The following is a 115,343-nucleotide window of genomic DNA, read 5'->3' as shown; positions in this document are numbered from 1 at the left end:
GCTCTCCGTCCGATCCGCCCAATAGGATAATCGTATTACGATTCTATTGTCGGTGTAGAACAACTCTCCCCGAAATTCATCGGCAACCTGTTGTCTCTTCACTTCGGGCAATAGGAACAAGCGTTCCAGGCGTACGCATTTCCGATCTTGTTCGCATTCGCACACCATATCAATCATGACGCTCCGATCGATTGAAATATGCCGGGCAATATTCGCTCCCCCGCTGCTCGTCTTGCGCAACGAAGCAATCAGGCCCATACTATCGATATAATCGTAAGTCCCGGAATCGGGTTTTTGTTTGGACAAATCGACATGGCCGTTTGAGTCCGCAATGAACCAAGCGAATGACTCATACTTTTCGCTGGGCGCCCATGGAAAATGCATGGATGCGGTAACTTTCAGCTTTCCTCCCGGCGGCAATTCCGCGACCTGAATCGCAATCTTCTCATCGATCAACCCAATTGCCGGCGTTATATGTAATTTCATATTTGTAAACCTCCATCCTTCTCATTCTTTGCCGTTTACAAGCCTCTTTCTCCGCGTGACAAACCGCTTCAACGCCCGAGTCTGCGCCTCTTGAAACCCTTCCAAATGTTCGAATTTATAATTCACATCTTCTTCAAAAGCAACCTGTTCTTCGTCTTTCACACCATGCAATCGTTTTAATAAATCCCATAACGTTTCGAGCTGTTCTGTTGTGAAATCGTTGAACGTGTCCGCCATCAGGGTAACCGCTATCTCGCCGCATTCCATCATCGCCTTTTTGCCCGTTTCGGTAATGGTCACGTTAATGGCGCGCTTATCCCGTTTGCTTGGCATCGTAACGAGGTACCCTTTTTGCTCCAGGTTGTCGATCAGCTTTTTGGCGCTTTGTTTACTCGTTTCCAACTTATTTGCAATATTAATAAGCGTTGTTTCATCCTCCGGCAAATGGGATATTGCCAGCATGATCAAGTACTGCCGCGACGTTACTTTCTCAAAATAGTTGTCTCCTTGCGTCTGCAGCTTGTTCGTCACGGAAAAAAAAGTGGCGTATATCTGCTGCATTAAATATAAGTCTCTTAGCGCTTTGGAATATTCCATCATTCGAATCGATCCTCTCTATATTGTCACCATGTTGACAATATAGACTGTAACAGACTCATGTAATTTTGTCAACATGTTTACTAATTTCATCATGCCGCAGCGGCTGACGACCCGTCAGGCTTACGAAACATAAACACGCTAATAGTCTGTAAATTACCTAGTTTCTCGTGTAACGAAACTGTAACACGCTAATGAGAGGAAAGAGGCGGTAAAACCGTCGATTTTCGCTGAATAACGATGCGTACTTTCGTTAGCTTGGGAACGTCTTCATTTTGAGCCCAATAAGGATTGTCAGTTTCGTTTGCGCCATTAGGGAGCAATCTATAGAAACAAAGAACTTCTCCAACCCTGCCTTGGCCGATGCCAGACAGAATGCGAAGAAGTTCGATGTTTACGGGACGACGAACGGCTGCCCGCGAGCAGTTTGCATCGCCTGTCCTTCAAAGCTTGACAAGACGCGTATTATGCAAACGAAATCCGTTCCAGCGTTACTTCCCATGAGGATAATTTCATCTCGCCATGGAAGGCGAAGCCTCTGTTCGCGTATTGACGATCGTTTATCTTAACCAAACATTCCGAGCCGGAATATAAACCGTTCTCGGAAACATATGCCGATAATATCGTATCTCCTATCATCATAAATTTTCCGGACAAAGTTCCCAAGGCCGGATTTTCCGATGTCCATGTCGTGAATTCTGCGCGGGCCGGTATTGGATCGATGGAATATGTATTGAAAATCTTGACCGGATGCTCCGATTGCAACTCCATATATCCATCCAAAATCCATTCCTTCTCCATATGTCTAATCGTCGTCTCCGCGTAAACTTCAACTTGATTTCCTTCTTGATCGTAATAACGGCCTGTCGCCTTCCAATGGCCCTCTTCGAATAAATACGAATGTTTCAATTTCACCGCCTCCTAGCGCGTCAACGCCTTCCTCATCTCCGCGGCGTATCCTTTCGTAATCAACTGGGGGCGCGTAATCGCAGAGCCGACGACGACCGCATGGGCCCCGAGCGTCAGCATATGCGCGGCCTGAGACGGCGTACCGATTCTCCCTTCCGCAAAAACCGGAATCGTCAATCGTTCCGCCGCGCTCTTGACCAAATCGTAATCGGGTCCTTCCAACTGCGGGGAATACGCGGTATATCCCGACAACGTTGTCGATACGCAATCCGCGCCCAACGAGGCGGCGTACATCGCTTCTTCCAGCGTCGATATGTCGGCCATAACCGTTTGGCCCCGTTCCTTCATATAAGCGATCAACGACTCGAGCGTTTCCCGGTTCGGCCTTGCGCGCCGCGTCGCATCCAGAGCAATGAGATCGACTCCCGCGTCGATCAGTTCCTCAATCTCTATCCGCGTGGGCGTAATATAGACTTCGCTGTCGGCATATTCTCTCTTGACGAGCCCGATCGTCGGCAGCTTCGTCGCATGTTTGATGGTCGCGATATCTTGCGCGCCGTTGGCCCGAATCGCAACCGCTCCGCCCATTTCGGCCGCTCTGGCCATCTTGGCCATCGTATCCGCCCCGTGAAGCGGTTCATGCTCCAACGCCTGGCATGAAACGATCAGCCCGTTTCTAAGCCGTTCGAATAGCGTTCGATTCACGGCCGTCCCTCCCTTTCGGCAACATGCACTTTCAGGCAGACTTCAAAGTTGCTTTTTCATGCCTGTCATCCCCAATTAGCGATATCTCTTAATAAATTCGACTGCCTTGCGAATATCGGTCTCCGGCTGATCGCCTACCTCGCGTTCGATGGTCAAATACCCACGATACCCGATGTCCGATAGCGCATGGAAATAGGCATCGAAATCGACCTTGCCCTCCCCGAGCGGCACTTCCTTGAACATTTGCCCGGAGCGGACCATCTCGGCGATTTTGCCGTGGTCCATCGGCTCGTATCCCAGCGCGCCGTATACTTCGCGCGGATCGACCTCCTTGTAGCGGACGCCGTCCTTCACATGCGTGTGGACGATATAATCCCGGAGCGTGTAGACGCCTTGCACCGGATCGTCCCCCGTCACCATCACCATATTCGCCGGATCGAAGTTGACGGCTACCCCTTTGCCGCTCAGCGTATCCAGGAACGACTTCAAATGTTCGGCCGTCTCGGGCCCGGTTTCGATCGCGAAATGGGCGTTCATGGAGTTTGCATAAAGGCTTAATTCTTCGCACGCTTTTTGCATTTCGGCGTATACTTCGTTTTCCTCATGCGGCACGATCCCGATATGCGTCGTCACGACATTCGTCCCGAGCTCCACGGCCAGATCGAGAATTCGCTTCGACTTTTCGATTTTAGACGGATTTTGTTCTTTATCCTGGAAACCGTGGCCGCCCAAATCTCCGACCAATGCGGAAACTTCCAGCCCCAAGGATTGAATATAATCCTTAAGCTCCTTGCGCGCAGCCGAACTTAACGCATCGGGATCCATTTCTCCCGCTACCGCATAAATTTGCACGCCGTCGGCCCCTATTTCTTGCGTTTTGCGCAATCCTTCCCTTATAGGCAGCCGGAAGCTGTCCACGATCACGCCGATAGGATTGGTTAATTTCATGTCTTTCCACTCTCCTTTTTGTAAACCGTCGTTATACTTCATCCCAGATGCGCCGGATATTTTCCATTCCTATTTTTATGGCGGATTTGCATTCTTCCATTCCTTCGAATTCGATCGATATATATCCGTCGTAACCGGAACGTTTCACGATGCGAATGATTTCGTACATATCGATGTCGCCATGTCCTGCGATCGCGCCGCGCAAGTAATTGCCGTACGCCGTCTTGAACCAGCCTTCGCCCGGGTTGCGGGAATCTTTCACATGCACCATCGAAGCCAGCGGAATGTTGTTCCGTACCGCGATCGACGGGTTCTCGTCGACGCAGAGGAAGTTGCCTACATCCAGCGTCGTGCGGAAATGTTCGCGATCGACTGCCCGAACGAGACGTCCCACCCTTTCGCTTGCTTGAATATAATAACCGTGGTTTTCCACGCTCGTGACGATGCCGAATTGTCCGGCATATTCCGCGACGGTACGGCATGCGCGAACCAGCGCTTCGAAATCGCGCTCGAAATCGTCGACCGATATTTCGTCCGTCGGGCGCCACGCCGCATCGTGACGCATCCGTGTCACGCCAAGCTGCCTGGCGGCATCGACATGCTTCATCACGCGCTCGATTTCGGCCGCGTATTCCGTTTCCGTACCTTTCATAAAATTGGCTCCGATTGCATAATTGGACAATTCGATGCCGGCTTCCTCCGCCGTCTGGCGAATTTGCGCCGCCAGTTCCGGCCGCTCCACGAGATCGAAGCCGATCGGAACGATCTCCACATGCTCTCCGCCGAGTTCCGCCGTCCAACGAATCATATCCAATATCGTCATGCCCTCGCGCTCCGCCGCTCCTTGCAGGCTGTAAGAGCTAACTCCCAACTTCATTGCCGGTCACTCCCTATTCGTAATATCATGCCGTCCGCCGCCGCGGTGCCATGGAATTGAATTTGCATTTCGCCCATTTGATTTCCTTGCCTTTACAAGCGAATTTCCGCGCCCCTGGCCCCGGACTCGTAAATCGCGCTCAACATTTTCATCATCTCTACGCCGTCTTCCACCGGACAGATCGTCTCTGCCCGCCCTTGGCAACAATCGATAAAATGATCGATTTCGTTCTGAAACCCGTTCGCGAAGTCGAAGGTAAGCGCATCGATTTGCGGATGGATATTAAGCATCGTGTCATGCTTTTCCGTCGCCATTGCGAGTTTCGGTTCCAATTCCGCTCCGCCCCGATCCCCGTAGAGCTTGACGGAAATATGATCTTCCTGCGCATGCAGCGCAAAGCTGACATCCACGAACAAGGAAGCGCCGTTCTCGAAGCGGATGAGCGCATTGGCCATATCCTCGACCGTATTGGGGCCGCCTGTATCGGCGGCTTTATAATACGACAGGTGCCGGATATTGCCGCGATTGCCGAGCCGCTTATACGTATTGCCCGTCACCGATTTCACCTTCGGCTTGCCCATCATATACCAGGCGATGTCAATGACATGCACGCCCAGATCGATCAGCGGGCCGCCGCCGGAACGTTCGGTATCGGCAAACCAGCCGCCGGGATTGCCCAATCTTCTCAGGCATGACGCTTTGGCGTAATAGATTTCGCCCAAATCCCCGGCATCGACAAATTGCTTGAGAACTTGCGCGTTCATGCCGAAACGCCTGACATAGCCGACCTGCAACGTTTTCCCGCTCTCCTTCGCGGCCGCTTCCACCGCCAGCGCTTCTTCCACCGTTTTGCAGAGCGGCTTCTCGCAGAGCACATGCTTCCCGGCCCGCAAAGAGGCTATGCTGATTTCCGCGTGGCTGTTATTCCAGGTGCAGACGCTGACCGCGTCGATGTCGGGATCGGCCAGCACTTGCCGGTAATCGGCATACGCTTTGCCCGCCCCATACGCTTGCGCTTTTTGCCTTGCGCGTTCTTCGTTTACGTCGCAAATCGCCGCAATCTCCGTTTCCTTGTTATTTTTGTACGCGTTCAGGTGCACGTCGGAGATGCTGCCCGCTCCGATGACGGCGATTCTAATCTTGCTCATGTGTTCTCTCCTCCTCTATTTCTATCGCGTCGCGGAAATGTTAATCCTTTCCTTTTACAAACCGGTATATCTTCTCATAGTTGGCCCTCGCTTCCGGATCGGCGCTTAGCGCCGCATCGAGGATTGCCTTGTTTCCTTGATAGTATCCGCGGAACGTCTTGCGATCGTAACCGTTCGGCTTGGCGCCTTCGAGATAGTCCAGCATGCGTTTCGCAAAGCCGGCATCCTCGTTGATCCTCTCGTCGAATTCGATTTCCACGCCCATGCCGAGCGCTTTCGCCAATTGGGCCGCGTCGTCGATTCGGGTACGGTCGCTGTCTTGGAAGAAGTGGTTCGATTGATAGGCTACGGCATCAAATCCCAGTTTCTTCCAATCATGAAAATGATATCCCCGGTAACGCGGAATCCAATAATATTTCAAGCCTGCGTCATGCACGCGATCCGCGGCAAAACGGATCAATTCCGAATCGCGGGTGCCGTCCGGCGCCACTTCCTCATTCAGCCAGTAAAGTCCGCTTAATTGCAGATGGGAATACCCTTTGTCCTTCCAGCGCCGCAACGCTTCGTCAATATACCAGCCGACCGCTTTTTTCTTGTTGGCCAAGGAAGCTTCCGCCCCGACTTCCGCTGCGCTAAAGTTTTCGCCGATCCCGTCGCCGTCCACATCGCCGAAATTCGTCTGCGGCTCTGCCGGATACGGGATCATCAGCACCACGGGAAACGGCACCTGCTTCTTCCCGAGCGTGCGCGACACGTCCCGCACCGCCTCGTTAAGCTGGTCCATATCGCCGTCCGGGGCGAATGTCTTATCCAAATACCATTGCCAATCTTCGAAGGCAGACCCGTTGAAAGACATCTCGAAGGCTCTGCCTTCCGGCGAGCTCAGCCCTAAATACAGTACGCCGTCGAACAGCCAATCTTGCGGCTGTCCTTGCCGATCGACATAGCTGATATAAGGAATGATTTTCTCTTTCGTCCACTCGCCCAAACCGTCGGGGTAATGGCCGTTGTACAGCAGCACCATATCGCCAATCCCGTCCGTCGTCCGCTTGCCGGGCTCCAAATAACGCGGCTGTTCGGATTTCGCCTTATGGGCTCCCTTCACTTTCCCTTCATAGCCCCACACTTCAATTTCATCGAGAAACACCCACACATTCGTCGTAAACGTTACTTTCACATAACGGGCGTATGCCATGGACGCGTGCTTGTTGCCGCCCGGAACCCCGTCCCTGGCGCCGTCCCATTCATACGAATACGTCGGCGGGTCGGCGAGCCAGAAGGCGGACGGGGCGCCTTCATGCCGTAATGCGTTCCAGTCCTTGCCGTCGTCGGAGACGGAAATGGATGTCACGTTCGGATATTGCACCCCGCCGGACGGAGCTTGCAGGAAGTTGGCTTTAATGGCGGCGATCGAATTCGCGGCTCCCAAATCGATCGTCACTTCGCGGGTATTCCCCTTGTAAAATCCGACCCAGGCTTCGTCCTCGTAAGCGGCCGCCCCATACTTGCCGTTCGTCAGCTTTGTTCCGTCGTCGCTATATTGCGAATCGGGCGGCTGCGAGACGGAGTAAGACTTGCCCAGCGCCAAATTGCGCATCGCGCCGCGGGACTGCTCCGCTTCTTCCGCCGATGCGAGAGAGATGTTCGCAAACAGCATAACAGCCGCCAACATGCCTGTTCCCCATTGTGCTTTCATTCGCATCCTCCTTTACTGTCCGATCATTTCTTTATAGCGGTCATAAGTGCGGTCTTGAATTTGCTGCAACTCGTCCAGCCCCAGCTTTTTCAACTGGCTGACGAACTCGTCGAATTTGGAGAGCGGCACTTGTCCGATAACGAACTTCGACACCATCTCGTCGATGTAAGTATTCAGCTGCGTCGTCAGTTCGCCGAACCGTTCGCTGTCTTCTTCGGAATATTTCAACGTCGGATACGGCGGACGGAAATAATCCTTTTCGATATAACTGTACATTTGGTTGAACGAATCTTCGTCCGCAATCAATTTCTCGTAATACGGATGCTGGCGGAAGCCGATCCACGCTTGGCCGCCGAAACGGAGCAATCCGTTATATATGCCGTCGGGGCTCGAGGTCACCTTGTCCGTATATTGATAATCGCCGTTCGCGTCGAGCGTGTACGTATCGCCTTCTTTGCCGAAGTTGAACAAAATCTGCCCCTCGTCGCTATTGACGTATTCGAAAATTTTCATCGTCAGGTCGACATGCTTGTTGTTGGCCGTAATACCCCAACCTAATTGAATGACGCTTTTCTGCTGCTTATGCGTGAGCGGCTTGTCGCCTTTGTTCAGGACCGGAGGAGGCGCTACCTGGTAGTCGAAGCCTTCGATTTGCTGCGCTTCCGCCTTGTTCTTGAATCCGGCGATATGTCCGATCCAATGGTTGGTGGCGCCGACTCGATTGTTCAAAAGGAGCGTGTCCAGATCGGTTTTCTGTCTTGTCATCAATTCCCGATCCAGCAAGCCTTCGCCGTACCAACGGTTCATCACTTCCAGAAACTCCTTGAAACGCGGATCGGTCGGCGTGTAGATCAGCTTCCCGTTCTCTTCCGTCCAGCGGTTGTCCCAATCCCAATTCAAACCCCAAGCGTCCAAAAATCCGATAAACCAGTGGCCTTCGGCCTCCGCGTCAAACGGAATTTCATCGTTCGGATCCCCGTTGCCGTTCGCATCCTGCTCTTTAAACGCTTTCAAAGTCGCATGCCATTCGTCGATCGTCTCCGGCATCGGCAATCCGAGCCGGTCGAGCCAATCCTGGCGAACCATCGGCCCGCTCGAAGTGCGGATGGCGGACATCATCGGCACGCCGTATATCATCCCCTCATCGTCCGAAGTTTGCATAAAGGCGTCCTTGTCGTCGATCACATGCTTCTTGATGCTCGGCGCATACTGTTCGATCAAGTCGTTCAGCGGAATAAACGCCCCGTCCTTGCCGAATTGATTCATGTCTTTCAATTGCCCGGCCACGATGTCCGGATAATCGCCGGAAGCCATCGTAAACCGGAATTTTTCCGACATCGTGGTGTTGTCGCCGGTGATGAAGTCGAATTCGACGTTGAACTTCTCCCCGATCGTCTTCCAGGTCAGCGTATCGTTGGTATACAGCGCATCGGGCGAACGGCTGACGATAAACAACGATAATTTCGTTTTTTCCTGCGTTTCCTGTTTCGCATTGTCCCCGTTATTCCCGGTTTCCGGTGCGCTTCCCTTGTCCGTTCCGCCGCAAGCCGTCGACGTTAAGACAAGCAGCAGCGCCATCGCCCAAACGGCTATCATCTTCCATCTTTGATTCATTTGCTTACCCCTCCCTTTCATGTTTGCAAGCCAAGTTCCGAATGCCGCCGTCATTGCTAGCTCTTGATCGCGCCGATCATCACCCCTTTCACAAAATGCTTTTGCAGATACGGATAGATGAGAATGATCGGCAACGATGTGACGATAATGGCCGCATATTGGATCGTAAGGGGCAGCACGCCCGAATCGAGCAACAGCGCTTGCTTCATTTCCTTGTCGAAGGCGCTGTTGCGGATAATCCGCATCAAGATGACCTGCATCGGCATCAGCTTTTCATTGTTCAGGAAGATCGATTCCCAGAAGAACGAGTTCCATTTTCCGATCGCGTAATACAATCCAAGCGCCGCGAATACCGGCTTGGACAACGGAACGATAATTTGAAACAAGATGCGCAATTCGCTCGCCCCGTCGATTTTCGCGGACTCTTTCAGTTCTGTCGGCAAACTGCTGAAATAGGTGCGCATGATTATGACGTAAAACGTGGATACCGCGCCGTACAGCAAAATTCCGATTCGCGTATCGAGCAGCCCCATATTGCGCACTACCAGATAGAAAGGGATTAACCCCCCGCTGAACCAAAGCGTAATCGCCAGAAAAATAGTGGCCGGCCCTCGCATTTTCCATTCCCGGCACGACAATGGATAGGCGGCAAGCGCGGTGAACAGCAAACTGATCAGGGTGCCTGCCACGGTATATAAAATGGTGTTGAAATACGCCAGCGCGATGCCGTCATAATTCAAAACCGTTTTGTATGCCGCCAGATTGAACCCTTTGGGCCAGAAAAACACTTCGTTCTTCATGACCGGCCCTGTCTCGCTTAACGAAACGACGATAATATAATAGAACGGATACAAGGTGACGAAGCAAACGAACGCGATAAAAGCGTAAATCGCAATATTGAAACAAACGTCCGCCCAGTCTTTTTTGCGTATAACGGTTGCCATAACATTTCTCCTCTCACGATTACCACAGGGAAGTTTCGTTCACTTTGCGGCTGATCCAGTTCGCGGCATAGACGAGAACGAATCCGACGACCCCTTGGAAAAATCCGACCGCCGTGGCGAATCCGTAGTTGAAATCGATCAACCCTTTGCGGTATACATAAGTGTTGAGCACATCCGCCGTTTCATAGATCGTCGGATTGTACAGCAGGATGATCTTCTGGAAATCCGCTCCCAGCATGCTGCCAAGGTTCAGAATGAACATAATGACGATCGTCGGCATCATTCCCGGCAATGTCACGTATCGAAGCTGGTTGAAGCGATTCGCTCCGTCGATGCGGGCCGCTTCATACAGCTCCGGACTGATGCCGGACAATGCGGCAAAATAGATAATGGCGCTGAAGCCGGCGCTTTGCCAAATGCCGAGCGTCGTATACACCGTGCGGAACCAGCCCGGCTCTTGGAAGAAATGGATGGCGTCCACGCCCAATCTTTCCAGAAACGCATTAATGACCCCTGTTGTCGGCGACAAAAACGTGAGCGCAATGCCGGCGACAACGACCGTGGAAATGAAATAAGGCAAATAACTGATCGTTTGCGTAATTCGTTTGAAAACGACATTGCGAATTTCGTTAAAGCAGAGCGCCAGCAAGATCGGAATGGGGAACCCGAATACGAGCCCGTATACGTTCAGCAATATCGTGTTGCGCATCAGGCGCGGGAAGAACGGGTCTTTGAAAAACGCGATAAAATGTTTGAGCCCGACCCAATCGCTGCCTGCGATTCCTTTGACAATGTTGTATTTCTGAAACGAAATGATCAATCCGTACATCGGCCAATAAGCGAACAGCGCATACCAGATCAACGCGGGTATAAACATAATGTACAGCCATTTGTTCGACAACAGATCTTTGGCCCATGAGCCGGACCTTTGGCGGTTCGTTCCACCCAATTGCTTCGCCTCCCTAGAAGTAATGTTAGACGACGAGTCAGCCTGCTTCTGTCTGCGTCGATTTGCAGTAGACGCCATAGGTCTTCCACGGCGCAAATCCCAATTTTCGATAAAAGTCGGGAATGCCGGTCCAATCGATAGCGAGATGGCGGATCCCGTTGTCGTATTGATAGCGGATCGCCGCCTGCACGAGCGCAAGCCCGTAGCCGCGGTTGCGGCAATCCGGGTCTACGCCGAGCGGCCCGATCCCTCCCAGTTCCTCCCGAAACAGCGGCGCCCAATACGTGTTCTGCGCGATGACCGGAGAAGCGGCGTCATTGATCCGGCAAAATCCGACGATCTCCCCTTCGCGCTCCAATACGACGAATTCTCTTCCCGTGCCGCCGTATTCGAAATATTTGACGGCCTCATACAACCATCGGCCGGGAAAACATCGCTCTAAAAAAGCGAGAAAATCCTCCTTCCGTTCCGGCGAAAGCAACACACAGCTCGCGCCGTCCCGGAAAGAAGGAAAGTCTGGCGGATGCTCCGTCATCATATTGCGGTACACGTCGTATACGTCGTTCTGATACTTGTAACCCCTTCGTTCCAGCCAGCTTGCCGCTTGGGCGTCGCCTTTCGGAACCCCGGGGAAGTAATGCCACGGATCCCCGCCGATATGGATTTGGCGGACGCCGTATTGCCGCAGCGCCTGCTCGGCCGCTCCCAGCAGCCGGCTCCCGATGCCTTGCCCGCGCCAGGCTGTGCCGACGAGCAGGACGGAGATCCACCCCATTCCCTCGCCCAACCGCAGCGGCTCGATCTGCTCCCGCCATATCTTCGAGACGACAAATCCGGCTACGCTCTGCCCGTCGTCGGCAAGCGCGGCCCATGAACCGGCTTCAACCACGTTGGCGTCGCGGATGCTGTTCTGCCGGAACAACGCTTCGCGAATCGGAAATTCGCCGCCGATTTCGCGGTTCCATAACTCGCATAGGGGCCGAATCGTATGTTCATTGATCGGTACTAATTTCATTGCGTCCTTCCTCCATTCGCCGGTCATCGTATCGTTTTGTTTCGCTCGTCTTCACCGGCGCTTTATTCATTGTAAAAAAAATAACCTCCCGCGGCGGCTGCAGATCGTCTTTGTTTCGTGCACTTTCGTCGCGGCTTCTTGGCCGTTTGGACGAAAGTGCACGTTTCGAAGACGAAATTGCACCGATTCGCACCGACTTTCCGGACCTCGCCCATTGTTCTATTGGAAAACGTACAATAACAATGCCTAGTTTATGGCGCGAATGGAAGTTCGATTGGAAAAAGTCCAATGGAATCCCGCATTTTTTCTTTTTCTCAACATATTTCGAAGATTCTGTTGGATAGATTTCAATGAGAAGGCCGCATTCGTGCCCACAACAAAGAAACCGTTGGATACAATCCAACGGCCATCAAGCCTTTTCGGCATCTATTCATATTCGCCCCTTAGTTCCTGCTCGATCTCGTTCAATATTTGCGCGCCTCCTTGCGCCATCCATTCCACGACGAATCGGTCGAAAGCTTCGATCGGCTCTTCGCCCAGCACGATTTTGAAGAACGTTTCGTTTTCAAGCTTTTGCAGTTTCGCCCACTTCTTCTCCATTGTCGGGGTCGACGCAGTGAACAACGGCTTCATTTCGTGGAATGTCCGCTTGAGCGCGGCGCCCGAATAACGATAGGCATGGGAAGGCGCCCAATCGCCCGCGTTCGCCCCGGGGTTCGCTTGATCGCGCAAGTAACGCTCGTAAATCGACCGCATCTCTTGGGACAATTGCTGCGGCGCCGTCTCGCCCCGAATCGACCGCATCAAAGCGTCGTGTTTGCGGCTGACGGCATCCCGATATTCGACCGACAGCATCAACGGAAACATCTCGATATACGTGACGTCGAGCTGCAAATCGTCCTCCGTCGGTTCGCGGCCGAAACGGGTTTGTAAATTCAAATTGACGATCAGCGCTTCCGGATGCTTGAACCCTTTCTTCACGACATGAAAATTGCCGCTCATCGGAACCATCGTCGCATGATATTTTCCGTCGTTGCCGGCAATGGCATAAGGCCTCCAATCCGCAGCGGGATCGTTCTGGACCGCTTCGCCGATCTCCCACGGAGCCCACCACGGCGCGAAGAAGACGCCTGTCTGTCCGCGATTCACCAGTTCGAACGGATTTTTGCGCAGCGCGAAATCTTGATCGATCAAACCTTCGGCATACCATTTCCGGACTTGCGCCAAAGCTTGCTTCGCCTCCGGCGTCGTTGAGCCGTACACGAGCTTGCCCTCCGCATCCCGATGCCAAATATTCGGGTAAGCGCCGAATGCGTTGAACACCGCTTTGAAATCATGGGCCTCGGTATACCCGCCCGATGTGATCGCTTTGCTGTTGCCGGTCATTCCGATCGTATCCGCAATTCCGTTGCGGTCCGGATCCCGTTCGATGAACGCTTGCGCAATCGCCGCCACGTCCTCAAGCGTTCTCGGTTCCGCCAGCTTCAATCGGTCAAGCCAGTCTTTGCGAACCCAGACGAGCGGATAGGAATCCGCCTTCGGCAATATATTCGGGATTGCCATTAATTTGCCGTTATATGTCGCGTTGTCCAACGCTTCTCCACGCGTCGCGCCGTATATTTCCTTCAGTAGCGGCGAGGCGTACTTATCGTACACTTCCGTCAAATCTTCAAGCAAGTCGTCTTTCGCCATCATGCGGAACGTTTTTTCGTCCACGATCATCGCATCCGGCAAATCGTCGCTGGCCAGCGCCAAATTGAATTTTTGATCGTAGTCGTTGCCCGAAGCGTACCACAATATTTTAAATTTTACATTCGTCTTATCATAGAGATATCTAGTAAACAAATTGTCTTCGATCGTATCGCCGGGCGGCAGCTTCAAATCGGGTCTGACCGATTTGACCATGGTCACTTCGACCGGCTCCGGCAACCGGAACGGATCGATAACGTCCGTTTCGGCGTCTTGATGATGCAATCCGTCCTTGTCGGCCGCCGTTTCGGCGATTGGCAAGCAAGCGGGCAGCGCCGCCAGAAGCATCATCGACAACAGCAGCGGCAGCGCTTTGCGTATCGGCATCGCGTTTCCCTCCCTTTCCCGTCGCTGACGCAAAATTGCGCATCCGAAGCATCCGAGGCTCAGTTCATGTTCAAACCGTTCTTATAGACATCGAATTTTTTGCGATATTCGCTTGGCAACATTCCCGTCACGGCTTTAAACACTTTGCAAAAATATTTTTCGTTCGGATATCCCGACTTCGCGGCAATCCAGTAGATCGGTTTTCTCGTTTGTTCCAGCATCGTTCTGGCATAGGAAATGCGGATTTCCCGGAGATGCTCTTGAAAGGTTTTACCGGTAAAATCTTTAATGCAGCGGGCAAAATAGCTGCGGCTCATATTCGCCTCTTTGGCCACAAGCGATAATGTCAGTTCATGGTCAAACTTGCTGTTCATATAATCGAGCGCCTTGCGGACGCAGGCGAGCAGTTCGTCCGAATCGGCGCCGGAAGCCGATTCCGGCGGAATATTGGCCGGCAGCCCGGCAACGGGCGCGTTCCGCGGCGACTTCTCGTCGATTCTTGTGCGGATCCGGGCCAGCACCTCGTCCATCTGTTCGTGTTCCAGTTCGGTTTTCGTAATATAGTCGATCGCGCCCAAGCGCAACGATTCTTGAATCAGCTCGAAATCTTGATGGAATGTTAATACGACGGTATGCATATGCGGATATAGCTTCTTAACCTCGCGAAACAATTCGATTCCCGACATCAGCGGCATCGCCAGGTCGGTAATGAGTACGTCCATTCGCTCCCCGGTCAGCAGTTCCAGCGCCTTCTTGCCGCTTCCGGCTTCGCCGGCGACCTCGAAGCCGTATTTATTCCACGGCATCATGCCGATGAATCCTTTGCGCACGAGATGATCGTCGTCAACGACTAAAACCTTGTACATCCTGCTTACCTCCCTCATTCGTCGGCAACCGCACCATGACGGTCGTCCCTTGCCCGGGCGCGCTCTCGATTTGAAGGCCCGCCCGTTCTCCGAAATGAAATTGCAGCGTACGGATCACGTACTGCAATCCGATTCCTAATCCGAACGATTTATGATCGTCCGATTCCCCGTCCAGCAGCCGTTCGATTTCTTTCTCCGTCATGCCCTGTCCGTTATCCTTGATGCGGATCATGACGCCGTTTTCGCCGTCTTCCTTGACCGATACCTCGATTAAACCGTTCTCGTCGTCAAGCCCGTGAAACAAGGCGTTTTCCACGATCGGCTGAAGTATAAATTTCGGCACAGGGCGCTGCAGCACGGTTTCATCCGCATAAATCCGCAGATCGAATTGGAAGTTGTAACGTACGCCTTGCAGCATAATATATTGGCGGATCGCCTCCAATTCGTCCTTGATCAACGCTTCTCCCCGTTTGCTCAAGTTATAATGAAGCACTTTATTTAGCGTGGAGATCAGATGATCGATTTCTTTCTCTCCCTTGGCCCGCGCCAGCCACCGGATCGTATCGAGCGTATTGTGCAGGAAATGCGGGTTGATCTGGTGCATCAGCCGCTCCATTTCCAGTTCCGCTCTCCGCTTCTCCTTCCGTTCTACTTCGCCGATCAATTCGGAAATTCGCTGCCGCATTTTCGTAAACTCGTTATGAATCGTATCGAATTCCAAATTGTTCGACCAACGGGAGGGCGCCGTCAGATTATTTCTGCGGACGGCGCGGATGTCCAAATATAAATTGCGCAAAGGGCGATATAGCGTGCGCCATATAATGACGGCGAATAAGCAGCCGACGGCCAAAGACAATGTGCCGAGCAAGGCGAATTGCTTCTCCCAACGATCGATTTCCGCGTCGTATGCCGCCTGGGGAACCGCCGCCACGATGTTCCATGTCGGGCTTTGGCGGTCCCGGAACAAATAGAAACCGTTTACAAGCGTTTTATCCTCCGATAATCCGTCGAGCAAGCTTCCAACGGGAAAATGCCGTTCGTCCTCGCTATAGGTAACGACTCCGTTTCCGTCGAGAATCAAATGATATGTATTGCTGTTCAACGGATCGTTCTTAATGATCGTTTCCGCCAATCGAAAACTCGTTTCAATATAAAGATATAAGGTATCGCTCTCGGGCAACTCTACCTTCCGTTTCACCGAGAATACCTGGCTGCCGTCCAAAGGATTTAACGACGTATGCGGCCCGTAATAAGTGATTTTGCTCGTTTTCATCAGGACGGGCAATCCGTCGATATCGAACGGTTCTTGCACTCTGTAATTTTCGAATAAATACCGATTCGTGCCTTCGATATAGTAGAAAGTCAGCCCCAGCGTCGGGTTGGTAAAATTGATCAGGCTCAACTCGCTGACGATTTCGTCATGCAGCGCTTTCTTCTCGTATGAATCGGCCAAAAAATACCGCTCCAAATTTTTCCCTACCCTCCCGTCAAACGCAAGCTGCTGGGAAACGTGATTCAATTGGCTTAACGTATTTTCGAGCGAGAAACGAACCTGGTTCAAATGGCTGCGGACGCCCCGTTCGGCCTTGTTGTCCAAGATCGAGGATAACGAAACGTAAGAAATGCTTCCGACTAGAATAAGCGGCATCAAAGCGGTCATAAATAAGCTGATCATCAACCGGTGTTTCAGCGAATATGGCTTAAAGTAGCGCCTGCTTCCGCGGATTCGATTTCCGGGCAACTTCACGGGCTTCAAGTCAGTCATCCCCTGTCTGCGTTCTTATAACCGTTAAAGCGTTTACAAACGTGCGAAAAAGAAGGATACGATTCGTATTCCTCCCACAATTCAATAGTTACAGGGTAACCTATTACGTAAGGTTCCGCAACTACTTCTGTCACCGGAAACATTTGATTCGCCGGTTTGTTTCGATTAGCCTCATATATATTCTTCGTCCAGTGTCTTCGTTTCGAACACATTCGCTTCGCGAAAATTAACGTCGATGCGCAACTGATTCGCAAAACCGCGATCGATGTTCCCTAACTCGAACAGATTCTGTATCGCGTTCCGTTCCGCTTGGATCGCCTTCAACTCGAGATCTCTTCGTTGCGCATTCAACAGCCCTTTCGACCGGGTCCATAAGCGATCGTTCTCGAGATGCAGTTCCATGCCCCGATAATCCGCGATAATCGCCCGCACGGTTTCCCGATTGCGCTCCGTCTCCAACTGTTTCATTCGTTCTATCGCCGCGCGGGCCGCCTCGAGCTTAAGCTCCTTATAAATATTCCATTCCGGATGCGACGGGTCCATCTTCCTTTTTTGCCTCCGCCCCTTCAATCCATGCCATAAAGCCGACCATGCCGCCATCAACCATATTTTGATGCGATACCGGCTTGACAGCAATAGCTCTACCTTGTCAAGAGACCGTTGGAAACGATCTGCAAATTCGGGAGAGATGCGCCCGTCTCGAAGCCATCGCTCGCCGACGCTTCTTTCCGCGCTCAGCGCCTCCATGCGAAGACCCACCGCCGATCTCCACGCTTTTCCGATGTCCGAATGGCCCTTCAATTTCGACAAATGGATTCGTCTCGAATATTCGGACAGCAAGTCCATCGCTTCTTGCTTGTTCTCGTCGCTCATTTCCTCGCGTATGGCCGCTAATCCGGCTTCCAGCACTTGAATGCGGGCATTGCGCTCTACTTCCTCCCGGTTATCCGAATGGATTCCCAACCCGCGGGTGAGCAGCGGCAGCATGACGCTGGCGATAACGAGCGTTAGCAAAATGACGCCCGCGCATATAAAAAGAATGAGATTTCGTTCGGGGAACGGCTGATTGTCCGCAAGCGTCATCGGAATCGAGAACGCCGCCGCAAGCGTCAAGGCGCCGCGAACGCCGGAGAGCGCCGTTAACAGCGAAGGTTTAAACCGGCGGTTAGCCGCCCATACCCAACAAAAGCGCAATAGGATAAGAACGCCGGTAATAGCGACAATATAACCGATCACTTGGCCGTTATTATACGACGGGTCCCGCCATATTTGATCGATGACTCCCGGAACTTCCAATCCAAGCAATAGAAAGACGAGACCGTTCAGCGTATACAGAATAATCGACCACGTGCTGTCCGATACGACGCGCAGCCGAATCGAAGCGGACTTCATCCGATCCCGCTCGACCGCATGCGTGACTCCCGCCGCAACGACGGCCAATATGCCCGATACGTGAAGCTCTTCCGCAATCAAATAAATGATAAACGGCGTCAAAATAATAATGAGCATATGAAGCGTAGTATCCTCCATCCCGAGCCGGCGGAGCAGCGACCTGAGCCAAATGACGAAAAAACCGAGCAATGCGCCCGCGATCAGGCCGCCGGCGGCGATAACGATGAAGCTTCCGATCGCCTTCGGGAGCGAGAAATAACCGGTAACGGTCGCGGCGATCGCAAAGTTAAACGCCACAAGGCCGGAAGCGTCGTTCATTAATGCTTCGCCTTCGAGCAAATGCATAATTTTCCCCGGCAGATTGGCTCGGCCGGATAACGAACCGACGGCAACGGCGTCGGTCGGCGAAAGAATCGCCGCTAAGGCAAAGGCCGCCGATAGCGGGATTGCCGGAATAAGCCAGTGAATAAACGGCCCTGCAAGAAGAACGGTAGCAAAGACGAGTCCAAGCGCCAAGAGAAGAATGGGGGTTCGCAGCTTCCATAGCTCCTCGCGCGGCGTCAGTTTCCCGTCGTTAAACAACAGCGGCGCGATGAACAAGACGAGGAACAGCTCTGGGTTTAGCGGCACATGATACAATCCGGGCATATACGCCGCTGCGACGCCAAGCGCGATTTGGATGAGCGGCACCGGAATAAACGGCAGGAAGCGGTTGATGACATTGGAGATGCCGATAAGCGCCAGAAACATGAGGACCATAAGAAAGATTTCCACGCGGGATCCAGCTCCTTTATAGGGATCAATAAGCAAGACGGACGGCAAACGGTACGGTAAAATTTAACTTGCCGCATGTAGCTAACATCCCCAAAATGGCTGTAAAAAATAAGTTGTTGCAACCATGCTTCATAACATGCGTCTACTCGGGAAACGAGAAAAAGGCCGGTCCCAAGTCGATAACAACTTCTGGACCGGCCCCGCCGACCGTCTTGGAAGACGGATTCGTCTCTATTCGTCAAGCTCTACATTGTGGTACACTTGCTGCACATCCTCCAAATCTTCGAGGACGTCGATCATCTTCTCGAATTGGGTCTGCGCGTCTTCGGGAAGCGTGACATAGTTTTGCGCGAGCATCGTAAGCTCGGCGACGGTAAATTCATCGATGCCGGCATTCTTGAGCGCTTCTTGCACAGCATGGAACTGCTCCGGTTCGGCGTAGACGATGACGGCGTCGTCTTCCTCCATCATATCGCGTACGTCGACTTCCGCTTCCACCAATATTTCGAATACTTCATCGGCCGTTTTGCCGACCAACCCAATCACTGCGGTCGCGTCGAACATATAGGCAACCGATCCGCTTACGCCCAGGCTGCCGCCGTTTTTCGTAAATGCGGCGCGCACTTCGGAAGCGGTACGGTTTACATTATTGCTCAATGCGTCCACGATAACCATGGCCCCGTTCGGTCCGAAGCCTTCGTAACGCAATTCGTCGTAGTTTTCCTCCGCGCCGCCCTTCGCCTTTTCGATCGCGCGATCGATGATCGCTCTCGGCACATTATACGTTTTGGCACGTTCCAGCACGACCTTTAGAGCCCGGTTCGATTCCGGATCGGGTTCCCCTTGCTTGGCCGCTACGTAAATCTCGCGTCCGAATCTTGCATATATACGACTTGTGTTCGCATCTTTCGACGCTTTCTTTTCTTTAATATTATTCCATTTACGCCCCATACTGTTTCCGCTCTCTTTCCATATTGAATCCTCGTCGTCTGACTTCATAATATCTAGTATATTATATCTTTTTCGTGCCATTTGAACAAGTTTTTAAGTGGTTGCATAAAGAAAGGGAAGGCTATACGCCTCCCCCGAATGACCGCTTCGCTTCCCATTTACTTGTTCAAATAAATTCGCGGCACTCTGCTTCCGATTCCCGTCAAAATTTCATTGGCGATCGTGCCGCATCGTCCGGCGATCTGCTGCGCCCCGATCGCTTCCTCGCCGTCCTGTCCGATAATCGTTGCCGTATCGCCTTCTTGCACGCCGTCAATACCGGTTACATCGACCATCAACTGATCCATGCAAATATTGCCCGCAATGAACGCCTTCTGTCCGCGGATAAGAACATACCCGCCCTTCCGGGACCATTCCCGCGGAACGCCGTCGGCATAGCCGATGGATACAGTCGCGATGACGCAATCGCGCCCGGCCGCGTAATTTCGCCCGTAGCCGACAGGCTCGCCTTCGCTCAATCGCTTGACCAACGTAACTCTCGCTCTTAAAGACAGTGCGGGACGCAAGTCGGCATCCGCGTTCACCTGATCGTTCTCATTGCACAGCATTCCGTACAGAGCAATCCCGGGACGGGCCAATCCGCAGTGTATATCCGTATAATTCAAAATTCCGTAACTGCTTTGGATATGAAGCGTACCGGGATCGATTCCCACCCGTATTAATTGTTCCACCGTTTTCATAAACCGGCTAATTTGGCGGTCCGTAAAAGCGATATCCTGCTCTTCCTGACTGTCCGAAACCGACAAGTGAGTGAACGTTCCCGCGATCCGAACGTGGCGGAGCCGATACATCGAATAAATTTGTTCCATCCGGCTGTAATGTTCGCCCAATCTGCTCATGCCCGTGTCGATTTTAATATGCACATTGATCGGTTTGCCGTATTCGTCCAACGCTTTGCCGTAATCGCTGCTAATAACGGTTTGCGAAAGACGGTAGCGCGCAAGATCGGCGAAACGGTCGGGAGAAGTATATCCGAGGACTAATATTTCCCCTTTTATCCCGTTTTTCCGCAATGCGATCCCTTCGTCCACTTCCGCCACCGCGAAATGTTTGACGCCGATGCCGCACAGATGCTTGGCCACCGGTACGCTGCCGTGCCCGTACGCATTCGCCTTCACGACCCCCATCAAATCGCAAGCGGGCGGCAACACGCGTTTAAGCTCCGAGGCATTATGCGCAATACGGGCTAGGTCGACTTCCGCCCATGCTCTGTGGCGGCTGACCGGCTTGGGCGCGAAAAATCGCAGCAGCCGGACCGCAGCGAGAGACAATAGGATAGACAGCAGCGCGACACATACGTAATGGATCAGACTATCGCCGACGACGATCGAAGTCAGTCCGGTTAATTTGCCGGCGCCTCGCACGAAGACAATGGCGATCGGATGCAAAATATAAATCCATGTGCTGATCTGTCTGAGCGTTTGCCCTCTTCCGCTCTCGTTTTTAGGCCGCTCCAAGAGCAAGAAGCCAAACAGAAAGTATACGGCGGGAACGAGAAATAGATACATGCTGTCGTGCCGCGGCAGCTCCAATTGACGCAGCAGCATCCCTTCGCCGAACATCAATGCAAGCGATGCGGCCAAACATGCGGCGCTTGCTTGCGCCGACCGGCCCGAATCGGGCCGTGCGGCCGCCCACGCGCCAAGCGCTAAATAAAGCGGCGCGAAAAACAAACCGTTTCGCGTGTAATCAAACAGCGCAAACATCGATGTATAGGCGTCCAGCAATATCCCGCTTCGTTCGATCAATCCGTAATAGCTGTCGCCGAGCATACCGACCGCATATAATATTCCCGTCGCGGCAAGCGTAATCCGGAGCGAAAAAATCCGGGTGAGATAGTAGACGATATACATCCCAATCATCAGCGCCGGAAGGTACCATAAATGATAAAACGTGCCGTCGAAAACGATATCCTTCAACAAAGAAAAGAAGCTGAAATCGTCGGTAAAATAGCCTGAATAGATATTTAACGGCAAGTATAGCAATATCGAAACCAAGTACAATATCCCGATTTTGCGAACCGTACGGTGCAGCGTTCTCCGATCTTGGCCCAAGTCGCCGGTCAGCTTGCGAAAGAGGAAAAAACCGGAGACGATAAAGAAAAACGGCACGGCCAGGCGCGCTGCGATGCCGGTCAGCATAAAGTCGGCATAGCCGTTGTAGGACATCAACGGGCCGGTATGAATGGCGATGACCAGCAAGGCGGCGACGATTTTGAAACGATCGAGTCCGATGTAACTTGGGCCGTTAGGCGCAGCCATGCTTGTCACTGCCTTTTCGGTGAAATACGGTCACGACGAACCCGTCCTGATTGTTGCCCGAGAGGCAATACCGATCGCCGCGCACGACAGGTACGTTCGTAATGCCGCCCTCCGCCGGAACGTAGTAGATTTCTATTGCCGCATGTTTATGTTCCATAACGAGATGCGAACGTTGAAACGTATATTGCTTGACATATTCGATGTATTCTTCCAGGCAAAATCCGCGTTGTTCCATGATCGCCGAATGCGGAAAGCCGACATAGCGAAAATGCCACGGCTCGCAGGCTATGTTCGTGATCGCTTCCTTCCCTGTTTGATACCTTTGTATAAAGCCGTATTCGGCGGCAAGCCGTTTGAAAACGAAGCAGACGCCGCGGTCGGGGAACGAAGGACGAATATAATCGACATGATCCGTCCGCTCGCCGACATCTACCGCCAACCCCGTTTGATGCTCGCTTTCGTTCGGACGGGCCACATAACTCGCAGTGAAAGCGGCGCCGTTGTCCCGCAGCGAAGTTTCATAGATTTGCGCTTGCGCTTCTCTCGAACGATAACCGCTGACGACGGCGATGCGATCCGTCGCGCGGCAAGCTTTCAACAAGGCCTGCAGCTGCTCGAAGCAGGTTTTTTCCAACGATAAATCCGGTTCATAGGAATGCGAAGCCGCGTACATGCGGTCCACAAGCACAAGGTCTGCCGCGTCTTGCGGCACCATGATCGGATGGCTGCTGTTGACCAATAACAGATGTCCCCGATAAATATGGCCGCGTTCCAAATGAATGACATCGTATGCCAACGAAGGCTGGGCATGATTGGTCCGAACGGATGCTGTCAATTCCATACGACTGGCTCCTCCGTAAGCGCATGCGCAACGAGCCGATCCAAAATTTCGGCATAGGAAATGCCGATGGAGCGAAGCATATTCGGATATCTGCTCGTCGACGTAAAACCGGGCATCGTGTTCACCTCGTTAAACACGAGCCCTCCTTCGCTTGTCAAGAACATGTCTACCCTGGCCAGCCCTTTGCAGCCGAGTGTCCGATAAATCTTCAGCGCCGTCTCTTTGACCTTGGCCGATATGTCGGCGCCAATTCTGGCAGGCAGATGGATCGATGACGTTTCCAGCGAATACTTCTCATGATGATCGAAAAAATGCCCGGCGATTTCAATTTCGTCTACTTCCCCAACAATCGGATCGGTATGGCCGAGAACCGCGCAGCCTACCTCAAACCCTTGAATATGCCGCTCGATCACCACTTTATCGTCATGCGACAAGGCGAGCTTGATGCCGTCGATCAACTCCCCCTCGTCGAAAGCCTTCGTAATGCCGAAGGACGACCCCGATTTGGCGGGTTTCACATAGAGGGGGAAGCCGAGCCTGGCAGCGTCGACGGCGGCCTTGTCGATCGAATCGCCTTCATGCAGCGTAATCGAATCCGGCGTTGCGATGCCCGCGTTGCGAACTAATGTGTGCGCGATGTCCTTATCCATGCAGATCGCGGATGAAAGCGTGCCGCAACCGACGAACGGGATGCCGGACAGTTCAAGCAGTCCCTGTACGGTGCCGTCCTCTCCGTTTTTGCCGTGCAAAACCGGGAAGACAACATCGATCGGAATGATGCGAAATTCAGTACTGATAAACTCGATCAGTCCTCGAACCTCCCTGCTCGGGGATATGCATGCCGGCGAGCAATCGGGATGCGCATGCCAGCTGTCGTCCCGAATCCCTTCTACTTCTCCTTTATATAAGAGCCATTGTCCGTTTCGAGTAATTCCTACCGTAACGATGTGATAGCGATCCCGATCCAAATGTTCGATGATCGCGGCGGCCGAGCTTAGCGATACTTCGTATTCGGTGGAACAGCCGCCGAACAATACCGCAACCGTTGCTTTTTTCATAAATAAAGCCTCCTAAACGTATAAGTGAAGCGCCGCTTTCCGTAAGCCGCGACTTGCAGCAAAACGATACGCTTTGTCTTAATACATCCATGTTAGCCCGGCCGTCTTATTTTTCCTTAAAAATAAAATTAAGTTTTTCTAAAGAATAGACAAGATAGAAATTAAAAATCTTAAAGATCGAAAGCTTGCAAAACAAAACGATGTGTTATATATTATATATGAGCATATGTTCATATATTAATGTTTTTAATTGAATGCAGAATATTTGGAAAAAATCGGTCTAAAAGAGGTGTCTGTTTATGAAGAACAATACGTCAACCAAAACCCGCAACAACGAACATCACCACCACCATGGGATCGGCCATCATCAACATCATCACGGGGCAGGCGGCCACAGCCACGGAGACAATCGCGAAGGAAACAAGAAAGGTTTGCTCATTGCATTTGTTATCACTACGTCCATTATGGTGTTGGAGTTTGCCGGCGGACTCGTTACAGGAAGTCTCGCGCTATTGTCGGACTCCGGGCATATGTTGAGCGACGCAAGCTCGCTGCTGCTCAGTTTGGTCGCCATGATCTTTGCGGCCAAAGCCGCTTCGCCGAAGAGAACGTTCGGATTTTACCGGTTTGAAATATTGGCGGCCCTGTTCAACGGCGTTACCTTATTTGTTATCGCTTTTTTCATCATAAAAGAAGCCTGCGAGCGATTCTACAATCCGCCCGAAGTGGCGAGCGGTTCGATGATGCTGATCGCTTCGATCGGACTCGCGGCCAACATGATCAGCGCATGGATGCTGATGAGAAAAGGCGACGTGAAAAACAACGTCAATCTTCGAAGCGCCTATCTTCACGTGCTTGGCGATATGCTCGGGTCGGTCGGCGCGATCGTCGCCGGACTCGTTATGCTCGTGTTCGGCTGGTACGTTGCCGATCCGATCATCAGCGTTGTCGTCGCCTTGTTAATATTGAGAGGCGCATGGGGCGTCTTGAAGCAGGCGGTTCACATTCTAATGGAAGGAACGCCGGACAATATCGATCACGACGAGGTAAAACAAACGCTCCAAAGCATCGACGGCGTCGTCGACGTGCACGATCTTCATATATGGACCGTTACATCGGGTTTTCACGCATTAAGCTGCCATATGCGAGTCGACAACGATGCGGATTCCCAAGCGGTGCTGCAGCAAGCCATACATCGGCTCGAAACGGAATATGGCATTACGCACAGCACGATTCAAACGGAGCATTCGCATATTCAACACGAGCAATTAAAACTGTAACGTTGTTGGCCTCGGTAAAGCGGCCGGCCCCCTTTCTTGGGAGTGTCGGCCGCTTCGTTTTATACGATTCGATCCTTACGCATTTCTCCGTTCGATCAAAACAACGTTAGCGAAGTGATGCACGCTTTTACCTTCCTCTTTTTCCCGCTTTCTGTCGAAATCCCGTTCGCTCAGAAGGCATCCCACGGCATAACCTCGTTAATTATTAACATAATTAAATAAATCTCCTGTCTGTACCATCCCACCGCTATCAGGCTTTTTAATGGCCGTTTTGTACGCCAGGCGTAACCTGTTTTCATATTTAAAAGTAATCGTGGACATTCTGTAGGGAAACGGATATTCAGCTTATCGAAGGCTAGAAACGGCCTTCTGAACGAGAGGGATATCGACAGAAGGGACGGAAATGCACATAATAAAACCAAACGCCATAAATCGCAATAAAATGAAAAAAGGGCCGATGGCCCTCCCCTTCTGCGTTACATAAATCGCTAGCGATTAGACGACAGACGATTTCCTTCTCCATCCGATCAGCAAAAACGCTCCAACGACAATCAACGCGATTGCAAAGAGCGGTTGATCGTTGAAACGGTTGAAGATCGATCCAAGCGAAAACACCGCAAAGAACAAAATCGACAATGTCGATAAAATCGCGATCGGGATCAGCAGCCACTTGTTGCGATTGCCGAACCAATAAAATTCGAATAATCCCACCGCCGGAGCCAGTATAAAGCCGGGCCACATAGATCCCCAATTATCGTACAGCATCGATATTTGGCAGACGACTCCTACCGTGAAGAGAATTCCGCCCGGAATCAAGAGCCCGCTTCCCCGCCGATTCGTAACCGAGAAATACATCCAGTGAAAAAATATAGCTAACGGAAGCACGAACATACTCGGCCAAAAATATCCGATAATCGTCCCAGGCCCGAATTCAATTCCCCGGTTTAGAAACAGAAATACGCCGAACAATACAAGCACGGCGCCAACGATTGCGCGCGAATTCATATTTTTCCTCCCTTTGCTTGTTAGCTATATCGTACCAATTCATACTTCGTTCGTCATCTAGCTAAGGTCAAGGGAAAAACTGGACTAAAGTCTGATTTCCTTCCTTATAACGTGCAAGTTGCAACGGATTTATTGCGATTCCAACTCGGTAAAGACGACTAATCGTCGGTTATGTTCGCGCTTCTTTTTATCGAACTTGCCGGTACACGTAATCAAATTCAGATTCGATGTTTCCGCTTCTCCAAAAATTCGTTCCAGAGGAGCTTCTTCGGTTTTGTACGACTCCACCGATTTTACAGTATAAGTCAACTGGTTCCCTTTCTGATCCGAAATCGTCACTTTATCGTTTTTCTTTAATTTTCTTAAATGATAAAAGATCGCCGGCCCGGTATAATGATCGAGATGTCCGGCGATGACAGCGTTTCCCGGTTCGCCCGGTTTCGTCCAAGGACTTAAAATGCCTACGCGATCGAACTTCTTCGGTACCCCCATATGTCCATTCTCCAGTATTCCTACCGGCTCTACGATCGTATCCAAACCGATTGACGGAATTCGAAGCCGCACCGGAATGAAAGAAATCTCCTCCGTTTCTTCCGGTTCGTCTCTTTCCTCCTCTTCCGTAAATTCGGCGCTGTCATTCCGCTGGTTCGCATCATCTGTTCGAATTTGTTCCGGCTCCGGCGCCGCTAACCGGTCGTAAGACTGAAGCTGTTCCGCATCGGGACGATTCTCCGCCCGAATCGGTTCGCTTTCCGGCCGGCGCTCGCCGGTTTGCGCGAAGCATCCGCATAATATGATCAAAAGGCTGACTACGAACAAAAATTTCATTCGCAAAGCCGTCACAATCCTTTCATCCCGATTTTCAAATTGAAAAAAAGAGGGAAGCCCCTCTTTTTGTCGTTACTTGCTCGTTCCGCCCAATCCCGATTTCGGCATTCCCGGCGTTTCGACTGCTCTCATTTTGATTCTTTTTGCATGTTTGCTGTACGGCTTCACATGATGCTTTTTCGCATGTTGTTTCACATGACGCTTTTCATGCGTTTTATGATGGGTTACCGGCTCCGCAAAACCAACTGCGGCGCAAGATAACGACAAAGCCGTCGCAATCATAATGGCAGCGATTCTTTTCATGCTTATCCTCCAAATCGGTGTAGTTAATGTGTTACACGATATATTTTCCGAAGATTCATTTTCAATTATGTGTTGTTATTTTTGGAAGGGAAACAAAACAAAAACCCCAACAATTCGTCGCGATCGCCGGGGGTGAATAGTTGTATTTTCTAGGGACGCTACATTCCGTTCGTTTCGCTGCCTTCCTCTTGAGTCCTCGCTTTGCGCTTTCGCCGTATAGCATATACCGCCGCCGCGCCGAGCGCAGCGACGCCGATCATGCTTGCGTAAGTGTATCCGTTGAATTCAATGGACATAATTCCTAATGAGACCAATGCCAATGCGGAAAAATAAATAAAATTGCCGATGACCGTACTGATGGTAAAATGGCCGAACTTCATGCCGCTTATTCCTGCCGCCGTGTTGATAATGCTTGAAGGCATGAACGGCAGCAATCTGCAAATGAGAATATATACATATCCTCTACCCTCTATTTTATTCTTCCATTTCTGATTCAACTTGCGCGATAGAAACTCCTGAAACCAGTAACGCGCGGCGAAAAATGCGATGGTAGCCGCAACGATGCTCGAAAGGTAGCTCCATAGATAACCGTAAATAAAACCAAACATCGTAACGTTCAAAGAAATAAGAACGATGACCGGAATAATGGTAACCAAATTTTGCACAATCATTAATGTCAACGTAAGAAGCAAAACGAGCGCCATATTCTCATTCGTCAGCTCCCGAAATTTCTCCAAATCGCCTCTAAGCAATAGCGAGAAAGGTTCGGTGGTTAGCGCTGCGATAAAAAGAATGACGAGGAAGGCAAAGGAAATCAGTTTTGCCTTTTTGTTAATTGCGATCACCTCAATTCCGTCTGCGTATCAAAGGAAAAATTTACATAGCCAATTGATAAAGACAGTAATTATCATAATCCGTTTTCGCATAAAAAGCAAAAGATCCTTCGAACGTCATCGCTATGGCTTTTCCATCTAATCCAGCTCAAGATGGACACGCGGCAAAATTAACGCCAGCTTTCGGCGTTACATATTTTTGCTAGCTAAAGTGCCTACTCCGCGGGACGTCCACTATCCCTATGATGTAAAATGTGCAACGTATTACCTCGTTTCATGAAGCGACTGCCACCTATGCTGCACAATATGCAACATTTCAGGCCATTTCGAGCGATGCAGGCCAACAATTTACCGAAATTGTTGTATTTTCTGCAACATAGCGACCCATTCTATGCTTTTTCCCCGCAAAATGTTGTACTCCGTACAACCTAAGGCTAGTCTTACTAATATTTCGGGCAATTCCGCGCCACCAGTCTCGCGATCGAACGGTACAAAATGACCAAACCGACAACTCCATTGTCAAACGACAAAACGATATAAAAATCCCCTTCAAGCGAAACATGCGTGGATCGCTTAAAGGGGATAACAGTCCGCGTGACTCGGATCAATCGAACGAAAAATCCTAGTACACTAAAGAAGAAAGCCCGTTAATATGGGATAGATAGCGGATATTGCTCGCTTCTTTCATCAATGAAGCGGGCATGCCTTTCAGGCGGGTTTGATTGCCGCCGATCGTTCCGATCGCGTCTTTGCGGCCAAGGCTGGCAAGCGTGCCGGAGAAGACAGGCTGGAATTCCTTCATTGGCGCGCCTTTGAAATAGGCGAATAAGTTGTAACCGACAAGCTCGCCCATTTGCCATGCGATCTGCGCGCTCGGCGGATAAGGGCGGCCTTCCGGTCCCATAACGACCGCGCTGTCGCCCGCAAGGAATACGTCTTGATGCGACGTAGATTGCATAAACGCGTTAACGGTCGCGCGTCCGCGGTTCGCCTCGATCCCGGAATCCGCTACGACTTTATTTCCGGTCACTCCGCCCGTCCAGACGAGCGTATTCGTTTCAATGGACGTGCCGTCTTTCAGAATGACGTTTTTCCCTTGCACTTCTGTCACGGCGACGCCGGTCAAAATGGTGACGCCCCGTTTTTCCAGACTCGTCTTCGCGCGTTCCACCAATTCCGGCGCAAAGCCCGGCAATATGGAAGGCGCGGCTTCGACGCAATAAAGCGATATATCGTTAAAGTCGATGCCTTTGTTGAGGCATAGCTGCGGCAGCGTATCGGCAAGCTCGCCGATCAATTCGATGCCCGACAGGCCGCCTCCGCCAATGACGAAAGTGGCATCCGCTTTGTTCTTCGTTTGGCTGTACGAGTCGAGGCATGCTTCGACATGTGCGCGAATCCGGTTGGCATCCTCCACGGATTTCAGCGTAAAGCTATGTTCTTCCAAACCAGGTATGCCGAAATACGCCGTTTCGCTTCCCAACGCGATGACGAGAGCGTCGTACTCCAAGGCTGTGCCGCTGGCCAGGCTCACCCGTTTTTGCTCCAATGCGATTTCCTGCACCGTGCCGATCACGATATCGACATCTTTCTTGCGCAACAGTTTATCCAATGGGAGCGCCACATTTCTTTCGTTCAAGCCGCCGACGGCAAGACGGTGCAATTCCGTGACGATCTGATGGTATCCGTTGCGGTTCACGACCGTAATTCGAGCGTCTTCGGCCGGAATATATTTGCGCGCAGTCAGCGCGGTAAGCAACCCGCCGTAGCCGCCGCCTAATATAACAATATGTTTTGCCATTGTTTATTCTCCATCCTTTCTCGAATCATTGCCGAATTATTGCCGTTTTTGTCGCTCGGATAATACGTCCAAGAACGCTTGCGCGAAGCGAAGCGTTTTTTGCACTTGCGGATCTTTCAACATCTTCAAGATGCCGAACAGGCCGATGGTTGCCGTTTCCGATTCGGCGCGGTCGTTCGCTTCAATCGCAGCGGATGCGATTCCTTTCGCTTTCTCTTGGATCGGCTTGACGAATTCGTTCAATCCGCCTTTGAAATCTTCGATCAGAACCTTGTCCGTAGCGAGAGATTGCGCGACATCGTACGCTTTGGTCATGAAAGTGACCATTTCCGCCAATTTCGGCAGTTGCTCTACTAATTCGGTGAGCGATTGTTGCACCTCGGGCTTCATCAGTTGGTCGAGTATATCCAACTCTCCCCGCGTCTGGGTTGTTGCAGTTTGTTCTGCCTGCTGTTGTGTGACAGTTTCAGACATGTGAAAATGACCTCCTTTTCTTCATTTCCGCAAAGACAAGCATCCTAGAAAAATTCTCCGAATTTTGTCACCTAAAATAAGACTATTTGTGAACAATTTCACATCGAAGTACTACGGATTAGCCTAAACGGATTCTCTACTTTGATTATTGTAATCCTTTTGCCCGTAAACTGCAAAAATTTTTTTGTGTCGGTACCCGGCCCTTTCGAGAGAAAAGGACGCCTGCGGAGCATATGCGCTTCCCGGCATCCTTCTCGTCGCCACTTAATATGAATCGGTGTCGTGGCCTCTTTGTTCCGCTTCCTTGACGGCTTCGCCGGTATGCGCGGATCCTAACGGCCCGGCTCCCTTGCGCTCCGCCGCTTGTTTCAATCCGTCGGCAACGCGCCGGCCGTAGTCTTCGTCGCATTGCGTAAACAATTCGATCATGCGCTGCTGAATATGCGGACTGCATTTCTGCAAGGCATTGACAAGATTGAAGATCAAATCGTTCCGCTCGAAATCGTCGAATGCCCGGTACGTCTCGCCGGCCTGCTTGAAATCGTTCGTCCGGTCGATGCTTTGGCGCACCAGCTTCCCTTCGACATGCGGCGTATATTCCCGGCCCGATTGGGACGCTTCGCGCAAACCGTTCAAAGAGGAAGGTTCGTAATTGATATGCGGGTTTTGTCCGGGCGCAAGATCGACGTAATAGGCCATTTGCCCGTCGCGCTGATTCGTCGCCACCCGCTTCTTGGGCGCGTTGATCGGCAGCTGCAAATAATTGGCTCCGATCCGGTAGCGCTGCGTGTCGGAGTAGGAAAGCGTTCGTCCCTGCAACATTTTATCGTCCGAGAAATCCAGGCCGTCTACGAGAACCCCGGTGCCGAACGCAGCCTGCTCGACTTCGGCGAAGTAATTTTGCGGATTTTTGTTCAGTACCATCCGTCCGACTGGCCGCCACGGAATTTGATCTTTCGGCCAAATTTTGGTGTCGTCAAGCGGATCGAAATCCAGTTCCGGATGATCGCCGTCGCTTAAAATTTGAACGAACAGCTCCCATTCGGGATAATCTCCCCGTTCGATCGCTTCATACAAATCTTGCGTCGCATGGTTGAAATTTTTCGCTTGAATCGCTTCCGCGTCGGCCTGCGTCAAGTTTTTAATGCCTTGCTTCGGCTCCCAATGGTATTTCACAAGCACGGCTTCCCCGTTTTGATTGACCCATTTGTACGTATTGACCCCCGAACCTTGCATTTGTCTGTAATTGGCCGGTATTCCCCACGGGGAGTAAACGAAAGTGACCATATGCAGCGTTTCCGGCGAATTGCTGCAAAAATCGAAAAATCGCTCGTCGTCTTGAATGTTCGTAACCGGATCCGGCTTGAAAGCATGAATCATATCGGGAAATTTAATGGCATCCCGGATGAAAAATATTTTCAAATTGTTGCCAACCAGATCCCAGTTGCCGTCTTCCGTATAAAACTTGACGGCAAATCCCCTCGGATCGCGCAACGTTTCGGGAGAATGGCCGCCGTGAATAACGGTCGAGAAGCGTACGAATACCGGCGTTCGCTTGCCTGCTTCCTGGAACAATTTCGCGCGGGTATACTTGGATATCGGTTCGTCGCCGACTTTGCCGTACGCTTCGAAATACCCGTGAGCACCGGCTCCGCGCGCATGAACGACCCGTTCCGGCACCCGTTCGCGGTCAAAATGAGTAATTTTCTCGATGAAATGATAATTCTCCAGCGTGGCGGGCCCGCGATTTCCGACCGTGCGCAAATTTTGATTGTTCGCGACAGGATGCCCTTGTCTTGTCGTAAGCGTTCGATCGTCTTCCCCTTCGCCCTTGCGCCCGTCAAGCGCATCGCCGGCACCCGTTACCGATATGCCGTTTTCCATCGCATTCTCTCTGTTCTGTTCATCGCCCATCAATCTGCTCCTCCTTACATTTCACATGGGAAAACATTAACTTTCTAGTTATTTTATAGAAATTATTATGTTTTATTCATTCCATTTCTTGAAATGTTAGGATGAGCAGGCTGCATCGACTGCAACAGCGCTTCGATTTCTTCGGTGCCGGTTCATTCGGTTTCGAATCCGTACAAACGGTTAAATACCGCCTGCAGCCCGGCCGGGCCGTGGGATTGCTTCAACTCGGCCGTCTTGCCTTCGCAAACGATTCGTCCCCGATCGAGAAAAACGACATCGTCGGCAACCGCTTCCGCGATTTGCAACTGATGCGTTGAAAAAACGACGGCTTGCCCCTGGCTTTTCAATTGTTGAACCAGTTGGACGAACGAATGCATCCAGAACGGATCGAGACCGTTGGTAGGCTCGTCCATGACCAGCAGCGGCGGTTCGGCAAGCAGCGCTTGAGCGAATAATAACCGCTGCCGCATTCCTTTGGAGAAGGAGCGCACCTGCTCGTTTCTAACATCCGCCAGTCCGACGGCGGCAAGCGTTTCTTCCGTTCGCCGCTTGGACACTTTGCGCAGCGATGCCCAGAAGGACAATGTTTCGCCGGCCGTCAATCCTTGGCCGAACAAATAATCGTCGGGCATATACCCAAGCTGCGCCGAGTAAGCTTTGCGATCGTCAGCCCATCGGTATCCGTTCACGCATATCGAACCGCCGCTCGGTTTCAGCACGCCGACGATCATCCGCAAAATCGTGCTTTTGCCGGCCCCGTTGCCGCCGCATAAAGCCAACACGTTGCCCCGCTTCACCGTCATGTTCACGACGTCGACCATGGTTCTCCGCTTGATCGTTTTGCGCACGTCCTGCAATGTCAATACCGGTTCGCAGGACTCTGCCGGCCGGTCCGCCGCCGTTCTAACGTAAGTCGGCTTACCCACGCGTTCGCCCCCTCTCCCATATGAAATAGCTTCCCAGCATCGCCAGACCGACCCATACGGCACAAACGGCGAGAAACAACAGCGTTCCGCCGGGTTCGTCAATCCATTGAATCCAGCGGTAATATTCCGGTCCCAGTATCGATCCGCCGCCCAGTTTGACGACGACAAACAGCCGTACAAGCTCCGCGGGATTGCACATCGTCAGAATAAGCAATGCCGGCTTCGCCCATAGGTATGGCAGCAAGCCGAGCGCCGCAATAAGCAAAGTGGGCCAACCGATAACGGCAAAAAACCAAATCGCCACCGCGATGGTGAGCGCCTGCCACCGGTTTTTGGCCAAAGATCCGACAATGAGCGCAACGGCCAAAAACAGCAGCACCAATCCGACGGAAAAAGCGAAAAACAGCATATACGTATTGCGCTCGAATCCTTTCCCGAACAACGCTCCGGCAACGCCCATGACGCCGTAGCCGAATGCGACGATCGCCAGCAAGACGGAAGCGAGGCCGACATATTTGCCTGCCAAAAAAGACAGCGTCCCGAGCGGATACGTCGACAGCAGTTGCCAGCTTCCTTCTTCCTTCTCCGCGGTCAACGAAAAAGAGCCGAGAAACAGCGTCATGAGCGGAAGCAAGTACAAGATCAAGCTTAACATCGTCCCCGTCGCTCCGGAGTACCCCTGCACGACGTTTTGGGAATTAATCAATAACAGGCTAAGGCTGAAGACGGAGAAAAGGGCCATAAACGAATAGGCCCATGGATTGCGAAACCCCGCTTTCAACTCTCTGCGCGCCACATAGTATACGTTCATCATCGTTACATGCCCGTATCGGAATGCGAGTCATGCGCTTCGGCATCCGCATCGGATTCCGAATGGGATCCTTCTTCCGGGCCGGAATGCGTGTGCGCCTCCGCATCATGGTCCTCCCCGCCGTGCATATGCATCATGTCTTGATTGCGGTCCCAAGAGTGCGAAGCCAATTGCTCGGCATTCATGACGATACCGGTTCCCTCCTCCGCAACGAATTGTTCCGCAGACGACCGATCCTTGAAGCTGTAAACGCCGTATGCCATCGGAGACTTGAACGAAGCATCGTATACATAGACGGCATCTTCATACTTGATCCATTCCAAATTGTTGTAATCCCGCACGAATTGCGCGCCGATGTTGTCCGTTCCGTTCTTCGCCTTCCATTCGTTCATACAACCGATATCGTCGAACTTCATATTTTGTCCGTCTTTTGTCGTCAGTTGGGTGGCGAAGGCGTCGTCTTTCACCTGCATATTGCAAATGGCGCATTTATCGACGTTTTCGTCGATGGCGACCGGCTTGTACTCCTTCCCGCCGCATCCGACCAATATCCCGATTAGCACAATAACCAAACCAATCCATACCGTCTTTTTCAATTTTTTACCCCCACCATATAAATTGTCGCAATGGACGATGCTAACAAGAAAATGCCAAAGAAAAGGCTCCACCAATAATCGGAATCGCCGGAGCCGGGATTCGGGTCCGCTTCGGCCGGAAGACGCATGAGTGGCGACGAATCGGCGGCCCATACGCTCTGATCGGCAACGAACAGACTTTCCAGAAAACGAATGCCCGGCGATTGGAAAAACAGCTGAAAAGCCGGCTTCCTGTCGACCAGCTGCTGGAAGAACGGATTGATGGCATAAGGAATGTCGCTCATTCCGTCCCGATCCAGATCAATCCCCCGAAAGCTGTCCCAATAGTTGCCGGTCAATCGATTGTCCTTGCTTTCCGTCGCTTCCGCCTCGATGACGTTGGCGATAAAGCGATTGTTCGCAAATCGGTTTCCTTCCGATTCGAGCAACTGAATGCCGATAAAATTGCGCAGCACGTCGTTGTCCGTCAATTCATTGCGCAGCGATTGCTCGATATACAAACCGACGCGGTTGCCTTCCACGACGTTGCGGTAGATTCGGGACGTTTGCACGTCAAACAGAAGAATGCCCTGGGAGTTCACGTTTTCGCTTTGCATGCGAAAGACGTTGTCTGTCACCTCGGCATCCTGCACTCCCATGATCATAGCGCCCGTTACATTGAACCGTCCTTCGTTGCCGATGACCTTCGTGCCGTTCGTGTACATGCAATGAATGCCATAGCGCGAGCGCTCCACTTTGTTGTCCTCGACTAAAGCGCCATGGCTGCTTTCCAGATAAATGCCGTCATTCATGCCGGATATTTCATTGCCGGCGATTCGGCTGCGATGCGAGTCGAACAGATCGATTCCGTTGCCTTTTTGCGATAACGGGACTTCGCGATCCCTGTCTGCATCGGCGCCTAGCCATGCGATTTGGGAATGTTCAATGATGCCGCGATCGGCTTCGCGCAGTTGAATGCCATGCGACCGGGTTCGGATCGCGACGCGGGACAGCGTCGTCTCGTCAGCCTCAATGAGTATGGCGGCTTCCCCGGTTTGCGAATTGTGATCGATCTCCACCCCTTCGAGCGTGACGCGATCGGCATGAATGACGACGGCCGGCTCGGAAGCATCGTTCACGATGCGTGCCGTACCCATTCCCCGGATATGAAGCGGCTTATCGACGACGAGCGGCCCCCGGTACGTTCCGGCAGGCAATTCCAGCGTCTCGCCCGGCTTCGCGGCATCGATCAACGTTTGGACCCGCTCGTATCCGGATGTCGGCTCCGCCCCGCCCGGCGCCGCCGCTGCGGACATCGGCAGCAACAGCAGGCATACTACGGACCAAATCAGCGTCGTTCTCACGGCCGTCAAGTCGCTTCCAACTGCTTTTTCTTCGTAATATGCAATTCGCCTTGGTAGAGATGAACATATACGTCGTATAAACTTGTTTTCTTGAACGTATATTCCGCCGAATAGTCGCCGTTGCCCGTCGTTTCCGTATCCAACAAATCGGGAATGCCTTTATTGTCCGCTGTGCGAATATCGAGTTGGACCCTGGCTTTTTCGAACGTGTTAAGTCCCGTAATCCGCACCGTTAGAGCGGTCGTTTCCCCGGCGATTACCGGCTCGGGGGTTGCGATTAACTCCACCTGCACCTTGGCGGGATTCACATTCGACGAACTTGACGGATCGGCGCATGCCGCCATAAACAGGAGCGTCAGCATTGCGAACGCAAGCATCCATATGTTTCTTTTCATCTCATCCCCTCTTTCCTCTTACCGCTGATTGCCGCTTGCTATGATAGCCGTCAGTAGTCATCCTACCGGAACGGCATCCGTTTGAATATCGCTCGATAGAGCTATTGTTGTTACAACTGTGTGAAAATTTCGAAACGAAGACGGATACCCGATGCGGCAAAAACAAAAAAACATTTGCCGCGTTGTGAGGCAGCAAATGTTTCGTCATCTAATGATCAATCGGCTTATGTCGCTTTCATGCCAATACGGCGGACACGCGTTGTCACTCGAATTTCGAACGTGGCGTTCTTATACGTTTCCTGCCAACGCTCCTTCGTTCGGACATGCTCGTTCCAATACAAAGGTTTTTTTGCCCTTATATATTCTCCGAAACCGAAAATGTCGGATCCTTTTTCTTGTGTCTTGCGAATGAGATCTCCGTATGTTTTGATCAATCCTTTCTTGTTCTCCTTCTCGATCTCTTTCAATACATCCGAATGGCCGATTTGAAACGATTCGCTTAATTTTTCTTCCACATCGATTTCCGTCATGACGGAGACGATGAAATGCGGCTTTCCATTCCTAATTTCGACATTCATTTTCGATTTGCGGGACGTCGCGTATACCGTAACGGTTTTTTCCGGTCCGTCCGCTCTGACAAACCCGCGGTACCCCGATGTCCTGATCCCTTTAATCCCCATATAACCGGCAATTTCAAAAGGCTTCGTCACGCCCACCATTTTATCGTTCCGAAAATAAGCCAATCCGTAAATTTCAATGTTTTGTTCCTTCATTAGTTTGACATAAGGAAGAAATGCTTCTTGCCCGTGTTTCGAGGAGTTGCTCCAGAAAATGCCGACGAAGTCGTTCGGAAATTTCCCCAGTTTGACCGCATCGTCCAATGTCGCCAGCAAATACAATGTCGGTATTCGTTTCAGTTGCGGCGTCGCCTTCATTAAGTCGATCGCCTTCCCGCCTGAGATGAGCATCCAGGCCGTTCTGCGCACTTCCGAATTGCGGCGCAAAAAGTCGTTTATATTTTCCAGCCCTCTCCTGCCCATCTCTTCCGAGACGACGATCACGCGCAAATGTCCGTAGAACAATCTGCTCGAAATTTGCTGCTGCAAATTCATGAGCGCATCGTCGATCGTATGGCCGACGACATCGATGATCCATACCGTTTGTCCCGCGCCGGGCGCGCCCCCGCCCTCGCCGCCTTCTTCTCCCTCGCCTCCCCCCGGGCCAAGCGGAATTTTACCGGGCAGCGCGATTTGAACGGCGACGCGAATCAACTCGCGGGTCGGAACCGGGTATTTCCCGCGCAGATGGCTCACCTCTTGCTCTTGGCTTTCTTCTCCCGGGCTGGCCGTATCGATGGAAATGCCCAATACGACGGCGCGTTCTTCTATTTCCAGGCGATCCCAGCAACCTGCGAGAAGCGGTACGATCAGAATGAACATGCAAAACAACGCGACGGGTTTACGCTTCGTCTTCATCGTTACCCCCATAATCGCAGCATCCAGTTGGCGACGAACGACAGAATTCCGGCCGCAACATTGAACCATCCGAGAAAACGGGCCACCTTCTTTTCTTTTTTCATGTTTTTCTGCTCGTAGTTTTTCATGTCCCATTGTAAAATGAGCCATCCTGTCACCAACCATAACGGTATCGCCGAAACGATAAAACCGAATCCGACCTGACCGCCTCCTATCATGCTTTCCAGCCTCCCAGCGTGATGTCATTTAGACTCCATTCCGACTCGTCGAATTTTCGTGTGAACCTTCACTTCGAACGTTGCGGAAGGGTACATTTCTTGCCACCGCTCTTTGGTCCGGATGTGGCGGTTCCAATATTGCGGTTTTTTGGCGCGTACATATTCGCCGAAGCCGAGAATATCGGCTCCTTGATTCTGCGTTTTTTTAATAAAATCTTCATATAGTTTTGTTGCGGCCTCATTATTCTTCCGTTCGATTTCCCATAAAACTTCGTCCGTTTTCAACAAAACCGAATCGTTGACTTTTTCTTCGATATTATCTTCGAGAAAGATCGTAACGAGGAAATGCGGGCGGCCGTTTACAATATCCACTTTTATGTACGATTTGCGGGAGGTGGCATAGAGCATGACGATCGTCGGCGTTTCTCCCACTCTCACGAAAGACCGGTAACCCGCCTGCGTTACTCCTTTAATGCCCATATATGCCGCTATTTCAAGGGGTTCCGTTACTTCCACTAATTTATCGTTTTTAAAAAATGCGATTCCCTTTATTTCAACGTTTTGCTCCTTCATGACTTTGACATAAGGAAGGAAACCTTCCTTTCCTTTTTTGGAAGAATTGCTCCAAAAGATACCGAGAAAATCGGTCGGGAACTTCCCCATGCGGACCGCTTCGTCCAACGTGGCCAACAAGTACATCGTCGGAACGCGTTCCAATTTGGGCGCGGCTTTCATCAGTTCTTTGGCATCGCCTTCCGAAACTAGCATCCAGGCCGTTCTGCGCACTTCCGAATTGCGGCGCAAATAGTCGTTCAACGTTTGCAGTCCTTTTCGGGCGGCTTCCCGGGATACGACAATAACGCGCAGATGGCCGAAAAACAGTCTGCTTGAAATTTGCTGCTGCAAATTCATAAGCGCGTCGTCGATCGTATGTCCGACACTGTCCAATACCCACACCGTTTCTTTTCCTCCTTTTTCCCCACCGGCTTGTCCCGGACCGAGCGGTATTTTCCCTGGCAGGGCGATCTGGACGGCAACGCGGATCAATTCTTGTTTCGGAGCGGGGAACTTGCCGCGCAAATGCGTAATCTCCTGTTCTTTCTCATGCTCTCCTTCCGCCGAATCCACTGAAATTCCTAATACGACGGCTCGTTCCTCAATTTCAAGCCGATCCCAGCAGCCTGATAGAAGAGGAACCGTTAAGAGCATGACACAAAGCAGCTTGATCGCTCTTCCCTGCTTTTCCCTCATACGCGTTCCTCTTTTTGCTTGCGAATGATGGACACGAACAACAAAATGCCGGGATAAGCAATGGTCATCACCATGCCGACGCGGCCGACGTTTTGAATGATTTCATACATTTGCAATATATTTTGCGGCAGCAGAGCCATAATAAAAACAAACGGCAGTATAAAAAAAGAAAACATTTTCGAATCGCCCAAACGAAACAGCTTGCTGATGGAATCAATCGTAAAATAATAACTGGAAAAAAGCGTAGTATAGACGGCGGTCACCCAAACCGCGAGAAACGCCGCGTCGATTCGTTCCAAAATATTCGCCGGGAGCGATGTCGTCTTGGCTAATTCCAACGTAGGCCAGAGCAATTTTTTGATCTCTTCGGCGCCGAACACGCTGACCGTCGCCGCAGCAATAACGATATACAGTCCGCCGGCGATCACAATCCCCCATATGCTGGCGATCATCGCCTTCTTCGGCTTGCGCATAGCCGGAATAACCACAGTCATCACGAAAGCGCCTTGAAATAAAGCGGCAATTGTTAAGATCCCCGGCAACATCCCTTTCGGATTGTTGCCCCAGAACGGTTGCAAATTTAGGATATCGGCGTTTTTCAGCGAAAGCGCTACGATCAATATACCGGGGATAAGAAGCAGCGGCGTATAAAAATAGTGAATATATGCAAATCTCGTAATGTCGTTGCGGGTGGAGAATGTAGCCAGCAGCAGCATGACGATGACGGTTACTTCTACGGGCGTCTGTTTCAGTACGGACGTGACGACGACTTCGCCGAATTCGCGTGCCGTCAGCGAAGTTAACATAGCAAAAAAAACGATAATCATGATATTGCCGACCCGAGCCAGCCATTTTCCGATAATGTCTTCGCTATATTGAATAATGGATTTGCTCGGAAAACGCATGCCCAGTATGGTAATGATGCTGAGTCCGATAAAGGCGACCGCCGCGCCGAGCATCGTCGCGAGCGGCGCCCCTGCGCCGGCCGAGCGTACAGCAAAGAGGGGAAGCGGGAGCACCCCGACCCCGATGATGCTGCTTACAATAATCGCAGTGGCTTGGATGACTGTCACTTCCGGTATTTCCTTCATCCGTTAACGCTCCTTTTTTTCTAATTGTTCCATCGGATCCAGCGCATCCCCCGGGGGACTCTGCAGCGCCTCCTTCGCTTTTCCTCCCAATCGGATATTATCCAGCGGAAACAGGAGCGGAGGCCGTCTCTTCATCCACCATACCGGCCCGCGTATAATCATATCCTTCATGCCTTGAAAGTTGCCCGGCACAAGCGGACTTAAGTAAGGAACGCCGAACGATTTCAGGGAGAGCAAGTGATTCGCGATAAAAATCAATCCGATCATCACTCCGTAAAGCCCGAAAATACCGGCCAATATGATCAGCGGAAACCGCAGCAGCCGCAGGGCAAGCGCCACATTGTACGCCGGCGTCGCGAACGATCCGATCGTCGTCAGCGCGACGATCACGACGGTGATCGGGCTGGAAAATCCCGCTGCCACCGCGGCCTGGCCGATTACGAGCACCCCGACGATGGACAGCGCTCCGCCGACTTGCTGCGGCAAGCGGATCGTGGCCTCCCGCAATACTTCCATCGATATTTCAATCAGCAGCACTTCAACAATCGCGGGAAACGGAACGCCCGCTCTTCCCCCGGCTACCGCCACGGCGAATTCCGTAGGGATCAATTCCGGATTAAAGGATATAATCGCGACATACAAGGACGGAAATATTAATGAGAAAATTAAGGCGATTAGCCTGGCCAAACGAATGGCGCTCATGAGCAGAAAGCGTTCGGTATAGTCTTCGACCGTTTGGTAGAATTGGCTGAATACGACCGGAACGATGAGCACCAGCGGCGAGCCGTCTACAAGCAGGGCGACTCTCCCTTCCAACAGATTGGCGACGACTTTATCCGGCCTCTCCGTATATTGCACTTGTGGGAACGGAGTAAAATGATTGTCCTCGATATATTGCTCCAAGTAGCCCGAATCGAGGATGGCGTCGTCGCCGATGCTGCTTAGCCGTTTATGCACCTCCTGTACGAGATCCGGATTGCAAATGCCTTCCATGTAGCAAACGGCGACTTTGGATTTGGTCCGGCTGCCGATCGTCAACGTCTTGACGCGAAGATCCGGCGTTTGCAGGCGATAGCGAATAAGAGCGATATTGGTGCCGAGCAATTCGATGAAACCGTCTCTCGACCCGCGTATGACTTGCTCCGTAGCTGGCTGATCGATGGCTCGCTTCTCGATATTCCGCGTGCCGACCAGAAAGGCGTCCTCCAATCCGTCGACTGCGACGAACGTCTCGCCGCGCTGTAAGCTGTCGACGATGACGGCAAGCTTGTTTTCCAGCCTGCCTTCGCTATGATAGAGAGATGAACCGATGAGAATATCTTTCAGTTCATGCAGTTCAATGCTTCTTCCTTCGAGATAAGAAGGCAAGTACATAAACGGTTTTAATACATCCGTGTTGATAATCGTCTGGTCGACCATATTCTGATAATAGATCATGACTGCCGAGTACTTTCCGAAAACGTTAAAACGGCGGACGGCCAAGTCATCGTTCTCACCGATCAAACTGCGAATGATATTGATCGTTTCTTCTAGATTGGCACTGATTGTATCAGTTTCAGTCGGGAATGACACGGGTACCACCTCCAAACGTTGCATTGTACTTGCTGAAATTGAGATTCATGTACGTTATCATTCCCATAAAAAGTGAAACTATGTGTTGATCGGCTTGCGCATCGCATCGAAGTATAGAGTCATGTAGAGCCTTTACCATGAATTTTATTGATGCTGTCAGGTCGGGAAGAGCTTCAGGCGGAGGCATCGATTGAGTCTTGATCGGGGACGAGGGTTTTCTCTTTTTGCCCCCTTCTGTCGGTATCCCGCTCGTTCAGGATCGCAAAAAAGAAAGAGGGTAAAATCAATGTCAATATAAAAAAACGAACATTCAAGCTGGGGGTTTATCATAATCAACTTTCGAGGCTGAAGGAAAAATCGAACACCCCATCAATAAACGAAATCAAGCGCATTTCGTTAAGATGCGATTTTGTTAGGGACCTTACCGAAATCATTAGCACGGCCGACGAGTTTGGGATACGTAATCGTTCGAGAAGTAACGCAACTGTTGAATAGCGATTTCAGCGAGGAATTGCTATGGTTGAACATATAACAATAATGATTCAAATAAGCTTGCAGATGCTTGCTTCCAATGCCGCCGAACCGGCAAGCAAGCCATGTTTCCACTTCCCCTGCAAGCCGTATTAACGTTAGGTTCCTGTCGCGTCCGATGCGGCGCGTCACAATCGCGCCGGCAGCCGCCTTCGGATCCACGTAACGGTCGATAAAATGATCGACCGGAAAAGGCTTGAAACAAGTTTTGATCGGTTCTTTGCGTTGTTTTTCGATTTTTATTTTCACGATAACCCCGTTCCCGTCCTCCGAAGCGCCGATGAGCAGAGGTTGTGCTTGTTTATGCCAATTCGAGCCGGGCGTGATCCTCAAGGCATAGATCGCTTCCGAAATGCGAACCAGTCCGGACAACAGCTCCGCCGATTCCGTCTGGGACATGGCATACCGCAGCTTGTGGCAGATGAGCCAAGCGGTTTTGTAAGTTACCTCGATGATTCGGGATAATTGTATCGCGTTGACGCCCTCCGGCCTTGCATGGAGATAAATCGCCTGAAACCATTTGCGCAGCGAGGTGCGGCTGCCTTCCATGACCGTACCGGCAATGAGCGAAGTTTGCGCCCTGCAGGATTGGCATTCATATAGAGGGAGTTTGCGGGTCGTAATGACGTAAGCGGCATGATGCTGACACCGGGGGCATCGGAACCCGTCCGGCCATCTCATCTCGTACCATGCTTTCGCGCATGTCTCTTCCTTCTCATAATAAGCTGAGAACGCCTCAAATGATAACAATTCGGTCATGACAATCTCCTCCCCCTATCGCTCCGACAGGAACTTATGTTCCCCTTTATTTTACCAAACGAATGTTCCGATTTCAACTTTGTTTTATTATTTTTTGGAACAATAGTTGTCGTTTTTGCTGTAAAACCATCTACTTTGAAGCGAACATATTTTAACCAAAGAAACGAGATTAGATTTGCTACCGCTTTCTGAACGAAGGGGATTTCGACAAAAGGCGGAGAAAAAGCTATAGCTCGAAGGAAGAAACCGGAACTCAACGGCAACTGTAACATAATGACCTGAATGAAGGGGATACCGACAAAAGAGGAAATGCAACGAAGACGGAGAAAGAAAATACAAAAAAAGCGCCCTATGCTTGAGCACAGGACGCCGCGATCTATTCGTTACGACACGACGGAGATCGTTTCCCGTATTTCCGCCAATTTTTTGACCGTAACTCTGGAAATTCGCAAATGATCTACTTCTTCCACAATAAACTCGTATCCCTCGTAGCGGATGCGCTGATTTTTCTGGGGCTGCGTTTCCACTTGCGAGTATACCCATCCGCCGATCGTATCGTAATCTTCCGTTTCGATCTCCATTCCGAAATATTGATTGAATTCGTCGATATGGAGCAAACCGTCAACGGAATGCGTCATTTCGTCTTTTTTCTCGATGGCGGGCCGTTCCTGATCGAACTCGTCGTGAATTTCTCCGACTAGCTCCTCCAAGATGTCTTCTACGGTAACCAGCCCGGAGGTGCCGCCGTATTCGTCGATCAACAAGGCGACTTCCGTTCGCTTTTTCTGCATCAACTTCAGCAAAACGCTGATCGGAATCGTCTCGGGTACGCTCATAAGCGGTTTGGCGATCGTTCTTATATGATCCAGTCCATGTCTGGCCGCTTGCAACATATCTTTGATATGTACGAATCCGATAATATTGTCTTTATCGGCATCGCACAATGGATATCTCGTATGAATATCCGAAGTGGCAATATCCAGATTTTCGTCAAAAGACGAATCTACATACAAACAAATCATCTCCGTGCGGGGAATCATAATTTCCCGCGCAACGGTTTCGGTAAATTCGAACACGTTATCGACCAGCGTCAGCTCCGTATTATCGATCAGACCGTTCTTATGGCTTTCTTTCACCAACAACCTGATTTCCTCTTCCGTATGAACCGCTTCATGTTCCGCTTCCGGTTCGATGCCCGATTTGCGCAGCATCCAGTTGGAAGCCCCGTTCAAACACCAGATGAGCGGGAACATAAGCTTATAAAATAATACAATCGGTGCGGCGGACCAAAGCGTGACTTGTTCGGCCTTCCGAATCGCGTACGTTTTCGGCACCTGTTCGCCGATCGTAATATGAAATGCGGTTACTACCGTAAAACCGATAATAAATGCGATAATATGAATGATGTTGTCAGGTACGTGCAAGTTTTTCAACAACGGCGCGAGCATTCGCGCAATGGTCGGTTCACCCAGCCAACCGAGACCGAGAGACGTTAACGTGATGCCGAGCTGGCAGGCGGACAAATACGCATTCAAATTTCCAACGATACCGCTTGCAAATCTGGCCTTTCTATTCCCTTCTTGGGCCAGTGTATCGATGCGGCTGCCCCTCACTTTCACCATGGCAAATTCGGCTGCGACGAAAAATCCGTTCAGCAACACGAGCACAAAAGCAAGCAACAGGCTTAACCATATCGGTAACGGGTCACTGTCCAATCGATTCCCTATCCTACCTCCGTTCGAGATAGATAGGTCCACCTCCTCATGAATGTATTGATAAACAACCCTATTATTACAATTATAATCAAATGTCAAAAAAGATCAAACGCTGCTGTTTGTCTAAGCGCGGCAAAAGCTTACGATTTCATCTTATTCGCGTCTGCTTGTTGCCATGACGCCGACTTTCCGAAAGCCCCGAAAACCGCATATTACGGCGCTTTCCCGCCTTATTTCAAATTTTGCAGAAAAACCGTCGCGTGAAAAAAGCGTTTCGCCAACGTTTGGAAATAAGATGCTTGCACCGATACCATGGCGACCACCAAAATATTTCTGACGGCTTCCCTCTGCTCCGGGCGCAAACCGTGCAAAGAGCCCGCATACTCGCTCGCCCTATGCTTAATCAAATTTTCCATCATATGGTCGTGATTTTTTCTCCCGCTCTCATGTCCCGACACGTCGAGGACTTGATCGTTGTTCGCGTCCAATTCTTCGAAGATGGACGAATATGCGCTATATAACTGCAGCGGGTTGATCAAATCGTCGGTCTCGTCGTCCGGATGCAGAAATACATAGGTCAGCAATTTGCGGATCGAGTCAAAATCCAATGTGGATTTCAAATCTTCCACAATAAATAAGACGGCCGCTTGATCTACGGAATATTTCTTCCCCACTTTCGGAGAACCGAGCACGTCCTTAATATCCCGCTTCACCCAATTTTGCGCGGAAGTAACCGAGAAGTTGGTATATTCGATCTGATTGCCCAAAGAGACGATATCGTTTAAGGAAAACCCTTCTTCCCTCTGATTCGATTTGATAATCTTGGCGAAAATCGGAGGCAGCGTCGTCGCCATAAAGGCGCCTAAAGAAGTGCCGAGTTCGATATCCGTCTTATGCGAACTGGCCCATGCTTCCTGCAAAATCGCGAGCGGTGTCCGATCCGACAAGCCTTTTAACGATAGCAGTAAGGACGACATTTGTTTGCGCGTTAACAAGAACTGTTCCATACTGAATTTCTCCTTCGTTCCGTTTGCAAGGTTCCGTTCGACGACTCGAAACGATGAATTTCAAGTTCATCTGAACTTATCTTATGATTTTATCGTAATATTGTCAAAGCGGGAAAGAATAAAAGAGCGAACTGTTTGGCTGCGATGAAAACTCGCCATACCGTCTATTTTTCGCTAATATGCCATTATATTGTCTTTGAATCTTTTTCATTAAGTTCTTATAATAAGTTCATATGAACTTGAACTAAGAGAGTTCGTAAAAAATCATGATAAGGAGATTGTAATGATTGCGCTCAATATTTTTCTCGTTATTTTGCTGATTGCTCTTACCGCATTTTTCGTGGCTACCGAGTTTGCGATGGTCAAAATTCGGCCGAGCCGCGTCGATCAATTGGTGGCGGAAAACCGGAAAAACGCCTCTGCGGTGAAAAAAGTAGTCGGCCATTTGGACGCTTACTTGTCGGCTTGCCAGTTAGGGATTACGATTACGGCGCTCGGATTGGGTTGGCTCGGGGAGCCGACGGTCGAAAAATTGCTGCATCCTCTATTCGAATTGTTCGCATTGCCGTCCGAGGTTACCAAAGTAATATCCTTTCTGATCGCCTTCATCCTTATGACGTACTTGCACGTTGTGCTTGGGGAATTGGCTCCCAAAACGTTGGCGATTCAGAAGACGGAAGCCATCGCCTTGATGACGGCGCGGCCGATTGTTATGTTTCATAAACTGATGTACCCCTTTATATGGCTGCTTAACGGTTCGGGCAACGCGATCGTCCGCATGTTCGGCTTGCACTCCGCGAGCGAGCATGCGGAAGCCCACTCGGAAGAAGAATTGCGGATTATTCTCACCGAAAGCTACGAAAGCGGCAAAATCAATAAATCGGAATACGGGTATGTGAACCGGATCTTCGCTTTCGACGACTTGCTGGCGCGAGAAATTATGGTGCCCCGTACCGATATGGTTTGTCTTCATCTCGACAAATCGTTCGAAGAGAACCTGAAAACGATCAAAGAAGAACAATACACTCGCTTCCCGGTCATCATGGATAATAACAAGGACAATATTGCCGGCATGATCAATACGAAACAGTTCTTCCTGTATTACGACGATCATCCGAATACGGAACTGTCCAAGCTGGTGCAGCCCGTATTGTCGGTATCCGAAGCGACGCCGATCAAAACGTTGCTTAGAAAAATGCAGCAGGAACGGAAGCATATCGCCATATTAGTGGACGAATACGGCGGAACGTCGGGAATGCTTACGATTGAAGATATTTTGGAAGAGATCGTCGGGGAAATTCGCGACGAATTCGATGCCGAGGAAAACCTGGAAGTCGAACAATTGAGCGACGGCCGCATCGTCGTCGACGGGAAAGTCGCGATTTCTCAAATTAACGAATTGCTGAACGCAAATATCGAATCCGATAATTTGGATACGATCGGCGGTTGGTTGTACGGGCAGAACACGGAATTGAAAAAAGGAAGCGAATGGCACTTCGGAGATTTGACCTTTATCGTAAGAGAAAAAGAGAAGCATCGGATTCGCAAAATTGAAATTATAAAGAACGCTGTCGAATCTTCGGAATAGAGATCTAAAAAAATGAGGCATTTCCAGAGGCGCTTGGCCTGCCGGAAAGCCTCTTTTCTTGTTTAATCCGCAACATGGGCCCGATACTCATCCGCCGTGAGTAAACGCTTCACCGCTTCGTCCGCTGTTCCGTCTACTTCAAGCTCCGCGATCCAGCCGCCCCCGTAAGGATCTTCATTGACCAATTCCGGCTGTAATTCGAGCGCCGCATTGACTTTGGCGATCGTGCCGGCAACGGGACTATACAGTTCCGACACCGTCTTGACCGATTCGATCGAACCGATGCTGTCCCCGGCAGCCGCGCCCGTATCCGGCGCTGCGCAATCGACGAATACGATATCGCCCAATTGGCATTGCGCAAAGTCGGTAATGCCGATTCGCACCGTCCTTTCGCCGACGACTTCCACCCATTCGTGCTCCGCGCTGTAGCGCAGATGATCTTTCACTTCGCTCATGTTCGCTCCCCCATTTCTTCACCTTCCGACTCCGCCTTCTTGTACGCTTCTTCGCGCCGTTCGTGAGAAAGGCCGATTCGCATATTATTACTATATGGCAAGAATACAATCACAATGTTCCGAATATTGAGTATTAATGTACTGTGAACATCGAAAATGCGGATGAAGGCAATGGGAGAGTTTACCCGATGCGGTAACGCCGAAGGAGTAAGCCTCACGCGGGTGAATCTCTCAGGCAAAAGGACCGTTGCCGGACGCGACTCTGGAGAGAACCCTGTCAGCAGGGGCACCGATGGGGAAACTTATGCGGTTCCGTCTTGGAATGGCATAGGGCAACTCTCAGGTAACAAGGACAGAGCGTAAGAAATCGCGTATGCCAATCAAGCGTACGGGATTCCATACGGCCTGTCCCTTTTTGTTTTTTGCAAAGCCTAATATGATAAATTCGAGGTGATCGTATGTCCCCGTTGCGAAGAACTCCGCTCTACCCCGTTTATTCCTCGTATCCTTCCGTTCGCTGCATCGACTTTGGCGGTTGGGAACTGCCCGTGCAATATTACGGCATGTTGAGAGAGCATGACGCCGTACGGCGGCAAGCGGGCTTGTTCGACGTCTCCCATATGGGCGAATTGCTAGTGACGGGCGAGGGCGCGCTAGCGTTCTTGCAGCGGATAACGACCAATGACGTATCCCGTTTGACGGACGGCCGCGCGCAGTATTCGATCCTGTGCGCTCCGGACGGCGGAGTCGTCGACGATCTGATCGTCTACCGTCTCGCAAGCGGCAAATATATGCTGGTCGTCAATAGCGCCAATGCCGCCAAAGATTTCGAATGGCTGCAGCGGCATCGCTTCGGCGACGTCCGTATTGACGACATATCCGAAGATGTCGCGCTGCTTGCGCTGCAAGGGCCGGCCGCTGCCGGCATCATGTCGCAAGCGGCGAGTGCCGCCGTCCTCTCGCTGCCCGCGTTTCATTTCGCTTCCGACGTCAACGTAAGCGGAACACGCACGCTCGTTTCCCGGACCGGTTATACGGGCGAAGACGGATTTGAATTGTTCGTTTCGCCTGCGGAGGCGCCGAAACTATGGAACGATCTGATGCGCGCCGGCGAACGCCGCGGGCTGATCCCGGCGGGGCTGGGCGCCCGGGACACGCTTCGATTGGAAGCGAGGCTGCCGCTGTACGGCCAAGACATGTCGGAGGACGTCTCTCCGCTCGAGGCCGGGCTTGGTTCGTTCGTGAAGTGGGACAAAGGCGAATTCATTGGCAAGGAAGCGCTGCTCGCGCAGCGATCCGCCGGGCTGCCGCGCAAGTTGGTCGGCATCCGCATGATCGGCCGCGGCATTTCAAGATCCGGTTATGGGGTATACGCTTCCGGCAAGCGGATCGGTGTAATTACGTCGGGAACGCAATCGCCTACGTTGAAACAAAATATCGGACTCGCGCTGCTGGATGCTAATGTTGCGGAAGTCGGGACCGAACTGCAAGTCGACATTCGGGGCAAATTCGTAGCGGCGCAAGTAGTGAAAACGCCGTTTTACCGACGAACGGCCGAATCGACGGAAGGAGGCAAACGATCATGAAACATCGCTATTTGCCGATGACGGAACAGGATCGCGAGGAAATGATGCGGACCATCGGAATCGGTTCCGTCGAAGAACTGTTCCGCGACATTCCGGATGAAGTGCGCTATCGCGGCACGCTGCCAATATCCGAAGCTTTGGATGAGATGGCGCTGCTTCAACATATGAAACGGCTGGCGGATAAAAACGCGGATTTTGAACGATACGTCAGTTTTTTGGGCGCGGGATTGTACGATCATCATATTCCCGTCGTCATTCGCCATCTGTTGTCCCGGTCCGAATTTTATACGGCTTATACCCCTTATCAACCGGAAATTAGCCAAGGGGAACTGCAGGCGATGTTCGAATTCCAGTCGTATATTTGCGAATTGACCGGGATGGCGGTCGCGAATGCCAGCATGTACGACGGTTCGACCGCGCTGGCCGAAGCGGCTGCGCTCGCCGCCGGCGCGACGCAGCGGCGCCGGATCGTCGTCTCGCGCGCCGTTCATCCGGAAGCGCGGCAAGTGCTGCTATCGAAAGCGCGCGGACTCCGTATCGATATCGTCGAAGCGGATTACGCGGACGGAGCGACCGACCTCGAGCGCTTGCGGGCATGCGTAACCGGCGAAACGGCTGCCGTGATCGTGCAATCGCCGAATTTCTTCGGCTGCATCGAACAGGTGCGCGCCATTGGCGAAATCGTTCATGCCTGCGGCGGATTGCTCGTCGTGAGCGCCAATCCTCTTTCGCTCGGCCTGCTGGAAAGTCCGGGCAAGTTAGGCGCGGACATCGTCGTCGGCGATGCGCAGCCCTTCGGGATTGCCGCCTCGCTCGGCGGGCCGACCTGCGGCTACTTCGCCGTCGGCAAAGCTCTTATGCGGCGCATGCCCGGCCGCATCGTCGGCCAAACCGTCGACCGCGACGGCAAGCGGGGCTTCGTGCTGACGCTGCAAGCGCGCGAACAGCATATTCGCCGCGAGAAAGCGACGTCCAACATTTGTTCCAACCAGGCGCTGCTCGCGCTGTGCGCCGCCATCTATTTATCCGTTATGGGCAAAGCGGGCATTCGGGAAGTGGCCGACCTGAACGTGCAAAAAGCGCACTACGCTTCCGGATTGTTCGCCGGCCGCCCCGGCTTCTCCCTTCCCTTCTCTTCGCCGTTCTTCAACGAATTCGTATTGAAGCTGCCGGAGGAAACCGATATCGGACGAATTCGGTCGCGGCTGCTGCAATTCGGCTACATCGGCGGATACCGTTTGGAGAACGACTATCCCGAGTTGAAAGGCTGCATGCTGCTCGCCGTTACGGAACGAAGAACGAAAAGCGAAATCGAGCGATTTATCGAATGTTTGGAGGGTTGCATATGAAAGCGGAGAAAGCGCTCATCCATGAGCTTAGCAAACCGGGACGGACCGCCTATTCTCTTCCCGCTTGCGACGTCCCCGTCGTCGAACATCATCGGCTGATTCCGTCCGAAATGCTGCGTGCAGAGCCCGCCGAGCTGCCGGAAGTGTACGAAGTCGATGTTATCCGCCATTATACCGAGCTCTCGCGCCGCAATTTCGGAGTGGATAACGGCTTCTATCCGCTTGGCTCTTGCACGATGAAATATAATCCGAAGCTAAACGAAGAGGTCGCGCAATACGCCGGATTTGCCAAAATCCATCCGTATCAGCCGGAGGAAAGCATCCAAGGAGCGCTGGAATTGATGTATGAATTGCAACGCGATTTGGCCGCGTTAACGGGGATGGACGAGGTGACGCTTCAGCCTGCGGCAGGCGCGCACGGCGAATGGACCGGGCTAATGATGATTCGCGCTTATCATGAAAAACGAGGCGAAGTCCGCGCAAAAGTCATCGTCCCGGATTCTTCCCACGGCACCAATCCGGCAAGCGCGGCTGCCGCGGGATTCGAGACGGTTACGATCCGGTCGAACGAACACGGTTTGGTCGATCTTGAAGAACTCCGCGCTGCGGCGGGAAGCGACACGGCGGCTTTGATGCTGACGAACCCGAGCACGCTGGGGTTGTTCGAAGCGCAAATCGTAGAAATCGCCCGCATCGTGCACGACGCGGGCGGATTGTTATATTATGACGGCGCGAATTCGAACGCCATTATGGGGATCGCCCGTCCGGGCGATATGGGTTTCGACGTGGTGCATCTGAACTTGCACAAAACGATGAGCACGCCGCACGGAGGCGGCGGGCCCGGCGCGGGACCCGTCGGCGTGAAGAAAGAGCTCGCCGCCTTCCTTCCTGCGCCGACGGTCGTCAAGCGGACAGACGGATCATTCGGGCTGGGCGGCGGAGCAGAGGATTCCATCGGCCGGGTCAAAGCCTTTTACGGCAACTTCGGCATTCTCGTCCGCGCCTATGCTTACATCCGTTCTTACGGGCCGGAAGGGCTCCGGCGCGTATCCGAATGCGCGGTGTTGAACGCCAATTACATGATGCGGCGGCTCGAACCCTATTATGACATTCCGTTCCCCGGCATCTGCAAGCATGAATTCGTTCTATCCGGCAAACCGCTGAAAAAATTCGGCGTCCGCACGCTCGACGTCGCCAAACGGCTGCTCGATTTCGGATACCATCCGCCTACCGTTTACTTCCCGTTGACGGTGGAAGAATGCATGATGATCGAACCGACGGAAACGGAAAGCAAAGATACGCTCGATGCGTTCATCGATACGATGATCCGGATCGCCCGCGAGGCGGAGGAACAACCCGAACGGTTGCTGAACGCCCCGCATCATACCGTTGTGAAACGGCTTGACGAGACGCAGGCGGCGCGCAATCCCGTCCTGAACTGCTCTTGCCGGTAAACGGCGCTTATTCCACCCTGTCGAAGATCGAACGATCCTCCCGTTCGGGGTGGTGCACGCCTTTTTCCCAAACGAGAACGAAAGATTCATATTGCCCGAATCCGTTATTCGGTATCGTCTTCAAATCGCCGAACACTCTCTCGATCGACAATATTTGCGATTCATGCGCCAGCAACGCCTTCGCCTTCATCGGCCAATGCTTGCTGACCTCGATTTGCAGGGGCGGCTTCCCGTTCGAAGCGCGCGCCGAGAACGGGGCGTTGTAATACAGTTTCTGCACGCTTGGACAGCGGCCGCTGAAGACGGCTTCGTTCGTCGCATGATGGATCGCGATATGATCCTTATGGCCGCTCATTCCGTCTTCGGGAAACGTAACAATGACGGAAGGATTATGCTTGTTAATAAAAGATACGATCTGATCCGCCAGAAAAGCGCGGTCGTAAGAAGCCAATTGGCCGTCCGGAAGCCCTAAATGTTCGATGACGGACAATCCCATAATATCGCCGGCTTTTTGCAGTTCGACCTCCCTGCGGGCCGCAAGCTCGCTCTTCGACATGGGTCCCAAACGTCCGGTCTTCCCGGCATCGCCGCGCGTCGCGCATAACAAGACCGTCTTGCCGCCTTGATCCGCGACCTCCCGGATCAAGCACGCGCAGCCGAATGTCTCGTCATCGGGATGAGCATAGATGAAACCTACGGTATGATTCATTGCCAAACCACTCCTTTACGCTGCACAGATTAACATCGGGACGTAAGCAGCCCTCTTTTTATATTACCACAGATGGTTTAGTTCTCGGAATCCGTTACGATTTCGCATCCTTCCACATGCTTGCGGTCCATCAGCTTCTTTTTTTTTGCGGTTTTCTTTCGTCTCGAAGACGATATCGAGGTCGTAGTCTTCCGGATACAACTCCTTGCCGTCAATGTATAGCGAGAGGCGCTTATGGTTGATCTTGAACTTCTGCTGTTGGATCAACACGCCGACATTGCCTCGTGCGTCTTCGGCTTCGTAAACGATGCCGTTTCGTTGTAAATATGAAATGTAGACGTTATCGCCCACTTTCAGACGTTTCCTCGCGAGAGCCTCTCCTTCCTCCGGATCGGCCGCGGCATGGACTGCCGGAGCCGAAGCCGGCCGAACAGGCGAAGGCGGTTCGACTGCCGTTTGCTGCGGCGGCGAATCGATATCGGCCGGTTCGACTGCCGTTTGCCGCGGGGGCGAGCTTGTATCGGCCGGTTCGATTGTCGCTTGCTGCGGCGGTAAATCGATGCCGGCCCTTTCAACGGCTTCCGTCGCCGCCGGCGCCGCTCCGCCGTATTCCCGCCTGCTCGCCTCCGTTATTTGTTGCGATCGGCGGATAATGTCCGGGGAGATGCCGAGCTTGAGCGCGATGAGAAACGCATAGCTTCGTCCCGCTTCCCCGATCTTCAGCCGGTACAACGGTTGGAGCGTCTCTTCGTCAAATTCCATACGGGCGTTCTCGAATCCCGGCGTGACGGCGGCGAAATTTTTAATTTCATTGTAATGCGTCGTGACGATCACCGTCGCGCCTCTCCGGTGGAGTTCCTCCAGAACGGCGATTGACAATCCGATTCCTTCGCCCGGATCGGTTCCGCTAGCCATCTCGTCGATCAGAATCAGCGTCGAGCCGTCGGCGTAAGAAAGCATATCGATGACGTTCCGAATATGGGACGAGAACGTGCTTAAAGATTGCTCGATGCTTTGGCCGTCGCCGATATCCGCCGCGATGTTCCTGAAGACGGCAAATACGCTGCCCTGTTCCGCCGGAACGAGCAAGCCGGATTGCACCATAAGCGTAAGCAGCCCGACCGTTTTCAATGCGACCGTTTTGCCGCCCGTATTCGGTCCCGTAATGATCAGCGATTTATACTTGTCTCCGATCGAGAAATGAAGCGGAACCGTATTGCGTCCGAGCAACGGATGAACCGCGCCGCGAATATGGATTCGCCCCTCCCCGTTAATCTCGACATTGCGACCGCCGATCGCGACCGCATATTTCGCTTTGGCGAACAAATAATCGTACACTCCTACCGTTTCGACATTCATTCGGAGCTCCGGTTCGCCCTCCTCGACAAGGGTTGTCAAGTAACTTAGAACCTTGGCCTCTTCCCGGCTTTCCTCCACCCTCATTTCGTTCAGGTCGAATTGCAAATGAGCGACGTCTTGCGGCTCGACGTATACGGTTTGGCCGCTCGCCGATTCGTCCAGCACGCTGCCTTTGATCAGCTTGCGATGCTCTTTTTTGATCGGGAGCACATATCTTCCGTTTCGCAGGCTGACCAAATTTTCTTGCATAATATTCCGGTAACGAGACATAAGGCTTTCGATTTTGTCTTTAATCTTTCCTTCGACGACAGCCGCTTTTTTGCGGATTCTGCTCAAATCTTTGCTCGCTTCGTCTCTTACGCGTCCGCCGTGAACGCAACGCTCGATTTCCGTCTTCAGTTTGGCAAGCTCATGCATCGACGAAGCCAAGCTGCTAACGGTCGGAGCAATCGACGATTTGGCCGCCATATATTTTTTGAGCTGAATACAGCTGTACAGAAACTGTTGAATGTTCGCAAAGTCATGTTCCGTATATACATATCCGGTGTCCAGCAACGACAGCACCTTATCGATTCCCTCGAGCGACGGAATCGGCACGCTGGCCCCTTGTTCGAGCATTGCCTTCGCCTCCGCCGTTTCGTTAAGCGCTTGACGCACCCTTTGCCATTGATCCATAGGTTGCATCCGCTCAACATGCTGCTTGCCTAAATAGGAGGCGGCGTATTCCATCACATTCTGCTTCACTTTGTCGTAATCCAATCGTTGCAAAACCTTTTCATCCATGATTCGTTAACTCTCCTTTGGTTTGTAAAATAAAAAAAGGCAGAAGAATGAGCATTCATCATTCTCTGCCTTTGCCTATCTCCCGACGTCCGAGCCGCATCAATAAAAAAACCGCGCTGAAGACAGCACGGATCGGTCGCGAAGATAGAAATTCATCTGATCTTGGGCATGTATGATATCCGCTGTTCTTAACTAGTTCCGCATACCTTGTTTTTCGCATGAAAAATAAACGTCATATGACGCGCTTTTTCAAAAAAACAAAGTACAGCTATGGAATTGATTAGTTAAGAACTTTCACCGACATCAAAAACTCTCCCTTTATTGAGGATAACCCTATCATACGTGAAAAAAACGGCAACGTCAAGCGGATGGCGAATAAACGGGGAATATGGGGACGACAATACATATTGAGAAAACGTCGGGAGGTAGGAACGATGAATCGACAACGGGCTCAAGAAATTGCCGCATCCCCGGTTATGGCGGATGTAACCTGCGATGGAGTGCCGGTCTATATTCAGCATGTGAACGAACATAACGAAACGGTTCGAGTCTATCCGCTAGATGAGCCGGAAAACGAACAAAACGTCCCTTTGAGCAGCTTAGAGGAACATTAACGCCAGGAGGATACCATTCAGCTTTTGCGCTTATCCGGCAAATACAAGCGGTTCCCTTCGCTTCGAAGGTCGAACCGCTTGTCGTTTTGTAGGGATGATGCAATGAGTCAAATTACGGCCAGCCATATGATCGAGATAGCGGGTTCGGGCGATTTGGCCGGCATCGTGCTCTTGATGAAAATGAGCAAGGCGATTGTACGGTTAATGCGAATTTCGTATCAAACAGCAATTTCAACGTTGGCGCCTCACTTTCCGCGATCCTTGGTCTAGTTTTGCATTGAGAAAAACTTCTGCCCGAGTCTTTTCATCCGAATGCCTGCCCGAATGATGCGAATTTCGTATTCCTTCAGGCGGTACAGCCTTTCCGCTTCCCGCACCGAAATCTCTTGAAATCGGATCCTTGTTCCCGGCTTCGCCTGGGCAATAAGCGGTAAGTCCGCCGCTGCGATTTGCGCAATTCGCGGATATCCCCCGATCGTCTGGCTGTCCGCGAGCAAAACGATCGGATGGCCGTCCGGGGGCGCTTGCACGGTTCCGACCGCGACCGCTTCGGAGATCACTTCGATCGGTTCCGCCAACTGCAAACTCGATCCCGACAACCGGCAGCCCATTCGATCGGATTGCGGCTCGACTTGGAACGGCCGGTCGAAAAACCGCAGCCTGCTATCGGCGTCGAAATGCGCGTAATGATCGCCGCGCATCGCCCGTACCGTAATATGCTCCGAATGGTGCGGCATGCGGTTCCATCCCGCAAACCACGCGGTCGAACGAAGCGAATCGAAAGCGGCGGGCGCGACGGAACGGGCTTGTTCCGGGGCGTTCAGGCCGATAACGTCGCCCTCTTGCAGCGCCCGGCCGTGAAAGCCGCCAATGCCGCCCCGGAGATAGGTGCTCTTGCTTCCCATGACTTCAGGAATGCGGAACCCTCCCGCAACCGCCACATACGCTCTGCAGCCTGACTTGCAGGGGCCGAACCGCAGCACGCTCCCGCCTTTCACGATGACCGGCCTCCACATCGGGAGCTTCATCCCGTCGACGGTCGGCGACAGATCGCCCCCGGCAACCGCGAGCAACGCATCTTGCTCGAACCGCAAAGCAGGCCCGATTAACGTCGCTTCCAGCGCCGCCTCCCGCTCGTCGTTCCCGACGAGCAAGTTGGCAATCCGCAAAGAATAGGGATCCATGGCGCCGCCGACCGGCATTCCGAACTTACGGTAGCCGTATCTCCCTGCATCTTGAATGCTGGTCAGAAGACCGGGACGAAGGACGGTGACGCTCATATGCCCCCCTCCTCGTAAGCCTCGTACTCTTCAGGGGAAATCGGGCGAAATTTGACGATATTCCCCGCTTGCAGAAGACTGGGAGGCTGTAATTCCGGACGGAACAGCGCCGCCGGCGTACGGCCGATCAACTGCCAACCGCCCGGAGTGGAGATCGGATAAATTCCCGTCTGGCTTCCTCCGATTCCGACCGATCCCGGCGCGACCGAAACGCGGGGAGTCGGGCGCCGCGGCGTAGCGATCCGTTCGGGCAAACCGCCCAAATAAGGAAAGCCCGGAGCGAATCCGATCGTATAGACTAGGTATTGTCCGCCCGCATGGACGGAAATGACTTCATCCGCGCTCATTTGGTGGTAGGCGGCCACCGCTTCCAGATCGGGACCGAACGATCCCCCGTAACAGACCGGAATTTCCACCGTGACGGGCCGCTCCGGCGCATTGCCGTTCGCAAGCGCGCCCATTTGTCTTAACCAAGCCGCGACGATGTCCGAAGCGGCGCGATCATGCAAGCGATCGTCCGCGGACGCCGCACCTGCTGCGATATCCGGTTGATAAAAGACGGTGATGGCGCAGTAGGACGGAACGTATTCGATCATGCCCGGAAACCCGTTACGGTCCAAACATTTCGCAAACGTTTCGACATGGCGGTGAATATCCGGATGGATCCGATCGCCGAATACGACCCGAACGGCCGTTTCTCCCAACGGAAAAATATCCATCGCGCATGCCGTGTTAGATATGATGTTCTCCACTTCCCTCACCCCCGACATTCATGGTAACGGATGCTGCGAGAGAGCGCTCGATCCCGCCGCCTTGACGGAAATGCCCGCATGTTCGCAAGCGATGCGGATTTGCTCGGCGAGCCGCGCGGCATGCGCGCCGTCGCCGTGAATGCAAACCGTATCGGCTTGCAGCGCAATATCGTTGCCGTTCCGCGTTGCGACCTTCCCTTCCTTGACCATTCGCACGACGCGCGATGCGGCCTGCTGCGCGTCTGTCACCAAGGCGTCAGCCAACGTTCTCGGCGTTAGCGAGCCGTCTTCCTGATACGTACGGTCTGCGAATACTTCATGAGCGGTTTGCAAACCGAGCCGTTCCCCCGCCTTGATCGATTCGCTGCCGGACAGCCCGAACAGCGTCAGTTCCGGGTCTACCCGATAGACCGCTTCCGCGATCGCATCGGCCAGATCCCTTCTCTTGGCCGCCATATTGTAGAGAGCACCGTGCGGCTTCACATGCCGCATCCGGCCGCCTTCCGATTTGACGAAGGCGGCAAGCGCGCCGATCTGGTACACGACCATTTCGTACGCCTCTTGCGGCGAAATTTCCATATATCGGCGGCCGAACCCGGATAAGTCGGGCAGTCCCGGATGCGCGCCGATGGCCACTTCATATTGCAAGGCAAGCCGGACCGTGCTTCGCATCACGCCCGGATCGCCGGCATGAAACCCGCATGCGATATTGGCCGAAGTCATAAACGGGAGAACGGCTTCGTCGACGCCGAGACGATAAGCGCCAAAACTTTCCCCAAGATCGCAATTCAAGTCGATACGATGCATCCTCATGATTCCTCCGTCCTATCCGCTGCATCGCTCGGGCAGCGAATTCATCACGTATTATTCATTATGATGGCGGATGGAACATGAAATTGCAAGCAAAAACCGGGCTTTTCGCATGACGCGAAAAGTCCGGTTCCGCCGTTCGATTTAGGTTGCTATGCCGCTCCCTCCGTCATGAGGGAAACATCATTCGTTCAACGCCTTCTGCAAGGCTTCGAGGTTTTGGCGCATCAGACCGATATAATCCGCATTGTTCGCTCGATCCTCTTCCGAAATGCTTTCTATCGTATGCAATACCGCGGTTTTGGCGCCAATCTCGCTTGCGATCGCTTCCGCGACTTTGGAAGAAACGAACGATTCGAAGAAGACCGTCGTTATGTTATGCTCTTTCGCAAACGCGACGATTTCGGCCATTTGCTCCGCCGAAGGCTCTTGATCCGGCGACAAGCCGGCAATCGGCACTTGGGTCAATCCGTATTCTTTCGCCAAATAACCGAAAGCCGCGTGCTGCGTAATAAAATCTTTACGCTTCGTACCGCTTAGTGCCTGGCGGTAATCTTGATCCAGCCGCTCCAGCTCCGCCACATAGGCATCGGCATTTTTCGCAAATTCGTCTTTATGTTCCGGAGCCGCTTGAGACAGCGCTTGTTCAATATTGCGCACTTCTATAGCGGCAAGAGCCGGAGACAGCCAAACATGCGGGTCGAGTCCGCCATTATCGTGATGCGAATGATTTGCGTCCGATTCGTGTTCATGTGCATGACCATCCGTTTCGCCATGATCGTCATGCGCTTCATGCGTATGCGAATCCGCGTCTTCGCCGTGCTCATGATCTCCATGACTGTGATCGTGTCCGTGCTCATGATCGTCATGATGATGAGCGTGCCCATGCCCGGATCCTTCCATCATCTCAATCCCTTTGCTCGCTTCCACATCGATTCGGTTGCCGCTGCCGACCGTGGACAATACCCGGTCGATCCAGCCCTCCATTCCCGCTCCGTTGTATACAAGCACGTCGGACTCGGCTATTTTTTTCATATGTTGCGGCGTCGGTTCCCAATCATGCGGCTCGACCCCTGCCGGGACGAGCATTTCCACATCGGCCAAATCGCCGGCTACCTGTTTCGCAAACTCGTACATCGGATAAAAACTAACCAGAACGTTGAGCTTGCCTCGATTCCCGGTCTCCGCGCCGTTTTCCGGCGAAGAGACCGGCGTCTTTCGATCCGCGGCGCCGGTTCCGGTTCCCGGCTTGGCGCCGCATCCCGCTATAACGAGCATCAAGCTAAATATTAGTATTGCAACGATTTTCACCCTTGACATCATAAGAACAAACTCTCCTTTTCCCCTGTGATCCGTTTTTGTTGAACCATTGCCGTACGCAACGATTTTTTGCGCCGATTGATGCGCAGCGTTATTTTTTGCACGCCGATGCCCGAAAGCAGAAACAGCAGCAGCACAAGCGCGATCGTTCCGCCCGGAGGAATATTGACGTAGTACGAAACGGTCAAGCCGCTGAACATGCCCGCCGTTCCGATACAGGCGGCTGTCGCTACGGCGGAAGCGAATCCTTTCGCTACGCGAAGCGCAAGCGCCGCCGGCAAAACCATTAATGCGGAAACGAGCATAACGCCGACGATCGGCATTGCCGCAGCGACGGTCATTCCGGTCAACACCGAAAACGAAAATGACAACAAGCTCGACCGGACGCCGCCGATACGGGCCGTTTCTTCGTCGAACGTTATACTGTACAACGGCCTTCTAAAGCAAATGAAATATACGGCTCCCATGATCGCCACGCCGGCAATGAGCCATAGCTGGGTTTCGTTGACCGCGACAATCGAACCGAACAAGTAGGAGCTGAAGTTTTTGCCTATGTTCGTGCCGAAGCTCATTAGAACGATCGCCAGTGCAAGCCCCGACGTCATAACGATCGCGACGGGCACTTCGCGGTACGTTCGATATGTACGACGCAAATGCTCGACGATCATACCGCCAACGATTGCCGCCAGAACGCCGGTAAATGACGGGTTCCAAGGAAGGAAGGTGCCCAGTGCCGCCCCCGCCAGCGAGACGTGGGACAGCGTATCGGCCAGCAGCGCTTGACGTCTGAGCATCAAATAAACCCCGAGTATCGGCGCGATCGCTGCGATCATTGCTCCGGCGCCAAACGCGCGCTGCATAAATCCGTACTCAAGCATTCCCATCCCAAATCCTCCTTTCGTTCCAAGCGGATGATCCGGTCCAACATCCCCTCGGTTTCTTCCGCGTCATGCGTCACCATAACGACGGTAAAGCCGTGGGCCGTCACCATATGGCGCAGCAGCCGGTAAAACCCGGTTTTGCTCCTCTGATCCATTCCGGTGGCCGGTTCGTCCAGAATAAGAAGATTGGGGCGCTGGGCGAGCGCTCTCGCAATGCAAACCCGCTGCTTCTGACCGCCCGACAATTCGCCGATGCTGCAATGGCGCAACTCCCACATGCACACCTGCTTCAAGCTTTGCTCAACGATCGTTTCCTCGTCTCGGCCGAAACGTTTGAACAATCCGAGCCTGGAGTAGCAGCCGGATCTTACGAGCTCCATCACTTTGCTGGGAAACCCGCTATTGAACGAGGCGATCTGTTGCGGGACATACGCGATAACGGGTTTCGCTCCGGGAAAAGCGGCCGCATTCATCCGAACGGCGCCGCTCCAAGGTTTGACTAAGCCCAACAGCAGCTTCAGAATCGTCGTTTTGGCCGCGCCGTTCGGTCCGGTAATTCCGACGAATTCGCCTGCATAAATGTCGAGCGATGCATTGTCTACGACCGGTTCGTCTCCATATCCGAATACGACGTTGCGCATGGAGGTCATCATCATGTTCCAGTTCCTTTCCTGCAATTTTCATCGCTTTCTAATAGTAATTATTACGATTTAATACGAAAAAAATAGATATGCCACGCTTGGCATACGCGTATCTCTGCACCTCCCCATGCTTCCAGTCAAACTTCATCTCGTATTTATTCGTAATTATTACGATTAATCACATTGTACAGACGAAGATAGCGGCTGTCAACGATCATTTTTTTGCCGGCGACCACCAATTCCATTTGCCGAACAGCTTCATGAGGGCGGGCACCAGTATCATTCGGACGATTGTGGCGTCAATGAGAATCGCGGCGGAAATGCCGATTCCGAGCTGTTTGACCCCCGCCACGCCGCCCCAAGCAAAAGGAACCGTGACCGCAATCATGATCGCCGCGGCGGACGTAATCAATTTGCCGGACAGAGCCATGCCTTCCCCTACGGATCGTTCGTTGTGATGCGTCCTTTGGTATGCTTCATAAATTCGCGACAATAAGAACACCCCGTAATCCATACTGACGCCGAACGCCAAACCGAATACGAAGACGGGAATCATTAACGCGATCGCGGAAGGTTCGATGCCGAATCGCCCTTCTTCGAAAATCCAGGCAAGAATGCCGAAAGAGGCTCCCAAACTGAGCAAATTCATGAAAACCGTCTTGATCGGGATCAGAATCGAACGAAATGCAACGAACAGAACAACAAAATTGGATGCGAAAATAAAAAGAATGACTTCGCCCAATCGGTTGAAGACTTCGTCGAACACCTCCTGCCGGTATTTCGCTTCTCCTGCGATCAGCCACGACAATTCCGACGGCTGGCTCTCCCAATTTCTCACCCATTCCATCGTACGTTGCGAATTCGGATCGCCCGCCACGGTTACGGTTATGAGAATTTTATTTCCTTGCACGAACGGATTGAGAACGGCGCCGTATTTGCTCCGCAACTCGGGATTTCGCCAAATCAAATCCATCGTTTCGGCTGTCAGCTGCTGCCTCGTAAATACCGAATCGACGCGGATCACGTTCGGATCCCGGTTCAGCCGCTGCACGGCGCGGTAAGCGTTCGTCCAGTCCTCTAGCCGCAAAGCGGAATTTGCGCTTGCGCCGATCAAATGCAGCTGCGATGTCCCCTTCGCAAAATAGCGGTCGAATGCTTCGGCCGTTTGCCTGGATTCGAAGTGCTTCGGCAAGGAGGACGCGTCCGGAACGGCGACATTCAATCGGGTTAAAGGAAACAAACAGCAGATGAGGATCGCCGCGGCGATAAGCGCCATGCGAACAGGCCTTTTCATGACATAAGCGGAGACGCGATACCAGAACCAGGGCTGTCCCCCCTTATTGCGCGGCTTGCGTTTCGCCCGCATCCTGTCCCCCGCCAGCGACAGAAACGCCGGAACGAACGTTAGCGTCAACAGCATCGACATCGCAACAACGATAATCGCTCCGACGGCAACCGAACGGAAAAGGGGCATGCGGGTGAACAGCGTTCCCGCCAACCCTAGCAAAACGCATAAAGAGGAGAAGAAAACGGCCCGGCCCGACGTTTGCATCGTCGTAAGCAGCGCCTGTTCTACGGCGGAAACCGCCAATTGTTCGCGAAACCGGCTTACCATCAGCAAGGCGAAATCGATGCTAAGCGCCAATCCAACCATAGGGATGACGTTGTAGACGAAGATGGATAATTCCATGCTTGCGCCGATCCAATACATGATGCCCATCGTTCCGGCGACGCCGATCATGCCAACCGCAATCGGAATCGCAGCGGCGAGAAGCCCGCCGAAGGAAATCCACAAAATGAGAAAAGCGATCGGCAATCCGATCAGCTCCGCCCGGAACAAGTCGCGATGGCTCGTTCGATTCACATCATCCTGTACGACAGGCTTGCCGGTCATTCGAACCGTCATTCGATCGTCTTGCGGCAGCATACGCCGCAATTGAGCGATCGTATCGCTCTTCGCCGCGGCGTTGCCTAACGATAGGAGCGCAAAAGCCGCCCCATCCTGCTCCATTCCTGCACGCGAAGAAGGAGGAACGATTCTGTCGACGCCGTCCACGGTTTGAACCGTTGCCAAAGTTCGCTCGATAAAGCGGCGAAAATCGGCCCGGGAAACTTGCTCCGGCCGTTCGAACAGGAGGATGACCGGATCGGAGGGGGTATGGAATTCGGCGGCCAGAACGGATTGTGCCCGGGCATACGTACCGTCCGTCGTTAAACCGTGGTCCTGCAGAACCGTAGGAAGCTTCCAGGCGAATACGGAAAAGACGGCCAGGACGCAAAGCCATGCCGCGATGATCGATTTGGCGTATTTAAGCGACAGTCCGCAAATGATCCGATATATCATGGCACTGGTCCTCCGGGATGAATGAAAAGATGCTCATGCTTATGCAGCGTATGAACGAAGCGCGGTTATTCGCGCATACTCAATCTTGTCGCTTGAACGATACGCGCCGCCGCGCCCGGAACGAGCAGACCCAATCGAACGGCCAGCGAGGCCGCCGCCCTATTGCCCATAACGGATTGAATCCATCTTCCCCACCGCATCGGACCGGTAAATTCGCGCTTCAACAAGCGGGCATACTCCCGCCTCCATGCCGACAAAGAAAGTTGTCCGCGCAAATAACCGTCCGCGAGCGGCGAACATAATTCGACCGAACGCAAAGCCATCGCCATTCCGTCGCCGCATAACGGCGGAACGACGGCGGCCGCATCTCCGATATGGGCGTATTGATCCCATGCAACCGGTTTGCGGCTCGCCTCTACCTGCGCGACGGCCGTTTCCGTGCCTTCGACGGAAACGGCGCCCGCCAATCTATGGCGAAAAGCGCGGTTGAGAACGGCAATATGCCCGAGCGCGCCGGATACAGTTCGGCCGGCCTCGTCGAAAGCCCGCTGCGTCATCAAAGCGGCGACATTAATCCGGCCTTCTCCAATCGGCGCCACGCCCGCATACCCGCCGGCATAAAAATAAAGCTCGACGGCCGCCCCCGCCTCTTCGCTTACGGACTCATAATGGGCCTTGACGCCGATATACGAGTTGCGCGGCATATGCCGGGCCTTGGTCGTCAGCCCATGGCGCGGATTTCGTCCCCATGCGCCGATCGCCGCGCGCGCATCCAGCTCATAACGCTCGTCCCTGTTCCTTGCGGAAATCCGGAATCCCCGCTCGTCCGGACTAACCGATACGACCGTCGTTCCCGTTCGAACTTCCGCGCCATGCTCCCGCGCAACTTGATGTAGCTTATGATCGAGCGCAAACCGGCTTACGCCGAAGGCGGGGGCGGGCAATGGAATGTCGAGCTCGCATTCGCCCGGCGCGATCAACTTGACTCGATTCATTACGGCCGGACGCAGCGATTCGACCGGCGCGTCCAAACCGAGCGAGAAGAGGCTTCGGGCGGATTCCGGGGATAGAAATTCCCCGCATACTTTATGCCGGGGGAAGACATGCCGCTCGATCAACAGCGTCCGCCAGCCCCTGGACGCAAGGGCCGCTGCCATGCTAGCTCCCGCCACGCCGCCTCCCAATATGGCGATATCATACCGTTGCCCCAAATGTACCAGCTCCGTCCGCTTTATGATCGCAGGAAGCCTGCTCCAGCTCTTTCCGCACGAGCGCCACATAACGAAATAAAGGCCGCCACGCAAACGACAAATGCGGAACGGCGGGATGCTTCGCCAAACTTCTCCAATCCGCGGCGCGAAATCCTTTGGCAACCGATAACGGGGCGTCATGGCGGATATAAACGTTGCGTGAAACGATTCGGGTCAGAAGCCAGACGGCCAGCCAAGGGATCCAATGGCGATGGATGTCGCTAACGACGACGCCGTACCGGGAAGCGTGCAGCATACGCTCCACAATTTCCGGCAAATCTTCGGAAGGGAAATGATGAACGAATTGAGACGCCGTTACAATATCCGCGCTGCTCGCCGGCAGTTGAAACAGATCGCACCGCATCACCCGTACCCGCGGCTCCCGCATGTAGACTCGTCTTGCTTCCTCACAAGCCTCCTCCGTTACATCGGCCAGCACAATCGTCATGTCGATCCGGTTGCGGTCGGCCCACCGCAATAAGATGCGGTTGATTTCGCCCGATCCCGAACCGATGTCGAGAACGGACAATCGTTTCGGTCTTCCGGCGTCCGTCCATAAGCGCTTGACGCCGTAAAGGGAGGGATAAGCGGCGCCCAGTATCCGGTTGAGTCTTCGCAAATGACGCAGCGCCTCCGTTAATTCCGGGCCCCGCTTGGAGAAATCGTCCATCCGTTCGGGTTCGCTCGCCCGCCGCTTCAACCGGTTAAACATAAGCATCGTCCAATGCCTCAGGATAGGGCGAGCCGGCCGGAACGTACGCGATATTCATCAACTCTGCCGTTAATCCGGGCCCGAAAGCGAGCGCCATGCCTTCCTTCGGGCCCTGACGCTCCGCTTCGAGCCATTGTCTCATCCGCTGCAGAACGAACAATAACGTGGCGGAGGACATATTCCCGTACTCTCGCAACACCGAGCGGCTTGCCCGGGTTTGCGCATCCGTTAAGGATAGCGCCGATTGCAATGTATCGACGATTCCCCGTCCCCCCGGATGGATCGCCCATAATTCCGGCGCCGCCCTGCCCTTCAGGAAACGGGCGATTTCGGCCGGAACGAACTCGCCGATAAGCTTCGGAATGTGCGGCGAAAGGAATAGGTCGAATCCGTAATTGCCTACATTCCATACCATATCGCCCGTCGACCCAGGAAACAATACGGTTTCGCCTTTGCTTAGCGCGAATATCGCCCTTTGGCCGGGACTAGCCTCGCCCACGATGCAAGCCGATGCGCCGTCGCCGAAAAAAGCCGTCGCATATAGAGCCTCGCGCGCGCTTGACGGCTGCATATGCAGCGTGCACAATTCAACGCACACGATGAGTACTTTGGAGGCAGGGTTTCCTCTTACGATTTGTTCGGATAGGCGAATGGCCGTTAGCCCCGCCGCGCAGCCCATAAACGTTAACGGAATACGGCTCACGTTTGCGTCCAGCCCCAGCGCTTGCATGAGCGCGACATCGATTCCCGGCAAGAACAATCCCGTACAGCTTACCGTAATCAAATGAGTGATTCGGGCCGGCTCCACATTGCCGTCGCGCAGCGCTTCGGCCGCCGCTTCGCCGGCTAACGGAACGGATTGCCGTTTATACATCTCCATCCGCTCGCCCGTTGCCGGAATATCCGCTTGGGGACGATTGGATAAATACCGGCAGCGATCGATCGGCTCCAACAAATTCGGTTCGCAAGTGTAACGGGTTTCCACCCCGCAGCTTTTAAAAATTTTTCTCGCCCAACGCGCCGCATCTCTGCGATCTGCCAACGCTTCCGCCAGCTTGCCCGCGGTCTCGTCCTGATCGATGCGGTAAGGAGGCAGCGCCGTGCCGATCCCTAGAATGGACACTGTAGATTCCCATGTTTTCACGATTTCGTTTCATTCCTCTCCCATTCGACTATTCGAGCTTTCTGGCCAATGCAGCTTGTCTCTACCATCCTATTCATTACGTTTGAACGTTATTACGCTATCGGCGCGCAAAAAAAAGCATGCGTCGTTTCCGCATTGGAAACGATGACGCATGCTCTCATGCCATAAATAAAGATGCGGTGTGTTACCGGGTATGTCCGCTCAATTGCTGCTGCGCAATTTGAATTAGCCTGCGTGTAATTTGCCCCCCGAGGGCGCCGGTATCGCGCGTCGCCATATATCCGTAATATCCGTCTTCGGGAATTTGAATCCCCAGTTCCTGCGCCACATCGTATTTCAGTTGTTGAAGAGCGTGAATCGCTTCCGGGACGACGGGTCTATTCGATCTTCTAGCCATCGTTTTCCTCCTCTGGTCATGGTATTACACAGTTATTGTGAACAACGAAATGCAAAATATGTATGAACTGGCAGATGAAGCGAATATCGCCATTGCAAAAAGACATAATAACATTGGTACATCTATGCTGATAATTGGAGGAAGACAATCATGACTGAACAATACGGCGAACTTGACCGGAACTTAGCAAGCTCTTTGGCTTACATTCATTCCGAGCTGCATCGCGTTCAAACGATAGCCGGCACATTATCGACGATCGAGACACAGCATTTTAACGATCTTACGAATGCCGGCAACAGCGCGTTGACGCAAATTGCGGTTGAAGAGCAGAGCGCGGCCCGCCAATTGGGAGAAGTCAAACAAATTTGTTTGGCGCTTGCCCAGAAGGTGGAAGAAATTCAGAAGCGTTTCGAGCCTTCATAGGACAGGGATTCGCATATGTATAAGTGGATCGGCAATATGATACGAAGCGTCGTTAACGAAACCATTGACAAAGCCGTCGAACGGCTGGCCCGCGATCAATATACGGAAAATTTGTTTGAGATGATACCTTCGTCCAAAAAAGTCGGTATCATTCCGTTTATGGAAACGCTCATGCGCTCCAAAACCGGCCTTCCTCCCGGCAGGCCGCTCGGGAGCCATATCCGCTTCTCTCCTTGGGAGAAGCTGCTATTCAATCCGGTTCATCTGTTCCGCTTTCCGACGCCGGACAGCGTTTCGATCGGCACATCGGTTACAATCGGGAAAAACGCGAAGAAACCGTTGACCATCTCGATCCCGATCATGATTGCAGCCATGTCGTTCGGGGGCGCGCTCAGCAAAAATGCGAAAATCGCCCTCGCCAAAGCCGCAACCCGTATCGGGACCGCCACCAATACCGGCGAAGCCGGATTATTGGAGGAAGAACGCGCAGCGGCCGGTCTGTTGATCGGGCAGTATAACCGCGGAGGATGGCTCAACACTCCCGAGAAATATGGACGAATGGATGCGATCGAAATCCAGCTCGGACAAGGGGCTCAAGGCTCGAGCTCGCAGCGCACGGCCGCCAAAAATATCGGCCCGGAATTCCGGGAGGCGTTCGGCATTGCCGAGGGCGACGATGCGGTGATCCATTCCAGATTGCCCGGGGTGGATACAAAGGAAGATTTCATGAAGCTCGTCCGCCGCTTGAAAGCGGAAACCGGGGTTCCGGTCGGACTGAAATTCGCCGCGACCCATCATTTGGAGAAAGAACTGCAAATCGCTATCGAATCCGAAGTGGATTTTGTGACGATCGACGGAGCCGAAGGCGGTACGCATGCGGCTGCGCCGATTCTGGAGGACGACCTTGGCTTGCCGACGCTGTTCGCCATTTCCAGAGCGGCCGATTATTTGGCCGCCAAAGGAGCTGCGCGCGACGTCAGCCTGATTGCGACGGGCGGCTTGATTACGCCCGGAGATAGTATGAAAGCATTGGCGCTGGGCGCAAACGCCGTCTATATGGGAACCGCCGTTATCATGGCCTTGATCGGCGATCAAGCGGCGAAGACGCTGCCTTTCGAGCCGCCTACCGGCTTAGTCGTTTATAATGCCAAAGCGACGGAGCAATTGGATGTGGAAAGAAGCGAAATGTCGCTCTTTCATTTTCTGAACGCAACCGTGCGCGAGATGGAACTGCTCTGTTATTCGCTCGGCAAAACGAATATTGCGGACGTGGCCAAATCCGATCTATGCTCGCTCGATCCGTTTCTTGCCAAAGCGGTAGGCGTGGATCTCGGATACGTTTCGCACGAGAATCAGGACAAATTTTACGGCGAGTTTCACCGGATTCCGTTTGCCGACATGCCGAATATAACGGATACCGTTGCCCGCGAAGACGCCGAATCTGTGCAGCAGACTCCGCTTCAATAGAACGGCGAACGGACGCAGGCGGAACAAAGAAGCCGGTGCATTCCTTACCGAAATGCACCGGCCCTCCTATTGTTTAGCTGGCTTCCTGTTGAACAGGCACCGCGTTGAAATATTCTTCCAGCGTCAAATTTTGCGCCGCGATATCTTTCGCGATATCGACTCCTACATATCGAATATGCCACGGTTCGTATTTATAACCGGTAATCGCTTCTTTTCCTTCCGGGTAGCGGATGATGAAACCGTACTCCGGCGCATGTTGGGCAATCCAATCCGCTTCCGGCGTGCCGGCGAAGCAATCTGAGGCCGCGCACTTGCCGTCGCTGCCCGATACATCGATCGCCAATCCGGTCTGATGTTCGCTATGGCCCGGTACGGCGCTGTACCGCATTGCGTTCTCCTTGCCGTCCCGTTCTACGTAACGGTTGAACAACGACTTCTGGGTAGCTTGCGAACGGTACGCCGAGACGCCGCCCAAATGTATTCCGTCTTTCGCGGCTCCGGCAAACAACTCCTGCAGCGCTTCGGCCGCTTCCTTGCGCATTTTTCGTTTATCGATTTTTTCCTTGAAAATAAAATGCACGTCCGGATAGACCAGATCGTCCGGTTCGTATTGATCCGGCAGCGCGAACTGCTTGTTGACGAGCACTGCGACGTTATCCGGGTCGGTTATAGCTTCCCTTGTTTCGCTTGGATTGCGGGAAGACGTCTGCTCCGGTTCAAGCGGCTTGTCCGATTGTCGATCATCCGAATCCGGCTCTGCCGTCTCTTCGCCGGTTTGGCCGTCATCGGATCCGGATTCCGGCCCCTGATCGGAAACGGCGGATGAATCGGGCACGAAATTGGCCGAAGAGAAGCTTTGCTCTTTCTGCCATTCTATGAAAATGAAAATTGCAATTCCTAAAATAATAATACTGAAGACAGCTTTTTTCATTAGTTGCTCCCCCATTATGTCGATGTATGATGTTCTATGAAATCCTCACTTCGTAATAGACTGCCGCTTTCCCCAAAATGTTTCGCGTTTCGAGCAAAAATCTCTTTTTTCAACAATTATTCTACCATAACAGACGCCTCTATGAATCTATTTATAAAAAAATAGGACCTTTGGCCCCATATTGATTATTTAATGCAATTAATTATTAATGTACTAAATTCAGATAACGATGCTCATGCGAATGAGTTCCAACCGCTACGTGAACACTACGATGTAAAAGGAGTCTTTGCGATGCATTCGCTTATGAATTATACCGCACATCGGCCCTCGCCGCTGCCAAGCCGTCCCTGGATCATATTCCAAACATGGGAACATCTATTGTTCGCCCATTGGCCTGTCGATGCAAGGAAAATCGCCCCTTATCTCCCATCGGGCCTGGAAATCGATACATTCGACGGTACCGCCTGGGTTTCGATCGCCCCGTTCCGCACGGTAGGCGCCCGATTGCGTATGCTCCCCCCCATCCCGGGCCTTTCCGATTATGACGAATTGAACTTTCGCACGTATGTGCGAACGGCGTCGGGTCCACCGGGGGTTTACTTTCTAAGCATCGGCGCATCCAAACGGATCATTGTCGAAGGAGCGAAACGTTTATTTCGCTTGCCGTACCATTATGCGGATATGACCGTTGCTACGGTGCCGAACGAACCTTTTCATATTCAGTGCCGCTACCGGATGGAACAAGGCGCTTCTGCTTCCGAGGTCGAATTTCAATGCCGGTTCGCGCCGTCATCTTCCTCCTACGGCATTCGCAAAGCATCGATTGAGAACTGGTTATACGACAGGTATTGCTTATACACCAGCCCTCATCCTCGCTTGTCGCAGCAAATGCATGAAACGAACCGCCCAAACTGCCTTCTAGTCGGCGACATTCACCATCCGCCTTGGCTGCTGAAACGTGTCGAATTGGAAATCGAAAGGAATACGATCGGCAAGCCGTTCGGCATTGAACTGCCCGCCCTTCCCCACCTATCAACTTTTACCCGCAGAATGGGTGTTTTAGGCTGGACGCTGCGCAAGCTGGAATGTTAAACTGAAATTAGGACGATCTAAGGTCCGGTTTCAACCTAGTCTCTAGTCGAGGAAAGATTGCGGCTTCAGGTCGTTTCTTCGAAGGCCGTTTCTCATCTATGCTTAGAGTATCTTGGTTTTAGACAAAGTGAGGGGTGCCCGCAGAATGTTGCAAGGAATGATGGATTTTTTTAAGGACTTCGGTGCGTGGGGCATGTTTCTTCACTCGTTTCTCGATGCCGTAATTTTTCCAATTCCCGCGTTTTTTCTCCAAGTATCTTTAGGCCTTATGGATCCTTCCAATGCATTATGGATCGCCACGGTAGGATATTTAGCCTGTCTCCTCGGAACTCCGGTCGGATATTTTATGGGGAAATTGTTAGGAAAATCGATCCTCTACAAAATTCTTAAAAAAAGCTGGATCGATTCAGCAACCAATTTATTTAATCGAAACGGGGAAGCGGCGATTTTCATCGGATCTTTCACGCCGGTTCCTTTCAAAGTGTTTACGATTTTATCCGGTTGTTTGCATTTTTCGTTGTGGAAATTGATCGGATATGCCGCCGTCGGGCGAGCGGTGAAGTTTTACACGGTAGGCGTACTGTTCTATCTTTTCGGGAGAGCCGCGGAAGGCATGATACACGGTTATCTCACGTATACGCTTCTGGGAGTCGCTTGTCTGTTGGCCGTCGGCTTGATGATCAAGCGGAAGCTGCAGAAGAAAAAGCAAACGGCGCAAACGGCCGTACCGGCAGTGGAAAAGGCAGAGGAATGTTAAAGAGGTTGTTCAAAAAGTCCTCTTTTGATCACGAAGTATATCTAGAAGCGTATTCGGCATCGAATCTTGCGTTCACCCTCGAAGTCCGGTGCTCATGTAGGTTTTACCTACACTCCGCTCCTCCTTCTTCGGGTTCTCGCAACCTTCTCGGTGCTGAAAAGTTGACTTTTTGAACACGCATTTAAAGGATTGGGACTCAAGCCTGAAAACTCATGGGGCTTCTCTTACGTAGCGCTGCGCTATGTATGGGAAGCCCCTCAATCATTCTTGGCATAACAACCGCAAGTACGCCATGTTAAGCATTAGACATGCGCGACATAAAAACGGATCCTGAAGGCCTAATTATGGAATCTGCGAGGGACCACAAAATGTATGCGAAAAATCATACAAAATGAGCGACGCATGCAGCAAATCAGTCGATTCTATTCGAAATTTCACACACAAATCGAGATTTTGAGCCCTGATCCTGTAAATGTTTACGAAAAATCACACACATTTTCTACTACGTTCTCTCACGTCAAACTGTCCGCAATTAATCGACGCTCTCATTCGATCCGCTATTCTTGCAAGGACGGCGTTTTTTCCTGAAATAAAGCCTTCGCGATCCGTTAACCGGTATGTTCGACCAACCGTTGCAATATTTGCAGACAGACTTCCATCTCTTCGTCCGTGCCAATGGTAACGCGCAAATATTGATCGATTCTAGGTTGTTCGAAGTACCGCACCAGCACGCCTTCCTTGCGCAGCTCTTGAAACAACGTCTTAGCCGGCTTGGCGTGATGGGATATAAGGATGAAATTCGCTTTCGATTCCAATACGCGAAATCCCATCGCTTGCAGCTTGGCGACGGCAGCCTCTCTCGTCTTCATTACTTTGCGGGTCGTCTCCGTGAAATACTCCTCGTCTTGGAACGCGGCAACCGCTCCCGCCAGCGCAAGCCTGTCCAGCGTGTACGAATTAAACGAGTTCTTCACGCGGTTCAACCCTTCGATTAATTGCGCGTTGCCGACGGCGTATCCGACGCGGAGACCGGCTAGCGATCGGGATTTCGACAGCGTTTGGACGACCAGCAGATTCGGGAATTCATGAATTAACGGGATAGCTGATTCCCCGCCGAAATCGATATAAGCTTCGTCGATGATGACCACTTGATCGGGATTGCCGGCCACCACTTCCCGGATCGATTCCAAAGGGATATATTTGGCCGTTGGCGCGTTCGGATTGGGCAGTATGATCCCTCCGCCGCTTCCCCCCTTCAAACGTTCCAGAGGGACGTTAAATTCGTCGTCTAACGGAACGAGCGTTACCGGGATGCCGAACAAATTCGCGTATACTTTATAGAAGCTATAAGTAATGTCGGGGAAAAGAATCGGTTTCTCCCGATCGAAAAACGTCATAAACGAGAATGCCAATATTTCGTCCGACCCGTTGCCGACAAATATATGATCCGCATTCAAACCGTAATATTCCGCGATCGTGGTCGTTAATGCGCCGCAATTCGGATCCGGATACAGCCTTAGATCTGCGTCGGCCGCCGCTTGAATGGCGGCAATCGCTTTCGGCGACGGAGGATACGGATTTTCATTCGTGTTCAATTTAATATATTTCCGGTCTTTCGGCTGCTCTCCCGGCACATACGGGACTAACGATTTTACAGTTTCGCTCCAATATTTGCTCATTGCGGCTCTACTCCTTATTCCTTATTATGTATCTTTCTATTCTCGATCGCGGCCTACCCGCCTTTGTTATCGCATCTTTTTATTTTACTAGATTTCCGGAAAGAATAGTATCCCATAAATTACCGCTTGTTCTTGCTCGATTCATATAGGTAGAGTATTTACTAATAGAAGGCTTCGTGCATGGATAGGAATATTGAGAAGACAATAGTTCGCGGGTACCCCCATATAAATGTCCAAGTTCTCGTAATAATATATAATACCTATTCAACCTTGAACGTCAATTATGGAAGCGTCGACAACGATATCCTGCCGATTTGGAGAGCATGCAGCAAGAATGACTTACTGAGGAGGTAACAATGGGAAGAAGAAGATCGCCGGTTATGAAACTTTGCGAGTTGGAACAATGCAACGAAAGACATTATGCGAAAGGTCTCTGCAAGCGTCATTACCATCAGAACAGGCGCGACCTGTTGAAACAGACAAAAAAAATAAGCCGTGACGGCTCTGCCAACAATATGCAATCGGAATTGCTTTAAATTCGAGCAAGGTACGCTTTCAATCGTATGACCGTTGCGGAAGGAACGGGATTAGCCGCCTTCAATTAGCCAATCGCTCTTTGAAATGCCAATGCAACGCGTTCCTTCTGAATCGGTTTCACAATGAAATCCGTCGCCCCGTTTCGCATCGCTTCCATTACCATTTGCTGTTGTCCCATGGCGGAACACATAATGACTTTCGCCTGCCGGTCCATTTCCTTAATTTTCTTCAACGCGCCAATCCCGTCCATTTCCGGCATCGTAATATCCATCGTAACCAAATCCGGTCGATGCATCGAATATTGCATAACGGCCTCCTTGCCATTGCTTGCCTCCGCTACGACCTCATACCCCAATTCTTCCGCGATGTCCCGAAGCATCATGCGCATAAATGCCGTGTCGTCGCACACTAGAACCCGATACATGTTTCATCCCCCGTATTTTCAATGATGCGGCCGAGCCGGAGACGCTCATCTTCGAAACGCTCCGATCGCCGTTTTTCCCATATTTTTCGCGAATATCATTTTTTTGTCCGCAATATTGATCAAATCGTTCAATCGGACGCCATGTTTCGGATAGACGGAGCAACCGACGGATACCGTAACATCAATGGACAACTCGTCGCGAAGCGTCGAGATGTTGTACATCATTTGTTTATGCCTCTGTTTCACCGCCGTTTCGTCCGTATAAGGCATCATCATGACGAATTCATCGCCGCCCCAACGAACGATGTACTTCTCGCCTTTGAACGATTGAAGGACGGTCGCGGAGATTCGCCTCAATACCTCGTCTCCCGCATGATGGCCGTATCGATCGTTGATCGATTTGAAGTGATCCACATCGATAAAGAAAAGCGCGATTTTTTGCGATTTCTTGTTCGCCTTCTTCACGAGCTTCTCAAAAATGCGAAAGGCCATCCTCCGATTGTAAGCCTTCGTCAACGAATCGATCTCGGATGCGTACTTTACTTCGTCGTAATGTTTGCCCAGTCGCCATGACAATAGAACCAGTATATTGGAAAGGAAGACAAACCATAGATGAATTTGTCCGATCGCCCCAAAGTAAATATTTAATGCCATTAAACTTCCAAACGAAAAAAGCGTTAATACGAATCTTCCTTTATATTTCATATAAATGGTACTCACTCCTATGATATTGAATCTTCTTGTTTCGATTTCGCGTTTTACGCAACGTGAACTATTCTACAATACGGGGCTGAACAAAAACTGAACTTAACTCCGGGCGGGAACGTTTCATGTGATTTCACGTGTTCGGTTACCTTGTAAAACGACGAAAAAAAGCCCGCTGAGCGTACTCAACAGGCCAATAGATTGTTAGCAATGTTATGCGTTACGCGAACGTTTTCTTCTTAGGAAAACAATTCCTAAAGCGACAAGACCGAGACCGGTCAACTGCATCATGAGATGGCTGTCTTCCCCGGTCTTCGGAAGCGTTTGTCCCGAACCGCTTCCCGGTCCCGGATGCGGGCCGTTGCCGGCCGAAACTTCGCCGTTTCCGCCTGCCGGCAGTTTCTCTACAAGAACGTCATAGTGCACGGTCTCTTCATTTCCGGCTGCATCGGTTACGACGACTGTGAACGAATCCTCTCCGACATACCCCGGATTCGGCGTATAAGTCCATTTGCCGTTTGGATCGATCGTCACCTTGCCATGCTCCGGTTCTTTGCCAATCTTCGCTTCGCTTCCTTCCGGAACGTTCGCATCGCCTTGAACGGGAGTTTCTTTAGGCGTCTTTACTTTCTCCCCAGGCGTTGCCAGTTTGTTCGGTTTTTCCGGATTTGGCTTGCCCGGCGTTTCCGGGTCCTTCGGATTTCCCGGTTTCGGATCGGTCGGCGTGCTCGGGCCAGGATCGTAGCCGCCTCCACCACCGCCGCCGCCGTTATCCGTATAGCGGTAATTCTCTACGATTACAACCGCTTCGTCCTCTTGGCTGCGAACGATTTCGAACTCGGTCAGCCTCGTTTTGATGTAATAACCGGCCGGCGCTTTCGTCTCTTCGAAGTAGTACTTGCCCGGTATAAGCTCCGTTATCAGCAATTCGCCGTTACCGTCGGTCGTTAACCCCTTCAGTTCGTTCCCTTCCGCGTCTTTGACCGGATTTTTCCGCTCGTCGAGCAGCGTGAATTGCGCGCCTTTCAGCTTGACGTTCGGACGGCCGCTTTCCACCTTGGTCAGTTTGACGGAGCCGGGGATGAGCCGGTTGACGGAAGAAACGCTTACGATCTTGCCTTCCTCCTCAATGTCAAACTCAATCGGCGTCGGATCGAGGATATAATGTTCCGGCGCTTTCGTCTCAACGAATTGATAGCTGCCTCCAACCAAGCCGTTCACGGTTAACTTCCCGTCCGCGCCCGTCTTTAACCCGCTCTGCGGTTCGCCGCTAATTACTACGACGTTTCCGTCCGCATCGCGAAGCTCAAATTCCGCGCCTTCCAGTGGAGTACCGTCATACTCGTCCGTCTTGGTCAATTCGACGGAAGCGTTGCGGATGATTTCATTCGCCATACTGCGCGTCACCATGGCGGTCTGTCTCGGATCGATTTGGAACGTAATCGGAGTGTCGTCCAGCTTGTAACCTAACGGCGCCTTCGTTTCCACGAATTGATAGTCGCCCGCGTCCAAGTGGGCTAGGAAGATTTTCCCTTCCATATCCGTTTTCAGTTCCGTTGCCCCGTCAACGTCTACATACTGTCCTGCAGGATTCTTTTTCTGCAGTTTAAAGATTGCTCCTGCCAAAGCTTTGGTAGGATCGTTCTTATCGTATTTCTTCAATTCGACATCCCAAACGCCCTTCTCGTTCGTGATCGTGAATGGAACCGTATCGCCCGTTTTGTCGGATGTAAATTCAATTGTTTTTCCATCCTTGTACTCCTCGTCAATCAGATAGCCGGATGGAGCTTCCACTTCTTTCAGCACATATTTGCGGTACTTGTATTTTTTCTTCGTCGTTACTTCGCCGTTCGAATCTGTGGTGAGCGTCTCCAGCACATTGGTGCCCGATTCGTCCTGAAGTTCGAATATGGCGCCAGCCAACTTCGTCTTCGGTTCATCGGCGTCGACTTTCACAACCTTGATGTATCCTGTTCCGATCATGAAGGTTCTGCCGCCCGCACCTGGGGTAAAGCTGACTTTACTGTCTTTATTGCCCTCGACGATGCCCGCGCTGTCGCTATGGCCGGCAAAAGTGACCCCATTGCTTATGGTTTGGCCGCTGTCGTCATTAATGAACGACTTGTATTGTAAAATATAAGCTTCTTCAATCGGCTTGTGAAAAGTTAGCGTGAACGAATCCGCACCGGTCTCTTCGTTTGTTTCAAACGTAATCGTATACTCGGAAGGATCGACAAGTTTTGCATTTCTCAAACTATCGATTACACCGCTCGTTGTCACTTCCGGTTTATACAATTGAAACGAATCTTGCTGCAAAATTTGATTAGGCGATAAGGTGTCTGTTAAGCTCGGTTTTGCGACATAGGATTGGCTGAAATTGACGTTAACCGTCCATGTCGCATAGACTTGCTCTGATCCCGTTCCCTGAACAGGCAGCTTTTTCGCAACATACTCCCCGGCTTTCGGGGGCCCAACTTGATCTCCTTTGTTGAACAGCAGTGTCTTGCTTGGATCATTGCCGTCATGCAAGGTCGCTTGATTGGAGTAACCTTCCTTGAGAACAGGATACCCTTTCAAACTCGTCTGGTACGTAATGCGGTAAGCGGAATTGATTTGGTCGTTAAAGGTTAATTCGAACCCTTTTTTTCCATCGTGTTCAACAGCATCATTAAATTCATACGCTTTAAACTCAGGAGTTCCTTCGGGCACACTTACTTTGCCGTCTGCAGCGATAGTTAAAGGATGAACTTTCAAGGAACCTTCAACGAAATCTTGCCCTTTCGTATAGAAATCGCGTACGACGGCTTGATCGATGACGTGACGGTTGAAATTGACGTCGATCGTCCAGGTGATGACTTTATTAACGGCATCATATTTGCCTTCTTTATGACCGTTGTTTTTCATGTACGGTTCCGTTACAGCCGTCTTATTTTGATACTTCAGAGTGTCAGGAGGATTAGGATACTCATTCCATTTGATCTCAGCTTGATTCTCATACGTATGAGTTTTCACCTTATCCGGGGTGAAATAGGTAGGATCGAACGAGGTCTTGTAAGTGATCGTGTGATGTTCCGTGATCGTATTTTTAAACTCGATGTTAAACCCTTTATCAAAACCTTCGTTCTCGCCGCTATCCGCTTCGATCGTTAACGTATAATCCTCGTCTTCGGTTAAGTTGCTAATCGTTAAGCTGATCAATTCCAACCCTTGGCTGGCAAAGTCGTCCGAAATCACGACACCGGTCATCTCATGCTTGTCTTTATTGAGGTCAATCGTCCAGGTGATCGTTTTATCGGCATAATTGATCGTTCCGTTATGTTTCTTAAATACTTCTTGACCAATCTTTTGTGTATCGCTTTTTTTGATACCGCCAAACATTTCGACTGTATTCGTAACCTCTTGACTCTCATAGACGCGGTTTATTGCTTTCGTTGTATATTTGATTTGATATGCCGAGTTCACGCCGTTCTTGAACTTCAGCTTAAAGCCCTTGTCAAAACCAGTGCCGACTCCTTCAAATATATAATTGGTTGAGTCGACGAGGTTAGAATTCGTAGCGTTGCCGCTGTTGTCGATCGTCACGCTATATACTTTAAACGATCCTGGCACCAACTCTTGCTGTGTAGTATCAAATGTATCGACAAGCAACGCTTCTTCCTCAGCAAGGGCTTGCTGGTTGAAATTGTAGTCGATTGTCCATTCGATTTCTTGCTTGGAAGGATTGTATTTGCTTGCCTTTTTATTCAATGGCTCATTGAATTTTACCGGTACACTAACGCCTGCCTTTTGACTAAACGGCTTGGAATCGACAGTTCCGGAAACTTCTACATCATTTTTGTATCGTGGGCTGTAATCGGCATCCCCACCAGATGGCAAAGGAACCTTCGTCGTATACTCCACGCGGTACGCCTTGTCAATGATGCCGTTGAATTCGATTTTGAACCCATCGTTTGTGTTGTCTTTCGTGAAATTAGTATAGCTTGCTCCTTGCCCCGGTTCTCCGCCTTTTATTTTCACTTGTAACTCAGTTACTTCAACCGAATCTAAATTAACGGTTAATCCATTCGGCAACTTGTCCCGGAAAACGGCATTGCTTATCGTCTCCTCGCCCAAGTTGAAATCGACGACCCAATGTATTTCGTCCGGATTTCTGGAGTTCGGGCTGCCATTTTTATATGCCTCGCCTTTTTTGGTGACCGTAGCATTTCCGTCGGGTTTGAAATGGACGGGAATAGTGACAGAATCTCTATGGGGAATGTCGAAAACGATGTTTTGCTTCGTGCTGTCTTCCAACGCCGACCCGTCAAATTGCCTCCAAATATAAAAGTTTCCCGTATACCCCTGGCCGCCGTTTATTTGCTCGTTAAATGTAAAAACGACTTGGCCGTTTGAAGATATGGTAAACGTTCCTACAACTCCGACTTCGGCATAAAGCTCCCCTGTTTCATCGAACCCCGAAAATTTATCAGGCAACTTGAACGTAAAGGTTGCGCCATCGGAATAATGATGTTCATCGGGAAGCTCCCATGAATAGTCGATAACTACCGTATCTCCCGAACCGGGACGAATATCCCGAATTTTTTGCGCTTCAGGATTCGGACTTCCATCTTCCTTGAAAGGCAAGTCATTCCACATCTCCACGCCTTGGATAAGATCGTATGTAATTTCCGTCGCGCTCATCGGACTCACCAAAGACGGCGTGCCGTATACATGATCCGTGACGCTTCCCACGGCCGGGCTTCCCGAAGCTTGCGATTCGTCGTTGGCGCTAATGAACGAAGCCGGCAATGCGAGATTCAGCAGCAGCATCGCCATCAGTGCAAAATACGACGTTCTCCTCAATTTCCTTTTCATTACAAACCTTCACCTCGCTATGAAATTGTCAAAGTACAAGCGAACACCATGATCGGGTGTCCTTTGTAACGCTCCTCCTTTCCGCATGTCAGCTTGGAGGTTAACTCAGTTGGCCGATGTTCTGCGAACTGACATAAATCGGTATTTTTGCATTCTCATGCTGTCGAACCAAGTCGATATGCATCGTTTTTACTATAAAGGAGGACTCTGAATTTTTTCTGAACATTTCATGAAAGAAGATAAAAAAACAGCCGTTCATCCCCATTCCTAGGGCGAACGGCTTCTATAGATTCGCTAGCTTGCTGCCGAAGAATCTTCGAGCATCTTTCCTTTGATTATAAGGCGGTGGGTCGATTTACCCATGGGATGGCAAGTGACTAAAGTAATTTCTTTATCCTTCCCGTTTCCCTCCAATACCCAAACTTCATCCGGCTTGACGTATAGCTTCTCCACGACCGTGTAGGTATACTTATGCTCCCCGTTGTCAACTTCAATCGTATCCCCTTCCTCCATCTCGTCCAGCCGATTGAAGTTGCGTCCGTAAGTGCGGTTTCGATGCCCGGCGATCGCGTAATTGCCGATTTGCCCCGCCTGTCCTGTATTGTCGATGCTCGCTAAGGTTGTTTTCATATTTTCCTGCGTAGCCCCGTGGAGTATCGGCAAATTCAAATCGATTTTCTCGATATGCAGCATGCCCTCCAGCCGATCGTCTTTCTCCGCGTTCCCGGGCGGCGCTTCCGGCGCCGGATCCGATTCAACCGGGGCATCGGCCTGCTCCTCCGTCCCATCCTGATCCGGCTCGTCAAGATCGATATTTTGAAAGCTTGCCTGCCATTCCTGGATCAATTTCTGTTGTTGGTAGTTGTCGTACGTCTCTGAAAGCTTCGGGTAAAAGAAGATCAAAATTCCTGCAACAATGAGCGCAAACGGCCATATTCTGATTTTCATCGTTCCTCCCCTTCCACGCCGGACAGCGCCAATGCGCCGTATTCGCGGCAAACCTCGCGACGAGAGCTTCTCTCGGACTTAGGTTCCCGTTCCTCCCTTTACATAGCAGCATTCGGAACTGTAGATTACCATAAGCCCGCGCCTTACCAGAGCGAACACCGTATTGGTCGTGCAGTACCATTCCGGGGTCGGCGAACCGCAATGCCGTTCCCCGCTTGGCCTCGCTCCTTCAAACGTCCAAAACCCGCCCTTCCAGCGAATCAATCGCCCGCCATGTTTTTTCGCCATTTCGAGGGCTTCTCTTTGAATCTCGGATAGCGGCATCGATAACTCTCTCCTTGACGCAACGCCATTACGGCGCATAATCGCCATTATAGCTCACCAGCATCACGTCGCGAACCCCTGTTATATTGGAAAGCTCGTTGACGAATGCCGTGTTGTCGTCGCGCAGGCGAGTTTCTACCGTCATTTCCGTCAAATGTTTATTCACGGTTTTCGATTTCAGTACATATTGCAATTTGCGGAGACGAACCAATACTTCGTCCTGGGCGCTTTCCTCATATTTTAATATAAGCAAATAGGGGTTGTCTTTCACTTTCCGGCGGGACAACCAATAGATGACGATCCCCACTCCGAGCGACCCGACGACCGAGATGGGATAGATATGGGCTCCGTTCGCAATGCCGACCGAAATGGCCCAGAACATATAAACAATATCCATCGGATCCTTGACGGCCGTACGGAAACGAACAATGCTCAGCGCGCCGACCATCCCTAGAGAAAGGACGATATTGCTGCTGATCGTCATAATAATCAACGTTGTGATCATCGTCATCAATACGAACGTTATATTATAGTTATGGCTGTATACGACGCCTCTGAAGCATTTTTTATAAACCCAATAAATGAACATGCCGATCAAGAAGGATGATAACAATCCCCAAAAAATATCTACCCATGAAACTTTGTTAAACGCTTCTAATTGAAGAACGCTTTTTTTCAAAAAATCTGAAAAATTTAAAGTCGTAGTATCCATTGATTACAACCCCTTTCCCATCGTTAATAGGAGTACACTTTCCGGCTTTCCTTGCATATCGCGTATTTCGAAATCGTCGAACGCTGCTGCGCCGACATTTGCAACAGCTGAAAGATATGGCCCGGAACGATCTCGTTATATTTCACTTCCAGGATCGTCCGCGGGCCGTCGATCATGCTGCGGGTCGTCAAGTACGGGTCGAAGATGTCGAAAGACTGAATCCCGGCGGATAGTTGCTTGTCAAACGTAATTCTTACATCGGACACGTTGTAAACGTACGCTTCGCGTATATAATCGACGATAACGGCCGGTTTCATAAAGCCGTGCTGTACCGCATAGTAAAATTCCCGTTTCAAATCCGACTCCGAATCGGCGATAACTTCTGTTTTCCCTTGCAGGATCGCTTCCACTTCCGCCCGCGTGAGGGAAGCCGATTCCTTCGAAACGTATTGATTCCATTTGTTTTTCCGTTCCAGTTTGATCACGGAGTCGCTTTTATTGTAAATGCGGATGCGGTATTTTTTCCGGTCCAGAATCCCGTCGTTTTTCTCATGCAAAGCCGATTCGTAAACATTGTCGAAATAAAGGCTGCGGATATGGTAACCGTTCGCGTCGACGGAGTTCTCGTCCAATTTCAATATGGATTTGACCCGTTCCCGCAGCCCTGCGTATTCATGATTATGGATGTAAAATTTCAATTCATGCCTCAGCTTTCGTCTGTCTTGCATTGCTTTCCCTGCCTTCCGCATCATTTCGTCCGTAATATACCGGTTCATCGATCAATTGCGACCCTTCGCGCAGCTTTCGCTCCATCTCGGCAAAACCGAATTGACCCCATTCTTCGGCCGTCATGCCGAACACTTGCCGCAATTCTTCCATCAACAGAAGCGGACGCCGCTGTACGAACGTTTCCATCTCGGCCACCGCCGCTTCCCAACGATCGACGGAATCCCCCCATCGTTTGGCATGCCGCGGCATTTCGGGTGCCAGCGCCTCTTTCGTTTCCTCGATCGCGGATAGAACGCGTTGGGCGGAAAAGGTGCCTTCCAGCCTGAAAGTAAAGCGGCGCAGAAATTGCTCGCGTAACGCAGGCTGGCTCATGAGAACTTGAAACAGTCGGATCGACGGGTACTTGCTCATCTTGTCGGACATGACCTTAGCCGTTGCGGGATATTCTGCGTTCAGAAAACTCATATCCCCGTCATAGAAAATCCAGCGCCACTTGCCATCCTCTTTCTGCGGCTTCCAGTAGCGTATGTTATGATCCGGCCAATCCTCGTTGGCAATGTACAGTTCGCCGATCATGTAATCGAAGAAATTGTCAAGATCGATGTCGCGTTCCGCGAAGGAGAAATCGACCGACCGGCCGAGCCTGATCCGCTCGACTCGTTCCATCAAGGCGTCGAACGCCTCCCCCGATCCTTCCTTCACCGTACCGGACGATTCCAGCAAATCAAGTTTGCTCGCTTTCACTCCATGGCGCTGTTCCAAAAATTTATCCGATATTTTATCGCGTAAATCGCAAATACCGTAATATTCCCCGTTAATATAAACAACAACAGGGCGGTAATACTGTGCGTCGACCTCCGTATCCTGGAACAGCAAGCCGGAGATCGCGTCCCGCATATGCGTTTGCCCGAAATCCTGGCCGCCGTTGCGCAGCACAAGAGAGCTGTAACGGTGATTCGCCGCTTCGGGAAAGAAGGGGTATTCAAACCGTTTCGGGCCGTATTGTTTCTTCGCATACAGGGCCAACGATTTTTGCGGCTTTTCCCGCGATTCGCCGCCCATCACCCGTACGCCCGCTCCCGCTTCGTAACCGAGCGTTCCGTCGGGCTCATACCATTGGATATGAGCCGCAATGCGCGTATCGTCGCGTACGCCGCCCTTCGCGCCGTTCTCGGGACGCAATATACCCGCCTCGGGCGACCATAGATCATCCGGTTCGGCCGTTATGGAGACGACAGGCAGCGAATGGCGCTCGCCGGCGAAATATACGCCCGTCCGCACGTCCCCCATCGATCCGTCGCCGCGTATCATTCTTGCCCGGATGACAACCGTCTCGGTTACGGATATGGGCTCCGCATATAAATCCGATTCTTTGCCCGGCTCCGAACCGTCCGTCGTATATCTGATCTCGCTATCCGCATCCGTCCCTCTGCCTTCGATTTCCAAGGCAAAAGGCTTCTCAAAATAACCCGGATCGGCGGAAAAGACAAGCTCCTCCCTACCGGCCATCTCCATATCCGCCATTTCCCGCTCCTGCTCCTTTTCCGACTCGTTCTCCAAGACGGAGATTTCGGGCGGTTGCCCCCCCTCTTGATTCCACGCCCATAGGAGGGCAGCGATGATTACGCAAACGAGAAAACAAACAGCCGCAATCCGTTTCGCATTATTCATCTTCCATATCCCTTGGATGCATGACAACGGGTTGTGCCGCAGTGCCCGATATATAAAACTCGCGTATACCGTAGTATAAATGGCTTTCCAGCGTGTCAAACGCGACTTGCCGGTTGCCTTTGCTATCGGTAATCAATACCCGCCAATAATATTTGCCCGGCTGCAGCGTGTCTACTTGTTGCGACAGCACGGTCAGCCCGTCCCGATCCTCGACAAGTTGGGCGAAATCCGGCGTCCGGCTAACCTGAAAATGGTATACGATATCGTCGCCCTGCAAATCGTACGAGTTGGACCATTGGAACAGCCATTTTCCGTCCTTCCGTTCGACGTCTGCCAAATAGACCGGCATCGGGTTTTCCAACGCTTCGAGGAAGATCCGGTAGTTTTTCTCGGGAAGTCCGATGAGCCGGTCCCATTCCTTCCGGTACGTTTCCGGCGTCCCCGGCAAATATCCGATATCCGGTTCGCTAAGCGTCACGGCCGGGGCGACCTTCCGGTATTGATCCAGCAATTCCTTCGTTCTTTCCGGCGTAACGATCGTCATCAACTCCTCGATTTTATCGATCAGTTGCCGTACATTTTCCGGATTCTTGAAAAACCGATGCTGCAGTTTGCTTCCCCAGTAATTGGAGATGCCTTTTTGCCACGGGCTGTTCTGCACATCTTCGCCCTTCTGCTGCGTATATCCCCACGCCCCGTCGTAATCCCACGGGAGGAAGAACCATTTCTCCGAATTGAGCGGCGAATACAGATAGAAATTTTGCGAGTTGGTATCCATGTTGTCGAACAATATATTCACCGCCATCCAGGTCAAAAAATTGTCGCGGTCGAAATGCTTTTCGAATACTTCGTCGAAATTCAGTCTTTCATCGTTCACGTCGTCGAGCATTTGCAGCAGTTTGGCGTGATCCTTGCTTCCCTTGACTTCGAGAATGCGTTCGAACGCAGCCAAATCGTATGTCGGATCGTCGGCCAATTTCAACGATTCCGGGTAACGCAGAAATTCGAAATAGCTCGCTTTATACAATTGCCCGTTCGGATCGAGCCCGTGCGTGCGCAAGAACGATTTGTTCGGTTGCTCGATTTGGGTGTACAGGCCGTAGTTCTCGAATTTCGGATTCGGCGCTCCCCCCGTTAAATCTTTGACATGCAGCCGGACGAATTGCGTCCGCAAACTGGTGAAATCGGGTATTTCCTTGAAATAATCGAAGCTTAATTTATTGCGGATTCGGGTCAAATCGTACGGATGTTTGATCAAATTGACCGTTTTCTGTTCCCTCCATAAGCCGCTTCCTTCGGTCAGTTTGATCTTGTAAGCTTTTTGCTTCGATCGTCGCGTAGAGTTTCCCCGGATCGTCACCGTCGCGTTCGGCAGGATGTCGTCAAAACCGAACATGCCGCTCTTCGGTCCCGTTTCATCCCCTTCTTGAAAAATCGTATCCAGAACGACGGCCGGCTCGGACGGTTCTTTCAATGTGATCTTATTGAGCTCCGCCCACGTCGCAGGCGGATTCTGCTGGATATTCGTCTCCGTTATCGTCAAATAGAGATCGACGATCGTATCGCCTCGATCTTCCTCATAGACCATTCGGTTCTCGACCAATTTCGGACTGTAATCGACCGCCAACGCTTCGATATTCGCCGTGGTTTCGGCCTTCACGGGTTCGACCGGCTCTTTGCCCGATGTTTGCGTTCCCGGCCCCCCGGAAGAACATCCGGCCAGCAACATGACGGCTCCTAAGCAGGCGGCGATCCATCGCCGGCGCGAATCATCATACCGTTTCACCGGTTATCCCCCCTTTTTGTTTCATTACTAGCGGTTGTGAGCTGAATGTGTAATACAATAAGTTTTTCAATATATAAGACAATCTGGCGAGCGCGAAAAGCAGCGATAGGGACGATGCGCAGAATACCGCAAAGCTCGGATCCGCTTGCAGCAAAGCGGCGCCCGCCGAAAAGACGACGATCATGGCAAAGAACGCGCCCGCCAGCGCAAGCACGCCTTTACGGTCGTCGAAATATAACAGAACCAACGACAAAACGTTGTAAATAACAAAGGCGTAAAAAGCCATGACGAGCACTGTATACGTTTCGATCTGCGTGGATAAAAATCCAACCATCGGCAAGAGCCTTATACCCAAAGCGATCGCGACAATGGAACAAACCAGCTGGATGCCCATAATCAGCACCAGCTCTTGCGTCAACATACGGCCAATATCCTTGTGCGCCGATTCGATATCGGCGATGGAGCCCTGCCCAAGGACCGAATCGTAAAATTCGCGGCATTTCGGATAGAAATTCGTTTCTAACGAAACGACGAACATCACCAAGGTTGGGGTGATGGACAAGAAGGCGTAAAAGACGGCCGCATCGTATTCCGGGGTCATCAAAAATGCGTCCTGCACCCATCGGCCGTTGGTAAGCCAATAGACGAATTGGTGCGAATATAAGCCGAGCGTGCCCAAAAGTCCCGCTGCGATAAGAGACGGGTATTGCCGCGCTCTTTGGAGCCAGGCGAAATCGGGCGCCTGAGCGCGCACTCGGAAAGATTCCTTGACGACGCCGAGCAGCCACAGCATCGTAATCAACCAGCCGCCGGCCAGGCATAGCGTCATATCCGCCGCGGTAGGCGCGTTGGTCCAGGACAACCAGCCCCACGCCGCCGCCAAAGCGACGGCCATACCGGTTAAGAATGCGTAAAATACCGCCTTAAACCGCTTGATGGCCGAAACGTAAACCGTCAAATGCCAGATGACGATCAGTTCCATAAAATTAATATAAAGCGGCAGCTTGTACGACACGGGCAAAGGCGACCATATCAAGAAAGCTCCCCCGCCAAGCGCGGCGGCAGGCAGCAATATTTTGAGCCCGCCGAATACCGAGGGGAGAATTTCCCCGTAGCGCTGTTCGTATATCATGTCCGATACCGTTCGCGTCATCAGCATCCCGATCGCGGAGTGAAAAATATAAGAAAAAACAAATGCATACACAAGACCGGAGAAAAACAATTCCCGTTCGTTGTAATGCGCTCCCCGCTCGATCATCATCCATTGGATGGCGGCGACGGCCAGCATACAGCTGCACAGCGGTCCGACCGTTATCACCGACGAAAAGACATATGCCTTCAGCCGGTTGAACACGCCTTCCTTTTCATACAATTTTCTTAACTCAAATCCAACCCCTGCCATAATGGTTACCTCTCACATGATTGATACAACGACTTATAAGCGTCGATAAAAGCTTTTTTGGTATAATACTCGCCGACCCGCTTCCTTCCGTTTTCCCCCATACGATTGCGCAATTCCGTATTTCGGCACAAAGTCAGAATCGCGCTGGCGATCCGTTCGCTATTCATAACGGGCACGACGATTCCGGCTTCGCCGTAATCGTCATGCGCGCCGTACAGCAGTTCCTTGCAGCTGCCCACATCCGTTGCGACGAACGGCTTGCCGGCCGCCATTCCTTCCAATACGGCCAGCGGCTGCCCCTCGCTGATGCTCGTAAGGGCAAGTACGTCCATTTTCCCCAGGTAAGAGAATAAAGGAATGTTCCCGGTGAACATTTCGCTGCCCAATCCCAAGTCTTCCGCCAACTGGACGCACTCTTCGTAATACTCTTCGTTTTCATCGAAAGGCCCCATAATGTAGAACGAAGCTTGCGGCATTTCCTGCTTCACCAGCGCAAAGCTTTGAACCATCGTCTTGATGTCTTTAATCGGAACAATACGGACAAAGGCGCCGATATGGATGCGCTCATCCCCCGGTTCCTTGCCCGGAAGCGCGGCAAAATCCGCCGTTTCGATGCCGTTCGGCACAATTTGAATTTTGTCCGGATCGCAACCGAGCTCGATTTCAATCTCCCTGTTGCGGTTAAAGAGCGTCACGACCCGGTCGGCGTAATGATAAGCGCAGCCCGCCAGCTTATAGAAATAATCGATCCATAGATCCTTGAAGTAACCCTTGACCCAACTTGCTTTAATAATTTCCTCCTCGCGTTCCCGCGAGTAAATGCCGTGTTCCGTCAACAGCATCGGCTTGCCGTACAAATGCTTGGCCAAGCTGCCGATGACGCCCGCGTAACCCGTTGTGACGCAATGATACAGATCCGCCTGCGGTACGGGCTCGCGCAATAGAAGGAACAGCGGCACGACCATGGAACGGGCCGTCCAGAACATTTCCGTAAACGGAACGTACAAGTACCGCTCTTGGCATAATTGATGGATAATGTCGAAAAAATCGCGGCTCATCAGAAAGTCGGCCACCGATTTCATATCGGCGTTTCGCAGCGTATCGAATACTTGCTTCCAGTCCGGCGCGTCCTCTCGTACGAACAGGCTTTTCAAGGCATGAATTTGGTTTGGATCGAGCCCATAGCGTCCGCTCGGCCGTCCTTCCTCCTGCAAGTAAGAATCCAGGAACACTTCCCTAATCTCTGAAACGTTGGAAGGGAGCTCGTATTTGAATTTTCCCCGATCCTTCTGTTCCGCCCCGATCGCGTAAATGACGAATTCATGCTCAGGCATAGACTGGAGCAACGTATGCAGCCAACTGGACACCCCGCCGGTTACATAAGGGTAGGAGCCTTCGGCAATAATCGCTATTTTCATAATGATCCCTTCAGTTCGATTTCGAATTTGGCGTCTTTCGCTTGTACCAAATACACATTCTCGTCCACCCGTTTGACGCTGCAATGCTTCAGCGCCCCGATTTTTTTGTCCGTACGGAGAAGGAAGTAGAGATCCCCGCTGAACCGGTTCACATAGCCGCGCAATTTCCCTTCTTCGCTCCTGTCGACATACACTTGCGCCGCGGCCGTCTTTTTGACTTCTACCGCCGCTTCCGCCGCTGTCATACTGCGTAGAAAACCGTAACGCTCGCCTTGAAACTGCAGAAAACGGTCCATACGTTCGTACAACTGCTCCCATGTGTACGGAAAACTGCGTTTAAGATCCAGAATATCGTCCGGATGGACGAAATGGGAAAATACGCCGACGGAAGAAGCTCCGTTCATGCTTACCCAATACATGTAATCTTCAAGCAGGAAGCCCGATGTCAGCCGCGGAAGCTCGACGATGCCGTCTTCCGCCACCTCGAATTCCTGCACATAGGCAAATTGTTTCTCATCCACGGTATAAAGCGACGAAATATTCGTTAAGTCCGGCAACGCCTTCGCTAGAATCTCCCTTCCTTCCGGACCGAGAACGTTGGAAGGCGGAACGTATGTTTGAATCTTGTTGGACGGAAACACGCTTTGGGCAAAGCGGAGCGCCGCGCCGAGCGACCCGGCCATATCATCGGCCGACGCCCACGGTTTATAACCGAAAGCGGCGGATATTCGCTCGCTCGTTACGAAAGATTGATGATTATATCCGTGCAGCCCGATTTCGCCGCCGCCTTTAAGGACTTCACGGCCCAACGTCGCCAAGCTGCTTCGATCCGCTTGCTTCGGCGTTAGAAAAGGCGGGGTTACGTCGTCTTCATACGTTTCGATTAGCACTCCCGTATATTTCACGTTATGCTTCTGGGCAAGCCGAACCATATAAGGCCACCATATTTCCTTAAAAAATCGCGGCTCGCTCCGTTTATAGGTCCGATACAATTCTTCGTTAATTCCGTTCGGAAACGGAGCAGGGAAATCGTCGATATAAACCAGCTTTACATTGAAGATGGAATACAGCATGTCGGGAATCAAAAGCCCCGTAATTCCGGTAATCAAGCCTCTGCTCGTCTTCTCGTCCAGCATCGTTCCGTTAAAGACAACGAATTTGCCCTTTCCGTACGGCGTTTCCCACAGGAGCGGATCTCCCGCCGCCGACGTCATATGCACGTTCGCTTGGTCCCCCAAATCCATGCGCAGGGATGAATTCGTAATAAAATCTTTATTGAGCTCATACCCCTTCATACCGATTAAAATATTGGTTTGAAACCGAACCCCTTGCGGCAATATGTATTCGCCTACGTCATAGGCCCCCAATTTGCGGTAAATGGCAAGCAAAACGTCGTCCAAATCCGGTGCGGTCGCGAGCAGCAAATGGCCGCCTTGTTCGACGTAAGGAGCCAGCCAGCTATGATCCGTTAACCGGCCGAGCCGCGGCATGGCGATGATGACCGCTTGATACCGATCCGGGCTTCCCTGCAGCTTGGCCGCCTCCATAATGTCCGCCGTCTGTTTCATATCCTTCAACGTTCTGGCAATATTGTCTTTCAAACGAATGCTGTAAGGATTATCGTCGTCATACAATATAAGAATTCGATCGGTCTGCAGCGAGGCGGCTTCTTCCGGTGAAATCGCATCCCGATAATCAAGCGAGTCCGGCGTCTTGGCTTGAAGTCGTCCCGTCCATGCCAATAGCTCATCCTGACGCGATATTTGCAGCGCAATTCCAAGAATAAGAACCAGCGCTAAAATGAAGTATATATTTTTCTTTTGCAGTCCCATGTCAACCTCGCCTCACTCACTGTTATGCAGCCAAAATCGGATGACGCCGAGCGCATCGGGCGTTACGCGAATCGGCGCGGCCCGCAGCGCCTGCAGCGTGGCAAGAAGCCGCTCCCGTTGGCCTAATTCATATCTCAGCTTCAATTCGGCCAAATACGGTTCCTCGCGGCCCGGATACGCTTCATAGAAGCGGCCTGTCCAATATTCGGCCCGGTCCCCGTTCCCTACTTGAAGCTCGGCCTCAATCATATCGGTATAGTGCGAGACATCCCCTTTGCCGGTTTCCAACAGCCGCTCGAGCACCTCCGTTTGCAGATGCCGGTATTGGGACTGCGTATGGCGATCCAAAAAACCGAGGTCCAAGAATCGTTTCAACGCATCGGCATACGACAACAACAACTCCGGATCGCCCGGTGACTGCTCGTAACGCACCGCCAGCTTCTGCAGCATGAGCGTCAGCTTGCGCTTCAGTTCCGTAACCGCCGAGACGGCGTAATGGGAGGTTTCCGTATCGTCGTTGCCGACGGCGGCCTCCAGCAAATCAGGACGCGCCTCCCTTTCCGTCTTCAGCAGATCGAGCAGCATGCGCCGCCGTGTCGTCACATCGCTATAGTATAAAGCTTCTTCCAGAGGAACGAGATTGATTTCCTGCCGGATATCGACCTGCCGCGGATTTTTCCCGTTGTCCGTTCCGCTGTACACGAGATGCGCAAACCGTTCCTCATCCGTCATCTCCTCCTTGGAACGCTTTGCCGGCATGGACGCCCATAAGGCTACGATCAGGCCGACAAAAGGGATGCACACGATCAAGGTCAGATCGGTGCGCCAAGGGCGGCGGTTGAAGATGAGGAAAGCCAAATACGCCAAGCTCAATCCAACATAAATGAGATAAGCCGTCTTATACATAAGATTTATCCCTGCCAAGCAGCGCGGCGTGAATGCCCGAAGAACTCAATCGGTCCGCAACGCGGGCGGCTTCTTCTGTCGTCGAATTCGACAACAGCACTTGGATATTCCGATTCCGATCCAGACCGATATAATCCGATTCGCGCAAGCATTGGGCGATCCGCATGACGGTCTGTCTCCAATTCGGACCGTTGTCGCGAATCTCTAGCAAAGCGTAATGGATATTGTAGGTTTTCCGCAGCTTCTCTTTTTGTTCTATCATTTCTTGCATGGCATCCATATTCAATAATGCCGAGTCCTCCACGTAACGTTCGCTGCGGACCGCTCCGGCAAATTGAAACGCTCTTGCCAAGGAACCGGAGATAAGCTCCGACGCCACCTTGAACAGATGCTCATGGTATAAGGTAAAACGTTCGAATTCGATTTCGTGCAGCGAGATGACGGCTACCGTTTCCCCCTCATGCACGATGGGAGCGGCCATCATCGGCATTTGGCCCGCCAGTTCGCGGTTAATGAATAGGTTTTGTTCGTCGACAACAGTCCGCCATTGCGGCGCGTCGTCCACATGCAGCGATTTCGGCAACAGGAAATCGTCCCGATTCGACCGGACCATGAGGCGCAAGAAACCGTTGGTTCGGTAGGAATAAATGGAGACCGAACGGTTGCCCATCAACTGTTCGATTACGCCGACGGCCGCGCCGACTACTTCTTCCGGTTGCAAACTTTCCAGGTTTCGGACAATGGCGTACAATCGTCCGAGACTGTCCTTGCTATTGACGATTTGCTGCTGCAACTGCTCCTTGACCTCGAGCGTATCTTCGTAAACCTTCTTCAAGACATTGTAATCCGCCAGCGCCGTCTCCATCTTCCCGTCCGCCGCAGCGATTTTTGTTTTGCGTTTGTCTGTCGTATACCCGATGATTAATCCCAAAAACAAATAGATAGCGACTTGGAAGAACGCTTCCGTATCGTATACGAGCGACAACAGTTCGCGGCCTTCCGCCACTTGCCCGTACAGGTAATAAACGATCGCCAAACAAACGGAAATCATCGATTGGCGGATTCCGTACAAGCTTGCGATGAGTATGATGTAGAAAAGCATGAAGTCCAAGGACAAGTACCGGAAAACCAGAGAGGAGTCCACTAATGCTACGATGGCGAACAGAAAAATATTTTCGACATAGGGAAGAATTTTCTTCCACGTTTCCGGCAGCGCGAATCTTTTTTTCTCGCGCTGCGGCCCGGTTTCGGCGCGTTGCTCGAACCAGGCGATCGTTTTTTGCAGCCCTTCCTGTACCGAATATAGCGGAACCCAGTCCAGGGAGCGTTTCAATCTGGTATTGTCTAGCGACGATCTATAAATGTCGCCTTTCCGCGCGTCCAAATAGCGGACACCTGCCGTCTGCTTCTCGGCCGAAAGCATGCGGATCAAATCGTTCAAGCTCGTTTCCGTACTTGTCGATAAATTAAATACCCCGGTAATATCGCTGTACGCCCCGCGGTAGATGGCATCCGCGACGTCCTCCACGTAAATAAAGTCCCTCGTCTGGCCGCCGTCTCCGTATACGACCAGTTCTTGGCCGTTCATCAGCTTATTTAAGAAGATGGAAATGACGCCGCCCTCTCCCGTGTCGCTCTGGCGCGGTCCGTACACATTGGAAAAGCGGAAACAAAGCGTATCAAGTCCGTACATTTCTTGCCACTTGGCGCAGTACTGCTCGCCAAACCATTTATGCGTCCCGTACGGAGAAATCGGCGCGCACGGCGTATCCTCCGAGAGCGGGAGCCCTTCTTCCTGCATGCCGTAAACGGCGGCGGTCGAGGCGAATATAAATTTTTTCACCCCATGCTTGGCCGAGAGGCTGAGCATATTGGCGATCCCGAGCATATTCGACTGCGCGTCCTCGTAAGGGCGTTTCACCGAGCGCTGCACGTCGATTTGCGCGGCAAGATGCACGACGAGATCGAACTTGCCGCTGCGGAACACTTCCTCGCATTTCGGATCTTCCACATTCATGGTATACAATTGATGTTTAAACGAGATATGGTGGGTTTGTCCTGTAGTTAAATTATCAATGATGCTAACCTGATGCCCTTCCTTATGAAAGCGTTCGGCGACGAAAGAGCCGATAAAGCCGCAGCCGCCAGTAATTAGAACTTTCATTTTCCCCCTTAACCCCCGAATTCGTAATCTATGCCTTGCCGAGAACGATCGAAAGTTGTCGACACTGCAACAGTATCCAAGTGTAACCGAGCCTTCTAAACATTTTCTGAACATTATTGAAACGATTGACATGATGGAAATATCAATGGTAGCCTAAGTGGGATCAATCGTAACGAAACGCAAATAGGAAGGGGGTAACGAATATGAAGGCGATGAATGTTTTCGCTTGTTTGTTCTTATCGCTGATTGTTTTCATTCCCGGCGCCTCGGCCAAGGCCGCAGAATCATCCCAAAGCTCCGGCAAGGAGGCCGCTCCTTATCGATTGCTTATTTACTACGGAATTCCCGAGCAAGTTAACGATGCGCAGGAGGTAGAGAAAGCCGCAGGCATATTCGCGCAATACGACTATATTGTATTCTCGGCGGGGCTTGAGCAACCGCAGCATAAATACTCGGCATCGACGCGGGAGATCATGGCGGGGATCAAAAAGTTGAACGAGAATGCGCGCATTTTCGGATATGTGGATTTGGGGGTCACAACGAAATATAACTATACGAAGGAACAACTTGCGGAACGATATCGGCTGTGGGCGGAGATGGGAGCGGACGGGATCTTCCTGGACGATGCCGGGCATGATTTCGGAGTGAATCGCGAAAGGTTGAATTACGCCGTGGAGACGGTGCATTCGCTAAGTATGTCGGCATTCGTTAACGCATGGGATCCGGACGACGTATTTGCAGACCGGATTGACAAAGAGATGAACCCGGACGGATCGCCAACCGCTCTCGGGGCGCAAGACTATTTTTTGATCGAAAGCTTTTTAAAGCCGACCGATATCGGCGATCCTAACAGCGACAGCGCGTATGGCAGCGGTTTTCAAAAGAGAATCGACAAGCTGCTGGAATACCGAAAAACATACGGCACGAAATTGCTGTCCGTCAGCAAGATCGATTACCAATCGCTCTCCAAGAACGATTTGCGCAAGTTCTTTCGCATGAACGAAGCCGCGGCGGGCGTTTTCTCCCTGGACGGATACGGAGTCGCAGCCTGGGATTACAGCGCGGGCACCGTCAATCGGAATGTCGTGGAGCTGTTTCCATACTTTGAAAACTATATGAATTATTATAAGATGGATGCAAAATATAGGAAATTAACCGGGGGATCCGATTACCAACGCAACGGTTTTCGATTGCATTCCGAAGAAGGGGAGCATTTCTACAACATCCCCGAGCTTTACGGCAATATGAAAAAGGAAGAAAAAAAATAGCCGGCGGCAATTGTCGAATCCGGCAGAACGGTCATCACGCTGTTATGGGAACGAACCTGTCTCGCATGAGAGTATAGCGAAGGGCAAACGTTAGATGCTTTTTTTCCATTGCTCGTACCAATCGGTTACCTCCTTGCCCGGTTCGATTCCCAGTTCCTCTTTTAAATTGGCGCACAGTTGCAAGTATTGCCTCATCACATCCCGATAATTGCCGAGTTCCGCATAAATTTTCATCAAACCGAAATATCCTTCCTCGAAGTAAGGACATTTCTCCTGTATGGTGATATATAACGGCACAGCGTCCGCGTATTGTTTGGCGGCAACGTAATAATCGACGACTTGCTTGGCGTGATTCAGCCACACGATACGCAGACGCTCCTGTTCCCCTTCCGCCCAAATATAGTTATGCTCCGCCAAGTAATCGCCCTTGTACAATTCAAGCAAACTTCGGTGCAATTCGATCGTCTCCGGAGCGGGAGACGGCGCTTGGCGCACCCCTTTTTCCCATTCCTCCGTATCCAGTTTCATCTCTCCGATTTCAAGCCGGTACCCCTCGTCCATATATTTGAGTATAATGGGAAGTTCCTTCTGCTTAATGACCTGACGAATCTGATAAATGGTCGTATGTAAATGGGCGGACGTTTTCTCTGCGTCATAGCTCGGCCATAGCAACTCCACGATCGATTCCTTGCGCACTGTCTGGCCGCAATGATGAATCAAAAACGCAAACAGTTCCTGCGCTCTGGACGTCCGCCATTGAAAGGATTGGGGCTCGCGATTCTTGTCGGCATAATGCAAACTGGACAAGCAGCATAACATCAATTCTCCCTGATCGGAGTCGGCGGGTTTCTCATTCCCAATCCGTTTGCCGAGCCGCTGCATCGTCTTGCCAAGTCGGTTGGCACTAACCGGCTTGAGCAAGTAATCGAGGGCGTTCAATTCGAACGCTTCAACGGCGTATTCGTTAAATGCCGTAACGAATACGATGTGGAGATGGGGTTGGATCTGCAACATCCGTTCCGCCAATTCCATTCCTCCGATCTCCGGCATTTCAATGTCCAGAAACGCAAGATGCAGCGTTTCCCGTCTAGCCAACTCCAGCGCCATGCGCGGATCCTGAAACGAACCGGCCAATTCAATCGCCGGCCCGTCCCCTTCCCGTTCCCGCAACAGCTTTTCCATTCTACGCAAAGCCAGCGGCTCGTCGTCAACGATGATCGTCTTCACGCTCTACCTACCTCCTTCTACTCCTTACGGCAATGTTAGCAGATTCGGTCTCGTTTTTTGTCAGATAATGCTATTGTTACACGATACCACGTTCCAAGACAAGGGGGATCGGACGAAATAATCATTCTTTCGCAGTACAAGGAGGAAACGCCTCAAATTTGTCGAAATAAACATTACTATGTCAAAACGAAAACTGTTACTAATAACCGGCATCTTTATTCTCCTCCTCATCGCTATGCGAGTTGGCTGGTTGCACTTGCATAAAACGCCGGATCATCCGGCGGCGGTTCGGGGCGTATTGGATTTGCGGGATTGGGTCTTTGACAATCGGCAAACCATTACGTTAGACGGAGAATGGGAGTTTTATCCTAATCAATTCATCTCTCCGGGTTCAGACAGCCCTTCCCCGCCGTCTTCCCAAACCTATATTCAAATTCCCGGGGATTGGAGTCCGGCATTTCCGGACGACGGCCGCGCTCCTTTAGGCTTCGGATCGTACCGGCTTCGCATCCTGATTGGAGAACTTAACGGACAGACGCTTGGATTTCTAGTCAATGAAATTCAGATTTCGTCCGAAATGTATGCCAACGGGAAACTGCTTGCGAGAATCGGCCAGCCAGCGGAACGGGCGGATCGGTATACTGCGAAGAATACCTCCTACACGGCCGCTTATACGCCCGATTCGAACGAGATTGAACTCGTCATCCATGTCGCCAACTTCGAGCGCACTCGCAGCGGCGGTATTGTCCGTTCGATTAAGTTCGGGTTGCAAGCCGCTACGGATAATGAAAGGCTTTATGCCGTCGGGTTTCAATTAGTCACGATTATCGTCTTGTTGCTGCATGGCGTATACGCCGCCATCTTGTATTTGTTCAATCGGGGGCAGAAAGGGCTCATTTACTTTTTGCTGCTGTTAATATCCGCCGCCCTCAGCGTTTCCGCCGATGACGATAAGCTGTTGCTCATCTGGCTGCCGCTGAGTTATGCATGGCATGTCAAAGTTACGATCGTTTCCTATGTGCTCACGTCGGTATTCATGCTGAAACTGATCATGAACCTTCTTTGGGAAAATCGGGACAGCAAGCTGTTGCGCTTGTACTCGATAGCAAGCGGGGCATATGTGCTTCTTATTCTATGCTCCCCGCTGTCAGTCGTATTTTTAACCATAAAGATTTATATCTTTTCACTTATTGTGCTTGCACCGGTTTTCGCGATTCCTTTTATCATTTATCAAAGAATGAAGCGGAAAGATAACGATGCCATCTTTTTGTTGTTAGCCGCCGCCAGCATTACTTCGAGTTTATTAGGGGGATCGTTCAAAGGTCGGGGATGGATCGATACTTCTTTCTATCCGATCGATATTTTTGCGGCGATTCTCGGATTTGCCGCTTACTGGTTCAAGCAATATTTCCGGAAAACCGAGCAGACCGCCTCGCTTGCCGAACAATTGCAAAGGGAAGTGAAGTGGAAGGACGACTTTCTGGCGAATACTTCCCACGAACTGAGAACGCCGCTGCATGGCATGATCAATCTTGCGCAAACCGTCGTTCATCGCGGGCAGCATACGCTGCACAAACAAAATATCGAGGATTTGAAATTGCTGATTACGATCGGACGCCGCATGTCGCTCATGGTCGACGACCTACTCGATTTGTCGCAGCTTAAAGAAAATAAAATCGTATTGGATCGAAAGGAAGTGCATGTCCAGGCCGTAGCCTCCGGAGTAGCGGACATGCTCCGGTTTATGGTTGAAGGCAAGCCGCTGCGGCTGACGATCGATATACCGAAATCGTTTCCGCCTGTCTCCGCCGACGAGAAAAGAATGATCCAAATCTTGTTCAATCTGCTGCATAATGCGATCAAATTCACGAACGAGGGAACGATCTCCGTGCGCGCCGAAGCGCGTGACGGCATTGCTTATATTCATGTCGCCGATACGGGGATCGGGATTGATGAAGAAACGAAACAGAGCATTTTTCTCCCTTACGAACAAGGAAATGCCGACAGAAGCGCGTCCGGGGGAGGAATCGGACTCGGGCTGAGCATTTGCAAACAATTGGTGGAATTGCACGGCGAGACGCTGCATGTTGAGTCCACATTAGGGGCAGGTTCGGTCTTTACCTTTACGCTGCCCATCGCCGCGGAGTACGTTCGGGAAGAAGAAGAGCCGCGGAACGAACCGGTCGAAGCCGAATCGTCCGAAGCGGAAGCGACGCCCGCTTCCGAACAGGATCCCGAGGCGGCGGACCAAAGTGCGGCGAAGCCGCGGATTCTGGCGGTAGACGACGATCCCGTCAATCTGAAAATATTGCGCGATATACTGTCCCGGGACGAATATTATATCGAGACGGCGACGAGCGGCAATGAAGCGATATCCAGGCTCAATGACGGACAGTGGGATCTTGTGATCGCCGACGTCATGATGCCGAATATGTCCGGTTATGAACTGGCCCGATCCATCCGGAAGCGCTTCTCCGTCTCGGAGCTTCCCATTCTGCTCCTTACCGCCCGCAACCGGTTGGAAGACGTTTATTCCGGGTTTCTGTCAGGGGCCAACGACTATGTAACCAAGCCGGCGGACGCCTTGGAATTGCAGTATCGGGTACGGGCGCTGAACGAAGTCAAGCAATCGGTAAGCGAAAGACTCCGAATGGAAGCGGCATATTTGCAAGCGCAAATACAACCGCACTTTTTGTTTAATACGCTCAATTCGATAACCGCCTTAAGCGATATCGACACGCAGAAAATGAATCGCCTGATCGACGCTTTCAATTCTTATTTGAGGATCAGCTTCGATTATTGGAATGCGAAACGGCTCGTTCCGATTGAGCGCGAGCTTGAGCTTGTCCGTTCCTATTTATATATCGAAAAGGCCAGATTCGGAGAAAGGTTGACGATCCTCTGGGATATCGATCCGGACATCCTTCTGCAGCTCCCTCCGCTCACGATTCAGCCTTTGGTAGAGAATGCGGTGAGGCACGGCGCATTAAGCCGTTCCGAAGGCGGAACCGTTCTAATTCGAATGAAGGATCTTCGCGACGGCACGGAGTTTATCGTTGCGGACGACGGAAAAGGGATGAACGAGGACAAGGCGCGGCAATTGTTGGATAGCGCCGAGTGGAATCAGCAGGGCATCGGGATCCGCAATACGGACCGGCGATTGAAGCAAATGTACGGTACGGGCTTGACGATCCGAAGCAAACCGAATGAAGGAACCAAAATCTCTTTTATCATTCCGAAGTAACAAACATTGATATTTATCGCATCAAATACGGCGAGGCTGTTCGGGCAAATGCGCGGACAGCCTCTTCGATATGCGCGAACGGAAGCGGCCATTCGCGCGATCCCTTATTCGATATGCCGCAGAATCATCGTTTTTATTTTCGGGTTCAAGTCATCAGGCAGAAGGTGTAAAGGATAGTAACGCAATTCGATCGATTCCACTCCATCCGCCTGCAAATTCCCGCCGACAATGTCATGCGTCGAATAAACGATCGTAACCGCATACAATTCATCCCCGTTCTTCAACTTGACGAATTGATCTTGGCCTGACGCGACGCCGACCAATTTCATCGTTCCGACGCGCAGGCCGGTCTCTTCCAGCACTTCCCTTCGCCCCGTCTCTTCCGTCGATTCGCCAAGCTCCATCAAGCCCCCGGGGACGGCCCACCTGCCGCTTGTCTTCCGTTGCAGCAATAACTCGCCGTTCGGATTGAATATGAATACGACGACACCGACAAGAATTAACGGCCTATGGCCTACAACGGCTCGCAAATCTTCGACATATCCCATGAGTGCTCCCCTTCATGTTTCCCGTTTTTTCCACAATGCGAACGGATCGCTCGCGAAAGCGCGCTTATCCATCCGTCTTAGGTGAATATCGCGCTCTTCCTTCGGAAGAGCAATTTGTTCGTATACGTATTTCGTGCTGAGGCCGATCTGCGCCGCGTCTTCTTCCGTATAGGAATAGTAAACGTCCTTGATATTCGCCCAGTAAATCGCGCTTAAACACATCGGACACGGTTCGCCGCTGGCAAAGAGCACGCAATCGGACAAATCCGCCGTTTGCAGCGCACGGCTCGCCGCGCGAATCGCCTGCATTTCCGCATGCGTCGTCGGATCGTGGGTCTCCATCACTTCGTTGACGCCCGTCGCCACAACGTCTCCGTCTTTTACAATGACGGCGCCGAACGGTCTTCCGCCCTTCTCCTTTACGTTTTCGCATGCCAATTCGATCGCTTGGCACATATATTCATGACGATTCATTTCGCCTTACCCTCCTGTTTCGCTCCGGATCGGATTAGAATGTGTAACCTTTCCTTCATTTTTCACACAATCCGATCGTTCTACACAGCCGGCCTGCAACAAAATAAAGCAAGCCGGTTCCACATTCGAAACGCGGTTCCCCATCTCCAAGCACTCCGATAAAAATTTTTTTCAAGCGGTACCCCCATAAATGGACAGCTTGTCTCGTAATAATAAATAATAACCATTTATCATATGCGGCTACCGATTCATTCGAATCTTGGATTAGAACATTTACTTGAGAAAATACCGTTTTGAAAGGAGAAGATGAGATCATGGGAAGACGAAGATCGCCGAATCCTAGACTTTGCAACTTGGAAGGCTGCAACGAACGGCATTATGCCAAAGGCGTATGCAAACGCCACTATCATCAGTTCAGACGAATCGAGGGCAAACAATCCGACCGGGAAGACATGAAAAAACTTCAGGCGACGTCATAAGCAGTCGGCATGCCGGGAATGCGTCTTTAGACCTATGAACGTTCCCGGCGATACGCCATCCGTTGGCTATTTAGGAAATAGTCGACCTGTCCCTTGTCGCTCGGAACGATCATCCGTTCGTTGTGAAATAGAATAACAAGCACCGGCATTGCATCGAAAAAGGCTGCGGATCTGAGAGTTCATGAAAACTCTATATGGTGATTGGGACGGCAACTGTCCTTGGCAATACAAGTCCTACATTTCAAAGGCGCTTTGCGCGGCGCTTTGGCTTGGCGCTTACGAAACTGGTAATCGTTATTGGACTCAAAATGAGGACTTTCCCATCCTAATGAAAGTACGTATCGCTATTCATTGGAAATCGGCCGTTTTACCGCCGATTTCCCCTCATTAGCGTGTCCTAGTTTCGTTACACCGGCAAGAAGAACATTTACAGGCTATTAGCGTGAATACGTTTCGTTAGCCCGCCCGACGGATCGTCAGCCGGCTACGGTCTGATGAAATGGACTCTTATCACAGGCTTCGCTGCGGCAATAGATCTAAACGAGGTGTAAAAGAGCTCCTCCACTGCAGATTTTGAATAAAAGGGCCTGACGATTCACTGTACATAACTTTGATAATCTGCGAGAGGCCGCATAATATATGCGAAAAATCGTACACAATGTGCGGCGCACGGGTTGAATTCGTCGATTTTATTCGAAATTTCATACGCAGTACGCGATTTGAGCACCGGTTCTGCGAATTGTATCCGAAAAATCGTACAATGTGCGCGTACGGTCGAATTGCGCGGATTTGCACGCCGATCCTGATCGACTGCCCGTTTGCGGTCTTAGCGGCAACTCGATCCACTGCCGAAATCACCCAACGATGATCTATTTATCCAATCTTTCGATCGTTCCGTCTTTATATCCTACATACACTTGCCGGGCCATGCCGACGAACAAGCCGTTATCGACCACGCCCGGGATGCCGTTCAATTGCCTATGCAATGCGGCAGGGTCTTCGATCGTGCCAAAATCGCAATCCGCAATATAGTTTCCGTTATCCGTTATATAAGGGCCGCCGTCTTGCCGCCTTAGGACCGGCGTGCATCCGAGTTGCTGTACGTTTCGCAACGTGGCCTCCATGCCGAATGGAACGATTTCCACAGGCAGCGGAAAACGCCCCAGCGTCTTCACGATTTTGGACTCGTCCGCAATGACGATAAATCGGCGGCTGGCGGCGGCGACGATCTTCTCCCGGAGCAACGCCCCTCCCCCTCCTTTGATCAGGTTCAGGTCCGAATCGACTTCATCTGCCCCGTCGATAGCAATATCGAGATCATCGATCTGGGAGAAGCCGCTTAGCGGTATCCCGAACTCCCGGGCCAACGCCTCCGATTGTTTGGACGTGGCGATCGCCTTGATCCGCAACCCTTCCTTCACCTTCTCGGCGATTTTCCGGATCGCCCAATATGCTGTCGATCCCGTGCCCAGCCCTATCTTCATGCCGTCTTCGATTTGTTCTACAGCCGCTTCGGCCACCCGCTGTTTGGCATCCATCGCTCATTCTCCTTTAGCTGATCGCTTAACGGTTTTATTATACCAAACTTCGCATGTTTCGCATCGATTCGTCATAGGCATGGGAGAAGAATGTATGGATCGAGGGATAGGGATGAAAAAAATCGGGGTATGGATCCCGCTCGCGCTGTTGCTCGCCGCTGCGTTTGCCTATCTGGGCATGACGATGAATCAAGAAGCGGCGGCAAGCACCCTGTACATAGACGAATCGATTCGCATCGATATCGGCGCGAATACGGCGCCGGCCCATTCGATGCAAGAGGTCGAATTTATCGTCACCGTGTCGGACGTGGCCGGCGTACCGGTCGGCGGGCAAGATCTTCAAGTCGTATTATCGATGCCGGGCATGTTCTGCGGCTCTTTCCCCGCCGTCGTTACGGAGCGGGAAACGGGGACGTATGCCGCTGTCGGCGTGCCCGTCATGCGCGGAAGATGGCAGGCCGAAGTTCGGGTTGACATGGGCGGCAAACAGGTTCGAGTCGGCCATCCTTTTCAAGTGGTTTCATAGGCGCCGCCCTTGCCGCTCACCATAACCACGGATGTACGGCGGGAATCCAGCCGTTTGCGCTCAATCCTTTCATAACGGATAGCGTTCCCATCGCGAAAGCCAGTATGATGCCGGCTTTATTCAGGCTCTTCCTCCACTTTTTGCGAATGCTTCCGGCCGACAGCGCGGTGAAGACCAAGACGGGAAACGTAGATAATCCGAAAATCAGCATGATGAGGCCTCCGTCCGTCCATGAACCGGCTGCCGCCGCTTTCATTTGCATCGCATACGTTAACCCGCATGGAAGAAATCCGAGCGTCAATCCGGTCAGAAAGACGGCCGGAAGTTCGTAACGCTCGCGCAAGCGGCCAATGAAAGTTTGCGCGCGGCTCATTCCCGGCAATCGGATGCGCGAAAAGGGCAGCGAATATTTGCGAAATGCCCATAACAAGATAAAAACGCCTCCAAGCATGCTGGAGAAACCTTGAATTCCGACAAAAAGCCCCGCTGCGTTGACAAAGGAGCCGACAGCCCCCATAAAGCAGCCGATCGCCCCATAAGTAAGCACTCTTCCCATATTGTAAGCCAGCGCGGTTTGAAGCGAAGAGCTTCCGGAGCTTAATGCATACGAGGCGACGATGCCGCCGCACATGATGAAGCAATGCGGCGCCCCGGCCAATCCCGACATGGCGGCCATAATCATCTCGTTACCGGTAAGCGTCGCTCTCTCCCCCCTTCAATTTGAATCGTTGCAGCCTGAGCGCGTTGGATACAACGAGCACCGAGCTAGCCGCCATCATGACGCAGGCGATTTTCGGATCTAAAAAGCCGAAGGCGGCGAAAGGGATCGCCCCCACGTTGTAAAGCAGCGCGAAAAATAGGTTTTGCCGAATATTGCGCATCGTTTGCCGGCTCAACTTCATCGCTTCCGCCATGCTTGCAAGCTTATTGGTCACGAACACCATGTCGCCCGCCTGCATGGCGGAATCCGTTCCTCCGCCCATCGCAATGCCGATATCCGCCGCAGACAATGCCGCGGTGTCGTTGATCCCGTCCCCGACCACCGCGACGATGCGGCCTTTCCGCTGCAGCTTGCGCACATATTCCAGCTTATGTTCCGGGAGCATCTCCGCATGCCAGCGGCTTATCCCCGTTTCAGCGGCCACCCGCTCCGCCGCTTGACGGCGATCTCCCGTTATCATCTCTACCTCTGCGTAGCGCCCGATATCGCGTACGGCAGCCGCGGCATCCGGTTTGATCCGATCCGACGCCGTCAGCTTGCCTGCCCAACGGCCGTCGATCGCCACGTAAAGCGCCGTCGAACCGTCATCTTCGCCGCTATCCGCTTCGTTCACAATGACGCCGTTCTGCCGCAGCCATCCGCGGCGCCCGATCATTACGTTCTTGCCTTCGACGACGCCTGCCATGCCGTTGCCGGGTATTTCCCGCACTTCCGCGGCATCCGGCACGATCAGGTTGGATTTGCGCGCCGCGTCCGCGACCGCTTGTGCCGCCGGATGTGCGGAATATTGTTCGACCGCCGCCGCCAGGCGAAGAAGGCGCGACTTCTCCCCCTGTAGGGAATAGACCGTTGTAACCGCCGGCTTTCCCTCCGTCAGCGTCCCGGTCTTATCCAATAATACGGAATCGACCCGATGAACGATCTCCAAGGCGCGTCCTTCCTTGCACAAAATGCCGGATTTGGCCGCGAGTCCCGTCGAAATCAATATCGATACAGGCGTCGCCAAGCCTAATGCGCACGGACAAGCAACTAGCAATACGGCCATCGCATGCTGCAGCGCCGCTGTCGGATCCGCGCCGTACCAGCCCGCGAAAGTGATCGCGGCACAGACGATCATGACAGGCACGAATACGGCCGCAACCCGATTGACTTTGCGCGCAATGAACGGCTTGCCGGCTTGCGCCTGCTCCACGAGAGCGATCATGTTCGCCAGTCTCGTTCCCTGGACATCGGTCAGCGCCTTGATGCGCAAGCTTCCGTTCACGCTGCGCGTGCCGCTGTATACGCGGTCCCCGGCCGCTTTGGCGACCGTTCGGCTCTCGCCGGTCAACATCGACTCGTCCACGTCCGCTTGGCCCGAGACGACCACTCCGTCCGCGGAAATCCATTCGTCCCCCCGGACGAGGACCAAATCGCCTGCGCGAAGATCGCTTGCCGCAATCCACTCCTCCGCTTGCCGGCGAAGTACGCGGATGAGCGGGACTTGCAGCCCGTATAGCATGCGAAGATCTTTCAAAGCCTTTCTCTTGGCGACGGATTCCAAATATTTGCCGAGCAGCACCGCCGTCATTATCATGGCGATCGTATCGAAGTAGTACGTCTGATGTTCCCCCGAATGCGAATGATCGGGGCGCATCACGAGATAGTGGCTGTAAAAGTAGGCCACCGAGGTGCTTAATGCGACCAAAACGTCCATATTGGCCGAACGTTGCTTCATCGCTTGGAAAGCTCTGTAGTAAAAAGGAAATCCGATATAAAATTGAAGCACGGTCGCAACCAGCAATTGAAACAAAGCGGATTGAAAGAGCGCCGGCGTCCACACTTCCGGCACAAAAGGAATATGGCTCGACATGGCCCAAAAAAGCGGGAGCGACAGTACTGCCGCGGCGATAAATCGATTGCGGTATAGCTGCACTTCGTTCTCGGACGACGAGTCCGCATCGAGCCGCTCGTCCTTGGCGCCGTATCCGAGCTGTTCAATTTTCTGCATAATTCGTTTTGCTTCGATGAACCGGGGATCGTAGCTGACGGCCGCTTGCGCCAAGGCGAGATTGACCGACGCCGTCCGAATCCCTTCTGTCCGGTTCAACGCTTTTTCAATTCTGGCGGAACATGCCGCACATGTCATGCCTGTAATTTGAAGCCGTATCGTTTTCATTGCCGATGCCTTCCTCCCCCGCTTGTCTAGATGGAGCGCGCAAGCGGCGCCAAATCGATTTGTCCTTTCATTGTATGATTCGAACCGGACAAACAGACTGGTTGGGAGGAGTGAAATATCAAGTCAATCCGCTACTTGTACTTGGCTATCATCTCGGAAAGCTTGTTTACAATATTGTCTATCAATTCCGACGGCTCCTTCACCGTCGCTTCTTTGCCTAATCCGATGAAAAAATCGGCGAGAAACGGAAGGTCATTTTTCGGAATACCGCCTTCAGTTGTTCGTTCAGGCCGAAAAATTTCCGTCCTCGTTCAACGGATCTTTGTTTGTTGCACGAGCGTAAAGCTTGTACAATATATATCCGGCAGAGGCGCCGATGGCGTTGAGAATAAGATCGTCGACATCCCCGCTTCCCGCACGCAGGAAAGTTTGAAGCGTTTCTAAGACGACGATGGCGACCGCGAAACGACCCAAGAATGGGAAATAGGTTCTGCATTTCGGAAAGACGACCGGCATCGCGGCCCCAATCGGGACGAATACGCCGATATTGCCGATGATATTGATCGCCCATGTTCGGAAGGTGATAGATTGATAGTGCAGGAAATAGTCCGATATGGTGCGCAGCGGAATCAAGTTGTAACTCAGATCGCCGGATGAAAGCGCGGTACGGCCGAATCCGACGAACATCCAGTAGAGCAGGCAGGCTCCGTATCCGATCAAGATGATCCAGGCGGCCAACCGAACCAAGGCGCTTCGTTTTTCGCGATTCATATGTATCTCCTTCCTTTTCTACCTCGCATTATACTTCATTCCAGCAGCGTTCGCTTTCTTTTTTGAATTAATCAATATTTTTCTTTATAATGTAAGTAACGAGGTGCATTCATTCCTACGCCATAGGAGGGGATTGCGTTGAGCAAAAGCGATACGAAGAAAGAAGCGTCTGTAAAAACACGGAAAGCCATCGTTCATCTTCTTAAGCAGAACGGCCCGATGGATGCGGTTGCTCTCTCATCCGAGCTGAATGTAACCGGGATGGCCGTGCGCCAGCATTTGTATCGGCTGCAGGAAGAACGGCTCGTCGATTACGACGAAGAGAGCCGCCCGATGGGCCGGCCCGCCAAGCTGTGGCGCCTTACCGCCGAAGCGGCCAGGCTGTTTCCCGACGGATATATGGATCTTACCGTCAGTTTGATCGATTCGATGAAGGAGGCTTTCGGGGAGGCGGGACTGGAGAAATTGTTGGAAGTTCGCAACAAAAAAATGCAGGATCAATATGCCGTCCAATTAGCCGGCACAGAAGGAATCAGAGAAAAGCTCGAGATTCTGGCCGATATCCGGACGAATGAAGGGTATATGACGGAAATCGCAGAGCATGAAGACGGAGACTTGCTCTTCGTTGAAAAGCATTGCCCGATATGCGAGGCGGCAACCGCCTGCACCCAATTGTGCCGGAACGAATTGAACCTGTTTCGCGCCGTCATGGGAGACAAGGTTCATATCGAACGAAGCGAGCATCTGCTGTCCGGCGGCAGCCGCTGTGTTTATAAAATCACGAAATAAATCATTTCCGCACGCTTTTGACCCAGAATCCGCCATGCAGTTGACTCGGTTCCAACGTAACGACGAACGCTTTCGGATCGATCGATAAAATGAGTTTATATAAACTGCGCTGGTTTTTCCGTTTGGTCAACACTTCTAATACTAACCGGTCGCCGTCTCTGCCGCGGCCGACCCACGACGTTACGCCGTACCCTTCGTTCCGCAGTTCATTCGGCATCATGCCGGCGATATCGTTCGTGATCACTTTCAACGTGACGTAACCGAGGGCGATTTTCCCTTCGATCCAAGAGCCTACGAGCACGCCGAGCGCATAGCCCGCCGCATACACGATGAGGCTCAGCACATGGTCCAAATATTGCAATACCATATTGAGGCCGAGCACATAAATAATGATTTCAAGCGAACTGATGGCGGCCGCATAATACTTTTGACCTTTCAACGTTAGAATCATCCGCAGCGTAAAAAACGAAACATACACAATTTGAATGACGAAAATCGTCGCCAATATGGAAAACATCTTCTGTCCCTCCTGTCTGATCCATATCGAACCCGTTACTATTCGATCCGCTTGCCCTATCCTTTCTTTCCATCATGCCATAATTTCAATCTGTTAACAAATTTGACAAAGCCTTCTTGATATATTCGTAGATTTTCCCGTCCATTCCAAACGGTGCCGCTTTTTTGGAACCATATATTTCCTTCGTTTCATGCTTGTCGCATTCACTGTCATTATATACCTCCCATACCGGCAAAAGAAAGCGCATAAGACGAGCCGCCGCCGATCGGCGGGATTCGTCAACGCAACAAAAAAACACACCGCCCAAAAATAACGGTGTGTTCTCCTCTATTCTATCGTTGCAAACGATTCGGAGGCCAATCCGGTTTGCTGGTCTTCAAGCATGCGCAGATGAAAATCGTCATGCAGGAAAAAATGCGATTGCGCCGCAAAATCGGCAGCGGTAACCGCATGCAAACGGCCGATACCTCTTGAACCGTATACAGCAATGAAGATCGCCTCCTTCTGTCTCTAGCTTAAAGTTTCCCCTTAGAGGAGTGTCAAGCTTCCGCAGCAATTTATTTCCCTTCCGGGTCAAGCCGACACGTCCTTTTTCTTGAGTCTGCGAACGGCGATCAGGGAAACCGCCGTCAGGAAGAGGGTATTCATCGTCAAAAATAGAATCGTATCGGCCTGTGTCAACCGATCCTGGCTTATTGCGCCCATGCCGATCGTCAGCAACGAATGGGGGAACAGCATGCCGAGCTTCGCGACGTACATGCCTAATCCGATCAACGCGGCGCAAATGCTGATCCCGATCGGAACGGCAAAACTGCGGATGACAAGAGACAGCCATAATTGTACGGCGCTAATCGTAACGGAAGCCAGCCAGCCTCTCGCGATCCAACCGAACGTTTCGGCCGGGAACGCCCCAGTCAAACCGAATAATTTCCCCGCGCCATAATAAAGCAGCGCAAAGAACAATTGCACAAGGAAAACGAGCGCCGCAACGACGATTAATTTGGCAAGAAACAGATAGGCTATTCGGACGGGAGCCGTCATGATCATATTCCAATTTTTGTTCAAATGCTCGAGTCTGCATACGTAAGCGCAGCAAATAGCAATGAGGACAGGCAAAAAAAACTCCCCGTAAAAGAGGCTCGCTTGCGTCCACAAGCTGTACCATCCGTTATGCAATACGCCTTGATTCATATAATAATTGGCGGATCCGATCAAAACGCTAATCGCGGGAAGCGCCGTCATGATCAGCCAAATATGGGAATGGCGCAATTTCAACCATTCGGCGGAAATGCATCTTTGCAGCATAATGTACCTCCTAGTGAATATCTTGCCTGGATACGTGAACGCTTCCGGCAATATAGACGGCCGCTCCCATCAATAGGACCGAAGCTGGCAGGAACGCCACGATCTGACGGGGAACGAACTCCATCGTTTCATTAACAAAATTGTAAGTTACTGGGCTTAGCCCCGAATAATAGGACCAAATCAATATACGGCGCACCGCAGCCGGGAATAAATCGGCCGTCATGCCGATGAATCCCCCGATCATCCCGAGGCACAGGCCGAACGCTTGATTTTTCACGGCAAGCGATATCCACTGCTGCAATGCGATAACGACCGCATTGGTCAGCATCGTGCCGGCCAGCAGCTTGAACAGTTCGGAGAACGGAACAGGCATGCCGAACCCGCTCACGGCGCCAAATCCCGCAATCGCGGCCATCTGTGCGATAACGGCAAATAGCAGCAGTATGCAGGCGCAAGCGTATTTGCCGAAATATAGCCGGTGTCGTTTGAGCGATGCGGCCGTCAGCAGCTTCCATGTATTGCCTTTATGTTCCATATCGCAGAGGCGGGAAACGACCACAGCCGCAATGAGCGGAAGAAAAAGGCCGTTCAAGGATGCGATGATCACGAGCGCACCGTCCCACCCGGAACTGTCCGGATTGCGCGACATCGACTTGCTGACGGACAGGAAAGCCCAGCCGATTTCCACGGATAGAAACATCGAGATCATAAGGAGCAGCCGTTTGCGCCGCAATTTGTAAAATTCCAGCATGACCGTTTTCATTACAAGCTTCTCTCCCTTCCCGTCAGTTCTAGGAAGATGCTCTCCAAACTTTTCTGGCGTTCTTCGATTCGGATGACATCGATGCCTGCGCGAATGAGCGTCCGGTTCGCTTCGGCGATCTGCGGATCTCCGAGTCCTTTCAAGGTCAAATAGTCTCCGTTTGCCACCGGCGAATATCCTTGGCCGAGCAGCAGCCTTTCCGCCGTTTCGTTGTCTTGCGTTTTGATGGCGATATGCGCTTCGCTCCGGTTGCGCAGCTGATCCATGCCGCCCTGAAACAGCAGTTTGCCGTCGCTAATAATGCCGACCGAGGTCGCGACTTGTTCGATCTCCGCCAGCATATGGCTGGACAGCAATACGGTCATGCCGAAGCGTTGCGGCAAAGATCGTATCAGTTCGCGAATCTCGCCGATCCCCGCCGGATCCAATCCGTTGGTCGGCTCGTCCAGGATCAACAGCCTCGGGAAAGCGAGCAGCGCCATCGCGATGCCAAGCCGCTGCTTCATGCCAAGGGAATATTGCCCCGCTTTTTTATCCTTATGATTTTCCAAACGGACGATTCGCAACGCCTCGAACACATTCCGATCCGGAACGTTGCGAAGGCGTTGTACGACGCGCATATTCTCCAGTCCGGTGAGATGGCCGTAATAAGAAGGCGACTCGATAAGCGATCCCGTTTGGCTCAAAATCGAGCGGCGGTTTTTTTCAAATTCCTTGCCGAATAGGATCACTTGGCCGCCTGTAGGCTTGGCGAGACCCAACAGCATTTTCAGCGTAGTGGATTTGCCCGCTCCGTTCGGGCCGAGGAAACCGTACACGTCCCCTTCGTATACGGTTAAATTGACTTGATCGACCCGGCATGCGCTCCCGTACCGTTTCGTAAGGTTGCGGGTGGATACGATCGTGTTCATGCGCTTCACTCCAATCGGTTACTGTAATAACATTGCCTGGTTTCAGCATAAAGCCGCACCCCTACTTGTAGCTGACGGCAACCTTACGGTAACCTTAAATATGCGAAATCGGGGCGGATTGGGTGGAATCGCCGTACACGCCTTGTATAATGGAAATGGGTGAACGCTATGCAAAATATAAAATATAGAAAAGTCGTCATCGTCGACGACGAACCGGAAATCCGCCGGATAATCGACGGCTTTTTGCGCAAAGAAGGATTTTCCCGCATCTTTCACGCGGGAAGCTGCGAAGAAGCTTTGGCGATATGCCGCTCCGAGAAGCCGGATATCGCGATTTTGGATATTATGCTGCCGGACGGCGACGGCTTCTCCATATTGTCGTCTATTCGCCGATTCTCGCAGATGCCGGTGCTCTTCCTCTCGGCGCGAGGCGAGGATGAAGATCGTCTGCTCGGGCTCGGGCTCGGTGCGGACGATTATATGGTCAAACCGTTTTTGCCGCGCGAACTCGTCCTCCGGCTTATGGTCATTTTACGGCGCACATACGCTTCGCCGACGGTTGAACGACAGCCGGTCTTCAAGCTTGGCGGGCATATCGTCGATTTGGAAGGCGCCGTGGTGCGCAGCGATCAAGGCGAACAGCCGTTAACGGCCAAAGAACATGCCCTGCTGCTGAAGCTTTATGAAGACAAGGGACGGATCGTGACGAGCGACGCGCTTTGCCAAGCGGTATGGGGCGACGATTATTTCGGATACGAGAACACGCTGATGGTGCACATTCGGCGCATCCGCGAAAAAATCGAGACGAATCCCTCCGCCCCTCAATATTTGATTACCGTAAGAGGGCTGGGCTATAAGCTGATTGCGAAGGAGGGGTGAAGATGGACGGAACCGCCCGTATTTTACGCCGATTCGTGGGAGCGACGATCTTAACGTCGGTTGCGCTTCTCATTGTTAATTTCATCATTCTCGGGGTATGGATATTCGGAGGAATGAATGGCAGCCATTCCCCTAGCCAGGTCGTACGGAACGTTGCAGAGGGTTTGCGATATAACGGCAGCTATACGCTCGATAAGGAAGCCGGCAAGCTGCTAAGGCAAAACAACGCATGGGCCATGCTGCTTGATCGCGACGGGCGGGCGGTGTGGAGCTTCGACATGCCGGACGAAGTTCCTCGCTCCTATTCTCTTGCCGATGTGGCCAAGTTTTCCCGCCATTATTTGCAAGATTATCCCGTTACCGTATGGGAGCGCGATGGCGGGCTAGTAGTCGTCGGATTTCCGCAGGACAGCGTCGCCAAATACCAGTTCAGCTTTCCGGTGGAATGGGTAAGCGGCCTGCCTTTCCGTTCCGCAGTCCTCGTAGCCGGAAATCTGGCGCTGACCCTCCTCTTATCGCTCTTCATCGGTTCCCGTCTGGTCAAATCGATCGCCCCGCTCATTCGCGGAATCCACGCCCTCGCCGAGGAGCGGAGCGAATATGTCGAGCCCAAAGGCGTATTAAGCGGGCTGGCGGCCAGCATCAACAATGCTTCATTATTGATGCAGCGCAAAAATGATAAGTTGAAAGCGAGAGACGAAGCGCGTTCGAACTGGATATCCGGCATATCCCACGACATCCGCACGCCGCTGTCCATCATGCTCGGGTATGCAAGCGAACTGGAAGAGAGCGAGGCCGTTCCGCCGGAACAACGGCATAAAGCCGGTATCATCCGGCATCAAGGAGAAATGCTCCGCTCGCTGGTCAGCGATTTGAATTTGGTCTCGATGCTGGAATACGAGATGCAGCCGTTACATTTGAAACCGATCCGATTATCGGCGCTTGTCCGTCTGATCGCATCCGAGTTTCTGAACCGGGGATGGGATGACAAATATACATTGGAATGGATCGTCCGGGACGAGCAGCTCAAAATCTACGGCGACGAGAAGCTGCTTGTTCGCGCCTTGGCCAATCTGATGCAGAACAGCATAAATCATAATCCGAACGGCTGCCATATCGTTTTGGAAACGAAGGGAGACTGCGAGGTCGGCAGCATCGTCGTTTCCGATGACGGAAAAGGCGTGCCTGCCGGCGATATTCCGGAGCTCTTGGAACTTCCGTATTCGTCCAAAAGGAAGCGTCCGGCGCAGAACGGCCATGGGCTCGGCTTGCCTATGGCGGCAAGCATCGCCAAAGCGCATCGCGGCCGGCTTATCGTGACGAGCGATTCCGGGGAAGGATTTCATGCGGAAATGGTTCTGCCGATCTTGAGAAACTAAACGTTGTCCGGCGTGCTCAAACATTCGTTTTCCCCCGTCTTCTTATATTCGGTTGCAGGGTGCTGCTTTATTGCCGGCTTTTTGATCGTGCTTCCTCTTTATCCGTGAACGGTCGATTCCGCACGAGCATAACGGGACTGCCGAGTTTTTGCTCGGGCAGTCCGCCCCCGCAATCATTAAACAACCGTTACATTTTTTAAATCCGCTTTATAGCCTTTAAGCAGTGCGTAAGTCAGCTTATCCATCGTCGCTCCGTCAAAAACCGTCTTCGCCACATCCGTTTTAAACGAGACATTGGTCAGCGTGGCGTTGCGGAACGTCGTATGCTTCAATTCCGCATGATCGAACACGGTGCCGACGAACGTCTGATGATCGAAGCATACGCCGGACAGGTCGGAATAAGTGAACCGGGTCCCGTCAAAAATGCATTGCTCGAAGCTCGCGCCCTTCAAATTCGATTTCACTAGCTGCGCGCCCGTCAGATTGGCGCGATTGAAGATCGCATCTTGCAAATTGCTTCCCTTGAAAGAGGCGTTCGTTAAATCCGAATGACTGAAGTCGGAGCCTTGAAGATTGCTGTAGTTAAATCTACCGTCATGAATGCTTACCGACTTCAAATCCGAGTTCGCCAAATCGCTTTTTGAAAAATCCATTACGTTCATAAGTAGTCTCCACCTTTTCATTTTATTATGATTTGCTTATCGCAACCTAACATCGTTAGCCAAACTAACAATGTTAGATTATAATATCCGTTTTATTTTGTCAAGGGGAAAAACAAAAAAACCTCTCAAAAGAGAGGGTTGTTTGTTAGATCGATACGCATGTTGTATAAAATGCAACATTGTTGGAGGATAAAAGGCAGACCGCCCGAACATGATGTACTATATACAACATAATCGCTACGCAAAGACTATTTTCCCTTTGTCTGTCCCCGGAATGTTGTAAAAATTACAACAATGGCATCAAAAATGCATGGAAAATCGATAAAATGTTGTATTTTGTACATCATCCCAAGCATAAGAATCGATGCTTTACCTCTTCATCAATGGCGTTGCATTGAGAAATTGCTATGCGGACCGTACGACCGTTATTTTGCGTCAAAACCGCTTATTCGCTGTTTCGGCGGACATTGGTTCCGTTATCCGTTCATCGCAGGGCTTATTTTTACGCTTTTGCCGCGAATAAAGGATCGCCTGTCCGCAAACTGGCCGAAATCGGGTCGTTTGTCACAATTAGCGTCTCCTGTGTCCGCGAACTTGGGGAGCAGGGGCGGTAGAAGTTAATGCAACGCCAGTGCAGGATTCTTCTCTTAGCTCCAGGCCGAACACTCGGACGGCCCCCCCATCGACCGGAACCAAATTCATAATCGTCCGAATCGTCGTCGTCTTTCCAACTAAAAGTACAAACTAACGATGTTAGATTTAAACTAACATTGTTAGACTATAGCGAATATGTTATACTTGCCAAGTAAAGTCCAGCGGTAAGATGTCAAGCCCCTGATTCATGAGAATTGGAAATTTACTTTAAGGAACAGGTCAATGAGTCAGGAAAAAAGACAACACCAAACTAAACCCAGTTCAAAAATCGAGTTTTTACC

103 protein-coding genes, 1 pseudogene and 1 riboswitch (2 of these 105 only partly in view) are annotated in these 115,343 nt (G+C 51.8%); of the genes and pseudogenes, 20 read left to right on the top strand and 84 right to left on the bottom strand.

What is annotated here, in order from left to right; translation table 11 throughout:
• On the bottom strand, positions 1 to 22 hold the beginning of the coding sequence (locus LQ229_RS09915; protein ID WP_230191620.1) for an acyl-CoA thioester hydrolase/BAAT C-terminal domain-containing protein. Its footprint begins 788 nt before the window's first position; 22 of the gene's 810 nt are visible here — the first part of the coding sequence; the start codon lies at positions 20 to 22; its stop codon lies off the left edge, out of view.
• Positions 1 to 486: the 5' portion of an acyl-CoA thioesterase/BAAT N-terminal domain-containing protein gene (locus tag LQ229_RS09910; RefSeq protein ID WP_230191619.1), read on the bottom strand. 57 nt of this gene lie to the left of the window's left edge; 486 of the gene's 543 nt are visible here — the first part of the coding sequence; it begins with the start codon at positions 484 to 486; its stop codon lies off the left edge, out of view. Before LQ229_RS09910 ends, LQ229_RS09915 begins: the two co-directional genes overlap by 79 nt.
• Positions 487 to 507: 21 nt before the next feature.
• A complete protein-coding gene (locus LQ229_RS09905; RefSeq protein ID WP_230191636.1) occupies positions 508 to 1,083 on the bottom strand; it encodes a MarR family transcriptional regulator in 576 nt (191 codons plus the stop codon).
• Between the two features lie 465 nt (positions 1,084 to 1,548).
• Complete coding sequence (locus tag LQ229_RS09900; protein WP_216538664.1) at positions 1,549 to 1,992, bottom strand: hypothetical protein; 444 nt, start codon at positions 1,990 to 1,992, stop codon at positions 1,549 to 1,551.
• Positions 1,993 to 2,004: 12 nt separating this feature from the next.
• The gene (locus LQ229_RS09895; RefSeq protein WP_216538665.1) at positions 2,005 to 2,697 is read right to left on the bottom strand and encodes an N-acetylmannosamine-6-phosphate 2-epimerase; all 693 of its coding nucleotides are present in this window, start codon (positions 2,695 to 2,697) and stop codon (positions 2,005 to 2,007) included.
• Between the two features lie 75 nt (positions 2,698 to 2,772).
• Positions 2,773 to 3,645 (bottom strand): sugar phosphate isomerase/epimerase, encoded by an 873-nt coding sequence (locus LQ229_RS09890; protein WP_216538666.1) that lies wholly within the window; start codon positions 3,643 to 3,645, stop codon positions 2,773 to 2,775.
• 31 nt (positions 3,646 to 3,676) lie between these two features.
• Positions 3,677 to 4,522, bottom strand: a complete 846-nt coding sequence (locus tag LQ229_RS09885; protein WP_216538667.1) for a sugar phosphate isomerase/epimerase family protein — start codon at positions 4,520 to 4,522, stop codon at positions 3,677 to 3,679.
• 92 nt (positions 4,523 to 4,614) lie between these two features.
• Positions 4,615 to 5,670: a Gfo/Idh/MocA family oxidoreductase gene (locus LQ229_RS09880; RefSeq protein WP_216538668.1), complete on the bottom strand. Its 1,056-nt coding sequence runs from the start codon at positions 5,668 to 5,670 to the stop codon at positions 4,615 to 4,617.
• 40 nt (positions 5,671 to 5,710) lie between these two features.
• Positions 5,711 to 7,366, bottom strand: a complete 1,656-nt coding sequence (locus LQ229_RS09875; protein ID WP_230191618.1) for a DUF4855 domain-containing protein — start codon at positions 7,364 to 7,366, stop codon at positions 5,711 to 5,713.
• A gap of 12 nt (positions 7,367 to 7,378) precedes the next feature.
• Entirely contained in the window at positions 7,379 to 8,980 is a 1,602-nt protein-coding gene (locus LQ229_RS09870) for an extracellular solute-binding protein (RefSeq protein ID WP_230191617.1), read from the bottom strand.
• Positions 8,981 to 9,036: 56 nt separating this feature from the next.
• The gene (locus LQ229_RS09865; protein WP_230191616.1) at positions 9,037 to 9,924 is read right to left on the bottom strand and encodes a carbohydrate ABC transporter permease; all 888 of its coding nucleotides are present in this window, start codon (positions 9,922 to 9,924) and stop codon (positions 9,037 to 9,039) included.
• Positions 9,925 to 9,943: 19 nt separating this feature from the next.
• Positions 9,944 to 10,801, bottom strand: coding sequence for an ABC transporter permease subunit (locus LQ229_RS09860; protein WP_230191635.1), 858 nt, complete (start codon positions 10,799 to 10,801; stop codon positions 9,944 to 9,946).
• A gap of 109 nt (positions 10,802 to 10,910) precedes the next feature.
• Positions 10,911 to 11,888 carry a GNAT family N-acetyltransferase gene (locus tag LQ229_RS09855; protein ID WP_216538673.1) on the bottom strand — a complete coding sequence of 326 codons (978 nt, stop codon included), beginning with the start codon at positions 11,886 to 11,888 and terminating at the stop codon, positions 10,911 to 10,913.
• Between the two features lie 426 nt (positions 11,889 to 12,314).
• The gene (locus LQ229_RS09850; protein WP_230191615.1) at positions 12,315 to 13,964 is read right to left on the bottom strand and encodes an extracellular solute-binding protein; all 1,650 of its coding nucleotides are present in this window, start codon (positions 13,962 to 13,964) and stop codon (positions 12,315 to 12,317) included.
• 59 nt (positions 13,965 to 14,023) lie between these two features.
• Complete coding sequence (locus LQ229_RS09845; protein WP_230191614.1) at positions 14,024 to 14,830, bottom strand: response regulator; 807 nt, start codon at positions 14,828 to 14,830, stop codon at positions 14,024 to 14,026.
• The gene (locus LQ229_RS09840) at positions 14,808 to 16,577 is read right to left on the bottom strand and encodes a histidine kinase (RefSeq protein WP_230191634.1); all 1,770 of its coding nucleotides are present in this window, start codon (positions 16,575 to 16,577) and stop codon (positions 14,808 to 14,810) included. Before LQ229_RS09840 ends, LQ229_RS09845 begins: the two co-directional genes overlap by 23 nt.
• Before the next feature lie 189 nt (positions 16,578 to 16,766).
• Entirely contained in the window at positions 16,767 to 18,761 is a 1,995-nt protein-coding gene (locus tag LQ229_RS09835) for a Na+/H+ antiporter (RefSeq protein WP_216538677.1), read from the bottom strand.
• Between the two features lie 231 nt (positions 18,762 to 18,992).
• The gene (locus LQ229_RS09830; protein WP_216538678.1) at positions 18,993 to 19,712 is read right to left on the bottom strand and encodes a YebC/PmpR family DNA-binding transcriptional regulator; all 720 of its coding nucleotides are present in this window, start codon (positions 19,710 to 19,712) and stop codon (positions 18,993 to 18,995) included.
• Between the two features lie 158 nt (positions 19,713 to 19,870).
• Positions 19,871 to 22,033 carry a serine racemase VanT catalytic subunit gene (gene vanT, locus LQ229_RS09825; protein WP_216538679.1) on the bottom strand — a complete coding sequence of 721 codons (2,163 nt, stop codon included), beginning with the start codon at positions 22,031 to 22,033 and terminating at the stop codon, positions 19,871 to 19,873.
• Entirely contained in the window at positions 22,020 to 22,874 is an 855-nt protein-coding gene (locus LQ229_RS09820) for a D-alanyl-D-alanine carboxypeptidase family protein (RefSeq protein ID WP_230191613.1), read from the bottom strand. Before LQ229_RS09820 ends, vanT begins: the two co-directional genes overlap by 14 nt.
• On the bottom strand, positions 22,865 to 23,932 hold the full coding sequence (gene vanG / locus LQ229_RS09815) for a D-alanine--D-serine ligase VanG (RefSeq protein WP_216538681.1): 1,068 nt from the start codon (positions 23,930 to 23,932) through the stop codon (positions 22,865 to 22,867). The genes LQ229_RS09820 and vanG overlap by 10 nt, the downstream gene beginning before the upstream one ends.
• Positions 23,933 to 24,231: 299 nt before the next feature.
• On the opposite strand from vanG, the gene LQ229_RS09810 reads away from it, so the two are divergent.
• Positions 24,232 to 25,212, top strand: coding sequence for a cation diffusion facilitator family transporter (locus LQ229_RS09810; RefSeq protein WP_230191612.1), 981 nt, complete (start codon positions 24,232 to 24,234; stop codon positions 25,210 to 25,212).
• Positions 25,213 to 25,707: 495 nt separating this feature from the next.
• Here LQ229_RS09810 and LQ229_RS09805 read toward each other — a convergent pair whose 3' ends face one another.
• From LQ229_RS09805 to LQ229_RS09710, 20 genes are all read right to left on the bottom strand, one after another.
• A complete protein-coding gene (locus LQ229_RS09805; protein ID WP_216538683.1) occupies positions 25,708 to 26,217 on the bottom strand; it encodes a hypothetical protein in 510 nt (169 codons plus the stop codon).
• 129 nt (positions 26,218 to 26,346) lie between these two features.
• Complete coding sequence (locus LQ229_RS09800) at positions 26,347 to 27,045, bottom strand: class F sortase (protein ID WP_216538684.1); 699 nt, start codon at positions 27,043 to 27,045, stop codon at positions 26,347 to 26,349.
• 72 nt (positions 27,046 to 27,117) lie between these two features.
• On the bottom strand, positions 27,118 to 27,348 hold the full coding sequence (locus LQ229_RS09795) for a hypothetical protein (protein WP_216538685.1): 231 nt from the start codon (positions 27,346 to 27,348) through the stop codon (positions 27,118 to 27,120).
• A 158-nt stretch (positions 27,349 to 27,506) separates the two neighbouring features.
• Entirely contained in the window at positions 27,507 to 28,193 is a 687-nt protein-coding gene (locus LQ229_RS09790; RefSeq protein WP_216538686.1) for a VTT domain-containing protein, read from the bottom strand.
• A gap of 610 nt (positions 28,194 to 28,803) precedes the next feature.
• The gene (locus LQ229_RS09785) at positions 28,804 to 29,982 is read right to left on the bottom strand and encodes an NAD(P)/FAD-dependent oxidoreductase (RefSeq protein WP_216538687.1); all 1,179 of its coding nucleotides are present in this window, start codon (positions 29,980 to 29,982) and stop codon (positions 28,804 to 28,806) included.
• Positions 29,983 to 30,018: 36 nt separating this feature from the next.
• Complete coding sequence (locus LQ229_RS09780) at positions 30,019 to 30,456, bottom strand: DUF1641 domain-containing protein (protein WP_230191611.1); 438 nt, start codon at positions 30,454 to 30,456, stop codon at positions 30,019 to 30,021.
• A 264-nt stretch (positions 30,457 to 30,720) separates the two neighbouring features.
• Positions 30,721 to 32,340 carry a catalase gene (locus LQ229_RS09775; protein WP_230191633.1) on the bottom strand — a complete coding sequence of 540 codons (1,620 nt, stop codon included), beginning with the start codon at positions 32,338 to 32,340 and terminating at the stop codon, positions 30,721 to 30,723.
• Between the two features lie 182 nt (positions 32,341 to 32,522).
• Positions 32,523 to 33,296, bottom strand: coding sequence for an ABC transporter ATP-binding protein (locus LQ229_RS09770; protein ID WP_230191610.1), 774 nt, complete (start codon positions 33,294 to 33,296; stop codon positions 32,523 to 32,525).
• On the bottom strand, positions 33,289 to 34,110 hold the full coding sequence (locus LQ229_RS09765; RefSeq protein ID WP_230191609.1) for an ABC transporter permease: 822 nt from the start codon (positions 34,108 to 34,110) through the stop codon (positions 33,289 to 33,291). Before LQ229_RS09765 ends, LQ229_RS09770 begins: the two co-directional genes overlap by 8 nt.
• 2 nt (positions 34,111 to 34,112) lie before the next feature.
• Positions 34,113 to 34,703: a nitrous oxide reductase accessory protein NosL gene (locus LQ229_RS09760; RefSeq protein WP_230191608.1), complete on the bottom strand. Its 591-nt coding sequence runs from the start codon at positions 34,701 to 34,703 to the stop codon at positions 34,113 to 34,115.
• Positions 34,700 to 36,046 (bottom strand): nitrous oxide reductase family maturation protein NosD, encoded by a 1,347-nt coding sequence (gene nosD / locus LQ229_RS09755; protein WP_230191607.1) that lies wholly within the window; start codon positions 36,044 to 36,046, stop codon positions 34,700 to 34,702. Before nosD ends, LQ229_RS09760 begins: the two co-directional genes overlap by 4 nt.
• A gap of 5 nt (positions 36,047 to 36,051) precedes the next feature.
• On the bottom strand, positions 36,052 to 36,441 hold the full coding sequence (locus tag LQ229_RS09750; protein ID WP_230191606.1) for a hypothetical protein: 390 nt from the start codon (positions 36,439 to 36,441) through the stop codon (positions 36,052 to 36,054).
• Positions 36,442 to 36,665: 224 nt separating this feature from the next.
• A complete protein-coding gene (locus LQ229_RS09745; RefSeq protein ID WP_216538725.1) occupies positions 36,666 to 37,916 on the bottom strand; it encodes a Ger(x)C family spore germination protein in 1,251 nt (416 codons plus the stop codon).
• Positions 37,917 to 37,918: 2 nt separating this feature from the next.
• Complete coding sequence (locus tag LQ229_RS09740) at positions 37,919 to 38,134, bottom strand: CLC_0170 family protein (RefSeq protein WP_230191605.1); 216 nt, start codon at positions 38,132 to 38,134, stop codon at positions 37,919 to 37,921.
• Between the two features lie 24 nt (positions 38,135 to 38,158).
• Positions 38,159 to 39,385: a Ger(x)C family spore germination protein gene (locus tag LQ229_RS09735; protein ID WP_216538693.1), complete on the bottom strand. Its 1,227-nt coding sequence runs from the start codon at positions 39,383 to 39,385 to the stop codon at positions 38,159 to 38,161.
• Positions 39,382 to 40,476, bottom strand: coding sequence for an endospore germination permease (locus tag LQ229_RS09730; RefSeq protein ID WP_216538694.1), 1,095 nt, complete (start codon positions 40,474 to 40,476; stop codon positions 39,382 to 39,384). Before LQ229_RS09730 ends, LQ229_RS09735 begins: the two co-directional genes overlap by 4 nt.
• Before the next feature lie 3 nt (positions 40,477 to 40,479).
• A complete protein-coding gene (locus tag LQ229_RS09725) occupies positions 40,480 to 42,048 on the bottom strand; it encodes a spore germination protein (RefSeq protein ID WP_230191604.1) in 1,569 nt (522 codons plus the stop codon).
• A gap of 396 nt (positions 42,049 to 42,444) precedes the next feature.
• The gene (locus LQ229_RS09720; RefSeq protein ID WP_230191603.1) at positions 42,445 to 43,338 is read right to left on the bottom strand and encodes a transposase; all 894 of its coding nucleotides are present in this window, start codon (positions 43,336 to 43,338) and stop codon (positions 42,445 to 42,447) included.
• A 383-nt stretch (positions 43,339 to 43,721) separates the two neighbouring features.
• Complete coding sequence (locus LQ229_RS09715; RefSeq protein WP_216538697.1) at positions 43,722 to 45,053, bottom strand: hemolysin family protein; 1,332 nt, start codon at positions 45,051 to 45,053, stop codon at positions 43,722 to 43,724.
• Between the two features lie 230 nt (positions 45,054 to 45,283).
• Entirely contained in the window at positions 45,284 to 46,060 is a 777-nt protein-coding gene (locus LQ229_RS09710) for a DUF1836 domain-containing protein (RefSeq protein ID WP_230191602.1), read from the bottom strand.
• A 283-nt stretch (positions 46,061 to 46,343) separates the two neighbouring features.
• Here LQ229_RS09710 and LQ229_RS09705 point away from each other — a divergent pair, with 283 nt between their 5' ends.
• Positions 46,344 to 47,648: a hemolysin family protein gene (locus tag LQ229_RS09705; RefSeq protein ID WP_230191601.1), complete on the top strand. Its 1,305-nt coding sequence runs from the start codon at positions 46,344 to 46,346 to the stop codon at positions 47,646 to 47,648.
• A 62-nt stretch (positions 47,649 to 47,710) separates the two neighbouring features.
• Here LQ229_RS09705 and gcvH read toward each other — a convergent pair whose 3' ends face one another.
• Positions 47,711 to 48,103, bottom strand: a complete 393-nt coding sequence (gene gcvH / locus LQ229_RS09700) for a glycine cleavage system protein GcvH (protein ID WP_230191600.1) — start codon at positions 48,101 to 48,103, stop codon at positions 47,711 to 47,713.
• A gap of 162 nt (positions 48,104 to 48,265) precedes the next feature.
• A riboswitch (glycine riboswitch) is annotated at positions 48,266 to 48,360 on the top strand.
• A gap of 201 nt (positions 48,361 to 48,561) precedes the next feature.
• Here gcvH and gcvT point away from each other — a divergent pair.
• Genes gcvT through gcvPB form a run of 3 tightly spaced genes read left to right on the top strand, consistent with a single transcriptional unit; the run spans position 48,562 to position 52,492 of the window.
• Entirely contained in the window at positions 48,562 to 49,689 is a 1,128-nt protein-coding gene (gcvT, locus tag LQ229_RS09695) for a glycine cleavage system aminomethyltransferase GcvT (RefSeq protein WP_230191599.1), read from the top strand.
• Positions 49,686 to 51,038, top strand: coding sequence for an aminomethyl-transferring glycine dehydrogenase subunit GcvPA (gcvPA, locus tag LQ229_RS09690; protein WP_230191598.1), 1,353 nt, complete (start codon positions 49,686 to 49,688; stop codon positions 51,036 to 51,038). The genes gcvT and gcvPA overlap by 4 nt, the downstream gene beginning before the upstream one ends.
• On the top strand, positions 51,035 to 52,492 hold the full coding sequence (gene gcvPB, locus LQ229_RS09685; protein WP_230191597.1) for an aminomethyl-transferring glycine dehydrogenase subunit GcvPB: 1,458 nt from the start codon (positions 51,035 to 51,037) through the stop codon (positions 52,490 to 52,492). The genes gcvPA and gcvPB overlap by 4 nt, the downstream gene beginning before the upstream one ends.
• Positions 52,493 to 52,499: 7 nt before the next feature.
• On the opposite strand, the gene LQ229_RS09680 is transcribed toward gcvPB, so the two are convergent.
• Both LQ229_RS09680 and LQ229_RS09675 read right to left on the bottom strand, forming a co-directional pair.
• Entirely contained in the window at positions 52,500 to 53,201 is a 702-nt protein-coding gene (locus LQ229_RS09680; RefSeq protein WP_216538704.1) for a PIG-L family deacetylase, read from the bottom strand.
• A gap of 63 nt (positions 53,202 to 53,264) precedes the next feature.
• On the bottom strand, positions 53,265 to 55,343 hold the full coding sequence (locus LQ229_RS09675) for a DNA mismatch repair protein MutS (RefSeq protein WP_356710244.1): 2,079 nt from the start codon (positions 55,341 to 55,343) through the stop codon (positions 53,265 to 53,267).
• Positions 55,344 to 55,777: 434 nt separating this feature from the next.
• Between LQ229_RS09675 and LQ229_RS09670 the strand changes: the two genes are divergently transcribed.
• Both LQ229_RS09670 and LQ229_RS09665 read left to right on the top strand, forming a co-directional pair.
• Positions 55,778 to 55,957 (top strand): small acid-soluble spore protein H, encoded by a 180-nt coding sequence (locus LQ229_RS09670; protein ID WP_230191596.1) that lies wholly within the window; start codon positions 55,778 to 55,780, stop codon positions 55,955 to 55,957.
• A 102-nt stretch (positions 55,958 to 56,059) separates the two neighbouring features.
• The gene (locus LQ229_RS09665) at positions 56,060 to 56,227 is read left to right on the top strand and encodes a hypothetical protein (protein WP_230191595.1); all 168 of its coding nucleotides are present in this window, start codon (positions 56,060 to 56,062) and stop codon (positions 56,225 to 56,227) included.
• Here the strand turns inward: LQ229_RS09665 and LQ229_RS09660 are convergent.
• The 11 genes from LQ229_RS09660 to LQ229_RS09610 all read right to left on the bottom strand — a co-directional run bounded on the left by LQ229_RS09660 (position 56,224) and on the right by LQ229_RS09610 (position 67,488).
• Positions 56,224 to 57,237, bottom strand: coding sequence for a biotin-dependent carboxyltransferase family protein (locus tag LQ229_RS09660; RefSeq protein ID WP_230191594.1), 1,014 nt, complete (start codon positions 57,235 to 57,237; stop codon positions 56,224 to 56,226). The two genes, LQ229_RS09665 and LQ229_RS09660, sit on opposite strands and share 4 nt — an antisense overlap.
• On the bottom strand, positions 57,234 to 57,989 hold the full coding sequence (pxpB, locus tag LQ229_RS09655) for a 5-oxoprolinase subunit PxpB (RefSeq protein ID WP_356710239.1): 756 nt from the start codon (positions 57,987 to 57,989) through the stop codon (positions 57,234 to 57,236). Before pxpB ends, LQ229_RS09660 begins: the two co-directional genes overlap by 4 nt.
• Positions 57,990 to 58,007: 18 nt before the next feature.
• Positions 58,008 to 58,796, bottom strand: a complete 789-nt coding sequence (locus tag LQ229_RS09650; RefSeq protein WP_230191631.1) for a 5-oxoprolinase subunit PxpA — start codon at positions 58,794 to 58,796, stop codon at positions 58,008 to 58,010.
• Between the two features lie 186 nt (positions 58,797 to 58,982).
• Positions 58,983 to 60,119, bottom strand: coding sequence for a metal ABC transporter substrate-binding protein (locus LQ229_RS09645; RefSeq protein ID WP_230191630.1), 1,137 nt, complete (start codon positions 60,117 to 60,119; stop codon positions 58,983 to 58,985).
• A complete protein-coding gene (locus LQ229_RS09640; RefSeq protein ID WP_230191593.1) occupies positions 60,119 to 61,003 on the bottom strand; it encodes a metal ABC transporter permease in 885 nt (294 codons plus the stop codon). The genes LQ229_RS09645 and LQ229_RS09640 overlap by 1 nt, the downstream gene beginning before the upstream one ends.
• Positions 60,949 to 61,656, bottom strand: a complete 708-nt coding sequence (locus LQ229_RS09635; protein ID WP_230191592.1) for a metal ABC transporter ATP-binding protein — start codon at positions 61,654 to 61,656, stop codon at positions 60,949 to 60,951. Before LQ229_RS09635 ends, LQ229_RS09640 begins: the two co-directional genes overlap by 55 nt.
• A gap of 199 nt (positions 61,657 to 61,855) precedes the next feature.
• Positions 61,856 to 63,985, bottom strand: coding sequence for an MMPL family transporter (locus LQ229_RS09630; protein WP_230191591.1), 2,130 nt, complete (start codon positions 63,983 to 63,985; stop codon positions 61,856 to 61,858).
• A gap of 65 nt (positions 63,986 to 64,050) precedes the next feature.
• Positions 64,051 to 65,196 (bottom strand): NAD(P)/FAD-dependent oxidoreductase, encoded by a 1,146-nt coding sequence (locus LQ229_RS09625; protein ID WP_230191590.1) that lies wholly within the window; start codon positions 65,194 to 65,196, stop codon positions 64,051 to 64,053.
• Entirely contained in the window at positions 65,180 to 65,947 is a 768-nt protein-coding gene (locus LQ229_RS09620) for a methyltransferase domain-containing protein (protein WP_230191629.1), read from the bottom strand. Before LQ229_RS09620 ends, LQ229_RS09625 begins: the two co-directional genes overlap by 17 nt.
• Positions 65,940 to 67,091 (bottom strand): type III polyketide synthase, encoded by a 1,152-nt coding sequence (locus LQ229_RS09615; protein ID WP_356710234.1) that lies wholly within the window; start codon positions 67,089 to 67,091, stop codon positions 65,940 to 65,942. Before LQ229_RS09615 ends, LQ229_RS09620 begins: the two co-directional genes overlap by 8 nt.
• Before the next feature lie 184 nt (positions 67,092 to 67,275).
• Positions 67,276 to 67,488: an alpha/beta-type small acid-soluble spore protein gene (locus LQ229_RS09610; RefSeq protein ID WP_230191589.1), complete on the bottom strand. Its 213-nt coding sequence runs from the start codon at positions 67,486 to 67,488 to the stop codon at positions 67,276 to 67,278.
• 150 nt (positions 67,489 to 67,638) lie between these two features.
• On the opposite strand from LQ229_RS09610, the gene LQ229_RS09605 reads away from it, so the two are divergent.
• Positions 67,639 to 67,911: a hypothetical protein gene (locus LQ229_RS09605; RefSeq protein ID WP_216538714.1), complete on the top strand. Its 273-nt coding sequence runs from the start codon at positions 67,639 to 67,641 to the stop codon at positions 67,909 to 67,911.
• 15 nt (positions 67,912 to 67,926) lie between these two features.
• The gene (locus LQ229_RS09600) at positions 67,927 to 69,378 is read left to right on the top strand and encodes an FMN-binding glutamate synthase family protein (protein WP_230191588.1); all 1,452 of its coding nucleotides are present in this window, start codon (positions 67,927 to 67,929) and stop codon (positions 69,376 to 69,378) included.
• 73 nt (positions 69,379 to 69,451) lie between these two features.
• Here LQ229_RS09600 and LQ229_RS09595 read toward each other — a convergent pair whose 3' ends face one another.
• Complete coding sequence (locus tag LQ229_RS09595) at positions 69,452 to 70,309, bottom strand: M15 family metallopeptidase (RefSeq protein ID WP_230191587.1); 858 nt, start codon at positions 70,307 to 70,309, stop codon at positions 69,452 to 69,454.
• Between the two features lie 291 nt (positions 70,310 to 70,600).
• Here LQ229_RS09595 and LQ229_RS09590 point away from each other — a divergent pair, with 291 nt between their 5' ends.
• Together LQ229_RS09590 and LQ229_RS09585 are read left to right on the top strand one after the other, a co-directional pair.
• Positions 70,601 to 71,401 (top strand): DUF2071 domain-containing protein, encoded by an 801-nt coding sequence (locus LQ229_RS09590; protein WP_230191586.1) that lies wholly within the window; start codon positions 70,601 to 70,603, stop codon positions 71,399 to 71,401.
• Positions 71,402 to 71,546: 145 nt separating this feature from the next.
• Entirely contained in the window at positions 71,547 to 72,158 is a 612-nt protein-coding gene (locus tag LQ229_RS09585; RefSeq protein WP_216538718.1) for a VTT domain-containing protein, read from the top strand.
• 608 nt (positions 72,159 to 72,766) lie between these two features.
• Here LQ229_RS09585 and hisC read toward each other — a convergent pair.
• Positions 72,767 to 73,837 (bottom strand): histidinol-phosphate transaminase, encoded by a 1,071-nt coding sequence (gene hisC, locus LQ229_RS09580; RefSeq protein ID WP_216538719.1) that lies wholly within the window; start codon positions 73,835 to 73,837, stop codon positions 72,767 to 72,769.
• A gap of 356 nt (positions 73,838 to 74,193) precedes the next feature.
• Between hisC and LQ229_RS09575 the strand changes: the two genes are divergently transcribed.
• Complete coding sequence (locus LQ229_RS09575; protein WP_216541402.1) at positions 74,194 to 74,373, top strand: hypothetical protein; 180 nt, start codon at positions 74,194 to 74,196, stop codon at positions 74,371 to 74,373.
• Positions 74,374 to 74,438: 65 nt separating this feature from the next.
• On the opposite strand, the gene LQ229_RS09570 is transcribed toward LQ229_RS09575, so the two are convergent.
• From LQ229_RS09570 to LQ229_RS09505, 14 genes are all read right to left on the bottom strand, one after another.
• A complete protein-coding gene (locus LQ229_RS09570) occupies positions 74,439 to 74,798 on the bottom strand; it encodes a response regulator (RefSeq protein ID WP_216541403.1) in 360 nt (119 codons plus the stop codon).
• Between the two features lie 45 nt (positions 74,799 to 74,843).
• On the bottom strand, positions 74,844 to 75,452 hold the full coding sequence (locus LQ229_RS09565; RefSeq protein ID WP_230191585.1) for a GGDEF domain-containing protein: 609 nt from the start codon (positions 75,450 to 75,452) through the stop codon (positions 74,844 to 74,846).
• A 264-nt stretch (positions 75,453 to 75,716) separates the two neighbouring features.
• A complete protein-coding gene (locus LQ229_RS09560; protein ID WP_230191584.1) occupies positions 75,717 to 80,357 on the bottom strand; it encodes a collagen binding domain-containing protein in 4,641 nt (1,546 codons plus the stop codon).
• A 294-nt stretch (positions 80,358 to 80,651) separates the two neighbouring features.
• Positions 80,652 to 81,305 carry a class D sortase gene (locus LQ229_RS09555; protein ID WP_230191583.1) on the bottom strand — a complete coding sequence of 218 codons (654 nt, stop codon included), beginning with the start codon at positions 81,303 to 81,305 and terminating at the stop codon, positions 80,652 to 80,654.
• A 78-nt stretch (positions 81,306 to 81,383) separates the two neighbouring features.
• Positions 81,384 to 81,629, bottom strand: coding sequence for a hypothetical protein (locus LQ229_RS09550; RefSeq protein WP_230191582.1), 246 nt, complete (start codon positions 81,627 to 81,629; stop codon positions 81,384 to 81,386).
• A 28-nt stretch (positions 81,630 to 81,657) separates the two neighbouring features.
• Positions 81,658 to 82,341 carry a DUF4956 domain-containing protein gene (locus tag LQ229_RS09545; RefSeq protein WP_230191581.1) on the bottom strand — a complete coding sequence of 228 codons (684 nt, stop codon included), beginning with the start codon at positions 82,339 to 82,341 and terminating at the stop codon, positions 81,658 to 81,660.
• A gap of 23 nt (positions 82,342 to 82,364) precedes the next feature.
• Positions 82,365 to 83,069 (bottom strand): polyphosphate polymerase domain-containing protein, encoded by a 705-nt coding sequence (locus tag LQ229_RS09540; RefSeq protein WP_216538149.1) that lies wholly within the window; start codon positions 83,067 to 83,069, stop codon positions 82,365 to 82,367.
• Positions 83,041 to 84,741 carry a CotH kinase family protein gene (locus tag LQ229_RS09535; RefSeq protein ID WP_230191580.1) on the bottom strand — a complete coding sequence of 567 codons (1,701 nt, stop codon included), beginning with the start codon at positions 84,739 to 84,741 and terminating at the stop codon, positions 83,041 to 83,043. Before LQ229_RS09535 ends, LQ229_RS09540 begins: the two co-directional genes overlap by 29 nt.
• Complete coding sequence (locus tag LQ229_RS09530; RefSeq protein ID WP_216538147.1) at positions 84,734 to 86,527, bottom strand: CotH kinase family protein; 1,794 nt, start codon at positions 86,525 to 86,527, stop codon at positions 84,734 to 84,736. Before LQ229_RS09530 ends, LQ229_RS09535 begins: the two co-directional genes overlap by 8 nt.
• Positions 86,514 to 87,929, bottom strand: a complete 1,416-nt coding sequence (pelG, locus tag LQ229_RS09525) for an exopolysaccharide Pel transporter PelG (protein WP_216538146.1) — start codon at positions 87,927 to 87,929, stop codon at positions 86,514 to 86,516. The genes LQ229_RS09530 and pelG overlap by 14 nt, the downstream gene beginning before the upstream one ends.
• Before the next feature lie 5 nt (positions 87,930 to 87,934).
• Entirely contained in the window at positions 87,935 to 89,347 is a 1,413-nt protein-coding gene (pelF, locus tag LQ229_RS09520) for a GT4 family glycosyltransferase PelF (RefSeq protein WP_230191579.1), read from the bottom strand.
• A complete protein-coding gene (locus LQ229_RS09515; RefSeq protein ID WP_216538144.1) occupies positions 89,344 to 91,179 on the bottom strand; it encodes a DUF2194 domain-containing protein in 1,836 nt (611 codons plus the stop codon). Before LQ229_RS09515 ends, pelF begins: the two co-directional genes overlap by 4 nt.
• Before the next feature lie 12 nt (positions 91,180 to 91,191).
• Positions 91,192 to 92,085 (bottom strand): hypothetical protein, encoded by an 894-nt coding sequence (locus LQ229_RS09510; protein WP_216538143.1) that lies wholly within the window; start codon positions 92,083 to 92,085, stop codon positions 91,192 to 91,194.
• Positions 92,078 to 94,249 carry an NAD-dependent epimerase/dehydratase family protein gene (locus tag LQ229_RS09505; RefSeq protein WP_216538142.1) on the bottom strand — a complete coding sequence of 724 codons (2,172 nt, stop codon included), beginning with the start codon at positions 94,247 to 94,249 and terminating at the stop codon, positions 92,078 to 92,080. The genes LQ229_RS09510 and LQ229_RS09505 overlap by 8 nt, the downstream gene beginning before the upstream one ends.
• A gap of 203 nt (positions 94,250 to 94,452) precedes the next feature.
• On the opposite strand from LQ229_RS09505, the gene LQ229_RS09500 reads away from it, so the two are divergent.
• On the top strand, positions 94,453 to 95,517 hold the full coding sequence (locus LQ229_RS09500; protein WP_230191578.1) for a hypothetical protein: 1,065 nt from the start codon (positions 94,453 to 94,455) through the stop codon (positions 95,515 to 95,517).
• A 90-nt stretch (positions 95,518 to 95,607) separates the two neighbouring features.
• On the opposite strand, the gene LQ229_RS09495 is transcribed toward LQ229_RS09500, so the two are convergent.
• The gene (locus tag LQ229_RS09495; protein ID WP_230191577.1) at positions 95,608 to 96,744 is read right to left on the bottom strand and encodes a response regulator; all 1,137 of its coding nucleotides are present in this window, start codon (positions 96,742 to 96,744) and stop codon (positions 95,608 to 95,610) included.
• Between the two features lie 178 nt (positions 96,745 to 96,922).
• On the opposite strand from LQ229_RS09495, the gene LQ229_RS09490 reads away from it, so the two are divergent.
• Positions 96,923 to 99,988 (top strand): ATP-binding protein, encoded by a 3,066-nt coding sequence (locus LQ229_RS09490; protein WP_230191576.1) that lies wholly within the window; start codon positions 96,923 to 96,925, stop codon positions 99,986 to 99,988.
• A 104-nt stretch (positions 99,989 to 100,092) separates the two neighbouring features.
• On the opposite strand, the gene LQ229_RS09485 is transcribed toward LQ229_RS09490, so the two are convergent.
• Both LQ229_RS09485 and LQ229_RS09480 read right to left on the bottom strand, forming a co-directional pair.
• Positions 100,093 to 100,536: an NUDIX hydrolase gene (locus LQ229_RS09485; RefSeq protein WP_230191575.1), complete on the bottom strand. Its 444-nt coding sequence runs from the start codon at positions 100,534 to 100,536 to the stop codon at positions 100,093 to 100,095.
• Positions 100,537 to 100,548: 12 nt separating this feature from the next.
• Entirely contained in the window at positions 100,549 to 101,010 is a 462-nt protein-coding gene (locus LQ229_RS09480) for a nucleoside deaminase (protein ID WP_216538137.1), read from the bottom strand.
• Between the two features lie 314 nt (positions 101,011 to 101,324).
• On the opposite strand from LQ229_RS09480, the gene LQ229_RS09475 reads away from it, so the two are divergent.
• A complete protein-coding gene (locus LQ229_RS09475; protein WP_216538136.1) occupies positions 101,325 to 101,489 on the top strand; it encodes a hypothetical protein in 165 nt (54 codons plus the stop codon).
• A gap of 869 nt (positions 101,490 to 102,358) precedes the next feature.
• Here the strand turns inward: LQ229_RS09475 and rpiA are convergent.
• Positions 102,359 to 103,027, bottom strand: a complete 669-nt coding sequence (rpiA, locus tag LQ229_RS09470; protein ID WP_216538135.1) for a ribose-5-phosphate isomerase RpiA — start codon at positions 103,025 to 103,027, stop codon at positions 102,359 to 102,361.
• A 94-nt stretch (positions 103,028 to 103,121) separates the two neighbouring features.
• On the opposite strand from rpiA, the gene LQ229_RS09465 reads away from it, so the two are divergent.
• Positions 103,122 to 103,553: a FixH family protein gene (locus tag LQ229_RS09465; protein WP_216538134.1), complete on the top strand. Its 432-nt coding sequence runs from the start codon at positions 103,122 to 103,124 to the stop codon at positions 103,551 to 103,553.
• A gap of 16 nt (positions 103,554 to 103,569) precedes the next feature.
• Here the strand turns inward: LQ229_RS09465 and LQ229_RS09460 are convergent, their stop codons facing one another.
• The 3 genes from LQ229_RS09460 to LQ229_RS09450 form a co-directional block, all read right to left on the bottom strand.
• Positions 103,570 to 104,235, bottom strand: a complete 666-nt coding sequence (locus tag LQ229_RS09460; RefSeq protein ID WP_230191574.1) for a sulfite exporter TauE/SafE family protein — start codon at positions 104,233 to 104,235, stop codon at positions 103,570 to 103,572.
• Between the two features lie 4 nt (positions 104,236 to 104,239).
• Complete coding sequence (locus LQ229_RS09455; RefSeq protein WP_230191573.1) at positions 104,240 to 106,432, bottom strand: cation-translocating P-type ATPase; 2,193 nt, start codon at positions 106,430 to 106,432, stop codon at positions 104,240 to 104,242.
• Between the two features lie 285 nt (positions 106,433 to 106,717).
• Positions 106,718 to 107,203: a VanZ family protein gene (locus LQ229_RS09450; protein ID WP_230191572.1), complete on the bottom strand. Its 486-nt coding sequence runs from the start codon at positions 107,201 to 107,203 to the stop codon at positions 106,718 to 106,720.
• A gap of 138 nt (positions 107,204 to 107,341) precedes the next feature.
• Between LQ229_RS09450 and LQ229_RS09445 the strand changes: the two genes are divergently transcribed.
• Positions 107,342 to 107,992, top strand: coding sequence for a metalloregulator ArsR/SmtB family transcription factor (locus LQ229_RS09445; protein WP_230191571.1), 651 nt, complete (start codon positions 107,342 to 107,344; stop codon positions 107,990 to 107,992).
• A gap of 1 nt (position 107,993) precedes the next feature.
• Here the strand turns inward: LQ229_RS09445 and LQ229_RS09440 are convergent, their stop codons facing one another.
• From LQ229_RS09440 to LQ229_RS09420, 5 genes and pseudogenes are all read right to left on the bottom strand, one after another.
• Positions 107,994 to 108,509, bottom strand: coding sequence for a DUF2179 domain-containing protein (locus tag LQ229_RS09440; RefSeq protein WP_216538129.1), 516 nt, complete (start codon positions 108,507 to 108,509; stop codon positions 107,994 to 107,996).
• Positions 108,510 to 108,836: 327 nt separating this feature from the next.
• Positions 108,837 to 108,962, bottom strand: a pseudogene (locus tag LQ229_RS09435) (MerR family transcriptional regulator); the annotation flags it as partial.
• A gap of 120 nt (positions 108,963 to 109,082) precedes the next feature.
• Positions 109,083 to 109,811, bottom strand: coding sequence for an ABC transporter permease (locus tag LQ229_RS09430; protein ID WP_230191627.1), 729 nt, complete (start codon positions 109,809 to 109,811; stop codon positions 109,083 to 109,085).
• Positions 109,812 to 109,824: 13 nt separating this feature from the next.
• Positions 109,825 to 110,577 carry an ABC transporter permease gene (locus tag LQ229_RS09425; RefSeq protein WP_230191570.1) on the bottom strand — a complete coding sequence of 251 codons (753 nt, stop codon included), beginning with the start codon at positions 110,575 to 110,577 and terminating at the stop codon, positions 109,825 to 109,827.
• Complete coding sequence (locus LQ229_RS09420; RefSeq protein WP_230191569.1) at positions 110,577 to 111,488, bottom strand: ABC transporter ATP-binding protein; 912 nt, start codon at positions 111,486 to 111,488, stop codon at positions 110,577 to 110,579. The genes LQ229_RS09425 and LQ229_RS09420 overlap by 1 nt, the downstream gene beginning before the upstream one ends.
• A gap of 168 nt (positions 111,489 to 111,656) precedes the next feature.
• On the opposite strand from LQ229_RS09420, the gene LQ229_RS09415 reads away from it, so the two are divergent.
• Both LQ229_RS09415 and LQ229_RS09410 read left to right on the top strand, forming a co-directional pair.
• Positions 111,657 to 112,367 (top strand): response regulator transcription factor, encoded by a 711-nt coding sequence (locus LQ229_RS09415; protein WP_216538126.1) that lies wholly within the window; start codon positions 111,657 to 111,659, stop codon positions 112,365 to 112,367.
• Between the two features lie 2 nt (positions 112,368 to 112,369).
• A complete protein-coding gene (locus LQ229_RS09410) occupies positions 112,370 to 113,746 on the top strand; it encodes a HAMP domain-containing sensor histidine kinase (protein WP_230191568.1) in 1,377 nt (458 codons plus the stop codon).
• A 176-nt stretch (positions 113,747 to 113,922) separates the two neighbouring features.
• Here LQ229_RS09410 and LQ229_RS09405 read toward each other — a convergent pair whose 3' ends face one another.
• Positions 113,923 to 114,408, bottom strand: a complete 486-nt coding sequence (locus LQ229_RS09405; RefSeq protein ID WP_230191567.1) for a pentapeptide repeat-containing protein — start codon at positions 114,406 to 114,408, stop codon at positions 113,923 to 113,925.
• A gap of 407 nt (positions 114,409 to 114,815) precedes the next feature.
• On the opposite strand from LQ229_RS09405, the gene LQ229_RS09400 reads away from it, so the two are divergent.
• A complete protein-coding gene (locus tag LQ229_RS09400; RefSeq protein WP_230191566.1) occupies positions 114,816 to 115,022 on the top strand; it encodes a hypothetical protein in 207 nt (68 codons plus the stop codon).
• The last annotated feature ends 321 nt before the right edge of the window (positions 115,023 to 115,343 follow it).

The sequence above is a fragment of the Paenibacillus sp. CECT 9249 genome (assembly GCF_918697855.1).
In the GTDB taxonomy this organism is placed as follows: Bacteria; Bacillota; Bacilli; order Paenibacillales; family Paenibacillaceae; genus MSJ-34.
This window is presented reverse-complemented; position numbering and strand designations above follow the sequence as displayed.

What these genes read in the sequence shown, in the direction of transcription:
- LQ229_RS09560 (WP_230191584.1), bottom strand. Translation starts at nt 80,357, where the DNA reads ATGAAAAGGAAATTGAGGAGAACGTCGTATTTTGCACTGATGGCGATG.
- LQ229_RS09745 (WP_216538725.1), bottom strand. Translation starts at nt 37,916, where the DNA reads ATGAAGACGAAGCGTAAACCCGTCGCGTTGTTTTGCATGTTCATTCTG.
- LQ229_RS09575 (WP_216541402.1), top strand. Translation starts at nt 74,194, where the DNA reads ATGGGAAGAAGAAGATCGCCGGTTATGAAACTTTGCGAGTTGGAACAA.
- LQ229_RS09905 (WP_230191636.1), bottom strand. Translation starts at nt 1,083, where the DNA reads ATGGAATATTCCAAAGCGCTAAGAGACTTATATTTAATGCAGCAGATA.
- LQ229_RS09810 (WP_230191612.1), top strand. Translation starts at nt 24,232, where the DNA reads ATGAAGAACAATACGTCAACCAAAACCCGCAACAACGAACATCACCAC.
- LQ229_RS09645 (WP_230191630.1), bottom strand. Translation starts at nt 60,119, where the DNA reads ATGTCAAGGGTGAAAATCGTTGCAATACTAATATTTAGCTTGATGCTC.
- LQ229_RS09545 (WP_230191581.1), bottom strand. Translation starts at nt 82,341, where the DNA reads ATGGATACTACGACTTTAAATTTTTCAGATTTTTTGAAAAAAAGCGTT.
- LQ229_RS09890 (WP_216538666.1), bottom strand. Translation starts at nt 3,645, where the DNA reads ATGAAATTAACCAATCCTATCGGCGTGATCGTGGACAGCTTCCGGCTG.
- LQ229_RS09765 (WP_230191609.1), bottom strand. Translation starts at nt 34,110, where the DNA reads ATGATGAACGTATACTATGTGGCGCGCAGAGAGTTGAAAGCGGGGTTT.
- LQ229_RS09590 (WP_230191586.1), top strand. Translation starts at nt 70,601, where the DNA reads ATGCATTCGCTTATGAATTATACCGCACATCGGCCCTCGCCGCTGCCA.
- LQ229_RS09565 (WP_230191585.1), bottom strand. Translation starts at nt 75,452, where the DNA reads ATGGCATTAAATATTTACTTTGGGGCGATCGGACAAATTCATCTATGG.
- LQ229_RS09535 (WP_230191580.1), bottom strand. Translation starts at nt 84,741, where the DNA reads ATGAATAATGCGAAACGGATTGCGGCTGTTTGTTTTCTCGTTTGCGTA.
- LQ229_RS09795 (WP_216538685.1), bottom strand. Translation starts at nt 27,348, where the DNA reads ATGAAAAGAATCGCTGCCATTATGATTGCGACGGCTTTGTCGTTATCT.
- gcvH (WP_230191600.1), bottom strand. Translation starts at nt 48,103, where the DNA reads ATGAGCGAAGTGAAAGATCATCTGCGCTACAGCGCGGAGCACGAATGG.
- LQ229_RS09460 (WP_230191574.1), bottom strand. Translation starts at nt 104,235, where the DNA reads ATGATTATGGCCGCCATGTCGGGATTGGCCGGGGCGCCGCATTGCTTC.
- LQ229_RS09555 (WP_230191583.1), bottom strand. Translation starts at nt 81,305, where the DNA reads ATGAAAATCAGAATATGGCCGTTTGCGCTCATTGTTGCAGGAATTTTG.
- LQ229_RS09405 (WP_230191567.1), bottom strand. Translation starts at nt 114,408, where the DNA reads ATGAACGTAATGGATTTTTCAAAAAGCGATTTGGCGAACTCGGATTTG.
- gcvPB (WP_230191597.1), top strand. Translation starts at nt 51,035, where the DNA reads ATGAAAGCGGAGAAAGCGCTCATCCATGAGCTTAGCAAACCGGGACGG.
- LQ229_RS09730 (WP_216538694.1), bottom strand. Translation starts at nt 40,476, where the DNA reads ATGAAGGAAATACCGGAAGTGACAGTCATCCAAGCCACTGCGATTATT.
- LQ229_RS09490 (WP_230191576.1), top strand. Translation starts at nt 96,923, where the DNA reads ATGTCAAAACGAAAACTGTTACTAATAACCGGCATCTTTATTCTCCTC.
- gcvPA (WP_230191598.1), top strand. Translation starts at nt 49,686, where the DNA reads ATGAAACATCGCTATTTGCCGATGACGGAACAGGATCGCGAGGAAATG.
- LQ229_RS09600 (WP_230191588.1), top strand. Translation starts at nt 67,927, where the DNA reads ATGTATAAGTGGATCGGCAATATGATACGAAGCGTCGTTAACGAAACC.
- LQ229_RS09635 (WP_230191592.1), bottom strand. Translation starts at nt 61,656, where the DNA reads ATGATGATGACCTCCATGCGCAACGTCGTATTCGGATATGGAGACGAA.
- LQ229_RS09775 (WP_230191633.1), bottom strand. Translation starts at nt 32,340, where the DNA reads ATGGAAAACGGCATATCGGTAACGGGTGCCGGCGATGCGCTTGACGGG.
- LQ229_RS09675 (WP_356710244.1), bottom strand. Translation starts at nt 55,343, where the DNA reads ATGGATGAAAAGGTTTTGCAACGATTGGATTACGACAAAGTGAAGCAG.
- LQ229_RS09425 (WP_230191570.1), bottom strand. Translation starts at nt 110,577, where the DNA reads ATGAAAACGGTCATGCTGGAATTTTACAAATTGCGGCGCAAACGGCTG.
- LQ229_RS09805 (WP_216538683.1), bottom strand. Translation starts at nt 26,217, where the DNA reads ATGAATTCGCGCGCAATCGTTGGCGCCGTGCTTGTATTGTTCGGCGTA.
- LQ229_RS09410 (WP_230191568.1), top strand. Translation starts at nt 112,370, where the DNA reads ATGGACGGAACCGCCCGTATTTTACGCCGATTCGTGGGAGCGACGATC.
- LQ229_RS09735 (WP_216538693.1), bottom strand. Translation starts at nt 39,385, where the DNA reads ATGAGGGAAAAGCAGGGAAGAGCGATCAAGCTGCTTTGTGTCATGCTC.
- LQ229_RS09860 (WP_230191635.1), bottom strand. Translation starts at nt 10,801, where the DNA reads ATGTTTATACCCGCGTTGATCTGGTATGCGCTGTTCGCTTATTGGCCG.
- LQ229_RS09540 (WP_216538149.1), bottom strand. Translation starts at nt 83,069, where the DNA reads ATGCAAGACAGACGAAAGCTGAGGCATGAATTGAAATTTTACATCCAT.
- LQ229_RS09800 (WP_216538684.1), bottom strand. Translation starts at nt 27,045, where the DNA reads ATGAAATTTTTGTTCGTAGTCAGCCTTTTGATCATATTATGCGGATGC.
- LQ229_RS09740 (WP_230191605.1), bottom strand. Translation starts at nt 38,134, where the DNA reads ATGATAGGAGGCGGTCAGGTCGGATTCGGTTTTATCGTTTCGGCGATA.
- LQ229_RS09440 (WP_216538129.1), bottom strand. Translation starts at nt 108,509, where the DNA reads ATGTTTTCCATATTGGCGACGATTTTCGTCATTCAAATTGTGTATGTT.
- LQ229_RS09850 (WP_230191615.1), bottom strand. Translation starts at nt 13,964, where the DNA reads ATGCCGATACGCAAAGCGCTGCCGCTGCTGTTGTCGATGATGCTTCTG.
- LQ229_RS09660 (WP_230191594.1), bottom strand. Translation starts at nt 57,237, where the DNA reads ATGAGCGTCACCGTCCTTCGTCCCGGTCTTCTGACCAGCATTCAAGAT.
- LQ229_RS09605 (WP_216538714.1), top strand. Translation starts at nt 67,639, where the DNA reads ATGACTGAACAATACGGCGAACTTGACCGGAACTTAGCAAGCTCTTTG.
- LQ229_RS09515 (WP_216538144.1), bottom strand. Translation starts at nt 91,179, where the DNA reads ATGGGACTGCAAAAGAAAAATATATACTTCATTTTAGCGCTGGTTCTT.
- LQ229_RS09585 (WP_216538718.1), top strand. Translation starts at nt 71,547, where the DNA reads ATGTTGCAAGGAATGATGGATTTTTTTAAGGACTTCGGTGCGTGGGGC.
- LQ229_RS09820 (WP_230191613.1), bottom strand. Translation starts at nt 22,874, where the DNA reads ATGGAATTGACAGCATCCGTTCGGACCAATCATGCCCAGCCTTCGTTG.
- LQ229_RS09620 (WP_230191629.1), bottom strand. Translation starts at nt 65,947, where the DNA reads ATGTTTAACCGGTTGAAGCGGCGGGCGAGCGAACCCGAACGGATGGAC.
- LQ229_RS09880 (WP_216538668.1), bottom strand. Translation starts at nt 5,670, where the DNA reads ATGAGCAAGATTAGAATCGCCGTCATCGGAGCGGGCAGCATCTCCGAC.
- LQ229_RS09785 (WP_216538687.1), bottom strand. Translation starts at nt 29,982, where the DNA reads ATGGCAAAACATATTGTTATATTAGGCGGCGGCTACGGCGGGTTGCTT.
- LQ229_RS09885 (WP_216538667.1), bottom strand. Translation starts at nt 4,522, where the DNA reads ATGAAGTTGGGAGTTAGCTCTTACAGCCTGCAAGGAGCGGCGGAGCGC.
- gcvT (WP_230191599.1), top strand. Translation starts at nt 48,562, where the DNA reads ATGTCCCCGTTGCGAAGAACTCCGCTCTACCCCGTTTATTCCTCGTAT.
- rpiA (WP_216538135.1), bottom strand. Translation starts at nt 103,027, where the DNA reads ATGGATGCCAAACAGCGGGTGGCCGAAGCGGCTGTAGAACAAATCGAA.
- LQ229_RS09650 (WP_230191631.1), bottom strand. Translation starts at nt 58,796, where the DNA reads ATGCATCGTATCGACTTGAATTGCGATCTTGGGGAAAGTTTTGGCGCT.
- LQ229_RS09640 (WP_230191593.1), bottom strand. Translation starts at nt 61,003, where the DNA reads ATGGGAATGCTTGAGTACGGATTTATGCAGCGCGCGTTTGGCGCCGGA.
- LQ229_RS09415 (WP_216538126.1), top strand. Translation starts at nt 111,657, where the DNA reads ATGCAAAATATAAAATATAGAAAAGTCGTCATCGTCGACGACGAACCG.
- LQ229_RS09845 (WP_230191614.1), bottom strand. Translation starts at nt 14,830, where the DNA reads ATGTACAAGGTTTTAGTCGTTGACGACGATCATCTCGTGCGCAAAGGA.
- LQ229_RS09665 (WP_230191595.1), top strand. Translation starts at nt 56,060, where the DNA reads ATGAGTCAAATTACGGCCAGCCATATGATCGAGATAGCGGGTTCGGGC.
- hisC (WP_216538719.1), bottom strand. Translation starts at nt 73,837, where the DNA reads ATGAGCAAATATTGGAGCGAAACTGTAAAATCGTTAGTCCCGTATGTG.
- vanG (WP_216538681.1), bottom strand. Translation starts at nt 23,932, where the DNA reads ATGAAAAAAGCAACGGTTGCGGTATTGTTCGGCGGCTGTTCCACCGAA.
- LQ229_RS09510 (WP_216538143.1), bottom strand. Translation starts at nt 92,085, where the DNA reads ATGTATAAGACGGCTTATCTCATTTATGTTGGATTGAGCTTGGCGTAT.
- LQ229_RS09595 (WP_230191587.1), bottom strand. Translation starts at nt 70,309, where the DNA reads ATGAAAAAAGCTGTCTTCAGTATTATTATTTTAGGAATTGCAATTTTC.
- LQ229_RS09710 (WP_230191602.1), bottom strand. Translation starts at nt 46,060, where the DNA reads ATGGAACAGTTCTTGTTAACGCGCAAACAAATGTCGTCCTTACTGCTA.
- LQ229_RS09855 (WP_216538673.1), bottom strand. Translation starts at nt 11,888, where the DNA reads ATGAAATTAGTACCGATCAATGAACATACGATTCGGCCCCTATGCGAG.
- LQ229_RS09400 (WP_230191566.1), top strand. Translation starts at nt 114,816, where the DNA reads ATGCGGACCGTACGACCGTTATTTTGCGTCAAAACCGCTTATTCGCTG.
- LQ229_RS09475 (WP_216538136.1), top strand. Translation starts at nt 101,325, where the DNA reads ATGGGAAGACGAAGATCGCCGAATCCTAGACTTTGCAACTTGGAAGGC.
- LQ229_RS09670 (WP_230191596.1), top strand. Translation starts at nt 55,778, where the DNA reads ATGAATCGACAACGGGCTCAAGAAATTGCCGCATCCCCGGTTATGGCG.
- LQ229_RS09500 (WP_230191578.1), top strand. Translation starts at nt 94,453, where the DNA reads ATGAAGGCGATGAATGTTTTCGCTTGTTTGTTCTTATCGCTGATTGTT.
- LQ229_RS09610 (WP_230191589.1), bottom strand. Translation starts at nt 67,488, where the DNA reads ATGGCTAGAAGATCGAATAGACCCGTCGTCCCGGAAGCGATTCACGCT.
- LQ229_RS09875 (WP_230191618.1), bottom strand. Translation starts at nt 7,366, where the DNA reads ATGAAAGCACAATGGGGAACAGGCATGTTGGCGGCTGTTATGCTGTTT.
- LQ229_RS09485 (WP_230191575.1), bottom strand. Translation starts at nt 100,536, where the DNA reads ATGGGATATGTCGAAGATTTGCGAGCCGTTGTAGGCCATAGGCCGTTA.
- LQ229_RS09570 (WP_216541403.1), bottom strand. Translation starts at nt 74,798, where the DNA reads ATGTATCGGGTTCTAGTGTGCGACGACACGGCATTTATGCGCATGATG.
- LQ229_RS09450 (WP_230191572.1), bottom strand. Translation starts at nt 107,203, where the DNA reads ATGAATCGCGAAAAACGAAGCGCCTTGGTTCGGTTGGCCGCCTGGATC.
- LQ229_RS09870 (WP_230191617.1), bottom strand. Translation starts at nt 8,980, where the DNA reads ATGAATCAAAGATGGAAGATGATAGCCGTTTGGGCGATGGCGCTGCTG.
- vanT (WP_216538679.1), bottom strand. Translation starts at nt 22,033, where the DNA reads ATGGCTGCGCCTAACGGCCCAAGTTACATCGGACTCGATCGTTTCAAA.
- LQ229_RS09720 (WP_230191603.1), bottom strand. Translation starts at nt 43,338, where the DNA reads ATGACCGAATTGTTATCATTTGAGGCGTTCTCAGCTTATTATGAGAAG.
- LQ229_RS09865 (WP_230191616.1), bottom strand. Translation starts at nt 9,924, where the DNA reads ATGGCAACCGTTATACGCAAAAAAGACTGGGCGGACGTTTGTTTCAAT.
- LQ229_RS09705 (WP_230191601.1), top strand. Translation starts at nt 46,344, where the DNA reads ATGATTGCGCTCAATATTTTTCTCGTTATTTTGCTGATTGCTCTTACC.
- pelG (WP_216538146.1), bottom strand. Translation starts at nt 87,929, where the DNA reads ATGGCAGGGGTTGGATTTGAGTTAAGAAAATTGTATGAAAAGGAAGGC.
- LQ229_RS09480 (WP_216538137.1), bottom strand. Translation starts at nt 101,010, where the DNA reads ATGAATCGTCATGAATATATGTGCCAAGCGATCGAATTGGCATGCGAA.
- LQ229_RS09420 (WP_230191569.1), bottom strand. Translation starts at nt 111,488, where the DNA reads ATGAACACGATCGTATCCACCCGCAACCTTACGAAACGGTACGGGAGC.
- LQ229_RS09750 (WP_230191606.1), bottom strand. Translation starts at nt 36,441, where the DNA reads ATGAAAAGAAACATATGGATGCTTGCGTTCGCAATGCTGACGCTCCTG.
- pelF (WP_230191579.1), bottom strand. Translation starts at nt 89,347, where the DNA reads ATGAAAATAGCGATTATTGCCGAAGGCTCCTACCCTTATGTAACCGGC.
- LQ229_RS09680 (WP_216538704.1), bottom strand. Translation starts at nt 53,201, where the DNA reads ATGAATCATACCGTAGGTTTCATCTATGCTCATCCCGATGACGAGACA.
- LQ229_RS09830 (WP_216538678.1), bottom strand. Translation starts at nt 19,712, where the DNA reads ATGGGGCGTAAATGGAATAATATTAAAGAAAAGAAAGCGTCGAAAGAT.
- LQ229_RS09455 (WP_230191573.1), bottom strand. Translation starts at nt 106,432, where the DNA reads ATGAAAACGATACGGCTTCAAATTACAGGCATGACATGTGCGGCATGT.
- LQ229_RS09550 (WP_230191582.1), bottom strand. Translation starts at nt 81,629, where the DNA reads ATGCCGCTATCCGAGATTCAAAGAGAAGCCCTCGAAATGGCGAAAAAA.
- LQ229_RS09780 (WP_230191611.1), bottom strand. Translation starts at nt 30,456, where the DNA reads ATGTCTGAAACTGTCACACAACAGCAGGCAGAACAAACTGCAACAACC.
- LQ229_RS09630 (WP_230191591.1), bottom strand. Translation starts at nt 63,985, where the DNA reads ATGATATATCGGATCATTTGCGGACTGTCGCTTAAATACGCCAAATCG.
- LQ229_RS09465 (WP_216538134.1), top strand. Translation starts at nt 103,122, where the DNA reads ATGGATCGAGGGATAGGGATGAAAAAAATCGGGGTATGGATCCCGCTC.
- LQ229_RS09505 (WP_216538142.1), bottom strand. Translation starts at nt 94,249, where the DNA reads ATGAAAGTTCTAATTACTGGCGGCTGCGGCTTTATCGGCTCTTTCGTC.